This window comes from Saccharothrix espanaensis DSM 44229 (assembly GCF_000328705.1).
In the GTDB taxonomy this organism is placed as follows: Bacteria; Actinomycetota; Actinomycetes; order Mycobacteriales; family Pseudonocardiaceae; genus Actinosynnema; species Actinosynnema espanaense.
On record NC_019673.1, the window covers coordinates 3,947,214 to 4,062,556 of the forward strand.

The following is a 115,343-nucleotide window of genomic DNA, read 5'->3' on the forward strand; positions in this document are numbered from 1 at the left end:
TTCGACGGGCCGAAGTGGTCGGTGCGGGTGTCGCTGGCCAACCTGGACGACCTCGACTACCTCAAGATCGGCCACCACCTGCACACCGTGTTCGCCGAGTACCACGACGAGTGGACGTCGGCGTGACCTGACGGGCCACCGGTCGACTGATCGGACGACTCCGGCGTTTCGACGGCCGCCCAACGCATCCCGGTGCGTCGGGCGGCTTTGTCGCGCGTTGTGGCCCTACTGCCGGTGGCGGAGCGCGGGCTCGGCCGTGCGCACCGGATACATGCCGTTCGGAGCCTTCGCAGTCACGATTTCGTCGAGGTTCTGTGCAGGTTCGGCGGTCCGGCCCCAAACCCGCCCGTGAAGTACCGGCGAGTTGTTAATTGAGTTCGTTGCCCGTCAACGTGAGGAGATGTCGTGGGTAGAGCACGACGCTTGGGGGCTGTGTTCGCCTCACTCGTGGTCGTCGCGGCCTCGGCGGTGGTCGCCGTCACGGCCGCCACGGCCGCGCCGCAGGTGCACCGCGTGCTCGACCCGGGATCGGTCCGGGAGTCCGTCGAGTACCTGACCGACACCTACGGCGTGTCGAAACAGGAAGCCCTGCGCCGCCTGCAACTCCAGGACGACGCCACGCGCCTGGACGAGGCGCTGAGCCGTGATGCCGGTGCCACCTACGGCGGCATGTGGCTCGACCACGCCGCCGGCGGCGTGCTGGTCGTCGCGATGACCCGGCCGGCCGACGCCGACAAGTACCTGAAGGCGGTGCCGGACCGGGAGAACGTCCGCACCAAGGCGGTGCGGTACTCCCTGGCCGACCTGAACGCCGCGCGCGACCGGATCGCCACCAAGGTCGGGGCGGGCTCGGACGCGGTCTACCTGCCCGCGGTCAGCGAGTCCGACAACCAGGTCGTGGTGTGGGAACGCGGCTGGGTCGCCGCCGAGAAGCAGGGCCGGGTCGGTGCCGCCGCCGTCGAGGCCGACAGCGCCCGGTCCGCCGTCGCGGCCGAGCCCGCGGGCCTGGTCGCCACCCGCACCCTGGTCAAGCCGGAGCCGATGGCCACGCCCAACGTGGACTGGGGCTTCTGCCACCCGCTGTACTGCACGAACCACGGGCCGATGCGCGGCGGCCTGCGGCTGGACATGCAGCGCGACGCCCAGCCGGGCCAGACCCCGACGTGGGGCGGCTGCACGGCCGGGTTCAACCTGCGCTCGACCGGCGGCGGCTTCCCCGGCGTGCCGTGGGTGCTGACGGCGGGCCACTGCATGGCCACCAAGACCAACAACACGCCGACCCAGCACAACGGGACGAGCGTGCTCAGGCAGCACGGCATCGAGAAGAACTCCTACCCGTACGACTACGCGGCGCTCCAGTACGTCGACACCGCGACCGCGACCACGTGGCTGGGCAGCCACACCGGCCGCAACCGGGTGCTCAAGTACTGCCGCAACGGCGGCGCGGACAGCAACGCCGACACGCCGTGCGGCGAGCAGGCCACCACGGCCGACGAGTTCATCACCGGCACGCACGCGTTGGCCGAGATCAAGGCCGGCTGGGTCGTGTGCGCCACCGGGTCCGGCTCCAACGTGGTGAACTACCCGGCCTCGCACGACAGCGGCGCGGGCACCGGCTACCTGGTCGGCACGCGCTGCGGCCGGGTGCTGTCCACCGACGTCGGCATCAACACCGACCTGTGCGCCCGCCCCGGTGACAGCGGCGGACCGCTGTTCAGCCAGGTCGACCACACCGCCCTGGGCATCCTCGAAGGCAGTCAGCAGTCCCGCGGCGGCGCGTGCTGGGCGGGCGAGCTGAACAACTACGTGCCCATCGAGACCATCATCACCGACCTGAACCAGCGCATCGCCGGACAGGGCACGGTGTTCTCGGTGATCACCACGCCCAACGGCTGACCCGGGCGACCACCCCGGACCGTCGACCCGGACGGCGGACCAGCGCTTCGGCGATGGCCCGCTGGACCGGGTCGACGGCGGTCCTGCCGTCCTCCACGTCCCACAGGGTGTTCTGCAGGACGCGGCCCAACGTCCACGCGGTGGCCTGGGCGCGGTCCAGCTCCAGGGTTTCGGTCAGGTGGTCGAAGCGGCGCAGGACGGCGCGCTGCGGTTCGACCAGGTGCTCCCACCGGTTGTCCAGCGCGGGCTGGAGGTCGAACCCGGGGTGGCCGGCCAACGGCTCGGGGTCGATCGCCAGCCACGGTTCCCGTTGCGCGGCAAGGACGTTGTCGTAGTGCAGGTCCCAGTGCAACAACCGGTCGCCGGGCTCGTCGAGCACCTCGGCGACGGCCGCCGCGCACGAGCGCACCAGCTCGCGGTCGGCCGGGTCGGCGAGGACGGGCAGCGCGGCCGGGACGTCGGCCAGCATCGCGGCGGCCACGTCGACTAGCCGGCGCATCCCGGCGGGCGCGGGCACCGACGTCAGCCGGCGGAGCAGCCCGGCCAGGACGGCCACCGCCTCGTCGTCGTCCTCGACGGTCGACAGCGGACGGGTGGCGTCGAGGCGTTCGAGCAGCGCGGACCCGCTGCGCGGGTCGTGGTCGAGCAGGCGGACGATCCCGTCGCCGCGCCAGGTCTCCAGGCCGGCGGCGGTGCCCGCCGACTCCGCGGTGACGGGCTGGAGCCGCAGCACGGCGGCCGTGCCGTCGGCCCGGGTGACCGGCAGGACCAGCGACGCCATGCCGTGCCGGGTGGAACCGTCCGGGCGCAGGTCCCAGCGGTCGAGCAGGTCGTCGGCCAGGCGCGGCAGCGCGGCCAGCCAAGCCCGGCCGGCGGGGTTGTCGTGCGAGGTGCGCAGCACGTCGGGGATGTCGAGGTGCACGGGGTGGTTCTCCTTCGTGGGCGGTCGGATCGACTGCGGGTGACGAAGGAGGCGAAGGCGGTGCCCGTCGGCCGGGCAGGCGTCATTGCACGATCCCACCGTACCCGCTCGGGACTCCGGTCTGCCGGCGCTGAGAACCGGCGCTGAGGACCGGCGCCGGCCCGCGAGCGAGACGCCTCGGTCGCTCGGGCCCGCGACGCGCCCGCCGGTCGCTACGGTGGCCGGATGAGCGGTGCGCCGGGTCGGGTGATCTTCCTCAACGGGACGTCGAGCGCGGGCAAGACCAGCCTGGCGCGGGCCATCCAGGACGAGAGCGGCACCCCGTTCGTCTACTGGGGCGTCGACACGCTGTTCGGCCTGGTGCCACCGAACTGGGGCGGCGGGCGGGACGGTCCGCTCAGCCACGACGGCTTCCGGTACGACCGGACCGGCCGGGACGCGGACGGGCAGCCGACCGTGGTCATCCGCTACGGCGAGGTCGGCCGCCGGATGCTGCGGTCCGCGCGGGCCGCGGCCGTCGCGTTCGCGCACGGCGGCGACGACCTGGTGATCGACGAACTGCTGCTGACCCCGGACCTGATGCCGGAGTGGCTCGCCGCGCTGTCGGGCCTCGACGTGCTCCTGGTGGGCGTCACCTGCCCGCTGGAGGTCGCCGAACGCCGCGAACGCGTCCGCGCCCACCCGATCGGCCTGGCCCGCGGCCACTTCCACGCGGTGCACGACCACGGCACCGCCTATGACCTGACCGTCGACACCACCACGGCAACACCCGCCGAGCTGGCCAGGGCGGTCCTGGCCCGGTGATCGCGCGCGGGCCCCGGCCGCGCTGGAACGTTCCGGCGGGGACAGGGCCATCGTGCGGCGTGGCGCGTGACGGGGCCACCGGGTTCGCCGCCGGGCCGTCCCTCCGCTCGATCCGCGAAAGGACGGCCCGGCCGGCTCACCCCAGCCCGGCTTGCACGGGAGTCCCGGATTCCGCGAGTCCGGCCAGCGCCTGCGGCAGCGGCCCGCGGTGCAGCACCCCGAGGCGTTGGGTGGCGCGGGTGAGGGCCACGTACAGCTCGGCCGCGCCGCGCGGGCCCTCGGCGAGGATCCGCTCCGGCTCCACCACCAGGACGGCGTCGTACTCCAGGCCCTTGGTCTCCGACGCGGGCACCGTGCCCGGCACCCCCGGCGGACCGATCACCACGCTGGTGCCCTCGCGGCCGGCCTCGTCCCGCACGAACTCCTCGATCGCGGCGGCCGTCCCGTCCTCGGTGACCAGCCGCGACCACGGCTGGACGCCGCACGCGCGGACCGACTCCGGCGGCTGGACCCCCGGCGCGAACTCGGCGAGCAGCGCGGCGGCCACGGCCATGATCTCCGCGGGCGTGCGGTAGTTGACCGTCAGCGACCGGTACACCCAGCGGTCGGGCACGTACCGGTCCAGCACCGCGCCCCACGACGTCGCGCCCGCCGGCGACCGGCGTTGCGCGAGGTCGCCGACCACCGTGAACGACCGGCCCGGACAGCGCCGCATGAGCACCCGCCAGTCCATCTCGGACAGTTCCTGGGCCTCGTCGACCACGACGTGCCGGTAGGTCCAGTCGCGGTCCGCGGTGGCGCGCTCGACCAGGTCCCGGGTGTCGCTCTCGACGAACCGGTCGGCCAGGTCCTCGGCGAAGAGCAGGTCCGTGGCGTACAGGTGGTCCTCGTCGTCCATCGAGTCCTGCCGGCCGACCAAGCCGTCCAGCACGCCGGCGGCGAACTCGGCCTGCGCCTTGCGCTCCCGCTCGGCCGCCCGGTCGTCGGCCTTGTCCCGCCCGAGCAGGTCGACCAGCTCGTCCAGCAGCGGCGCGTCCGAGACCGTCCACGCCTCGCCGTCGGCCCGCCCCAGCGCCGGGTCCGCGCCGGCCGCGCGCAGCCGCGCGGGGGAGGAGTAGAGCTGCGCCAGCAGCTCCTGCGGCGTCAGCACCGGCCAGAGCTCGTCCAGCGCGGCGGTGAACACCTCGTCGTCCGCCAGCTCCTTGAGCAGGTCGCCGCGCACGCGCTCCCAGGTGTCGCGGTCCGACCGCTTCAACCACCCCCGGCCGATCCGGCCGATCGCCCGCTCGGTGAGCACGTAGGTGACGATCTCGGTGAACACCGCGCGCGCCTCGTTGTGCGGCTGCCCGCTCTTGCGCGCCTCGTCGCGTGCCCACTCCGCGGTCTCGGCGTCGATCCGCACCGTGACGCCGCCCAGCGTGATCGGCAACGGGTCGTCGGGCAGGGTCTGCCGGTCGGCGATCGCCGCCGCCAGCACGTCGAGGATCTTCAGCGAGCCCTTGAGCCGGACGGCCTCCGGACCGTCCTCGGCGGTCACCCGCAGACCGGGTACGAAGCCGCCGGTGGTCGTGAACACCACGTCCGACTCGCCCAGCGACGGCAGGACGCGGCCGATGTGGTTGAGGAACGCCGGGTTGGGCCCGACCACGAGCACGCCGTGCCGCTCCATCCGCTCGCGCTGGGTGTAGAGCAGGTACGCGACGCGGTGCAGGGCCACCACGGTCTTCCCGGTGCCGGGACCGCCCTCGATCACCACCACGCCGGGGTGGTCGAGCCGGATGATCCGGTCCTGCTCGGCCTGGATGGTCGCGACGATGTCGCGCATGCCCTCGCCGCGCGGCGCGTTGACCGCCGCGAGCAGCGCCGCGTCACCGCGCTCGCCGGCGTCCGGGCGGCCGAGCACCTCGTCGGTGAAGTCGGCCACCTGGCGGCCGCGGGTGTGGAACTGGCGGCGGCGGCGCATGTTCTCCGGGTGCGCGGCGGTGGCGGTGTAGAACGGGCGGGACGCCGGGGCGCGCCAGTCCAGCAGCACCGGCTCGTACTCGTCCCGCTCGTCGAACAGGCCGATCCGGCCGATGTAGGAGTGGTCACCGGACAGGGTGTCCAAGCGGCCGAAGCACAGCCCGTTGTCGGCGACCTCCAGCCGCCGCACCTGCTTGGCCGACGCGCGCACCTGGTCGTCCCGCTCCATCGGGGTCCCGCCGGTGCCCGCCAGCGCGGCGGTGAACTCGGCCTTCACCCGCGCGCGCTCGGCGTCCAGCCGCTCGTACAACCCGGCCACGTAGTCCCGCTCGGACCGCAGTTCCTCGTCGTACCCCTGAGTTGACACATGCCCCTCGCAGCGTTTAATCTGGAATTACGTTCGGCGGGTACTCCAGTGGCTGGTGGAGGACACGCCGACTTTTTATTTTCCACCTCGTGTCAAGTTCCCCCGCGCTGGGCGAAGGAGCAGGCCCCGGCCGTGAGGCCGGTCCGAGGTGCTCCTACAACGGGTCGAGGGTCGCGCGCGTCCGGTGCGTCGACGGTGGTGCTCGCACTGCACATCTCCTGTTTTTCGACGGGTTCGGCTTCGGCGTGCGATTCTGCGGCACGACCCGGGTCTTGCCGCAAGCCCCCCGGTGCGCTATATGTTGATAGTGGAAAGGTGCGGGTAGCCCCCTTTTCCCTCTCGCCGGGCATCGGCTGGTGCGCTCGCGGCCGTCCTCGGCGCCCATCGCGCTCTCATGGTCGCCGTCCGACGCCCGGTGCGCTCGGCGGCGGCGTCATTCACGATCGTCCGCTTTACGAACGTTGTGCCGGTGAACTCCGGTTCACAGAAGACGTCGGTACGGCCCTGCGGATCATCACCCGCTCGGCGGGGTCACCATTCCTGCGGCCGACTCCCACCGGCGCGGGCGTTCGGCGGCGTCACGGGTGCTTGGGGGGCTCCTCCAACACCATTGTGGTCCGAGCGGGTGAGGTCTGTGGACGACCTGGGACCGGCGCGGGTGATAGCGCAGACTGGCGCGCATGGTCGACCAGCCGGGCGTGCGCAACGAGCTGCACGGACAGCCGCACGGACCGACGGTGCAGGCCGGTTCGATCGGGAACCTGTGGCTGACCTCGGGTGAGCGCGCGGGCGAGCGTCCCGCCGACCTGTTCGCCGCTGCCGCCTCCCGCGCCCGCGAGTTCGTGCTCGCCGCGCACGACCTGCCCGGCGCGGTCGCCCTCGACCAGCTCACCGAGGACGTGCGGGACCTGGCGCGGGCCCAGCCACGGGTCTCGCCGGACCAGGTGCTGGCGCACGTCGTGCAGGCGCAGCGGGCGGCGTTCGCGCTGCTCGACACCTGCCGCAACCCCGGCGTCCGGCGACGGCTGTACTTCCTGGCGGGGATCGTCGGCGCGATGCTCGCCCGCGCGGCGCACGAGTGCGGCGACCCCCGGGGCGCCGGGCTGCACGCCCGGGTCGCGTTCCAGTGCGCCGAGCACGCCGACCACGACGGCCTGCGGGCCCGCGTCCGCGCCCTCCAGGCGGCGGTCGCGTACTGGTGCGGCCGGCCGCACGAGGCGTTGCGCCACGCCCGTTCCGGCGCGGTGTTCGCCGAGCGGGCCGGCAGCACGATGGCCGCGCGGCTCCCGGTCAGCGAGGCGCGGGCGTGGGCGGTGCTCGGCGACGTGCGGCGCACCTTGGACGCCCTGCGCCGCGCCGAGCGGGCCTGGGAGCGGGTGCGGCCCGACGAGCTGGACGAGTTCGGCGGCGTGTGCGCGTTCACCTGGTCGCGGCACCTGCACTTCGCCGCCAACGCGCTGACCTGGCTGACCGGCGAGGCGGTCGCGGTCGAGCGGTACGCCACCGCCGCCGTCGCCGCGTACGGGGACCGCTCGACCGCCGAGTGGGCGTTCGGGTCGCACGCCGGCGCGCACACCGACCTGGCCATCGCCCGCCTGCGCCGCCATGACCTGCCCGGTGCGGCCGAAGCGCTCGCGCCCGTGCTCGACCTCCCGCCCCCGTTGCGGATCAGCACGATCGTCCTCGCCGTGCGGCGCGTGCGCCAACACCTGCCGGCCGCGCGCAGCGACCTGCACGAACGGGTCGCCACCTTCGCCCGCACCCCGCTCGACGCGCTCTCGTCCTGACCTCGGTGGGGTCGACGTCACTTCCGGCAACACGTTCGGACGCCCGTGCCCCTGGCGTTCCCGTGCGGCATGGCTCTCGGCGTGGCGGCACGCCGGCAGCGCGCCGAACAACCCTCTCACGTCGCCCAACTGGCCGTGCCAGACTGCTGGACACTGGCGCGATAACAGCCACAATGCGCCGACGGCTTTGGGTCCTGGCCCGCAACCGGCCCGTTCGCCGCGCTCGTGGCGGGGCGGCAGAAGGTCTACGGCGTCAGTACGCGCTGATCTCGTGCGCAGTCCAGATCGCCGCGGCCTGCTCGTGCGAGTTGACGCCCTGGAAGAACGCGTCGGACAGCTCGTCGAAGTCCGGGTTGTCGAGGCCGACGAGATCGAGGAACCTGGGGCGGTGGATGGCGAACGAGGTCGTCTCGGTCAGCGGCACGTACGGGACAGCCACCCTCATCGTGACGGGGGAGGGGCCGTAGAGGACGGCCTCGACGACAAGCGCGTCCACCTTGCCGTCGTCGGAGTGCAGGAAGGTGTCGATGACGATCACCGCGCGGACCGCGTCGTTCTCGTTGCTGTACAACGCGTCCTGCGCGGCCCGAGCCGCTTCGCCCAAGTCGTCCAACAGGTAGCGGCTCAACGTCCGCTCCCCGTCCGCCGTCTGGTGGGCCAGGATCGGGATCAGCGTCTCCCCCTCGGACACGGACCAGACACCGTGGGCGGCGATGTGCCCCGCCATCATCGCGGTTTCGATCATGCCGGCGAGTATTCCACCCCGACCACACCGCTCGGGCCACGTTCGACAATTCCGAAGGCCCGCAAGCCCTCTGTATCGAACGGGCGCGTCCACGACATCGGTTCGGCGGCGTCGCCCCGATATGGCGTCGGGTCGGCGCTAGTCCCACTCCTCGTCGTCGTCGGGCAGGTCACCGGTGCGCCACAACCGGATCAGGCAACACTCGACGCCGTCGCCCTCACGTCCCTGGAACCCGACGTCGAGGACGTAGTACCCAGGCCCCTCGGGCAGTTCTCCGTCGATTGCGGCGCCGGTGGGGGAGCCGAGCACGAACGTACCGCTCGGAAACTCCACGGTGAACACCCGCGCCGGCGACCCACCGACCGTCACGGGCTCGCCGGACCACACCTCGATATCCACCGTGACCGGCACCAGATCCTGGACGCACTGGACGAACAGCTCGTAGTCGCTGGCCGCCACGACATCGGCGTACGACCGGCGCAACGCGTCCTCGGTGCCCACCCCGGCGTCGTTGTCGATGTCCCGCAACGTGATCAGGCGGTACGCGGGCCTGCTGACCAGCCGGTGGTGCCCGATCCTGGTCACTGAGCCGGATTCGGTCACAGCACAAGCTTAAACGCCCACGACCGCCACGCCGTCACCGGTTGCCCGGGTAGTTCAAGGGCCCGGCGACCGATGCGGCCTTGTCCGCCGCCGCTCGCAGCCACGGCTCGGCGGAAGCGTCCTGGGTGAGGTTGATGTAGAGCGACGCGGTGTGGATCAGGTACCGGTGGCTGCGGCTGGTGAAGCCGCTCTGCACCGCGGCGTCGGTGTCGCCGCCGGTGCCGCAGATCCGGGAGCCGGGATCGGTGGTCGGGCACAGGATGCCCCACGACCCTGAGCGGTACGCGTCGTAGGCGGTCGTCGCCGTCTGCTTGTCCGCCATGGGAACCACCCACACCATGACGACGATCTGGTCCGACGCGTCGACGTAGGTCGCGGCCAGTGCGTCACGGCAACCGGACTCGACCAGGATGCTCCGCACCTCGTCGCTCAGGTGGTCGGTGACGCAGGCGCGGGTGCTGGCGTTGGTCAAGTTGTACTTGACTTCCTTGGCATCCACGAACGACTCCGGCAGCAGACCCGCCGACGTCAGCGGGGTGCGGTCGGTGGACTCGCGGTCCAAGTCGGTCGGGTCGAACGCCGGCGTAGTGGTGGTGGTCTCGGTGGTGGTCGAGTAGTCCTGTGTCGTCCGGTAGTCCTGGGACGTGGCGGACGAACCACTCCCACCGCCGCCCCTGATGGCGTTGGCGACTCCATCGATGATCTGCCCACGAAACAGGAACAACCCCGCAACAACCACAAGCACCACCGCCCCCACCACCTTCCCCGCAACCCCCTTGCCAACCGGTGGAATCGCCGGAACCGCAACACCTCGGCTCGCTCCCTCCACCTCCAACTTCCTCGTCGCCTTCCGCAGCGGCAGGGAAATCGGACCGGTCGGCGATCCCAGCAACGCCCGTGCCCCGACGATCGACGGTCGCCGCGCCGGATCCCGGTCCAACAGTGCCGCGATCAGCGGTGCGAGCGGCCCGGCGCGGGTCGGCGACGGCGTCGGCTCCAGCAGTACGGCGGTGAGCGTGGCCGTCGGCGTATCCCGCCGAAACGGTGACAACCCCTCGACAGCTTGGAACAGCGTCACCCCGAGCGAGTACAGATCACTTGCCGGCAACCCGTCCTGGCCGTTGAGCCGCTCCGGGGCCATGTACTCCACCGAGCCGATCAACGTCCCCGTGCCGGTGATGGACGTGTCGGCGGAATGCACCGCGATGCCGAAGTCCGTCAACAGCGCGTCCCCACGGTCGTTGAGCAACACGTTCGCGGGCTTGACATCCCGATGCACGATCCCGGCGGCGTGAGCAGCTTCGAGGGCGTTGAGCAGGTCACCGGCCACCTTGGTCGCCGAGTCGCCTCCTAACGCACCCTTTTCCAGCCGTCGCTCCAACGACTCACCCGTGACCAGGCGCATCACGATCCACGGCACGCCGTCCTCGGTCACGACGTCGTGCACAGCCACGATGTTCGGGTGGTCGCGCAGCGCGGCGGCGTTGCGCGCCTCACGCCGTGCACGAGCCAACCGCTCATCCCTCTCGACGGCCGACATCCCAGGAGACAGCCACACCTCCTTGACCGCGACGTCGAGCTGAAGCACCTCATCCCGAGCCCGCCACACCCGCCCCATGCCACCGAAGTCCAGTGCCTCGACAAGCCGATGGCGTCCGCCGACCAACTGCCCCACGTCCGCCATGTCCCCCACCGAGATGCCCGCCCCAACCCACCCCGACGAACGCTACGGACCACCCCACCCCTGCGCACCCCTTATGACCGCTACCGGCCATCACTTTCGACGGCGGCGGCGCACGAAGACCGGCGCACGCCGGCGAGTTCCACTGACCGTCCGGCTGGTTTTCAGGTAGATGGATCGCCGGGTGCGCAGTCGTCAGTCGTCCGAGCGAATCTGACACTGCAATATTGACAGTGTCCGATCCAAGGTGCAGCATTGCTCCTGTGAGTGACGAGCTGTGGACCATCGAACAGCTCCCGGAGCGGGTCGCCGCGCTGCTGGCCGAGAACTACGACGGGCAGCGCAACGGCCGGGTGCGGGAGCTGCCGAACGGGCGCGCCATCCGGTGGTACACCACCATCGGCCTGGTCGACCGGCCTGCTGCCCATCGGGGGAGAACCGCCCTCTACGGGCGCAGACACCTGCTCCAGATCGTCGCGGTGAAGAAGCTCCAGGCCTCCGGACACTCGTTGGCCGAGATCCAACTGGTGATGATGGGCGCGACGGACGCGAAGCTCGCGGAGCTGGCCGGCGCGCCGATCCGGACGGAGGGCTTCTGGCGGGAACGGGCGGTCGCCCCGGCCCCGCCGGAGCCCGCCGGCACCGGCCGTGACACTGTCAGGGTCGTGCCGACCGTCCGGTTGAACGACAGTGTCACGGTCGTGCTCGACGCCGCCGAGCGGGTCCCCGACGCCGAGGAGCTGGCCGAGATCGAAGCCGCCGCGGCACCCCTGCTCGACCTGCTCGCCCGCCTGGGCCTGGCCCCGACCACTGGAGAGGACGACCAATGACCACCCCCATCGAGGTGCTCGCCGCCGGGCCCGACGCCGGGCCCGACGCCGGCGACGACGGCCTCGGCTGCCTGCGCACCGACCGCGGCAACCTGCCGCTGGAAGCAGTCGACGTCCGCGCCTCGATCACCGGGCTGGCCTCGCTGACGACGATCACCCAGACCTTCCACAACCCGCACGCCGAGCCGCTGGAGGCGACCTACATCTTCCCGCTGCCGTCCCGCTCCGCGGTGACGGCGCTGCGGATGGAGGCCGACGACCGCGTGGTCGACGGCGTGCTCAAGGAGCGCGGCGAGGCGCGGGCCGAGTACGACCAGGCCATCGCCGGCGGCAAGCGGGCGGCCATCGCCGAGGAGGAGCGGCCGGGCGTGTTCACCACCCGGGTCGGCAACGTCCTGCCCGGCGAGCGGGTCACCGTCCGGCTGACGCTGGCCGGCGCGCTGGCCTACGAGGACGACGCGGCCACCTACCGGCTGCCGCTGGTCGTCGCACCCCGCTACATCCCCGGCGCACCGCTGGCGGGCGGGCAGGTCGGGGACGGCGTGGCCGCCGACACCGACGCGGTGCCGGACGCGTCCCGGATCAGCCCGCCGGTGCTGCTACCGGGGTTCCCCAACCCGGTGCGGCTCTCGGTCGTGGTCGAGGTCGACACCGCGGGCCTGCCGGCGGCGACCCCGTCGGCGAGCCTGCACGCGACCGTGACCGAGCGGACCTCACGCGGGTTCCGGGTGACGGTCGAACCCGGCGCGCGGGTGGACCGCGACTTCCTGCTGCGGCTGGCGTTCGCCGACACCGGAGTGGTGCGCACCGCGCTCGCCGTCCGGCCGGACGAGGGCGGCGCAACCGGGACGTTCGCGCTGACCGTGCTGCCGCCCCGCGCCGAGACCGCCGCGCGCGGCCGGGACGTCGTGCTGGTGCTCGACCGCTCGGGATCCATGCACGGCTGGAAGATGGTGGCCGCGCGGCGGGCGGCCGGCCGGATCGTGGACAGCCTGACGACCGGTGACCGGTTCGCCGTCCTGGCGTTCGACAACGTGGTGGACACGCCGACCGCGCTGCCGGCGGGCCTGGTCGAGGCGACCGACCGGCACCGCTACCGCGCCGTGGAGTTCCTGTCCGGGCTCGACGCCCGGGGCGGCACCGAGATGCTCGCGCCGCTGCGCCGCGCCGGCGAGCTGCTCGGCCACGACGGCGACCGGGAGCGCGTCCTGGTCCTGGTCACCGACGGCCAGGTCGGTGACGAGGACCGGCTGCTGCGCGAACTCGCGACCCCGTTGGCCGGGGTTCGGGTGCACACGGTCGGCATCGACCGGGCGGTCAACGAGGCGTTCCTCCAGCGGCTGGCCGGCACCGCCGGCCGGTTCGAGCTGGTCGAGTCGGAGGACCGGCTCGACGACGCCCTGCGCGGCATCCACCGGCGCATCGGCTCGCCGGTGCTGACCGGCCTGGCGGTGCTCGCCGAGGGGCTCGACGTCGAATCACTCGCGCCGGCCCCGCTGCCGGACCTGTTCCACGGCGCGCCGGTGGTGGTCACCGGGCGGTACCGGGGACGGCTGGACGGGGTCGACCTGTCCGGTGACGGCGGGTGGCGGCAGCGGGTCGAGGCCGTGTCGAGCGACAACCCCGGCCTGCCGGCGCTGTGGGCGCGGGCGCGCGTGCGCGACCTGGAAGACCGGTACGTCGTGGGCGTAGGCGACCTGGCGGAGCTGGAACGCCGGATCGTGGCGACGTCCCTGGAGTTCGGGGTGCTGTCGCGGTTCACCGCGTTCGTGGCGGTCGACTCGCGGGTGGTGAACGAGTCCGGGGAGGTCCACCGGGTGACCCAGCCGGTGGAATCGCCCTCGGGCTGGGAGGCCGCCCCGTTCGCCGGCGGTGGCGGCTTCGGTGCCGCGCCCGCCGCCGCACCGGGACGGCCGGCCGCCGCGCCTCGCCGGGCGCGGGCGTCCTACGACGCCTTGGCCATGCCCGAGATGGCCGTTCCCGCGCCGAAGCTCGCCGCCACCGGGCCATCACGGCCGGCGATGCCCGCACCCCGCCCCGTGCCGCCGCCCGCCCCGTCGCCCGCACCGCCTTCCGGACCCCCGGCCGCACCGCCCTCCGGGACGCCGGTCGCACCGCCTTCTGCACCGTCCCCGTTGCCGCACCCCGTGCCGCAGCCGGCACCGCACCCCGTGCCGGCGGCACCAGCGGTCACGGTGGCCCAGTTCGTGGTGCGGGAGCTTGAGGTGCTGCGCGCGACCGAGTTGGGGGCTGCACAGGCCGCTCTGGGCCGCTTGGCCAGTGAGATCACCCGCCTGGCGCCGGGATGGACCGCCGCTGGGGAGTCCGCGCAGCAGGTGAGCGCGCTGACCGATCTCGCGGCGGTGTTGGCGTCGGTGCCGGCTGGGGGATCGGCTGAGGGGTCGACTGGGGGATCGGCTGGGGACGAGGCCGAGTTCGCGCGGCGGTTGGCGGAGGCGATCAACACCTTGGAGGGGCTTGCCACGCCCCGGAAGCGGGTGCCGTTCTGGAAACGTCGCTGATCCTGAGTGACGTACGACACTTCGTCACAGAGGGCCTCCGACCAGGGGGCGGGCTTACCGGAATGGGTGAATGCTTAGGCTGTTGTCGCATGTCATGCCGCGTTAGCTACTCGAAGTGGCGAAATTCCTCCCTGATCATTACTCCGTTGTGCCACTATTAGCCTGTTCGTGCGGACGAGGGGCCGCTGAACGTGACTCGGCGCAGTGTGCTGAGTCGGTTGTGAAGGCTAGGCAGATCCTCAGGGGGAGGAAGATCGCTATGTCTACGACTACTGAGCGGGAATTCCTGGGCGAAGAGGCTCCCGAGGGTGGGGTGGCGCCGCTGAACGCGTCGCCGAACGCCCGGACGGACAGCCAGGAGAGCAAGCTCGACCAGGACAAACACGAGCACACGCACGAGAACGGCGAATTGAGCCCGCTGTGCTCGGGCAACGGCTGCGTGCAAACGCCGCCGAAGCCCTGACCAGCAGCACCTGATCGCCACGCCCGTCGGCCGGACCCTCGGCCGGCGGGCTTTGTTCGGTTGCGTTCTGTGATGTCATAGGTAGGTGCCTGTGACCGTTATTCGCGATGAGGCCGTAGTCGTCCGTGAGGTGCGCGAGTTGCACCGCAGTGGGGTCGACGCGTCGTGCGCCGGTCAACACCGCGAGGCGGTGCGTGATCTGCGGCGGGGGTTGAGCCTCGCCGACGCGATCAATCCGGCCGATCCGGGAATCCGGGCCGACTGGCTGGTGGCGCGAATCCGGTTGTCGTCCACGCTGGCCGCGCTCACCGCCGAGACCGCCGGCCCCGCCGCCGGGCTCGCCGGGCTGGACGAGGTGCGCCGGCTGATCGACCAGGTGACCGACCCGCTGCTCAGCGCCGAACTGTGCGGGAGCGTCGAGCACAACCGGGGCCTGCTGCTGCTCAACGCCGGACGCACCGAAGAGGGCATCGCCGTCCTGGACGGCGCGCTCGACCACGAGGAACGCCGGCTGGCCGCCGGGACGCCCGAGCCCCGGCTGGTCGAGCCGATCGTGAAGACGCTGTGGAGCCGGGGCACCGCGCACACCAAGCTCGGCTCGGTCGCGCAGGCCCGCCAGGACCTGACCCGCGCCGAATCGCTGGCCACCGAGCACGGCCTGACCTCGCGGGCGGCCGACGCGAGCCACGCCCTGGGCCGGCTGGACCTGCGCGTCGGCGACGTGCCGGCGGCGTTGCGGCGCTACGAGAGCAGCGAGCGCGCCTACCGGGCGCAGGACCTCGACGTCCCCGTGCTGCTCGGCCTGCACCGGGCGCAGGCGTTGATGGCCGCCGGTCTCGCCGACGAGGCGGGCAACCAGCTCGACACCGTGCTCCCGGCCTTGCGCGCCGAGGAGAGCATCACCCGCGACCTGGCCGACGTCGAGCTGTACCGGGCCGTCGCGGCGTACATGACCGGCGAGTTCGACCTGGCGCGGGCCATGGCGGCGTCGGCGTGGCAGCGGATGCGCCGGTGGGGGTGCGAGACGTGCGTCGCGAACGCCACCCTGGTCGCGCTGCGCGTCGACACGGCGGTGGCGCTGGCCGCCGACGAAACGTTCGAAGGCGAAGCGCTTGTAGGTGAAGCGCTCGGAGACGGGACTTGCGAGGGCGAGTCCCGGTCGGAGGGCGGGGACGCCGGCGGGGCGGGTGAGGCGCCCTGGGTTGTGTCGCGGCGGGTGTTGGCTCGGCGGGCGTTGGACTTCGCGGACGGGCTGGCGTTGCCGCGGTTGGCCGAGCAGGCGGCGTTGGCGCGGATGTTGGCCGTGCGGCTGGAGATCCGGCGCGGGGCGCTCGACGCGGCCGAGCGGATCCTGGCCGGTGTGCCCAGGACGGGGCGGTTGACGCCGATCGAGCACCGGATGTTGCGCCGGTTGTGCCGGGCCGAGTTGGCGGTGGCGCGGGGGCGGACCGCCGCGGCGCTGGCCGAGATCCGGGCCGGGCTGACCGACCTCGACCACGTGCGCGACCGGATGGGCGGCCTGGAGCTGCTGTCCGGCACCGCGCTGCACGGCCGGGACCTGTCCGACCTCGCCGTGCACCTGGTGCTCTCCGGCGGCAATCCCCGGCGGCTGTTCGCGTGGCTGGAGCGCACCCGCGCGCAGACCTACCGCTACGAGCCGCTGACCCGGTTCGACAACCCGGAGCTGGCCGAGCGGATCGCCGAGATCCGCACCCTCACCCAGTCGATCCACCAGGCCAAGCACGAGGGTCACCCGACCACCGCGCTGCGCGCCCGCCGCGCCGAGCGGATGCGGGAGGCCAACCGGCTGGGCTGGCACACCGGCCGGTGGGGGCGGTCGCGTCCGGTCGCCGCGTTGGCCGAGGTGATGGCGCAGCTGGGCGACCGCGCCCTGGTCAGCTTCGCCTGCTCGGAGGCGGGCCTGGTGGCGGTCGTCGTGGTCGGCTCCGAGGTGCGGCTGGCCCGGCTGGGGTCGGCCGACCGCGCCGGGGAGGCCGCCCGGATGCTCAACGCCGACCTCAACGCGCTGGCCCCGGACCACCTGCCCCGGCAGCTGTCCGACGTGCTGGCGGCGTCGGCCCGCAAGCAGGCCGAGCTGATCAACGAGCAGGTGGTCCGGCCGCTGGTGGAGCTGGTCGGCGACCGCGACCTGGTGATCGTCCCGACCGGCGCGCTCTACGCGGTCCCGTGGGGCGTGCTGCCCTCACTGCACGGCCGGCCGACGGTGGTCGCGCCGTCGGCCACCGCGTGGCTGGCGGCCGATCGCGCCGTACGCCGGCCGGACGGCCGCACCGTGCTGGCCCGCGGTCCCGACCTGCCGGCCGCCGTGGGCGAGATCGACAAGCTCGGCGCGAACTACGCCACCGCCACCCTGCTGTCCGACGACCGCGCGACGGTCGCCGCCGTGCTGGACGCCTTGGACGGCGCGGAGATCGCCCACCTGGCCGCGCACGGTGTGCACGAGCCGGAGAACGCTCTGTTCTCCCGGCTGGAACTGGTCGACGGCCCGCTGTACGCGCACGAGGTGGCGGGCTTGGCCAACCCGCCGCGCCAGGTCGTCCTGGCCTCCTGCGAACTGGCGCTCAGCCGCATCCGTCCCGGCGACGAGCCGCTGGGCTTCGCCAGCGCCCTGCTGGCCAGCGGGTCGCACATGGTGGTGGCGCCGCTGAGCCGGGTCGGGGACCAGGCGTGCGCCGCGGCGATGGACGACTACCACCGCCACCTGGCCGCCGGTGCCGAGCCGGCGGTGGCGTTGGCCGACGCGATCGCCGTCGACCCGTTGCGCCGCCCGTTCGTCTGCCTGGGCAGCGGTCGCCGCTGACGGGAACCCCGCAGGCGACTGTCCAGGATGGACTGTCGTGGGTGGCCGGTCAGCGGGGTGGTTCGGCGAGTTGGCGGCGGACGTTGTCGGCGTCGGCCGTGCGCTGTTGGGACTGGTAGAGGGCGAGGGCTTCCTGCCACGCGGCGCGGGCCGCGGTGGCGTCGCCCCGGGCGGCGTGGGTTTGGGCCAGGCGGTTGAGGGTGCTGGCGATTTCGTAGGTGTCGCCCTGTTCCCGGTACAGGGTGACGGCTTCGCTGTAGTGGGCGATGGCGTCGTCGTAGCGGGCGGTGTGGTGGTGGACGTAGCCGAGGCTGTCCAGGGTGTTGGCCTGGCCGTCGCGGTTGTCGTGCTTGCGGTGCAGGGCCAGGGCGGCTTCGCAGTGTTCGCGCGCCTGCTCGAAATCGCCCATCCTGGCCTGGTACCAGCCGACCTGGTTGAGCGTGATCGCCTGGCCGATCGGGTCGTCCATCCGCTCGTGCAGCGCCAGCGCGTGGAACGCGTGCTCCAGCGCCTGCTGGTTGCCGCCGCGCATCTCCCACGCCCACGCCAGCGCCCAGTGCGTCACGGCCTGCTGGACGGGGTCCTGGTCGGTCAGTTCGAGCGCGGCGTGCAGGTGGCGCAGCGCCTCGTCGTGCCGTTCGGTCACCGAGTACTCGCGGCCCAGGTGGCGGTGTGCCTGGATCCGCGCCGTCGGGTCGGCGAGGTGTTCGGTGGCGGTGAGGGTGGACTGCCACACGGTGATCTGGTCCGCCGAACGGCCCGTGCGCTTGTGGAACGTCGACAGCGCCCACGCCAGGTGCCACACCGCCAGGTGCCGGCCCTCGGCGGCGGCCGTCTGCTGCGCCGCCAGCAGGCACGCGTGCTCCGCCTCGAACCACGCCAGGGCGGCGTTGTCGTCGGCCAACGACACGGGCACGCAATCGGGCGCGGCGTCTTCCAAGCGCACCGGGTTGCGGTGCGGGTCCAGCACCACGTCGCCCGCGTGCGCGGTGTGCAGGTAGAAGTCGACCGCACGGCGCAGCGCGGCGGAGCGCTCGTCGGCGGACAGGTGCTCGTTCGCGCGTTCGGCTGCGTAGGCGCGGACCAGGTCGTGCATCCGGTACCGGCCCGCGCTGTCCAGGTCGACCAGCGACGCCTGGTGCAGCCCGCGCAGCGCCGCGGCGGCCCGCCCCGTGGGCAGCCCGGTCAAGCTCGCCGCCGCGCGCAGGTCGGTGGTCGGTCCCGGCGCGATGCCCAGCAGCGCGAACACCGCGGCCTGCTCTGCGGTCAGCGCCCGGTAGGACCAGCGCAGCACGTCGGGCAGGCTGGCCGCCGGGTCGCCGTCGTCCAGCGCGGTCAGGCCCAGGTCGCGCAGCTCGGCCGCGGCGGCGGCGAGGCTCGCGCCGGGGGTCGACCGCGCCCGGCCGGCGATGATGCCCAGCGCCAGCGGGAACCCGCCGCAGCGGGCGATCAGCTCGGCGACCGCCTCGGGTTCGGCGTCGACCCGGTCCGCGCCCAGGCGTCGCACCAACAGCGCCCGCGCCTCGGCCGCGGTCAGCACGTCCAGCGGCACCGGGCGCGCGCCGTGCCGGGTGACCAGGCCGGGCAGCCTGCTGCGGCTGGTCACCAGCACCGTGCACGACCGGGTGCCGGGCAGCAGCGGGACGACCTGGCCGGTGTCGGCGGCGTTGTCCACCACCAGCAGCATCCGGCGGTCGGCGACGGTCGTGCGGAACAGCGCGGTCTGCGCGTGCGGCTCGACCGGGATGCGGTCGCGGTCCACGCCCAGCGCCTCCAGGAAGCCGCGCACGGCCGTCGCCGGGTCGACCTGGTCGGCGCGCGGGCCGAACCCGCGCAGGTCGACGAACAGCTGCCCGTCCGGGAAGCGGTGCGCGTTGTGGTGCGCCCAGTGCAGGGCCAGCCACGTCTTGCCGATGCCGCCGACGCCGGCGATGGAGGAGATCACCGCCGTGCCGTCCAGCTCGTCCAGCCGGGCCAGCTCGTCGCGGCGGCCGACGAACGGTTCCGGCGCGGCGGGCAGCTGCCGGGGCACGCCGGCGCCCGGCGCGGGCTCGGGGTCCAGCCCCGGGTCGGCGGCCAGGACGCGGCGGTGCAGTTCGCGCAGGGGCTCGCCGGGGTCCGCGCCGAGCTGGTCGCGCAGCCCGAGCCGGACCCGCTGGAAGTGCTCCAGCGCGTCGGCGGACCGCCCGGCCCGGTACAGCGCGAGCAGGTACTGGCCGGCCAGCCGCTCGTCGAGCGGGTGCGCGGCGACCAGCCCGGCGAGGTCCGCCACCAGCCCCTCGCCCCGGCCTTGGCGCAGCCGGTCGTCCACCAGGTCCAGTTCGGCGCCCAGCAGCTCTTGGCGCAGCAGTTCCCGCTCGGTGCGCGCCCAGTCGCTGTCCAGCCCGGTCAGCGGTTCGCCGTGGCGCAGCGCCAGGGCCCCGGCGACGTCACCGGCCCGGACCAGCGCCCGGAACCGGTGCAGGTCCACGTCCTCGCGGGGCACGTCGAGCAGGTACCCGCCGGAGCGCCACACGATGGGGGCCTCGGGCAGCGCGGCCCGCAGGCGGGAGATGTAGCTGGACAGGGTGGCGCGGGCGCGCGGCGGCGGTTCGCTGCCCCAGACCCGTTCGACGATCCGCCCGACCGGCACCACCCGCCCGACGTCCACGGCGAGCGCCGCCAGCACGCACCGCTGCATCGACGGCCCCAGGTCGACCGGCCCACCGGTCGAGCGGGCCGCCACCTCACCGAGCAGACAGAACTCCACCACACCTCCGCAGCGACTCCGGACCATTGTCCTCGCCGCCGCGGCCGCCCCCCGCCGCCCCGGCGGTGCGCCCGGTCCGGTCAGGGCGCGTACTGGGTCAGCACGACCACCTCGGACTCGTCGTGCGGAAGGTACTTCACCCGTACGACAGCGCCGGGCTGGAGCTGCCCGATGGCGCCGGCGGGCAGCGCCTTCTGCTGGGTCACGTCGAACATCGCCCGGTCCGGCCGGGTGACCCGCAGCGTCAGGGTCACCATCGACCGGTCGTGCCGCACCTCGCCGGTGGGCACCATGGCCAGCACCACGGCCTGCGCGTCGACACCGGCGCGGGAGATGTGCAGTTGCTGCGGCGTGACCAGGCCCTGGGCCAGCTGGACCTGGTCCAGCGCGGCCTGGAGCTCGCCCGGCGAGGCGTCGGTGGCCAGCGCGGCGCGGCCGTCGGGCAGGTAGCGGACCGGCAGCGTCGCGCCGACCCGCACCACCGCCAGGTCGGTCAGGTCGACCAGCTGGCGGGCGGTGCCGGCCAGCACGTGGCCGTCCGGGGTGTCGATCTCCAGCCGGATGTCCAGTTGCGGCTGGTCGTTGACGGTCAGCCCGGTGCGGGTCACGCCGACCACCCGGCCGATGCCGATCGGCGCGCCGTGGAACGTCCTGTGCACGCCGCCGGTCAGCGACATGCCGCTGGTCATCCGGGCGACGGAGAACAGCGTCGGCACCGCGGAGATCAGCAGCATCGGGCCCGCCATCCAGCCGTTGAGCCAGGGGAGCTCGTCGGCGGAGGTCAGCCCGTTGGCGACGTAGGCGGCGGTGAGGACGAGGCTGATCAGGAGCACGACCCAGGCGATGACCTTCATGGCGGGAATCCTTTCGCGACTCAAGCGGTCGGGGGGTGAAGCGGTCAGGAAGGGTTGCCGAAGAAGTCGGCGGAGCCGAACGGGACAGCGGTGAGCCGGCCGTCGGGGTGCAGCACGGCCACGACCGGTCCGACGCCGATCGCGGTGACGCCCTGCGGGCTGGTGACCACTGCGGTGAACGACGACCTGTCGACCGGGATGGTGGCGGTGACCTTGCCGGTGGCCAACGACACCGCGCTGAGCTGCCGGGCCGGGTCGTTGACGCCGCGGTTGTGCACGACGAGCGCCTGCTCCGACCCGGCCCCGGCCAGGGCGGTGCCGCTGATCACCAGGCCCGCCTGCTGGAACACCGCGTCGCCGACCGCGGTCCGGTCGCCGTCCGGGGCGCGTTTGACCAGGGTGTGGCCGGGGCCGCCGTCGCCCCGGGCGACCAGCTCGACCTGCCCGCCGGCGTACTCGGCCTGCGGCCTGGTGCTGGTCCGGACCTCGCGCGCGGCGCTCTCGGAAAGCTGCCCCGCCCACGCGGCGGTGGTCGCCGGGTCGGCCGGTGTCGCGGTGGCGGTGTCCAGCGCGATCGTGGAGACCCGGCCGTCGCCGCCCATGGTGACCACGCGGCGGTTGTCCGCGTCGAACCGGTAGGCCCACGGCGCGGCGATGTAGGAGGAGCCGAGGCCCTCGATCCCGGCGCCCTCGGCGACCTTCGCCCCGTCGGCCAGGTCGAGGACCACCAGCCCGGAGTCCATGGCCACGTAGGCGTAGCGGGCACCGGCCGCCAGCACGTCGGCGTTCCCGACGATCCCGTCGGACAGCTGGGTGTCCCAGCGCAGTTCGCCGGTGCCGGTGTCGCGGGCGGCCAGCCGCACCTGGAACATGTCCTGGAACATCAGCTGGAACATGCCGCGCGGGCCGTGCCGGGTGTAGGGCACCAGCAGCGCCTCGCGGCCGTCGACCACGGCGAAGCCCGCGCCGCCCTCGGCCTCGACGTCCGGTTCGGACGCCACCAGGTAGGAGCCGCCGAAGAACAGGCAGGCGAACAGGGCCAGCGGGATCAGCGGGATCAGCGGTCCGCGCCACGACCGGCGCGGCGGCATGCCGTACGGCATGGCCGGGTAGTACTGCGGCGGCGTCCCGTACACCGGGTCGGGCTGCGGAATCTTCATGGTGCCGAGCGTGCGCCGCCGGACCGTCCTACCGATCACAGGATCGGTGCCGGCACGGCCTCCGACCAGCGCGGACGTCGGACCGGCTAGGCTCGCGGGGTGACTACGGGCGCGCGGGCGACGGTCGGGGCGGCGTCGCCGAGAGGGCTGCTGATCGACCGGGCGTGGTCGCGGCTGGGCGACGCGGTCGCGCCGCTGGGCAACGGGTCGGGCCGCCCGCTGGCCCGCACGGTCAAGCTCGTGCTGGACCCGCTGGTGCTGCGCCCGGTGCTGCACCCGGAGTTCGCGGCGGGCGCGGTGGCCGCCGAGCACGCCGACGCGCTGGTCGACCGGATCGTCGCGGCGGGCCCGGTGCTGGCCGCGACCGCCGCCTGGTTCCTGGTGCTCAAGAAGGCGCGCCGGCGCGCGGGGATCACCGACGGCAACCCGCAGGACCTCTACTTCCAGCGCTGTTACGAACTCGCGACCGTGCACGGCGACCCCCGGCTGAGCCCGAACGCCGCCGAGCGGGCGGGCGCGGTGCTCGCCGAGGTGCACGACCAGGACGGGCCGACGGTCGCGGGCCTGCGCGGTTTCGTGACCGACCCGGCCAACGCGCCGGAGCTGACCCGCCTGCTCGACGCCGCGTGGTCCGCCGCCCCCGATCCGGTCGAGCCCGGCACGACCAGCCCCGGCGACTTCCTCGCCACCTGCGCCACCGACCCCGACCCGGCGCTGTTCGACGCGCTGGTCGCGCAGCGGGCGGGCACGCGCGGCGCGGCGGACCTGGCGGAGCCGGGCGCGGCGCGGGCGCACGGGCTGTCCGACCGGGACCGTCCCGACCGGCCGGTGCTGGGTGGGACCGCGGCCAAGCAGAGCCTGCCCAAGCCGTTCGACCGGTCCATCGTGGAACGGCTGTTCGTGCCGCTGACCACCGCGCACCGCGACGCGCTGGCCGACGTGCCGGCGCTGGTGCGCCAGGAGATCGCCCGGTCGGCCGGGCCGTGGCAGCTCGCCGACGAGGCCGGCCGGGTGGTGCTGGTGCTCGGCCGCGAGGCGGTCGCCGGGCTGGCCGGGGACGTGACCGGCGACGCGGCGGCCCGGTTGCGCGGCCGGTGGGAACGGGAGGCGTACGTGCGGCGGGCGCAGCGGATGCCGTCGGCGGTGCCGGAGAGCGTGCGGGCCGACGTGCGCGGCGTGCGCGAGGCGTACCTGCGCCGGCTGTGGGTCCGCACGCACGGCCGTGAGCTGCGTCGGGAGACAGTGCCGGCGGACGGGCTGTGGGACGTGCTCGACGGCGTGCTCCGGTCGGTGATCCTGGACCAGCGCGACCGGTTGCGCTCGGCGCTGGAACGGCGGGCCGCCGGATGAGGATCACCAGGACCGACGGGATCGAGGTCGGCGAGTGGCCGCACCCGGAACGTGCCGCGCTGCTCGAAGGACGGGGTGCCGTGCTGGCGTGGGACGTCCTGGGCGACGCCGCTCCGGCCGCCCGCGTGCACGACCCGGCCCGCGCGGCGGACTGGTTGTGGGAGGCCTACGGCGAGCAGGCGGCGGCCGGCATCCTCGGTGACGCCGCCGAGATCACCGCCCGGGACTGGCCCGAGGGCCGGACCCTGGCCCGGTTGACCTGGCTGGAAGCGTGGTGGCCGGCCTCCGCCGAGGCGGGCGTGCCGGCGCTGGACCCGGTGGTGCTGCTCGCCGAACGCGCACTGGCGACAAACGCCGTGGAACACCTGCTCGACGACGAGGACGCGACCGCGCGCGCCCTGGCGGCGGTGCCCGCCGACCCGGTCGTGGCCGGCCTGTCCGAACGGCTGGCCGCGCTCGCCGAGGACTACGGGATCGTGCTGCCCGCCCCGGTCGCCACCCGCGCCGAGTTCGCACTGGCCGCCGGCGGCGCTGCGGGCGTGGACGGGGTGACCGTCCACAGTGGAGCCGACCCGGTCGACTGGGCGCTGGTCCCGGCCGGCGCGGTGGACGCGGCGGCGGACGCGCGGTGGGCCGTGGTCCGGCGCGGCGGCGGCACCTTCCTCGACGTCGTGGTGCCCGGCGGACCCCGGCCGGACGTGCCGCTCGCGGCCCGGTTCGGCCCGGTCGACCTTCCGCTGGAGGGCACCGACGACCTCGGTCGGCGCACCGGCCGCGCCGCCGTGCCGCCGACCGTCCTGCTGCTGCCGCCGGCCGCGCGCCGGCTCACCGTCTACGCCCCGGGCTTCGCCGACCCCTCCGACCCCTCCGCCCGGCCCGCCGACCCCGACGCCCCGGCCCGGCGGGCGGCGATCATCGCCCACGCGCGCACCCGGCCGGACGCGCCGGACGCGACCCTCACCGAACGCCTGGCGGGCCGCCGGTGAGCAAGTGGTCGAGGCTGAACAACGAGGGCGTGCACCGGTTCCAGGCCGGTGACGTCGCGGGCGCGATCGCCGCGCTGGAGGCCGCTTCCCAGGTGGCCCGCAAGGACCAGCGGACGACGACCCTGGTCAACCTGGCCGGCGTGCTCGACGCCACCGGCGACCAGGCGCGGGCGGCGCAGTTGCTCACCGACGCGCTGGCCGTCGCCGCGCCGGCGGCGCTCGCCGTCGTGCACGCCTCGCGCGCGGACGTGCTGTTCAAGCTGGGCCGGCTGGAGGAGGCGCGGCAGGACGTCGAGCGGGGTTTCGCCACCGCCCAGCCGCACGAGACGGTCGTGCTGCACCACGTCCGCGCCTGCCTGCTGCTGTCCGAGGGCCGGTTCGCCGAGGCCGAGGCGGAGGCGTTGCGCTCGGCCGAACTCGCCGCCGCGCACGCGCCGCACCTGGCCGCGCACACCCACGCGAACCTGGCCGCCATCGCCGAGGCGGCGGGCGACCCGGTTAAGGCCGCCGAGTACGGCCGGCTGGTGGAGCGCCCCGAGGGCGTGCGGCCGCTGAGCCCGCGCTGGCACCGCAGCGGCACCCTGAACAGCCAGGGCGCGATGCTCGCGATGTCCGGCGACGCGGCGGGCGCGCTGGCCGCGTTCGAGGCCGCCTACCGGGAGACCGTCGGGTCCGACGAGGTCGAGGCGCTGGTCTGCCGGGCCGCGGTGGCGGGCAACCTCGCCGGCCTGACCGACCCGCTGCGCTGGAGCACCGAGGCGATCACCCTGGGCCGCACCGTCCTGGACCGCGTCGGCGACGCCTACGGCACGGCGGGCGTGCTGGTGGCCGCGCTCGTGGCGCGTGCCCAGCTCCTGCGGCACGTGTCCCGGTCCGACGAAGCCCTCACCGACCTGGCCGAGGCCGAGGCGCTGGCCGGCGCGCAGCCGCCGATCCTCGTGGTGCGCGCCGCCGCGCTGGCCGCCGGCGGCCGGTTCGGCGAGGCCGCCGACGTGGCCGCGGCGGCGCTCGACCTGGCCTACGCGTCCGCGCCGCAGTTGGCGGCGTTCGTCCACGCGACCCTCGCCGACATCGCCGACGGCACCGGCGACCGGGCGGGCAGCGCCGAGCACCTCGGGCTGAGCCGGGACCTGGCGCAGGCGACCGGTGACGTCGCCGCGCAGGCCACCGCCGTGCTCAGCCTGGCCCGGCTGGCCTACCTGGCGTCGGACAACGACCGCGCCATCACGCTCTACGACGAGGCCGAGGGCCTGCTGCGGGCGGCGGGCGACCAGCACCGGCTGCTGGTGTGCCTGCACGGGCGGGCCGCGGTCGAGATCATGCGCGGCCGGGCCCGCGAGGCGTTGGGAATGCTCGATCGCGTCGCGGAAGGCGGCTGGGCGACGCCCGGCGAGCTGATCGCCGTCCACCAGGTGCGCGGTGCGGCGCTGGAGGCCCTGGGGGAGTACGCGGCGGCCGACGAGCAGTACGGCGCGGCGGTCGAGCTGGCGCGGCGGGCGGGCTTGTGGCACGTGGCGCTGGGCGGCGCGTGGTGGCGGGCGGACGCACTGGTCCGCTGGGCGTCCACAGTGGACGGTGACGCGCGGCGCGCGTTGAGCGAACGGGCGCTGGACTGGGCGCTGCCCGGCGCGCTGGCCGCCGAGGCGGTGCGGCAGCGGTTCCCGCACGGCCCGGTCCGGGAGCGGTGGGTCGCGCTGGCGGCCGCGCCGTCGCTGAGGGCGGCGTTCACGGCGATCGCCGCCGTGGGCGACGTCGAGCTGGCCGCGGCCTACATCGACCACATCGCGGGCACGGTCTCGCTCAGCCCGGCCGAGGACGCCCCGGAAACCCCGGCCGCGCGCGGCGAACTCGTGCGGTTCCCGTTGCCGCCGAAGGCCGAGGAGGAGCACCTGCCGTACGCGGCGTCGTTCCTGGCGGGCACGGGGGAGGACCCGGCGTTCCCGGCGGCGGGGTTCGCCCTGCCGCCCAGGGTGCGGCTCGACCCGGCCGTGCCGTCCACCCTGGACCGGTGGATCGACGTCGCCGAACGCCGTTACGGGTTCCCCGTGCGATCGGGTCAGGCGGTGATCTCGTGGTAGCGGTGCAGGTCAAGTTCGTGGACGCGGGCGAGCTGTACGTGTCGTGGCGGTGGGAGCACGAGCCCGACCGGCCGCGCGTCCTGGTGCTGCCCCGGGCGCTGGTGCAGGAGCCGCTGGCCGACCTGGCGCGCGCGACCCCGTCGCCGCTGGCGGGGGAGAGCGCGGGCGACGCGCTGGTGCGTGCGCTCACCCACGGCCCGCTGGTGGACCGTGACCGGGAGGTGGAACTGGCCACCCGGCTGGCCGGCGCGCTGCTGCCGCAGCAGCTCGCGGCCGAGCTGAACGCGGTGCTCACCGAGGGTGGACGGCCGCACCTGCGGATCAGTCCGTCACCGTCGACGGCGCTGGTGCCGTGGGAGGCGCTGCGGATCGACGACGGCGAGCGGACCGTGCACCACGCGGACGTGTCCGTGCTGCCGCCCGCGACCGTGCGCAACGCGGTGGGGCGCGAGGTGTCGCCCCACGACGGGCCGGTGGTCGGCGTGCTCGACCCGAGGGTGCCGGGCTTCGGCGACGCCTCCGGCCTGGGCTCGGTGCTCGGCCCGCCGGGACCGGAGCTGACCGCGCTGGCGGCAGGTCATGCGCCCGGCGGCGTGCGGCGCGACGACATCGACCGGGACGTGCTGGAACACGCGCTGCGCGACGCCGGGCGGCTGCTCTACGTCGGGCACGTCACGACCGGCGGCCACGGTCTCGACGCGCGGCTGCACCTGTCGTGCGGCGCGGACACCACGGGCCGGGCCGCGCTGGTGGGCGCGCACCGCCCGTTGACCGCCGCGGACATCGCGTTGGGGCACCGACCGGGCGCGCCCGAGCCGTGGCGCATCCCGAACCGGGTCGCGCTGGTGGCCTGCGAGAGCGGCGGCGACGCCCGGTTCGCCGAGCCGACCGGCCTGGTCGCGGCCCTGGTGCACGGCGGGGCGGAGTACGTGGTGTCGACCCGCTGGACGCTGCCGACCGACGCCGGCCTGGCCGCGCTGGTGCCCGACTTCCCACCCGTCCCGGTACTGGAGCGGGCGGTGCTCGCGGTGGACGCGGCCCAGTCCGCACCGGACCCGGTCGCCGCACTCGGCGCGTGGCAGCGCGACCAGGCCACCCGCTGGGAGCGGACCGGCGACCCGGCCTGCGCCCCCGTGGTGTGGGCGGCCTTCGCGACCGCCTGGGCTCCGCAGCGGTAGCCGGCGGGCCGGCGGCTGGGGCCGGGTCAGCGGCGCAGGGCGGGGATCTCGCGCAGGCCGGGGTCCCGGTGGCGCAGCAGCCACGGCTGCGGCTCGTTCTCGGGCCGGTCCCGGTCGGGCTGGATCACGGCCACGCCCAGCACGGGCAGTCTCGGCAGCCCGACCGCCACCACACCCGTGGTGCCGCCGGCGATCCACATCGTGCCGGTGTCGGCGATGTTGGCGATCACGTCCAGTTCCGGGAGGGGGAACTGCACCAGCGCCGTGCCGCCGGGCAACTGGGCCAGCCCGGTCACGCTCCGGTGGGGCTCCCACGGGAACAGCGTGACCGGGACCGGCGTCCAGGTCTGCGCGGCGTGCAGACCCACCTCGGCTTCCCGGTAGAGGCGGCCTATCGGGACGAAGCACGTGGCGGCCAGCGCGGAGAGCACCAGCACGAGCCCGCCGACGACCAGGCCCGGCACCGACAGCGGCCACAGGCTCAGCGCCGCGACCACCGCGCCCAACCCGGCCCCGACCGCGGGCCACAGCCAGGCCTTCCCGTTGTAGCGGAACCCCCGCGCCGCGCGGGCCACCGTGGGGTCGTCCAGCGGCCGGGCCGAGACCTGCGGCAGCCGTTCGCGGGGCCGCGCCGGGCGCGCGTCCACCCGCACCCGTTCCATCCGGCACATCCCGGCCATCCGGACCACGGCCCGCCCCTGCGCGTCGGGCCCGCACAGGAACACCTCCTGCCGGTCCAGCACCAGCTCCGCCGGCTGCTGCAAGAACCCGCGCAGCACCACGGTCTCGCCGTCGAACACGATCAGCCGGTCCTCGGGGACGTCCTCCTCCTCGGCCGCCGTCGTCGCCGCCACCCGCCGCCACGGCCCGTCGAGCAGGCCCCGCCGCAGCGGCGCGGTCTCCGCCGGGCGCATCACCGGCCCGAGCGAGCAGAACAGCGCCACCAGGCCGAGCAGCACGATCGCCGCCACGGTTCCCGGGGTCGCCGGGACGAACAGGACCAGCGCCGCGACCGCCCCCGCCGACACCGCCGCGACCACCCCCAGGACGGTGGTGACCATCCGCAGTTCGGCGAGCGCCAGGCCGGTGGACCAGTCCTCGCGGGCCGGTACGTCGGTGCGCGGTTCCAGGTAGGCAGGTCGCATCGCGTCACCTCTCGCCGACCCGAGCGACTCGGGCTTTCGGGCTTCCCGGCAATGATCGGTGATTCGGCAGGTCGGTACAACCGTTTTCGGGATTCCGCGGAGCGATCACCGCAGCCACTCCGCGCGGTCCGCTCCCCACCGGCTCGGCGGGCTCCACGCGGTCGGCACGCCGTCGTAGCCGATCGGGGACCGGGCGTGCCGCAGCGCGCCGGACGGCGAGTCCAGTTCGGTGACGAACGGCGCGGGATCGTACTGCGCCGGAACGGAAAGGGAATCGTCCACATCGGACTGTCGCAGGTCGTGCAGCAGCCAGGACGCCGTGCCGGCCAGCGAGAGCCGCACGTGCCGCCCGCCGGTCTCGGCGCGCTCGGCCAGTCCGCGCAGCACGGCGGCGGCCAGCAGGTACCCGGTGCCGTGGTCGAGCGCCTGCGCGGGCAGCGCGCCCGGCCGGTCGTCGTCGCCCTCGACGACCGCGATCCCGCTGCCCGCCTGCACCAGGCTGTCGAACCCGCGCCGGCCTGCCCGCGGCCCGGTCCAGCCCCACGCGCACAACTGCGCCACCACCAGCCCCGGCCGGCGCTCCAGCAGCGCGTCCGGCGCGAGCCCGAACCGGTCCAGCGCGCCCGGTCGGTAGCCGGTCACCACGACGTCGGCCGTGCTCAGCAGCCCCTCGAACACGTCCCGGTCGACGGCCAGGTCCAGCACCGCCGACCGCTTGCCCAGCCCCGTGTCACTCAGGGTGTCCCCGTCCTCGGGCAGGCCCGGGGGATCGAGCCGCAGCACGTCCGCGCCCAGCAGCGCCAGCGTCCGGGTCGCGACCGGCCCGGCGAACACCCTGGTCAGGTCCAGCACCCGGACGCCGGACGCGGGCGTGGCGGCGGGCGGCAGGCCGCGTTCACCGCCGCCGACCGACCTGGTCTCGACCAGCGGGTGCCGTTCGGCCGAGACGCCCCGGACGGCGACGGCCAGGCCGCCCGCCGCGGACACGTCCTCCTCGATCGCGGCGGCCGGTCGGGTCGCGAACACCTCGGCGACCCGCGTCACGAGGGCGTCGTCGTCACCCGGGTCGGGCACGCCGGCCGCGCCCAGCAGCCTGGCCCGGTGGTGCGGGTAGTTGGCGTGCGTGCGCACCCAGCCGTCCGCCGTGCGCCAGAACCGCGACAGCGGCGCGAACCACACCGGGGCCCGGCCCGCGATCCGCAGGTGCCGTTCGCTGACGAACGCGGTGGCCACCGCGCCCTCGTGCACCCGGACCGGGGGCGGCGGCGTCCCGTTGCGGTGGGCGAGCAGGTCGGCGGCGGCCAGCGAGCACGCGCCGACCGTCGCGCGGGCCAGTTCCCGCACCGGCAGCCGCGCCGCCAGCGGGCTCCGGACCGGGTCGAACTCCACAGTGGCGGGCGGCCCGCCGCCGAGCGCCGCCCACGCCTGTGCGGTTCCCGCGTCACCCCGTCGTGTCATGAGTGCCATCCTGCGTCAACCAGCACACCCGGAACACGAGACAAGACCCGCGTCATATCCTGCAAGCAGGTGTGGACAAGGGGGGCACAGCAGTGCGATATGCGGCCATCGGCGACAGCTTCACCGAAGGCGTGGGGGACGAGCGCCCGGACGGTTCGTGCCGGGGGTGGGCGGACCGGGTGGCCGAGGGGCTGGCGGCCGGGCTCGGCCGGCCGGTCCAGTACGCCAACCTCGCGGTCCGGGGCCGGCTGCTGGAGCCGATCGTGACCGGGCAGCTGGACCTCGCGCTGGCGATGGACCCGCTGCCCACCCTGATCACGCTCAACGGCGGCGGCAACGACATGATGCGGCCCGGCGTCGACGCGGACCGGCTGGTCCGGCTCACCGAGCACGCCGTGCACCGGTGCGCCGACGCGGGGGTGCGGCTGGTCCTGCTCAGCGGCGCGGACCCGTCGCAGCGGCTGCCGCTGGGCCGCACCGTCCACCGCCGGGGCGTCGCGCTGACCCGCGCGGTCAAGGCCCTGTCCCGGCGGTACGACCTGCTGATGGTGGACGCGTTCAACGACGCCGAGGTGCGCCGGGCGGCGTACTGGTCACCGGACCGGCTGCACCTCAACGCGGCCGGCCACGCCCGGGTCGCCGCGCTGGTGCTCACCGCGCTGGGCCACCCGACCACGCCGCAGCCGGTGGAACACCCGGTCGTGGCCCGCGAGCTGGCCACCGAGGCGCGCTACTACCGCGAGCACGTGGCACCGTGGCTGGCCCGCCGGCTGCGCGGCCGGTCCTCCGGCGACGACCACCCGGCCAAGCACACCGGCTGGACGTCGGTCGAGGCGCTGCCGACGGTCTGACCGGGTCAGCGACCCAGTCCGAGCGCGGTCGCCAGGGCCCGGAGGTCGTCGCGCAGCCGGGCCTCGTCGGCCACGTCGACGCAGCTCGTGGTGAACCGGAACGACAGCCGATCGTCCTCCGGGACGTTCACCTGCACCTCGCTGTTGCCGTCCAGCCGGCCGATGTACCCGCTCATCCCGGTGCCGCTGCGCAGCAGGTCCTCGAACTCCTCCTGGACCTGCGCGGGCACGGCGGCCCGGACGTCCAGCGCGATGGAGACGACCTCGGGGGAGCGGCCCAGGAACACGTCGTTCTCCCGTTCGCAGCCGGTCGTGGTGATCTCGAACGGCACCGCGCCCACGTCCGGGTAGCCGGTGCTGCGCGCGGTCAGCGACCGGATCGGGGCGGAGACGACGTCGCCCGGCTGGGGCGGCTGGATCGTGGACCGGTCCAGCAGCTCGATGCCGAACAGCACGGTGCACAGCGCCCACACCGACAGGCCGAGCGCGAGGAACCCGCCGCCGATCGACAGCTTCGGCGCCAGGTCCAGCGCCCGGTCGCGCCCGTCGAGGCCGTAGACCGCGTCGAGGTCCGGGCGGGCGGCCCGCAGGGCTTCGGTGAACTCCTCGTAGGGGTGCTGGTGGCGCCACCGCAGCCGGTAGCGCTCGCCCGGCGTGTCGATCTCCACCACCTTGCGGTCGAACGCGTCGGACCGGCGCAGTGCGAGCAGCCCGCCGATCAGCAGCGACTGCGGCAGCCAGAACGCCAGCCAGAACGGCTTGGCCGAGACGTGGCCGAACCGGGTGGTGGTGATCGTGTCGTAGCGGATCCGGGACTTGCCGAGCACCAGCTCGTCGGCCCCGAACACCGCCGTGCGCGGCCACCAGGTCCCCAGCAGGCCGGCCACGGCCACCACCAGCACGTCGGCGAACACCATCACCCAGAACGTCGGCCGCTCCGGGGTGACGGTGATCGCCCACCCGTGCCACACCGCCGCCGCCAGCGCGAGGCCGGCCACCGTCCACGCCCGCGCACCGGCGGAGTTCAACCAGACCCGCTTGTCCCCGTCCACACCACCGCAGACGTGATCGCCGGCCGGTCGGTTCCGCGTTCTCAGGTGAACGCGTTGACCACCTCCTCGGCCCGGTCGCGGTCGACGTGCAGGCGCCACAACGCTTCCGCCAGGTCGTCGGGGTCCAGCGCGCGGGCGACGGCCGGGCCGAACCGGGCGGGGTCGGCCAGCGCCGCCCGGTGGATGTCGCCGCGCTCGATGAGCCCGCCGATGGTCAGGGTGCCCGCGTAGACGCCCTGGTCCGAGAGTGCCGCGTGCAGGGTCAGGGCGTAGTTGCGCAGCGCGGCCGCGGTCAGCGCCATCGCGCCCAGTGGCGGCATCGGCAGCACCGCGCTCAGCCCGCCCGCGAACAGCAGCGAGCCGGAGCCGCGGGCGAGCATCGCCGGCAGCAGGCGCTCGACCACGTCGACCGCCGGGTACAGCCAGTCCATCGCGGTCCGGACGTCGGCCGCGCCGATGTCGGTGATGGGTGTGAGGGGCTGGTCGAGATCGGCCGCGCCGGGCCCGTAGTAGACGACGTCGACGCCGCCGAAGCGCTCGATGACGGTGTCCAGGGTGGTCAGCAGGCCGGCGCGGTCACGGGTGTCGGCGGCGAACGCCTCGGCGCGCACGCCGGCCGCGGCGAGTTCGGCGACGTAGCCGGCGTGCCGGGTGGTGGTGCGGGAGATCAGGGCGACGGCGTGCCCCTCGCGGCCGAACCGGTGGGCGACGGACATGCCCAGGCCGGGGCCGACGCCGATGACGACAGCGGTCTTGCTGGTGGACATGGGGTCCTCTCGTCGGGCTTGAAGTCGAGGCATCCCTCGACTTGGAGTGCCGACGTTAGCACGAACCTGAGGGTGTCCTCGATTTCGTATGATGGCCGGATGGCAGCCGAACCGAGACCGCTGCGCGCGGACGCCGCGCGCAACCGGGCCAGACTGCTGGCCGCTGCCACCGAGGTGTTCGCCGAACAGGGCCTGGCCGCGCCGCTGGAGCACATCGCGCGCCGCGCGGGCGTCAGCATCGGCACGCTCTACGCGCACTTCCCGACCCGCCAGGCGTTCCAGGACGCGATCTTCCCGGAGCGGCTGGCCGTGCTGGACCGGATCGCCGAGACGGCGCTGGCCGACCCGGACCCGTGGAACGGGTTCGTCGGCTTCCTCACGGGCGTGTTCGCGTTGCAGGCCGAGGACCACGGCCTCAACGACGCGCTGGCCCGGCGGTTCCCGAGTTCCGGCGAGGTCGCGGAGGTGTGCGCCCGGGGTGCCGGGCACGCGGAGCGGATCGTGGCCCGCGCGCAGGCCGGTGGGCAGTTGCGGGCCGATTTCGAGTTGGCCGACCTGACCGCGCTGACCTGGGGGATGTCCCAGGTGATCCGGGAGTCGATGGACAGCGCGCCGCACGCCTGGCGGCGTTGCCTGGCGTTCATCCTGGACGGTCTGCGGGCCGAGGCGGCGCACCCGATCCCGGATCCCGCGCAACTGTGACAGGTACCTGCCAACCCGGCAGTTCGTCCGACCGGCCGGCTTCACCAGCGCCCGCCGGCAGGTGCTCGGCGTGGTCGACCACGAGCCCGCCACGGCCGCCGCGGTGGCCCGGACCATGGGGCCGACCAGGCAGGCGGTCCAGCAGACGGCGAACCGTCTGGATGGTCCTCACCCCGCGCGGCCGGACCGCCCTGCGCCAGGTCAAGTCGCGCTGCGCCGGGGGAGCGTCGGACTGCACTTCTGCGCCATGTCCTTCGACCCCCGGTGGAACTGGATCCGACATTTTCCGGACCCGGCGGGAGCGCGCCGGCGGAACTGTCCGGAATGCGGCGGAACTCGCCGGCGAGTGATCCGCGTCACGAGCCCTGACGTGCGATTTCCAGGTTAACCGGAACCGAACTCGACGTGACCGCGTCAGCATTCATACAGTGACCCTGACGGCACCGGGTTACCGCCGGGCGTCGTGGGCAACGTGATTCGGGGGACGGGCATGGCCGGGTACGAGATCGTCGCGGGGACGTTGGACGGTCACAGCAAGCAGTTGGCGGATCTGAGCGCGCGGATCGAGGGCGCGGTGCAGGCGGCGCAGACCGTCTCGATGCCCACCGACGCGTACGGGATCCTCTGCCAGCCGTTCCGGATGATGCTCGACCCGGTGGAGTCGTGGGGGCTCCAGGCGTTGCAGGGCGCGGTCGAGGCCATGGAGACCGCCGGTAACGAGGTGCGCGGCACGGTCAACCAGTACCGCGAGATGGAGGACTCCATCCGCGACAGCTTCCAGGCGGGTGGCTGATGGCCGGGGAGAACCCCCTGGTCGCAGCCCCGCCTGCGGAGCCCGGCGGGGTCTTCAACGCCGGTACGGGTGACAACGGTTGGGCGACCGGTTTTTCGCTGGCGGAGTCGGCGATGGACACGTTCAACGGGGTGCGGGACGGGAACTGGGTCGAGGCGGGCCTGGGGATGATCGGCCTGGCGGCGGATGCGGCGTCGATGGCGATCGACCCGTTCGGGACGTTGATGTCGTCGGCCGCGTCGTTCCTGATGGAGCACGTGCAGCCGTTGAAGGACATGTTGGACTGGCTGGCGGGCAATCCGCCGGTGATCGAGTCGTACTCCACGACGTGGGGCAACGTCGGTACGGAGTTGGGCAAGGTCGCGGAGGACTACAAGGCGGCTGTCGCGAAGGGCACCGCGGGGTGGGAGGGCGCGGCGGCCGCGGCGTACCTGACCAACGCCCAGGTGCATGGTGATGCGTTGTCGGGGGCGGCGTCGGCGGCGGGGACCGTGGGGACGGTCGTCGGGATGATGGGCATGGTGGTGGGGTTCGTGCGCGAGTTGGTGCGCGACCTGATCGCCGACCTGGTGGGCAAGTTGATCGCGTGGGTGTTGGAGGCGGCGTTCACCCTGGGGTTCGGGACGCCGGTGGTCGTGGCGCAGGCGGTGACCGCGATCTCGCGGTGGGCGGCGAAGATCGCCAAGGTCGTCAAGGACCTGTTGAACACGATCAAGCGGGTTTCGCCGATGCTGCGGCGTCTGGTGGAGGTGTTCGAGAAGATCGCGAAGGTGGTCGGGAAGCTCGCGGGCAAGGCGACCGGGCTGGACGTGCTGGACCCGAAGAACATCAAGCGGGGCGGCTTCCTCCAGACCGGCAGGACCGACGTCGACACCCCGTCGGGCAGCACCCGGGGCTCCGGCGACACTGACACCGACACCCCCGGCGATTCCGGCGACAGCACCCCCGGCACCAACGGCACCCCTGGCACCAACGGCGACTCCGGGGACTCGCGACCGGCGAGGCCCGGTGACGGCACCACGACCACGTCCGGCTCCACCCCGACCGACACGAGCCCGCGACCGGGCTCCGGCGACCCCGGTTCCCCGAGCGCCCCCGGCGCCAGGCCGGGGCGCGGCGACAGCACCGGCACACCCGACACCGACCAGCCGCGCGGTAACCCGAACGCCGCGCCACCCGGAACGACCACGCCCAGCGGCCGCCAACCACTCGGCGAGACGCGGGGTGGTCCGGGCGGGAACTCCGCTCCCGGCGGGCACGCACCTGTCGGTGAGACGCGGGGTGGTCCCGGTGGGAACTCCCCTCCGGGTGGGCACGCACCTGTCGGTGAGACGCGCGGTGGTCCTGGGGGCAACGCTGCTCCCGGTGGGCACGCGCCCGTTGGTGAGACCCGTGGTGGTCCGGGCGGGAACTCCGCGCCTGGTGGGAATCCGGGACCGGTGCGGACCGATTACACGCAGACTTCGACGGCGGCGGCACCGGCCGCTCCGGCACGCCCCGACCAGCCGCACGCCTCGACGCCGCGTGACCCGAACTCCGTTGCGCCGCAAGGAAACCCGCCTGGCGGCACCGCTCCCGGCGGCACCTCGCCAGGTGGGTCGCCCGGCGGCGGCCCGGGTGGCGCTCCCGGTGGTGGCGCGCGGCCCGGCGGTGGCGGTGGCTGGACCGGGACGCCCGGCAGCCGTGGCGACCTCGGATCGGGCGTGCCCACCGGCCGAAGCCCGGACGCTCCCCGGCCGTCGTCCGGCCCGTCGTCGACGAACCCCTCGCACGCCGGCCCGTCGCACACGAGCCCGTCCAACACCAACCCCGCCCACGCGGGCCCGTCCCACTCCGGTCCGCCGAACGCGGGCCCCCCGCACGCCGCTCCGCCGAACACGGGTCCTTCCCACGCCGGGCCCCCGAACGCCGGGCCGCCCAACGGGAGGCCTCCGGGCACGCACAACCCGTCCGGCAACACCCCGCTGGTCAGCCGAGGCCCCGCACCCAACCAGCACGCGCCGAACCAGCACGCGCCCAACCAGCCCGGTCCGTCCCGCGTGCCCGAGCACACCGGCCGAGGCCCGGACCACTCGCGCCCGGACGGTGGACGCCCCGCCGATGCCCGACCCGCCGATGCCCGACCCGATGGTGGTCGGCCGGAGGGGGTGCGGCCTGAGCAAGGGCGGCACGGTGACGGGCACGACGGGCGGCCTCAGGGCGATCCGGACCACCGGCCGGACGGTGACGGGCCGCAGAACGCGCCGCACGACCGGCCCGGTCCGGACGAGGTGAACCACCGGCACGCCGAGTCCACGCCCGCCGGCACGTCGTTCCACCGGGGCGACGACGACATGGGCGACCTTCCGCAGCGCGTCCGGCCGGACCCGGACGGGCGGTACACCGTCGACGTGCACGTCACGCCGGACGGTCGCGCCCGGATCGGGGACCACACCTACTCGCCGGAGGAGTTCGCGGACATCCTGCGCCGCAACGGCGACTACGACGGCCGCCCGATCCGGCTGATCGGCTGCGACGCGGGCTCCAACGACTTCGCCCGCCGGCTGTCCCGGGAGCTCGACACCCCGGTGCTGGCCCCGACCAAGCCCGCGTGGACCGACTCGCAGGGCCGGGTGTTCTCGTCGGACTACGACGTCGACGCCAACGGCAACCGCACGCCCCGCATCCCGCCCAACGGGCAGTGGGACACCCACCACCCCGACGGCAGCACGGCCAGGGCGGGCGACGACGCGTTCACCCCGGACACGCCCGACGCCGACAAGCACGACCTCGACCCGGACGACGCGCAGGCGCGGGGTGACGGCGACAACGGTCTCGACGCCGACGACGACCCGGCGTTCGACCCGCCGCCGCCCACCCGGGTCATCCACCCCGACGACCCGGCGTTCCACGAGCGGTTCGTGGACTGGGACCGGCCCACGCACCGGCCCGGCGCGACGCCGCAGGACCCGCCGGTGCCGATCGCCGTGCACGACCCGCCGATCCAGGTGCCGCACCAGGAACGGCCGATGATCCCGGACGGCAACGCCGACCCGGACTTCCACCGGCCGACCACGCCCGACCCGGTGCCGCCGTCGCTGCGCGGCCACACCCCGCTCAGCGAGTACACCGCCTACCCGGTGGTGCACGCGAACGGCACCCGGACGACGTTCTTCACCGACGAGCACGGCAACGTCAAGTGGGTTGAGGCCGAGCCGGGCTCGAAGCAGAACACCGCGCTCGACGCGGAGGGCAACCCGCTGGGCAAGGAGGCGCAGAAGTGGGCGGGGTTCAACCCCGACCTCGGTCACCCGCTGCTGCCCGACGCCCAGTACCGGGTGCCGAACTACCACAACGACGAGCTGTTCCTGACCTTCCACACCGACCGGCACGGCCAGACCGACTCGATGACCGGCGACGTGGAGGCCGGCGGGCAGACCCCGGACTACCGCGACGACCAGAAGGAGCGGGGCGCGCAGCGGCGGGCCCAGATGGAGGGCGAGGCGGCGTTCCCGCCGGAGACCCCGGACCGCCCGCGCACCGACCAGGAGACCCAGGACGCGCGGGTCAAGTGGGCGGGCGGGCACCTGGTGTCCAACGAACTCGGCGGGCTCGGCGAGTACCTGAACATGCACCCGCAGATGGCGGCGTCGAACTCCGGCAACTACAAGGACGGCTGGACCAACGCGGCGTCGTGGCGGGCGCAGGAGGTGCAGCTCAAGACCTTCTCGGAGGATCCCGGCCAGGACATCCGCAACTACCAGGTGCGGATGCAGCGCGACGCGGACGGCGTGCCGGGCGAGGTGACCATGCGCTGGCAGGAGGTCACCTACAAGACCGGTCCGGACGGGCAGCCGACACTGGACGAGCAGCGCCGGCCGATCGTGGATTCCGTGGTCACCAAGGAACGGGTGTTCCCGAACAAGCCGGAGGTGAACTATGGACCCCTCGAACGGTTCAAGGGCCGCTGAGCTGGTCGCCGAGGCCGCCAACGCGCTCGCGTCGGCCGCCCCGGCGGGCTGGTCGGAACTGGCGCTGTCGGTCACCGCGACGGTGCTGGCCTACGACTACGCGGTCTCGGTGCAGGACGACCGGGGTGCCGACCCGGGCACGGTGGTGCTGTCGCCGGTGGTGATCGACGCGTTCCAGGAGTTGCGGGGCGTGCTGTACGAAGAGGACCGCGGCACGTGGTTCTCCGCGCGGCTGGTGCTGCGGCGCGGTGCGGAGCCCGAGGTGTCGTTCAACTACGACCAGGACCCGAAGTGGTGGCCCGCGCTGCACCCGGCGACGTTCGTCCGGGACCTGGAGGTCTTCCCGCGCACCGAACAGCACATCCCGCCGTGGCTGCGGGCGTTCCTGGACGAGGGCGAGGCGGCGGTGCTCGCCCAGGAAGGACGGCAAGCCCAGCAAGCGCAGGAAGGCCGGCAAGCGCAGGAAGGCCGGCAAGCGCGGGAAGCCCCGCGAGCGCAGCGGTAGGCTGCGGACGGACCAGCACCGCGCCCGCCGACCGGGCGCGTCCTAGGAGGACTCCACACCATGCCGAACTGGCCGCAGCTCAGCCCCGTCGAGCAGCAGCAGGCGCTGGCCGAGATCACGCGGGCCGTGATCCCCACGCTGCCCGAGGGCTGGCAGCGCCTGGTGCTGCGGGCCGACATGATCGGCCGGCACACCCAGGCGGAGGCGGGTGTCCAGATGGCCGACAAGTCGGTGCGCGGCTGGGAGATCCCGCCGGAGGTGTGGCGGTCGTTCCAGGAGCTGCGCAAGGGCATGTACGCCGAGGGCCTGGGGTCGTGGGTCGGCTTCGAGTACGTCGTGGACCCGCCGTTCCGCTACCAGATCCGCTACAACCGCGACGAGCGGCCGGCGTTCCAGACCCCGCCGACGCCGGACGACTTCGCCACCGAGAACCGCTGGTTCCCGCGCACCGAGGAGAACATGACCTCCTGGTTCCGCGAGGGCCTCGGCGACCAGGCGTCCTGACCCGGCACCGTCCACAGTGGACGTCCACTGTGGACGGTGTGACCGGCGGTGAAGCGGGGGTCAGGGTTTGCTGAACGACGCGGCGAGGATCTGGCGGGTGGAGGCGTCGGGCAGGTAGGCGCGCAGCAGGGCCAGGCCGATGCGCGGCAGGTCGGCCTCGTCGCGGTAGGCCAGGTGGACGGGCTCGTAGCGCGGTGAGAACTTCGCCTTGAACGCGTGCAGCGAGCGGAAGCCGTACAGCGGTTCCATCGCGCCGCCCAGCTTGTCCAGCACCCGGTCGACGCCCTCCAGGTCGGCGGAGCCGCCGCGGGCCAGCGGCGCGCCGGACAGCGAGACGAACCGCGCGCCGCGCTCGCGCAGTTCCAGGCACGCCGACGCGATCATGAACTCCATCACCGGCCGGAACCCGTCGGTGCGCCGGCGCATGACGTCGAGCGTCCACCCGCGCACCTGGCCGCCCGGCCCGAACACCGGCAGCCACGACGTCACCCCGTGCACGCTGCCGGTGCCGTCGATCGCCAGGCCGACCCACACCCGCGGGTCGAGCGCCTCGTCCACGCCGCCGAGCGTGAAGCCCATCTCGGGCAGGCCCTTGTCGCCCACCCACTGCTCGGAGATCGCCCGCACCTGCGCCAGGATGGCGAACGGCTCGTCGGCCAGCCGCACCAGCCGGAACTCCAGGCCGTCGCGCTTGGCGTGGTTGAGCGCGGTGCGGATGTCCTGCCACTTCTTGCCCTTGAACGACAGCTCCGGCAGGTCCACGACGGTGTCCTCGGCGATCTGCACGGTCTGCCAGCCGTCGGCCCGCGCGGCCCGCGCGACCTCGTCGGTGACCGAGAACAGGCACGGCACCAGCCCGCCGTGCTCGCTCATCGCGGCGAACTCGCGGACCGCCTCGGCGGCCGTCCCGGCGGGCACCACCGGGTCGGCCAGCGCGATCGCGACGCCCGCGTGGCGCTGGTAGCCGACGTACCCGCGCCCGTCGAGGGTGAAGTAGAACCGGTTCTCCGGCCACACCGTCATCCACGACATGGTCGAGCCGCCCACGTCGGTGAGCAGGCCGCGGGCCCGGCTGAGGTTGAGCTCGTCGGCGGCGACCCCGCCGATCAGCCGGCGGCGCAGCGGAACCCGGAACGAGCCCCGGTTGAACAGCAGCAGCGCCAGCTCGCCGAGCCACAGCAGCCCGCTGCTCAGCGCGACCGGCGCGCCCTCGGGCAGTTCGCCGAGCAGGATGAACAGCAGCGCGAACGCCGCGCCCAGCACGTTGAGCGCGCCGAGCACGACGGCCACCCACCACGCCCACCGCTTGCCGTACCGCAGCTGGTTGGCCACGAAGCCGACCAGCACGAGGTCGATCAGCACGTCCAGCAGCGGCAGGGCGTCACCGGAGGTCTCGCCGAACGGCCCGTGCCCCGGGAACAGCAGCACCACCAGCTCCACGAACACCAACGCGAGCATCCCGCCGAACGCCAGGATCCGGGTCTCCCGCCGGGTGCGCGGCGCGTACCCCGGCTCGACGCCCCACAGCCGCTGCCCGACGACCATGCCGACGAACACGGCCAGCCCGTGCGAGACGTCGGTCAGCGTCCCCTCGAACAGGAACGCGACGGTCGCGTAGAACCACAGCGCCGCCCGGACCCGCAGCCGCCACGGCGAGCGCAGCGTCGCCGACGTGACCGCGACGACCGCCAACGCGCCGGTGGTGAACCCGACGTCACGGGCCTGCGCCACGTGCTGCGCCCACGTCCACGACGTCGTGGACAGCGCCCACACCAGCAGCGACGCGCCGGTGATCCCGGCGAACTGGCCGATCACCGCGACCAGCGCCGCCCGCTTGGTGCCCAGCCGCAGCTCGCACGCGCCGACCAGCACCGCGAACAGCAGCACGCCGCCGACGAACTGGACCGGGTTGAGGGTGAAGAACCACCCGACGACGAACGTCCAGACCTTGCCCTCGCGCAGCGCCGGCACCCCGTAGGCGACCTCGTGGAACCACGACTCGCGCCACAGCGGCCGCCACACCGTGCGGCTGACCAGGCCGACCAGGACCAGCGCGCAGACCACCGCGCCGGTGAACGGGACCCGGCGCACCAGCTGGGGCACGCCGCCGACCGCGCGGGACGCCCAGGTCTCGAACCCGGTCACCGCCCCGGCCGCTCCAGCGCGGTCGGCAGGGCCTGGGTCGGTACGGCCACCTCGTTCATCCACCCCTGCACCTCGGTCTCGTCCCCGGCCGGCGGCGGAGCACCCCGCACGTCCGGACAGCGCCGGCGCGCCGTCAAGTCCACCGGGGTCGCCGCGGTGAAAGCCCGGCGTCCCCGTGGAAGGTCAACCGTATTGTCTCGGCGCGGTCCTCGCTGGTCGCCGGCTCTCGCCCGGGTGCCGCCGAACGACCAGCCGCCACCAGGCGCGCTGCGGCGAGCGCGCCGACGATCACGGGTGCGCTCGGCACGGGACCATCTGTTGGCGACCCTGCGCCCACGTAGTCGGCTTCCGGTCGAGCGCTCACGGGTCGTGCCGGCCCGCGAACAGGTCGACCAGCGGGTCCCACCGGTTGCGCCTGCCCGTCGGGAACCGGCGTTGCGCCCGCAGCATCTTGCGTGATTCCCGAGGGTATCTGCGGCGCGCCCAGAACGACGTGGGCCGGGCCAGTCGCAGCGCCACCACCAGGGCCACGACCGGCACGAACAGGCCCACGACACCGGTCAGCGTCCGTCCTTTGAGGATCGCCACGACCGAGCAGAGGACGTTCACCGCGACCACCGCCAACGCCACCCAGTGGTTGTCCTCGGGGTCTTGGTCGAACGGCGAGAGGCCCGTCAGCATCAGCAGCCCGACGACGAGCGCGACGAGCACCGCGTCCACCGACCGGCGGCCCTCGGGACCCCAGTACACGTCGTCCAGCCGCAGCCACAGCGCGAACTCGTCCAGGGTGAGCGCCGCGCCCACGCCGAACAGCGCGCCGGTGAGGTCCGCCCAGCCTTCCTGCGGCCGGTAGACCAGCCCGGTCGCGCCGACGCCGAGCAGCAGGAAGATGCCGAACACCTGGTGGTGCAGGTGCACCCCGCCCACCGACAGGTCCCGGAACGGCCCGCGCCCGGCCCGGATCAGCCCGGTCACCAGCCTGGTCACCAGGAACGTCACCACGAACGCCGCCACCAGCCAGGCGACCACGGAGCGGTCGGCCACCGCGCCCGCCTCCTCTCCGGGTCCGGGCGTGCCGGGAGACCGACCGGAACCGACACTGTGGCGCAGGTCTCGGTGGGCCGCCAGTCGATCGTCCGCAGTGGACGCGGGTGGACCGGGTCGGGGCGGGCCGGCGGTCGCTGCACGATAATTGCGGTATGTCGGTTGTGCTGAGTGTGGGGGAGACCCGCCGGAGCGGGTCGCGTGCGGTCCGTGGTTGACGCGCTGCGCAGGATGCCGTTCACCGCGGCCGTGGTCGCGGTGATGCTCGTGGTCGGGGTGGCGACCGGGGCGCTGTGGACCGAGGCGTCGGCCCAGCCGTGGTACGGGCAGGTCGCCTTCGGGGTGCCGGCACTGGAGGCCGGCCGCTGGTGGACGCCGGTGACCGGCGCTTTCCTGGCGTTCGTACCGCTGGCCTACCTGCCGATGGCCGGCTCGTTCGCGTTGTTCGTGGGGGCGGCCGAGTGGTTGCGCGGGACGAAGTTCGCGGTGGTCGCGGCCGTGGTGTCGCACCTCGGCGCGGTGCTGCTGAGCGTGCTGCTGCTGGTGGTGCTGCGCGCGACCGGCTGGGAGTGGGCGGTCCGCGTCGCGGGCACCGTGGACGTCGGGTTCTCGGCGGGCGCGCTGGCCGTGGGCGCGGTCGTGTCGGCGACCCTCGCACAGCCGTGGCGCAGCCGGATCCGGCTCGGGCTGGGGCTCTACGTGGTGGCGTCGTTCGTGTTCCTCGGCTCGCTGGCCGACGTGGAGCACCTGGTGGCCGGGGTCGCCGGGTTGGCGGTGGGCGCGCGGGCGGACCGGGTGCCGCGCGTCGAGGCGGTGCGGCTGGCGGTGGTCTCGGTCGTGGTCGTGACGGCGGCCGGGTTCGGGCTGGGCGCGTTCCTGCCGACGCAGAGCCCATTGGGGGACAACACCCAGGCGTCGACGGTGCTGGCCGGGATCGCGGTCTCGCTGGTGGTCGGGCCGCTGCTGGCGTTCGGCGTGCCGCGGAAGGTGCTGCGATGAGCGACTCGCGGTGGCCGCGCGGCGTCTACGGCACGGGCGAGGAGCCCGACTACCGGTTCAGCTTCGCCAACGAGCGGACGTTCCTGGCGTGGATCCGCACCGCGCTGGCGCTGCTCGCGTCCGGGGTGGCCGTCGACGCGGTCGACCTGGGGCTGCCGGGCGTGCTGGAGACCGTGCTGGCGCTGCTGCTGATCGGTCTGGGGCTGCTGTGCGCGGTCCTGTCGTGGGTGCGGTGGGCCAGTTGCGAACGCGCGATGCGCAACCAGCAGCCGCTGCCGTCGTTCGCGGTGGGGCTGGTGCTGGTGGCCGGGGTCGTGGTGGCGGCGGTCGTCGTGCTGGTGCTGAAGGTCTAGCGCGTGGACCGCGGCGCGCAGAACGAACGGACCGCGTTGGCGTGGCAGCGCACGGCGCTGGCGATGATCGCCGGGTCGGCGGTGCTGGCCCGGCTCACCGTCGACCGGGTCGGGCTGTTCGCGGTGGTGGGCATGGGGGTGACGGCCGTGCTGGGGCTGGTGGTGCTGGTCGCGGCCCGGTGGCGCTACCAGGAGGGGCGGCGCGGCCGGCGGACCGGCGCGGTGCTGCCGGCGGCGGTCGCGGCGGGCACGGCGGTGATGGTCCTGGTCGAGGTGACGGCCCTGCTGCTACCGCGCTGACCAGCGCTCTTGCTCTCCGGTGCAAGCGCCTTGCGCGGGTGTCCGGGCGGCCGGCAGCGTCTGCGGGGCACGAAGGACCTCGGGGAGGAGTCTCGTGATGAGCAAGATCCTGGCCGCGTTCGCGGTGTCCGTGTCGATCGGGGTGAGCGCGCTGGTGAGCGCGTCACCCGCGCACGCCGCGCAGGCGTGCACCAGCCTGGCCGGCCCGGCGGGCGGCTCGCTGCCGCTGTGCAAGACCTGGAACTGGGACGGCAACGACTACGACGGCCGCTGGTGGACCAACGGCCCGTCGTCGCTGCCCTCTCACACCTACCTCCAGCGCCGGGAGGACGGGGCTGTCCACAACTCGGCGTACTCCGGCACGTACAACGACAAGTCGAAGGTCCACTTCAGGCTGTGCGACTCGCTCGCGGGGCGCTGCAACGGCTGGTGGTGACGCCCGGAGGGCAGGGCCGCTGACGACCGCCGGGCCGCGAGCCCGGCTCGGCGGGGTCAGGACGGTTCGGGCCGGCCGGGTCCGGGCCAGGCGTCGCGGGCGCGCAGGTGCAGCACGAGCGCGGCGATGTTCCACGCGTCGTCCTCGCCGCGGTGGTGCCGGCCCTCCAGCGGCAGGCCGGCGATCTCCAGCGCCTGGGACATCCCGGGCCGCTTGCGCAGCCCGTGGGCCGCGGTGAACGCGACCTTGGCGTTGGTGTGGACCCGGCCGAACGGGTAGCGCGTGCCGGTGGCCTGACACTGACGGGTGAACTGGTTGCGGTCGTAGTCGCCCCAACTCGCCCACGGGCGGGTGCCGGCGTCGTGCTCGGTGGCCAGCAGTCGGCACGCCTCGGCGAACGACAGCCCGGTGTCCACCTCGGCCTGGGTCAGGCCGGTCAGCTCGGTGCAGAACGCGCTGACCGTGCTGCGTCGCGGCCGGACCAGCACGCGGTGCTTGCCGACCCGCGTGCCGCTCGCCAGGTCGACCACGGTCAGCCCGATCTCCACGATCTCGCTGGGCTGACCGGGCGGCGGCTGCCCGTCCCAGCAGGTGGCCTCCACGTCGACCACGTTGAGCAAGGCGTTCTCCACGGCGGGGACGGTAGCCGACCGGGTCATCCGGCACCCCCGGTTTTCCGGGGTACCGTGCAGGCGTGAACCGCTTCGCCGCACTCCGCACCCGTCGCGCCTGAGCGCGGCACCCCGCCGCGCCCGCAGGCAGCCGAACACTCCCACGGGTACGGAGAACTTGTTTTGTTCACACCACATGCGGAACTCGACGCGCTCCTGGCCGACTTCGTCCGGTCGGCCCGCGACATCCTCGGCGGCAGCTACGTCGGCGCCTACCTGCAGGGCTCGTTCGCCCTGGGCGCGGGCGACCGGCACAGCGACTGCGACTTCGTGATCGCGACGACCACCCAGCCCGCCGGCGCGGCGGAGGCCGGCCTGCGCGCGCTGCACGACGAGATCCCCACCAGGGCCGGTTCCTGGGCGGGGGAGCTGGAAGGCTCCTACGCCGACGTCACGTCCCTGCGCACGGTCGCCGGCCTCGGCGTGCCGTGGCTGTACTGCGACCACGGCCACCGCGTGCTGATCCGCGACACCCACTGCAACACCCCGCACACCCGCTGGATCCTGCGCAACCGGGGCATCACGCTGGACGGCCCGCCGGTCGCGAGCCTGGTGGACGAGGTGCCGCCGGAGGCGTTGCGGGCCGAGATGCGCGCGGCACTGCCGACCGTGCTGACCGACGTCGCCAGGTGGGCCCCGGCCGACGTGGCGTGGACGCAGCGGTACATCGTGACCACCTGCTGCCGGATCCTCTACACCCTCCACACGGCACAGGTCGCGTCCAAACGGGCCGCGCTGGAGTGGGCGCTCGACGCGCTCCACCCGGACTGGCGGCCGCTGCTGACCCAGGTGGCGGGGGACCGGGAACTCGGCTGGGACCCGGCGCAGCGGCCCCGGCCGGGGAGCATGGCACTGACCCGGCGGTTTGCCGCATACGCGCGAGCATGGGCGGTATGACGGGCACGGGCCGCACGGACTGTAGTGCGGCCCACACCCCGTGGTGCCTGTCAGTCCTAGTCCGCCCGCACCGATGTGCTTACGGTGGTCGCAGCGCGGTCCGGTGTGCCCCCACCACCCCACCGCCGGTGCTGCGAACGGCCGTCCTCGCGGCGGCGACCGAGAGGAACCTGATCCATGTGCGCCGCCTGCGGTGTCCCGACCCACCAGGCCGACCCGGTCCCGGCCGCCGGCGAGGCGACCACGCCGCCCCGGCGGTTCGCCGCGCTGCGCAACAAGGACTGCCGGCCGTACCTGTTCGGCACCGGCCTGGCGATGATGGCCGACAACATCGAGCACGTCATCACCTACTGGGTGCTGTGGGAGAAGTTCCAGTCGCCGGCGCTGACCGGGTTCCAGGTGATCAGCCACTGGGCGCCGTTCCTGCTGCTGTCGGTGTGGTTCGGGTCGCTGGCCGACCGCTTCGACTGCCGCCGGGTGATCCAGGCCGCGCAGGTGCTGTTCATGGTGGTCTCGCTGGCCTGGGGCGTGCTGTTCCTCACCGACTCGTTGCAGATGTGGCAGGCGTGCGTCCTGCTGGTGCTGCACGGCATAGCGGGCGCGCTGTGGGGGCCGGCCGAGCAGTTGATGCTGCACGACTTCGTCGGCCACGACGAGCTGCCCAGCGCCGTCCGGCTCAACTCGACGTTCCGCAGCCTCGGGATCCTGTTCGGACCGGTGGTCGGCTCGGCGCTGCTGCTGGGCCTGGGCCCGACCGCCGGCATCTTCGCCAACGTGCTGATCTACCTGCCGCTGACGATCTTCCTGTTCCGCACGAAGTTCACCGGCCACACCCGGGACCACCACCCCCGGACCAGGGTCGGCCTGCGCGACTCGCTGCGGGTGTTCCGCGAGGTCCGGTCCAACCGGACGCTGATCAGCATGATCGTCCTGGCGGGCCTCGGGTCGTTCTTCATCGGCGCGTCGATGCAGACCTCCATGCCGATCTTCGCCCAGGAGCTGGGCGTCGGCGCGGCGGGCACCGCGTACGGGGTGCTGCTGTTCGCCAACGGCGCGGGCGGGGTCATCGGCGGGCTGCTGATGGAGGTGACCCGCCGGATCAAGCCGACCGTGCCGACGGCGATCATCGCCACCGCCGTCTACGGGCTGACCGGGCTCGGGTTCGCGCTGACCGGCAGCTACCCGCTGGCGGTGGGCCTGCTGGTGGTCGGCGGCGTGGCCAACCTGGCGTCGATGTCGATCACCCAGACCGTCGTGCAGCTGCTCAGCCCGCCCGCCGACCGGGGGCGCGTGCTGGGGCTCTACGGCCTGTCCTCCGGAGGCCTGCGCACCGGCAGCGGGTTCACCGTGGGCCTGCTGGGCGTGTACGTCGGCGTGCCGATGGCCTTCGCCTACAGCTCCGCCGCGCTGTGCCTGGGCACCCTGGCGGCCGGTGTGCACGCCCTGAGGGGGCGGCGGGCCGCGTCGGCGGCATGATGTAGGGCGTGGAGTCGACCCGTGTGGACCGCTGGCTGTGGGCGGTCCGGCTGACCAAGACCCGCCCGGACGCCGCGGCGGCCTGCCGGGGCGGGCACGTCCGGATCAACGACCGGCCCGCCAAGCCCGCGACGGTGGTGGTGCCGGGCGACCAGGTGCGCGCCCGCGTCGGCGACACCACGAAGGTGGTCGAGGTGGTCCGGGTGATCCAGAAGCGGGTCGGCGCGGCGGACGCGGCGACGTGCTTCATCGACCGCACGCCCGCCCCGCCGCCGGACGCCGCCGCGCCGGTGGCCCGCCGCGAACGCGGCGCGGGCCGCCCGACCAAGCGCGAACGCCGGGTCCTCGACCGCTTCCGGACCGGCGACCACTGACCGCCCCGCCGGCCGGCCGCGCGCTGACCGGGCCCGGTGGGCACCGAGCCGGGCTGACCGGGTCGGTGGGGCAGAAACCCGCAGATCGGCCCTACCGGACGACCCCGCGACAGGGGGACCGTGGAGCGGTCGACAACCGGACGCCTGACCCCGCGGGGTCAGCCGACCAGCGGATCCGGTGTCCAGCTCCGCCGATCCGCCGGGTCGGGCACGGGGACCGCGGTGGCCGCCAACGCGGACAATCCCGCGATGCCGCCGAACGCGGCCACGGCGTCCCCGTGCCCGACCGCCACCCGCACCCCGTAGCGCCCGCCCGGGTCGAGCACGGTGACCCCGTCGCCGGTGACCGCCGCGGGCCGGCCCGCCACCAGGGCGTCCGCCGGCAGGTCCCGGCCGGGCAGCGCGTCGGACCGCAGGCCGACGACCACCGTCGCGCCGCCCCGGGCGAGTTCGACGGCGGCCAGCTCACCGGCAGCCGGTGAGCCGGTCGACCGCACCGGGACCCGCACGGCGACCAGCCGCACCGGCACGTCCGGGTCGAGGGTGAACGGCACGGTGACCGGCCGGCCGTCCGCGACAACGCTCTGCGCCACCCGGTGCGCGCGGTCGCGCAGGTCCGGGAAGGCGGCGTCGAGGCGGACCACCGCCCATGCCCGGTCGGCCCACTCCCACACCACGTCCGTCCCGGACCAGACGGCCGCGCGGCCGGCCACGTCCGGCGCGGGGTCGCCGGCCGGCCGCCAGTCCGGACCGGTCTGGCCGGGGTGGCCGCCCGCCGGGTAGAGGGTCACCGCGCCGCCCGGCGTGTCCGGGTGGTCGGCGAGCCCGAGCGCGATCTCCTGGCGGTCGGCCGCCGTCCGGTAGGCCACCGGCGTGAACCCGCCCGCCGACCCGGCGGACACCGCCTGCCGCAACGGGTCCAACGTCGTCGCGGGTTCCGGTGCCCGGTCCCGCAGCGCCCAGGACGACACCGTGACGACCACGCACACCACCACCGCGGCGGCCACCGCCGACAACGCGTTCCTGGTGCGGCGACGGCGTTTCCCCTCCCGGATCGCTTGTGCGACGTCGACCGTCGTGTCCGTGCCGGGTCGGACGGAACGCAACGGGGCCACGCCACCGACAGGTCGGCGACGAACCGCAGCACCAGCGCCGCCCGCACGCGCGGCGACAGGCGGCGCAGCGCGGACCACACCACCTCGCGGGTCTCCACGTCCGGCAGGTGCGTGCTCGGGCGCGGCAGCTCCTCCGCGCGGCCGACCAGGCGCACCAGGCTCCAGCGGCGGCGGTGCTCGTTGAGGAACACCCGGACCGGGACGGTCCGCGCGTAGGCGTCCGGATCCGTTGCGGCACGGGCCTTGCGCCAGTGCGCGTAGAGCCGGGTGATGGCGATCTGCACGACGTCGTCGGCGCGGTGCGCGTCGCCGCACATCAGGCGCGGTGCGCGTCGCCGCACATCAGGTGCGCGAGCCGGCGCAGGCGGGGGAGCCGCGCGTGGACGAACCCGGTGAACTCCTCGTCGTCCGACGACCTCACCGCGAACCCCACGCCCACAGCCTCGACCCCGGCGGCTCCCGCTGTCACGCGAACCGCTTCCCGAAGTGCCCGCGCGTCGTGGCCGGCGCCCAGAGCAGGCCCAGCACGACCGCCGACAGCGCCCACCCGGTCACCAGGTCGGCGCGCACCTCCACCTCCGGGTAGGAGGCGAACACGAAGTACCGCCCCACGGCTTGGAAAGCTGGCAGGACCGTGATCGCCACCCGTCCCGAGTTCCGTCCGGAGTGGACGGTCACCGCGAGCCACAGGTAGAGCACGGCGCTGATCGGGTGGTAGACCGTGCCGGGGTTGAAGGTCGCCGCGTCCGGGGTGGCGAGCAGCCGCCAGACGTCCTGCACCACGATCGTGACGTGGTTGAACGCGTGCACCCCGATGCCCACGGCGGCGACCAGGACGGCGGGTGGGGCGGGGTTCGGTGCGGACCTGACGACCTCCGGGCCGTGTCGACTCCTTGTCACCCCGAAGACACCGCGAACCGGACCACAGGACGTGTGAGCCCGCTCACGTTTCCTGGGTGTGGGGTCCCGTGTCCTGCGGTCCGCGCGTCGGAGTGGCATGGGTCGTGTGTGGTGGCGTTCGCCTTGGTTGCCGTTCGGGGCCGCGGTGGTGCCGGTCGTGCTCACGCTGTGGGCGGGCTCGGTGCCCGGCGGGTACTGGGGGATGGGGTTGACCGCGCTCGCGTGCTGGGCCGTGGTCGGCCTCGCGTGGCTGGTGCTCCTGGTGCTCGCGATCCGCGCGCTGCCGGTGCCGCGCCGGCCGAACCTGGCCCGGCTGTGGGCGTTCCTCGCCGTGCCGCTGCTGTTGATCGCCACCGCCCTGACCGCGCGCAGCGGCGTGACCGAGCACGCGGCGTTCGCCTTGCACCGGTCGTCGCTGGAGGCGTTGGCGACCGAGACCCGGGCCTCGGTCGAAGGGCGTGCCTCGGACCGCGCGTTCCTGCTGCTCACCGTGTCCCACTCCGTGCGGGACACGGGGACTGGGTGCGTCCTGATGACCGTGCGGGACGCGGGTTTCCTCAACTCCACGGGCTACGCGCACTGCCCGGACCGCGCGCCGGCGAACGTCAGGGCCGGCGGCGACGGCTACACGTTCGAGCACCTCGACGGCCCCTGGTACGTCTTCGTGTTCCAGTGGTGAATCCACCCGGATGGCGGCGGTGGGTTGGGCTAACCGTCCGTGCCGCGGCGACGACCTAGTGGGCCGAGGTCCGCGGTCCGCCCAGCTGGGACCGGTGCAGCGGGGCGAGGTGGTGCTGGTCGGGTCCTGGCGCCGGGCCGAAGCCGTCGTTACGGCAGCCGGCGGCGGCCGGCGAAACCCAGGTCGGCGCGGTGGTACCAGTCCAGGCCGGTGTCGCCCTCCAGCCAGCACAGCAGCACCGGCACACCGTCCAGTTCGGACGGGAAGTCCACCAGCAGCGGCGCGAAGCCCTTCAGCTCCGCGCCGGTCGCCTGCACGGTGCTCATCAGGTCGTCCAGCCGGGCCTGGGCGGCCTTGAACTCCGGCAGGCCGCCGAGGCCGGTGCTCTCACCCGTGGCCAGCGCGGCCGAGAGCTCGGCGGCGTCGGCCCGCAACGCCACGATCTCGGCCAGCACCGGCCGCAGCCGGTCCAGCTCGTGCCGCGCCTCGGGCAGCGTGAAGAGTCCCAACGTCCTACCTCGCGGAGTGGTCCGGATCGACAGGACACCAGGCTACGGGGTCGGTGTCCACGGGATCGGTGTCCCCGGTGGGCGGGCCGGTCAGCGGATCCAGCCCAGGCGCAGGAAGACCGACTCGCCCGGAGCGTCGTCCAGCCCGTCGTTGTCCACCACACCGACCAGCCGGCGCAGCGGGCCGTAGCCGACGACCGCGATGCCCTCGACCTTGTCGTGCGCGGTCGCACCGTCCGCCTTCACCGCGGGCAGCACGTCCCGGGCGAGGGTCTTGGTCACCACCGGCTTCGGCTCACCCGCCGCGGCAGGCGTCAGCGTGCCGATGTCGACCCGGTAGACCTTCTTGGTGGCCGCGCTGTCGCCGCGCTGGTTGTCCCGCTCCAGCACCAGCAGCGTGCGGTCGTCCAGCGCGGTCACCTCCGACAGGCCGATCCAGCCGCCGGCCGGGGCGGCGTCGAGCGGGTAGGCCGCGAACGCCCACGCGCCGGTCGCGGGCGTGAACCGGGCCAGCGTCGCCTGGCGCGGCTGGTCGGCCTTCCACTCCCGCTGCACGGCCAGCCACACCTGCTCGGACGCGCCGCGCCCGGTGACCGTGACACCCTCGAACCCGTTGCTCGTCGCGGTCGCCGCGACGGACGCGGGCAGCGGCACCTCGCGCACCACCGCGCCCGACCGGTCGACCTCGACCAGCAGGTTCGGCAGCTTCTTGCCGTCGCCCTCCGACGCCACCCAGTAGCCGCCGCCGCGCCGGGCCGCGATGCCCTCGCCGTCGTAGCCGACCGGCGTGCCGTCCTTGGTCAGCGTGAGTTCGGCGCGCACCCTCGCGGGGGCGGCGAGCGTGTCGACGGTCAGGATCCGGGTCGGCCGGTACGCCGAGTCGGTGACCGCGACGACGTTCCGGTGGTCACCGGGGATGCCGGACAGGCCCGACAGCGCGCCGAAACCGATGCTGTCGGACACGATCGACGGCGTGCCCTGGTTGCGCTGCAACGACAACGCCAGCGGCGTGCGGGTCAGCCGGTAGGACGTCAGCGAGGAGCGGATCCCGTCCTTGGCCGAATCCTCCTCGGCGGACACCACGAGCGTGCCGGTCGCCGGGATCGGCAGCAGGCCCTCGGGGGCGACGCCGGTCGGCAGCGCCTGGAGGAACCTCGGCCGGCGCGGGTCGTCGACGTCGTAGACGGCGACCAGGTTGGCCCGCTCCAGACCGACGAACGCGTACTTGTGCCGCCCGAACCGGGCGACCGCCAGGCCCTCGGGCTCGACGCCCTTGTTGTCCGACCGGCCGTCCGGGTACTGGCCCTGCTTGATCGCGACCTGGTCCAGCTCGTTGCCGGAGGAGAACACCACCCGGCCGGACGCGGCGTCGAACACCGTCCACGTCCGCGAGCCGCCCCGGTAGTCGCCCTCGTCGGCGGTGCCCAGCGTGCGGTCGTCCAGCCACGCCACCGCGTCCGGCTCGCGCGGCGCGGTGATGGTCTGCGCCGGGTCGATGCGGCCGTCGTCGGCGGTGTCCACGCCGCGCACGGTCGCGGAGCCCGCCGGGAAGTGGTTGACCAGCTTGCCCGAGCGCAGGTCCACGACCGCGACGTGGTTGTTCTCCTGCAAGGTGACCGCCACCTGGCCGCGGCCGTTGATGCTCACGTACTCGGGCTCCGGGTCGCTCGGCGCGACCTCGGCGATCCCGGTCAGCTCCACCCGGCGCTGCGCCCACGACGCGGGCGCGCCCTTGAGGTCCACGATGGTCAGGAACCCGGCCGGGGCCTGCGGGATCGCGCCGCCGTCGACGTCTTCATCGCGCTCGTTCTCGATCGCGACGGCGGCGTACCTGCCGTCCTCGGAGATGTCGATCGAATCCGGCTGGCCACCGAGGTCGTGCGTGGCGACGACCTCGCGGCCGTCCAGCTCGACCACCAGCAGCACACCGGACGGCGTGGCGCGCGACGGCGAGGTGTTGACCGCGACCAGGGCCAGCTTCCCGACGATGTCCACCGAGGTGGGCTCGCCGGGCACGGCCAGCGTGCCGTCCGGGGTGAGCCGGCCGTCGCGGACCTTCGTGAACCCGATTCTGCGGCCGGGCGAGTCGGTGTGGACGACCGTTCTGCCGTCGGCGGTCGCGGCAGCGATCTCGGCCGCCGTGTGCTCGGCGGCCGAGCTGTTGCGGAACACCGGCATGGTGTCGACCCGCTGGAACCGCTCGGTCCCGGTCGCGCCGGCGGGCGGCGCGCACACCGACATGCTCACCCCGCAGGCCAACAGACCAGCGAGAACACGAACCGTACGGGTCACGGTGCCTCCAACCTCGACGACGGGCGCGCGCTTTGTAACCCACGAGGGCGTCTACGAGGTGAACGTGCCATGGCCGCCGGACGACCGGTGCCGCCGGTCAGCCCAGGCTGCCGTACGCGGCCAGCACCAGGTTCATCCCCCGGTCGTCGCCGAGCGGGCCGCGTTCCAGCATCCGGTTCATCGCGTAGGCGACGGTCAGCCGGTTGCCCGGGTCGACCACGACCAGCGAACCGCCCCAGCCGCCCCACGAGCAGGTGTCGCCGCTGAGCGCGTAGCCCAGGCCGTACCGCATCGGCACGCCCAGCTGGTGGTCCATGCCCGCGTACTGCTCCTCCAGCACCCTGGCGCACGTCTCCGGCGAGAGCAGGCGCACGCCGTTCATCGTGCCGCCGCAGGCCAGGACCGATTGGACGGCCGCCACCGAACGCGCGTTGCCGTGCCCGTTGGCGGACGGCACCTCGGCCCGCCGCCACGCCTCGGTGTTCGCCACGGCGGGGTCGATCTCCGGGTTCGGCGGGGCGTCGAACAGGGCCGTCGGCGTCGGCCGGGGCCCGCGCTCGGCGGGGATGATCGGCGCGACCCGGTCGTGCGCGGCGAGCCCGATGTGGAAGTCGGCGCCCAGCGGGCCGGCGACGTCCTCGGCGAAGAACGCGCCCAGGCTGCGGCCGGTGACCCGGTGCACGAGTTCGCCGAGCAGGTAGCCCTGGGTCAGCGAGTGGTAGCAGCCGACCTCGCCGGCGGGCCAGCGGGTGGGCTGGTCGGCCAGCAGCGCGGCGGCCTTCGGGTGGTCGTAGAGGTCCTCGACGGTGATCGGGCGGTCCCACGTCGGCAGGCCCGCGGTGTGCGCGAGGACGTGCCGGACCAGGACGGCGTCCTTGCCGTGCGCGGCGAACTCGGGCCAGTGCGCCGCCACCGGGCCGTCCAGGTCGAGCGCGCCCCGGTCGGCCAGCACCAGCACGCACAGCGCGGCCATGGTCTTCGTGGTGGACCAGACGTTGACGATCGTGTCGCGTTCCCACGGGGTGGTGCGGGCCTCGTCGACGTGGCCGCCCCACAGGTCGAGGACGGGCCGGCCGTCCCGGAAGACCGCGAGGGACGCGCCGACGTCGGCGGTGTCGAGGGTCGCCGCGAACGCGTCGCGGACGGGGGCGAACTGCGGATCGCACGTGCCGTGGACTTCGGCCATGCGCGGCAACATAGACCGGGGAAGGTCCCAGGGGCGAAGCCATTTCCGTAGGCTCGCCCGGTGGACCTCCCGCTGCACGAGTCGTCGGCCGCCCTGCTGGACGGACCGGTGCGCGAGCTTCCGGACCGGATTGCCGACGAGGTCGCGGGCACCTTGGCCGCACGGCTGGAAATCAGCCCGGGGGAGGTGGACCGGACGGCGCTGCTCGCCGCGGCGGTCGCGGAGGCCGAGCGGCTGTCGGACATCGTGGTGCGACCGGAACACCTGGTGCTGGCGTGGGTGCGGATGATGGGCGGGCCGGTCGCGCGGGCGCGCGAAACGCTCCAGGAAGTCATGGCGGAACGGGCGCACCGCGACTACGAGAACCTTTCGCACGTCCCACGTCCGACTCCACCCCGTCTGGTGCTGGTGGCCGGGATCCCGGGCACCGGGAAGAGCACGCTCGCCGAAGCGCTGGCGTGGCCGTTGCGCGCCCCGGTGTTCTCGATGGACTGGCACCTGGGCGCGCTCGTGCCGTTCGGGGTGCTGCGCGAGGACAACGCGGTTCCGCTGGCCGAGGTCAACCTGACCGCCGCCGCCGCACGTCAGCTGCGGTTGGGGCTGGACGTGATCGTGGACGCGACCGGGCACCGCGCGCAGACCCGGTCGCGCTGGCGGGCGTTGGCCACGAAGCTCGGCGGCGTGTTCGTCGGCGTGGAGTGCGTGTGCTCGGACGAGCGCGTGCAGCGCACGCGGGTCGAGGGGCGGGCGCGCGGGATCCCCGGTTGGCACCCGACCGTGTCGTGGGAGCACGTCCAGCGGATGAGGTCCCTGTGGGAGCCGTGGGACGAGCCGCACCTGGTGGTCGACTCGGCCGTCGACCCACCGGCCGAAGCTGTGGAGAAGGTGTTGGCACGCCTGGGTTTCAGAGCCGGGTGAGGGTCTGCACCAAGGCGGTGTGGGTGTCCGGGTCGGCTGCCGCGACGAGGCCGTGCGGGCCGGTGTGCAGTGGGCCGCCCGCGATGCCCGTGACCACGCAGCCCGCCGCCTCGCACAGCGCGATCGCGCTGGTGAAGTGCACGCTGTCGCGCAGGTCGCCGGCCGTCACGTAGGCCGCCCGCCGGCCGCTCGCCACCCAGGCCAGGGCCAGCGTCGTGGAGAACACGCGGGGCTGGAACGCGGTGGTGAACGCGTTGTCGGCGAGCATCCCGAGCACCGCCTGGTCCGGTACGTCCAGGTTCACGTCGACCAGCCGGCTCGACGGGTCGGGGCGCAGCGGCTCGTCGCCCGCCACCCGCACCCGCGCCACCTCGCCGTCGGTCCAGAACACCTCGCCGCTGAACGGGTCCGCGACCGCCGCCGCGACCACCCCGGGCCCGACCCGCAGTGCCACGTTCACCGCCGCCAACGGCGTGCGCGCGGCGTAGTTCACGGTGCCGCACAACGGGTCCACCAGCCACACCCGGCCGGACCCGGGCACCGTGCCGCCGGTCTCCTCGCCGACGAAGGCGTCCGCCGGGCGCGCGTCGGCCAGCACCGCCGTGATCGCCCGCTCGGCGGCGAGGTCCGCCGACGTGGCGAAGTCGACGCCGGACTCGGCGAACCGCTCCAGCTCGCCGCCGAACCGGGACCGGACCTCGGACGCGCCGGCCACGGCCGCGCGGATCGCCACTTCGACGTCGGATTCCACGTCACCGACGCTACCGGGTCACCGCCGCCGGCTCTCCGCCGAGATGTGCCTGCCGGTGATCGTCAGCCCGCGGACCGGGGCTTGATGAGCGGCACGTCCCGCACCGACTCCCGGAACCCGACGCTGAAGTACAGGCCGCGCGCCTTGGGGTGGCCCGGCGCGCCCAGGCAGGCGACCGTCGCGTGCCCGGCCCCGGCCGCCCGTGCCAGGTGCATCCCGTGCAGCAGCAGCGCCCTGCCCAACCCCAGCCGCCGGTAGCCCGGGTGCGTCCCGACCGGCTCGAACTCGACGGTCTTGTTCGCCTCGTCCAGCCACATGATCGCGGAGGCCGCCATCGTCCCGTCCGGTGCCTCGACCAGGACGTGCAGGTCGGCGCGGTAGGCCGGCACCCGCCGGACGCCCTCGTAGGCGGCGGCCGTGTACGTCGAGGGCGCCCAGGCGTCGAGGTGGGCTTGGACGGCGGCCTCCGGCCCGGCCTCATCGGCGGTGCGGAACCGGAACCCCTCGGGCAGCACGGGCTGTTCCACGTCGGTGAGGTCGCGTTCGGTGAGCATGGTCCACGAACCGGTGTCGCCGAGCGCGTCGGGGTCGGTGCGGTAGCCGTGCGCCGCCCACCGCTCCAGGCCGAACTCGTCGGCGGCGCTCGGCAGCACCGTGCGCTCGACGTCCCCCGCCGTGCGGTCGAACCAGTCGATCACCTCGTCGACCAGCCCGGCGTGGTCGGGGTGGACCTGGTAGGCAAGGTAGGCACCGGTGACGTCCTTGACCGACCCGTCGTTGCGCCGCAACCGGTGCGGGAGGTACGTCCAGCCCCACGCGACCAGCTCGCCGTCGGCGAACCACAGCCGACGCGGCCAGCCCGCGCCGTGCTCGGCGTGCCCCTTGCCCCAGATCCAGGCCAGCTCGCCGTACGACGCGTCACTGTTCACCAGCTCCGGCCGCACGGCGGTGACCCGCTGCGCCAACCCTTGCATGAGCCGCACGTCCGCCGCGGTCACGAGCTCGACGTTCCCCATAGCGGTCACTGTGGCAGGACGCCACCGAACCGTCGAACCGTTTACGGCACGTGGTCGTGCTCGTCATTTGACGTCCGTCGACCGCGGAGTGTGCGGGATGACGCCGGCCTTCTTGACGACCGGGTGGGCCATGTGGCCGGGCCGGCGGGCGACGATCCGGGTGCCCGCCGTCCGCACCGACGCGTCCGGGCCCTCGGCGCGAGTTCCAGGGGTGATGCGGTGTCAGGAACGTGCGCCCAAGCCCCGGCGGGACGGTTTCGGGGGTGGGGGTGGGTCGTCCGTCGCCAGTGCGTCGTAGGCGGCCAGCCAGCCCGTGGCGCGGTAGTCGCCTCGGCGGGTGAACACGGCTACGCCCTTGTCCGGGTCGTCCGGGGTGTCCGTGTCGGGGTAGCGGACGTCGGTGTCGGCCTTCGTCGGGGTGGGCGGGCCGTAGTGCTTGCCGTGCCAGGGGACGGCCGTCGCGGCGACGGTGCCGGCCACCGACGCGTGGTCGCCGTGCGCGGTCAGCGCGGCGGTGGTGGCGCGTTCGCGCAGCAGGGCCGTGTAACCGGCCTGGTCGAGTTCGCAGCCCGCCGGCGGCCGGCCGGGTTTCCAGTCCGGCGAGCGCACGCCGCGGGCCACCGCCGAGTGCCACATCCGCGGCACCAGGTCGTGCGACCGGGCCCGGGTCGCCATCTGCTCGCACAGCCACAGCAGCCGGCCCGCGCCGCGCCGGGGCGCCAGCCGCCGCCAGCGGACCCGCTGGTCCAGGTCCGCCGCGACGATCGCGATCCACGGGTGCACGGTGCCCAGCACGCCCTGCGCCGCCAGCCACGACAGGTAGCGCGGGGCCTGCTCGAACACCGGGTACAGGGTGGACAGCGGGATGCCCGCGGCGACCCGCCGGCCCTGGCCGGTGAACAGGTGCGGCGAGCGGGCCGCCAGCAGCAGCGCGGCGCGGGCCAGGTCGCCCGGCGCGGTGGTGGTCTGCGAGCCCAGGCCCTTGACCGACGCGGTGTGGGTGATCTGCGAGGTGCGCCCGCCGGCCTTGATCGCGGTGGCCACCGCCGTCCGCACCTGGTCGGGCACCGCGATGGCGGCCAGGTCCCGGACCGCGACCGACAGCACCAGGGTCAGCGCGTCCTCGGCGGCGTCCGGGTCCGGCGGCGTCGGCAGCAGGCCCAGCGCGTACCGCAGTCGGTGGCCGGCGTGCGTGGACACCATCATCCGCGCGGTCAGCCGGCCCAGGTCGGTGATCGCCAGGCCACCGTCCGGCCGGGCCGCGAGGTGGCCCTCGGCCACCAGGAACGCCACCGCGTCCTGCACCGGCTGCGCCGCGTCGTCGCCCTGCGCGTGGGCCAGCGTCTCCACCCACCACGCCTCGGCGTCGGCGTGGCTGGTGATCCGGCCCTGCAGCACCTCGGCCAGCACGTGGTCGGGCAGGCTCTCGTGGATCCGGGAGTAGACCGAGTAGCCCGCCACCAGCCGGGCCTGCCAGCCGGCCCGCTGGTGCTCGTCGACCACCAGGTAGGACCAGCCCTCGGTCTCGCCCGCGCCGATCCGCCCGGCCCGGCCGAACATCTGCAGCACCATCGAGGTGTCCATCGGCTCGCCGCCGACCGTGGTGTCGCGCACGATCACCGCGCGGGCGGGCAGGTTGACGCCCGCCGCGACGGTCGAGGTGGCGACCAGCACGTCGGCCTGGCGTTCCCGGAAGGCGCGCTCGGCGGCGTGCTTGTGCTCGTAGTCGGCGTAGTGCAGCCGGACGCCGACGTCCGCGCACACCTTCGTGAGGCCGTCGACGTCGTCGGCCGCCACCGTGTGCACGGGCGCGCCGCGTTCGGCGGCGATCGCCATCGCGGTCGAGCGCACGTTCCGCTTGGAGCCGCAGAACACCAGCACGCTGCCCTGGTCGGCGGTGTGCCGGGTGGTCAGGTCGACCACGACCTGTTCGCGCAGCCGGGCGTTGGCCGCGAACCCCGACCCGGCCGGCACGGTCGGCAGCTGCCAGGTCACCCGCGACGGCCGCCAGGTCGTCGCCACCAGGTCGGCCTCCAGCCACTCGGCGACCTCGGCGGCGTTGGACACCGTCGCCGACAGGCCCACGATCCGCACCGGCGAGTCCGCGCCGCGCACCCGGGCCAGCAGCGCCTCCAGCAGCGCGCCCCGGCCGGGCGTGCCGAGCAGGTGGATCTCGTCCACCACCAGGCAGCCGACCTCGCCGAGCGCGGCTTGCAGCGACGCGGCCCGGCAGATCGCCTCGAACTTCTCGGTGGTGGCCACCCACAGGTCGGCGGCCCGGACCCGTTCGACGTCCACCGCGTACTCGCCGGAGAGCCGTTCGACCCGCAGGCCCCGCGCGCGCCAGGTCTCCAGCTCGCGGTCCAGCTCGTCGGTCAGCGAGCGCTGCGGGACCAGCCAGGCGGCCTTGCGGCCCTCCTGGAGGATGGTGCGCAGCACGGCCAGCATGCCGATCGCGGTCTTGCCCGCCCCGGTGGGCGCGGTGATCAGCAGGTGCGCGTCGTCGTCGAGGATGTGCGGCGCGGCCTGCGCCTGGGCGGGGTTGAACACCGGGAACGGCAGGAACGGCAGCCACTCGGCGGGCACGAACCGGTCCACCGGGGTCGGGTCGGGCGCGTCGCGCGGGGCGTCGTCGTGCAGGTCCCAGAGCAGGCCGTAGGCCAACCGCGCGGCGAGCGCCCGGTCGCCGTCGACCGGTTCGCAGCGGTCGGGGACGATGCCGCCGACCTCGGACAGCCACGCGGTGGCCCGGAGGTGGTCGCCGTCGCCGGCCACCGTCTCCTGCTCCAGCCAGTACCGGACCGACCGGTGCTCGACGCCCTCCTGGGTGAGCAGCGCGCGCAGCCCGTCGAACTCCGCGCGGTCGGGCATGATCACCCGTCCGCCGGTCACGCCGGGCGGTGGTTTGAGCGTCGGGTCGGTGGTCTTGGCCCACCAGACCGGGCCCACGTCGTCGACCAGGTGCGCGGGCAGCAGGGGAGGTTCCTCGCCCGGCGCGGTCGGGACCGCCTCGGAGCCGGCCAGGATGGACCGGATGCGGGCCGCCATGACCGTGGTCGACATCCGCCGGACCGGTCGCGCGGCGGGTTGCGGCGCGACCTCCTCGGCGGGCTCGGCTTCCGGGGGCTGTTCGACGGGAGCCGCGGCAGGCGGCCCCGTCGGCGGCGCTGAAGAGGGTGTTGAAGAGGGCGCTGGAAGGAGCGCTGTCGGGGGCTTCGGGGCCGGCCGCCGGCGCGGGGGCGGCGGCTCGACGGGCGTTTCCGGCGCGGGCCGCTCCCGGACCGGTGCGACGACCTCCTGGGCGAGCGCCGCCAACTGCGCGTCCTCGGCCGCCCGCCGGGCCACCGCCTCCGGGCGCAGCTCGCCGAGCACGGACCGTTGCGACAGCTGCAACTCGCGCAACGTGAACGACGCCGGGCAGGTCGCGCACACCACGGCCGCCTGCAACTGCTGCTTGCCCCGGTGCGGGTGCGCCCGGTACAGGCCGTACAACCGGCCGGCGCAGGTCGGGCAGGGCTTCTCGACCGGGATCGGGGACCACTGCCAGCCGGGTTCGTCGTACCGGGCGATGGCGGCGGCGGGCCGGACACCCCACCGCGCTTCGACCACGCCCGCGACCGACGTGTCGACCTGCGGTGACCCGCGAACCACTACACGCCTCCACTACGCCCCGGTGAGCACGCGATGCTAACCCGATCCGCCCGGTCGGCGCAGACGGGCGCGACCGCCGCCCGGCCTGACGGGCCGGCGCGGGTCAGGCCCGCTGGTAGCGCACCGCGGTGCCGGTCCGGGTCCGGGTGAGCATGCCGGCCCGGTGCAGCCGGCCCAGGTGGTAGGACACCGTCGACTGCGCGAGGTGGTGCCGGCGGGCCAGTTCCGCCGTCGTGCGCGGGGTCTCCAGGTCCAGCAGCAGGGCGTTGCGGGTGTGGCCGAGCACGCCCGCCAGGTCGTGGTCGGTCGCCGTGGCCGGGTAGACCAGGTGCACCGGGCGGATCCCCAGCGGGTCGACGCCGACGCCGACGTGGCCCGCCAGCGTCGAGGGCAGGAGCAGCAGGCCGGTGGTCGCCCGGACGTCCCGGTCGAACGGGCGGCTCACCTCCAGCGCGCCGCCCGCCCACCGGGTCCCGCCGTCCAGCCCGCCGAGCACCGCGCCCAGGCCCTCGCGGGCGGCGGTGCGGGCCCGCCGGTCGACGTCGGCCTCCAGCCGGCGGTGCACCGCCGGCCACCGGGGCGAGAGGAACTCCGCCCAGAACCGGGCCAGCTCGTCGGCGGCCCGGTGCGCGAAGTGCGCCTCGCCGCGCTCCAGGAAGTCCAGCACCGGGCGCGGTCGGGGTCCCGAAGGCAGTCGCCCGCGCACCCACCCGGCGACCTCGGCGGCCACCTGCTCCGGCGCGGCCGTCGCCACGGCGTGCAACTCCTGCTCCACGTCGGCGTCGTACCCCGCGGGCAGCGGGTTGAGGAAGTCCGGCACGTACCCGCCGTGCTCCAGGAAACCGGCCAGCAGCCGCAGGTCGTGGCGCACGACGGTGTCCCGCGCGGCCCGCGCCCAGCGCGCGTCGCGGTTGCCCTGCCACTGGTTGAGCACGGTGCCGATCTCCATCAGCGGGGACAGCCCGAACCGCGCCGACGCCAGTGCCGGCGCGGACAGCTCGATCCTGATCATCGACCCTCCAGAGGTTCGATTGTGCTCGAAAACGTGGAGCGGTGATCCGCCGAACGGGGACGATGGCGCGGTGCGCAAGCGAATCTGGTCCCTGACGGTCGCGCTCACCCTCGCGACACCCCTGCCCGCAACGGCCGCCGACTCGCCTTGGCAGACCCAACCCGTGGAGGCCCGTGGCGCCCTGACCGCCGTGTCCTCCGGCCCCGAAGGCACCTGGGCCTTCGGTGAAGCGCCGGACGGCCGCTCCTTCGCCCTGCGCGGTGCCGAAGACTGGCAACGCGTCCCCATCCCGGACGTCGGCCGCGTCCACCACGCCCAGAGCGGCTGGGCCGTGGGCCGGCGCGGCGCGCTGCGCTGGACCGACGGCTGGCAGCGCGTCCGCGTCGCCGAACGCGCGGGCACGTCCACGACCCTGCAAGCCGTGGAGATCGACCCGCTGGCCCCCGAACTCGCGTGGGCGGTCGGTGCGGAGACCGTACCGGGCACCCAGTGGCGGCGCGGTGTCGTGCAGCGCTGGGACGGCACCGCGTGGCGTGGCGTGCCGGTGCCGGACGGCCTGCTGGACACCTCCAGCGAGCTGACCGGCGTCGCGCCGCGCGGCGGCGACGAGGTCTTCGTGTACGGGATCGACCACGACCGGTCCGGTTCCCGCGTGGTCGTCCTGCGCTACGCGGGCGGCACCTGGACCAACGTGCCCGTGTCCCGCCGGGCGGGCTACGACGAGCAGGTCGTGGGCCACAACTCGGAGGCCGCCCGGCTGGTCGGCTGGACCGCCCCGGTCGGCGCGCCCGCGTCGGCCCGGCGCCCGCTGGTGCTCCGGGTGAACCCGGACAACCGCGAGGTGGTCCGGGAACGCGTGCCCGCGACGGCGGCCGAGCTCACCGGGGTGACCTCCGAGTACGGCACGCCGCTGGCCGTGGGGCACACCGCGGACGGGCGGCCGTACGCGGTGCGGCTGTCCGGCGACTCCGAGAACGGGACGTGGATCGCCGACCCGGTGCCCCCGGTGCGCGGTCGGCTGCTGGCGGTCGCCGGGATCGTCGTGCCCAACATCTGGGCGGTGGGCGTCACGGCGGCCAACCGCCCGCTGGTGCTGCGCGACGAGCCCTGACCGCACGGCAGCGACGATCGGCGTGGGCCGCGGCGCGCAGCCGTTGGGTCCCGCCGGCGTACTGCGGCCTTCTCCGGCGCGCCCGAGACTGGTATCGGGCGCGCCAGAGAAGGGACACACCATGTTCTCGTTCCGCACCGCGCTGATCTGCGCCGCGCTCCTGGCCTCGGGGGCGGTTCCGGCGCAGGCCGCCGAGCCGTACCCGACCACGATCCCGCTGCCCGACGGCTTCCGGCCGGAGGGGATCGCGATCAGCGGGCAGCACGCCTACTTCGGCTCGATGGGCACCGGCGCGATCCACCGCGTGGACCTGGCCACCGGACGTGGCGAGCCGTTCGTGCGGGGCACCGCCGGCACGGCCGCGCTCGGGCTCAAGGTCGACGAGCGGGGCCGGTTGTTCGTGGCGGGCGGCGGTGGCGGCACCGCCCGCGTCATCGACACCCGGGACGGCACCACCCTGGCCACCTACCGGCTGTCCACGCGGTCTTCGTTCGTCAACGACGTCGTGCTGACGCCGGAGGCCGCGTGGCTGACCGACTCCACGAACGCCGTGGTCCACAAGCTCGCGTTCGGCCGGGACGGCGCGCTGCCCGCCAGGGCCGAGACCGTCCGGCTGACCGGCGACATCGTCTACCGGTCGGGCACCAACGGCAACGGCATCGAGACCACCCCGGACGGCCGGGCGCTGATCATCGCCCAGCACAACACCGGCACGCTGTTCCGGGTCGACCCGGCGACCGGGGTGGCTCGCACGCTGGCCGTGGCCGGTGGCCCGCTGAGCAACACCGACGGGCTGCTGCGCTCGGGCAGCACGTTGTACGTCATGGAGAACCGCGACAACCGGGTCGCCGTGGTCGCCCTGGACGCGGCCGGCGCGAGCGGCACGCTGCTCCGGCGGGTCACCGACCCGAGGTTCGACGTGCCGACGACGGCGGCGGCGTTCCAAGACCGGCTCTACCTGCCCAACGGGCGGTTCACCACACCGCCGGGCCCCGGCACGGCCTACACGGCGGTGTCGATCCCGAAGCCCTGAGGCGGACGGCGTCGGGCGAGCAACCGGGCCGCGAGGACGACCACGCACGCCGTGGCCGTCACCACCAACAGCACCATGAACGTGGGGTACAGGTACGCGACCTGCCGCCACGACACGTCCCGCCCGCGATACAGGAACCCCGCCACCCGGTGGATCGTCGCCGCGAGCAGGACCGGCAGCAGCAACGGCAGCAGTCGAAGCCACGAACGGCGCGCGTGCCGGCGAGCGCGCGCCACCCCGCGTACCGCCAACGCGACCACGCCCGCCGCAAGGGTCACCAGCACGATGTCCACGACCCGGTACGAGCCGGGCGCGGGCGCGAACGGCCGACCCTCCAGCAACGCGATCAGGCGCTCGCCGAGGGCCTGGGCGTCGCCGTACTGCGTCCCGGTGTTGGCCATGACCGCGATCCCGTGGCCGGAGGCGGGCAGCAGCGCCTGGTACGCGGTGGAGGTGAACAGGTCGCCGCCGTGGTCGACCAGCGGCGCGCCCGCGTCGGTCGTGCCGACGAACCAGCCCAGGCCGTACGAGCCCGCCGAACGGGTGTGCGTCGCGGCGATGCTCTCCGGGCTCGCGATCGGGGTCCCGGTGTTCTGCGCGACCAGCCACGCGGCCAGGTCGTGCGCGGAGCTCAGCACGCCGCCGGAGCCGTTGCCGAACGCCGGCGGCTCGGGCACCGGCACGGCCGCGCCGAGCACGTGGACGTGCCCGCGCGCGGAGGCCGGCAGGTCCCGCTCGGTGTCGGCGGTGGCGCTGTCGGCCATGCCCAGCGGCTCGAACACGTGCCGGCGCAGGTAGTCGGCGAACGGCTCGCCGGCCACCACCTCCACCAGCCGGGCGGCCACCTGGAAGTTCGGGTTGTGGTAGGCCCACCGGGTGCCGGGTTCCGACGCCAGGGTCGCGTCCCGCATCGAGGCGACGGCGTCGCGGAGGGTGGCGACCTCCCGCCCGCTGAACGGGCGGAAGGTCGTGTCGGACAGGCCGGAGGTCTGGTCGAGCAGGTGCCGCACGGTGATCCGCCCGGCGCGCGGGTCGGCCGGGGCGAACTCCGGCAGGTGGTCGCGCACCGGGTCGTCCAGCCGCACCCGGCCGGCGTCCACGAGCTGCATCACGGCCAGCGCGGTGAACGACTTGCTCACCGACGCGACGGCCATGGTCGTGTGCTCGGTGACGGCCTCGCCGTCCGCCGTCCGGCCGTACCCGGCGGCGCGTACGACGGTCGTGCCGTGCGTGAGGGCGACCGCCGCGCCGGGAAGTCCCGTTTCGGCGCGGTAGTCCTCGACCACGCGGTCTATCGCGGCGGGGTCGGGTGTGGTGGCGGGCGCGGTCGTGGGGGACAGGAGCAGCAGCGCGGACAGGATCGAGGGGAGCACGGAGGGCAGTTTCGGATCCCGAGCCGGGCGTTCGCATCGGACCGTGGTCCGAGGTGTGGCCGCTGAGCCGCGGTTACCGTGTCGGGGATGAACGGGCGTGGGGGGTGGGCATGAAGGAGTGGCAGCGGGTCGCGGTGGACGTGGTCGCCGCAGCGGTGGTCGTGTGTCTCGTGGTGTTCCGCGCTCCGCAGCACGGCCTGCTCGCGTGGGCGTTCGCGGTCGCGTTGGGCGGGCCGTTGGTGGTGCGGCGGTGGCGTCCGGACGTGGTGCTGGTCGTGGTGGCGGTGGTCGGTGCCATGGCGGTCGTCGTCGGGTACGGGAACGAGGCCGTGGCGGTGGCGATCGCGTGGGCGCTCTACCCGGTCGCGGTCGCCCGGCCCGCACTCCGGCACGCGGTGGCCGCGTTCGCGGCGGTGGGCCTCGCGGGGACTGCTGTGTGGGCCGTGCCGGGGCTGCCGGTGGTCCCACCCGGTGACGACGGGGAGTCGTTCGCCACGACACCGTTGTCCGCCTTGACTTTCTGCGCCGTGGTGATCGCCGCGACGTGGGCCGTGGCCGCAGCGCTGCGCCTCCGTCGGCAGCAGGCCGCCGAACTGGCCGAACTGCGCACGGGCCGGGCGGTCGCCGAGGAACGGCTGCGCATCGCCCGCGACATCCACGACGTGGTCGGCCACAACCTGAGCCTGATCACCATGAAGGCCGCCGTCGCCACGCACCTCGCGGGCAGTCACCCGGAGGGGCAGGGCGAGGCGCTGCGCACCATCGAGCGGGTCGGCCGTGCCGCCCTGGCCGACGTCCGGGTGGTGCTCGGCCCGCTGCGCGACGCCGTCGCCCCGTCGCTGGACCGCCTGGTGGACGACGCCCGGACGGCCGGGGTCGAGGTGACCGCCGACCTCGCCGACCTGGCGGAGGTCCCGGCCGCCGTGCGGATCTCGGCCTACCGGATCGCGCAGGAGGCGTTGACCAACGTGCGCCGGCACAGCCGCCCGCCGACCTGCCGGCTGACCACCGCCGTCGCCGCCGACCAGGTCGTGGTGTCGGTCGTGGACGAGGGGACCGGCCCGGTCGGGCCGGCCGGGAACGGTCTGCTCGGGATGCGCGAGCGGGCCGCGCCGCACGGCGGCACCGTGGCCGCCGGCCCGCGCCCCGGCGGCGGGTTCGCGGTCCGCGCGACCCTCCCGTTCGGGGCGCGCCGTGCCGGCTGACCCGCTGCGCGTGCTGCTCGCCGACGACGAGCCGCTGTTCCGCGGCACGGTGCGCGTGCTGCTCGACGCCCAGCCCGACCTGGCCGTGGTGGGCGAGGCGGGCACCGGGCGGGAGGCGTGCGCGCTGGCCGCTCGGACGGCCGTGGACGTGGTGCTGATGGACGTCCGGATGCCCGAGGTGGACGGGGTGGCGGCGACCCGGCGGATCACCGCGGCACCCGCTGCGCCAAGGGTTCTCGTGCTGACCACGTTCGACGAGGACGAGGCCGTGCACGAGGCGCTGCGGGCCGGTGCGAGCGGGTTCCTGCTCAAGGACGCCCCGCCCACCCGCCTGCTGGACGCGGTGCGCGCGGTCGCGGCCGGCGAGGCGCTGCTCGCGCCCAGCGTGACCCGCCGGCTGATCGCCGACTTCCTGGCCCGCGCGCCGCGCCCGGACCGGCTCGCCGGCGTGACGCCCCGGGAGCGGGACGTGCTGGCGCTGATCACCCGGGGCCTGTCCAACCGCGAGATCGAGCAGCGGCTGCACGTGGGCCGGCACACCGTGAAGACCCACATCGGCCACCTCATGGCGAAGCTCGCCGCCCGTGACCGCGCGCAGCTCGTCATCGCGGGCTACGAAGCCGGCCTGGCGGACTGACCCCCCGCCCACCACCGGCCCAAGATCTGTCCAAAGGCAGACGACACCGCCGAACGCCCTCGCCACGCTGGTCCCATGCGAATCACGATCGGGAAGGCGGCGGCGCTGCTCGTCGTGGCGGTGCTGCTGGGCACGGCCGTGCAGGGCGTCGCCGCCGCCGTGCCGCGGGTCGAGTGGCACGACTGCGGTGACGGGCTCCAGTGCGGTTCGGTGCGCGTGCCGGTGGACTGGGGCGACCGGGCGTCGGCCCGGATCGACCTCGGACTGGCCAGGCTGCCCGCCCGCGACCAGTCCCGGAAGAAGGGCACCCTGCTGCACAACCCCGGCGGTCCGGCACCGGCGATCGAGTACCTGCCGCTGATGGAAGGCGCGCTCGACGAGCTGACCGAGTGGTTCGACGTCGTGGTCTTCGACCCGCGCGGGTTCGGCGCCAGCGGTGGCGTGAGCTGTCCCGAACCGGTGCCCTTCACGCTGGACTGGGGCGCGCCCGACCGGGCCGCCTACGACGGGTTCGCCACCGCCAACCGGGCCTTCGCCGACCGGTGCGCGGCGGCGATGGGACCGTTGCGGGGCAAGCTGAACTCGTGGCAGGTCGCGCACGACATGGAGGCCGTCCGGGTAGCGCTGGGCCAGCGGCGGCTGAACTACTACGGCAACTCCTACGGCACCGTGTTCGGCCAGGTCTACGCCGAGCTGTTCGGCCACAACGTGGGCCGGATGTACCTGGACAGCCTGCTGGACCACACCTCGCCCGACCGCTACCCGTGGACGGTCGCCAAGGCCGAGGTGTCCGAGCGCAACCTGCACCGGTTCGCGCGCTGGTGCGACCGGGAGCCCGCCTGCGCCCTGCACGGCCGTGACCCGCTGGCCACCTGGGACCGGGTGGTCGCCGCCGCCGAACGCGCGCCGATCCCCGCGCCGGGCGCGTCGGTCCCGGCCACCGCCGGGCTCATCCTGGGGCAGGCCAGGGTCGGCGACGAACGCGACTGGCCGGGCTTCGCGCTGGCCGTCGCCGAGGCCGACGCGGGTGACGCGTCGCGGTTCGTGCCGCGCCTGCCGCCGCCGCCCGGCGCGATCGGGCCGGACCTGGCGGGCGTGATGATGTGCGCCGACTTCCCCTACGAGACCGACTACCGGGCGGTGCGCCGGCTGTCGGACCGGCTGCGCGACACCATCGCGCCCCGGCTCGGCCGGACCGACGCGTGGTACCCGGCGGCGACGCACTGCGCCGGCCTGCCCCGGGTCGGGACCTACCCGCCGCGCCCGCTCCGGCCGCGTGGGCTGCCGCCGGTGCTGATCGCCAGTGGCAGCGCGGACCACGTCACCCCGCCCGGCCACGGCCGCAACGTCGCGCGGCAACTGCCCGGGGCGCGGTACCTGCCGGTCGAGGGCGGCCACGCGCTGTACTGGTCGGGGAACCCGTGCGTGCGCGGGCACGTCCACCGGTACCTGCTCGACGGCACGATGCCGGCGACCGACGCCACCTGCCCCGCCACGTGAGCACCTGCCCACGTGATCTGCTGTCGACATGACCTTCCCGGCACGCCTCACGAGGCTGGTCCCGGCGGTGTCGGCCGCCGTCGCGGTGACCGGCGTCGCGTGGCTGGAAGGGGCGCGGGCGACGCCGGCGGTGGTGGTCGCGCTCGGCGTCGCGGTCGCCGCGCCGCTGGCGTGGCACCGCGCGCCGGTCGTGGCGGCGGCGGTGTCGGCCACCGTCGCGCTGGTCGGCGGCTTGGCGGTGCCGGGCTGGTCGGGTGGCCTGGTCGCGGCCGCCGCGTGCTACCTGGCCGCCTACCGCCGCCCGCAGCGGGCCGGGACCGTGCTCGCGCTGTCCGTGGTGTGCTTCCAGATCCCGCTGCTGGTGGGGTTCGCCGGACGGGAGGACGTCCCGCCGCGGCTGATCGGCGTCGGCGCCACCCCGTTGAGCCAGGCGCTGCTGATGGGCATCGCCCCGGTCGCCGTGGGCTACGCGATGCGGCTGCGCCGGGACCGCGCGCGGCAGGCCGTGCTGCTGCGCGACGCCGAGGCGGTGCGGATCATGGCGGAGGAGCGGACGTTGATCGCCCGGGAGGTGCACGACGCCGTGGGCCACCACCTCACCGCGATCCGGATGCAGGCCGGCGCGGCCCGGCACGTGCTGGGCGACACGTCGCCGGTCGCGCGGCGGGTGCTGGCGACCATCGACGACTCGGCGTCGTCGGCGCTGGGGGAGGTGCGCGCGCTGCTGGCCCTGCTGCGCGAGGACGGCTCCGACGGCGCGCGGCTGGCCGAGGTGGAGGCGCTGGCCGGGCGGCTGTCGGCCCCGTCGTGCCCGGTCACCGTCGAGCGCCACGGCGGCGGCCCGCTGCCCGGCCTGGTCGACCACGGCGCGTACCGGCTGGTGCAGGAGGCGTTGACGAACGCCGTGCGGCACGCCCGCGCGAGCCGCGTGCACGTGACGATCAGGCAGGACGGGCGGACGGTGGAGGTCGCCGTGGCCGACGACGGCCCCGGCTCGCCACCGGCCGACCTCCCGGCCGACGGCCACGGCCTGCGCGGCATGCGCGAACGTGCCCGCCTGCTCGGCGGCCGGGTGGCCGTCGAGGCCCGCGAGCCGCACGGCTGGCTGGTCCGCGCCACACTCCCGGTGGAGGCCGGGTGACAGGGGAGGGGGCAGGCGTGATCGGGGTGCTCATCGCCGACGACCAGGCGGCGGTGCGGTCGGCGTTGCGGCTGGTGCTGGACGCCGAGCCGGACATCGAGGTGCTCGCCGAGGCCGAGGACGGCGCGCAGGCGGTCCGGCTGGCGCGGGAGCGGCGGCCGGCCGTGGCGGTGGTCGACCTGCGGATGCCCCGGCTGGACGGGGTCGCGGCGATCCGGGAGCTGGTCGGGCTGCCCGAGCCGCCGACCGTGGTCGCGCTGACGACCTTCGACCTGGACGAGTACCTGTTCGGCGCGCTGCGCGCGGGCGCGGCGGGTTTCCTGCTCAAGGACAGCGGCCCGGTGCTGCTGCTGGCCGCGGTCCGGGCCGCCGAGCGCGGCCGGGGCCTGCTCGACCCGCAGGTCACCCGCCGGGTGATCAGCCGGTTCGCCACGCCGGACCCCCGGCCCGCGACCGCCGGGCTGGACCGGCTCACCGCCCGCGAGCGCGAGGTGCTGCGGCACGTCGCCGAAGGGCGCAGCAACGCCGAGATCGCCCGCGAGCTGTGGATCGAGGAGGGCACGGTCAAGACGCACGTGGCCCGCGTGCTCGCCAAGCTCGGCCTGCGCACCCGCGTGCACGCGGTCATCTACGCCTACGAGCACGGCTTCACCCGGCGTGAACCGGGCCTGGACTACCATCGCCGCCGATGACGACCAGCACCCACTCCCGCCGCCTCCCGCTCGTCGCGGCCCTGGCGGCGATCGTCCTGGTCGTCGACCAGGTCACCAAGTTCTGGGCCGAGGCCACCCTGGTGGACCGCGCGCCCGTGCCGCTGCTCGGCGACTTCCTGCGGCTGCGGCTGCTCTACAACCCCGGCGCGGCGTTCTCCCTGGGCAGCGGCTCGACGTGGATCTTCACCATCGTCGCGGCGGTGGCCGTGGTGGTGCTGGTGCGCTACGCGATCCGCCCACAGCCGCTCGGCCGGGCGCTGGCGCTGGCGCTGCTGCTCGGCGGCGCGACCACGCACCTGCTGGACCGGCTGTTCCGCGAGCCGGGCTTCGCGCGCGGGCACGTGGTCGACTTCATCGACTACAACGGCTGGTTCGTGGGCAACGTCGCGGACATCGCGCTGACCGTGGGCGCGGTGCTGCTGATCCTGTTCGGGATCGCCGACCCGGAGGACGACCCCACCCCCGCCGCCGCCGCCGAGCGGTCCGAGCCCGACCCGGACGTCGTGGCGTCCGACCCGGAGCCCGAGCCGACCGGGGCCGACCGCGACGCGAAGAAGACCGACGGGCCCGCCTGAGCCCAGTGCAAGCCGCAACCCCGGCCAGGCCGAGCCCGGGTCAGGCGGGGAAGCCGGAGCGGGCCGAGTAGCCGTAGTCGGCGAGCAGCGCGTGTCCGTTGAGCGTGCGCGAGGTGGCCAGGAACAGCACCTGCCGGGCCACGTCCTCGGGTGACTGCACGGGGAACGCGGCGTCGTCCAAGGCGGCGTCGCCGAGGTCCGCGCGGGCCATCGGGGTGTCCACGACAGACGGGCACACGCAGTTGACCCGCACCCGGTCCAGTTCCACGGCCAGCGCGCGGGTCAACGCGACCACCGCGCCCTTCGACGCGCAGTAGGGGGCCATGCCGGGCGCGGCCACGAACGCCGAGTCGCTGGCCAGCAGGACGATCGCGCCACCCGTCGCCAGGTGCGGGTAGGTGTGCTTGGCCAGCAGGAGCTGCCCGGTCACGTTCACCGCCAGCACCTTCGCCATGTCCGCCGCCGAGGTCTTCACCAGCGGCGTGCCCACCGGCCCGGACACGCCCGCGCAACCCACGACGACGTCCAGCCCGCCCAGCAGCTCCACCGCCCGCGCGACCGCCGCCGCCAGGCCCGGCTCGTCGGTCACGTCCGCCCGCAGAGTGCGCACCTCGTCCGGTCCGGGTGCCAGGTCCAGCGCCACGACCTGCGCGCCCTCCGCCGCGAACGCCCGCGCGCAGGCCCGGCCGATCCCCGACGCCCCGCCCGTGACCAGCACGTTCTTCCCCGCAAGCCCGAGTTCCACGGCAGCCATCCTGGCCGGGGCCGGGCCGCGCCGGGTTGTCGGTCGACGCACCGTCCTTGTCCGCCGCCGCACGACCGCGCACCGCCCGGTTCCACCGGCCCGCCCGCCGGGGCAAGACTGCGGTCACGTCGAGAAAGGACCGCACGTGACCGAAACCGCATCGACCCTGTCGGACACCTCGACCTGGCTGCCCCTGGACGGCCTGGCACCGGGGTTCGACGAGAACAAGGCGCCCACGGTCGGCGACCTGCACGGCCGTGAGGTCGCGCTGGATGGCCCGGACGGTCCGCTGCTGACCGCGCGGTTCACCGGGACCCGGATCGAGTGGGACCACGGGGTGGACGACTGCGAGACGTTCCTGGTCGACGACGGCCTCTACTACACCCAGATCCACCCGAAGGCCCGGCCGCAGGAAGCGGTGTCGCTGTTCCTCGACCTGCGGGACGGCCGCGCCCTGGTCGTCACCACGACGATCGGCGAGACCGGCGTCCCCCGGGTCACCCAGGAGTTCGTGGCCGCGACCATCCGCGACGTCGAGGTGCGCGGCACCGAGCCCGCGCCGTCCCGCTCGCTGATCGGCCGCCGCGCGATGTGGATCTACAGCGCCGAGCACGCCTACGAGCACGTCTACCTCAGCCCGCACTGGTACACCTGGCAGTGCCTGTCCGGCCCGGAGAAGGGCTTGGCGGACACCGACGAGAACTCGGTCTACCAGCTGCGGCCGGGCATCTTCGTGTTCACCTGGCGGGAGAAGGTCATCCCGTGCGCGTCGGTCACCGTCGCCGACCACCGCGACGTGCACCGGCTGCGCTCGCACGGCGTGCTGTTCGGCCTGGACGAGACCGGCGAGCGCCCGACCCACTTCACGTTCGGCGCGCACGGCCGGTTGCTGAGCAACACCGTGCACCCGGAGGAGTACGACCCGGCGCTCTGAGCGCTCAGATCTCCAGCACGCCGGGAGGGCCGCCGTGCTCGCGCCCGCACGAGGTGAGCGCGAGCACGCCGTGGCCGGTGAACGGCGTGTCCGGGCCGAAGGACGCCGGGTCGACCGACGTGCGGCCGGCGATCCCGGCGGTGTGACACGGTTCCGGGAGCCCCAGCTCTTGCTCGAGCCGGGTCAGCCGGGCGCGCAGGGCGTCGGTGTCGGTGAGCGCGATGCCCTCGGCCCAGTCCTCCGGCAGGCCGGAGTCCTCGTGCGGCAGGTACCGCCCGGCCTCGGCCGGGTGGGGCCCGCCGAACCAGGCGTCGCGCTGGTGGAGGTCGTAGTACCGGACGGCCTCGCCGTCCTCGGCCAGGCACCACGCGTTCCAGTCGTCGCCGCAGCTCTGGCCGTACCAGTGGGCCGCGCCGTGCTCCGCGCTGAGCCGGGCGCACAGCTCGCGGACGGCCCGGTCCGAGGGCTCGACGTGGCGCAACGGCCTGCCGAACACCAGGGTCCAGCCCGAGAACGCGGGGCTGACGTAGGCCCGTGAGCACCCCCGGTGCTCGCCCGATCCGTGGGTGTCGCGGTTCCACGCCGACTGGCCCAGCCGCATCGTGACCGGCATCGGGTCGGACAGCCCGAACGCCGCCAGGACAGCGCTCTGGTCCGTGGTGCGCACCGCGTACCAACTGCCGCACACGTGCGTCCGCGCCGGTTCCTCGGTCAGCCGCTTCACCGCGATCAGCCGGCGCACCACCGCCTGGTCGGCGGTGTCCAGCGCGTCCCAGCCGCCGACCGCGACGAGGGTTTCCACCAGGAACCGCCGGTGCCGCCCCGGCGCGGTGCGGCGGGCCCGGCGCAGCGCGGGGACCAGGCCGGGGCCGATGTGCTCGAACGTCGACCGGACCAGCTTCCTGGTGTCGGCGGCGGTGTCTTCGGCGGTGTCTTCGGCGTCGGGGAAGAGCAGCGGCACCAGCCCTTCGGCGACCGGCACGGCGGCGTCGCCGGACATCGCCAGCTTCCACAGCGCACACCGCCGAACCGCCGGGCTGGGATGCCGGGCCACGGCGGCGTAGCGGGTCAGCGGCACGTCGGCGAGGAGGTGGAACGCCCGCTCGGCGCGCCACGTCGCCGCCGGTCCGCCTTGCGCGATCACCCGCACCAGCGGGTCGAACGCCGCCTCCCCGGCCGCCGCCAGCGCGTCGACGGCGGCCTGCCGGCTGTCGTCGTCGGGTGCGGTGAGCCGGACCAGCAACGCGTCGATCTCCACCCCGCCGAGCCTACTGATCGTCCAGCACCCCGGGCCGGAACGGTTCGACGCCCACCACGTGCCGGACCTTCGTCGGCTCCACGAGCATCATCACCCGGCGCTCGCCGGGCACCCGCCACTCGTAGCGCTCGGTGCCGACGTACTTGCGCGCCAACCGGTCCATGGCCTCCTCGGCCTCCTCGCCGACCACGAACTCGACCACCCGACCGCGGATCTCCACCCGGTCGTAGGGGTTCTGGGCGTCCACACAGGACAGTGAGACGCGCGGGTCGCGGCGCAGGTTCTCCTCCTTCACCCGCCCCAGCGCGGTGTTGAACATGACGAGGTCGCCTTCGAGGTCGACCCACATCGGGGTCACCTGGGGCGAGCCGTCGGGGTTCACCGTGGCGAGGTGCCAGAAGTTCGGTGCCGCCAGCCTGGCCCGGACCAGGTCGTTCAACGTGGCCACGTCGCTCCGTCCGCCGATGGTCGTGATCGACGCCCGATTGTGGCGGCGGCCGGTGCCGGTGTCATCCCGGCGGCCATCGCCCGCCACCCAGCGAGCGCTCCCGTGTGGGGTCGGACCTGGGGTTTCGCGGTGCTATGGCGATCTGTGATCTCCCCGGCCACAACGGGCGCGGACTACGTTCGGGTGAACCGCCGGGGCGGGCCGTCGACAGCCCTCCTCCGCCGCGCTCCCTGCCGCGCGGCCTTCGGCGGTCCCCTGCACCGCGAGGAGATCCAGCATGTCCAGACTGCGTATGCCGCTCGTAGCGCTGGCGGTGATGACCACTGTCGGGGGTTTCACCGCGGCGGTGCCACCGGCGTTCGGCGACACCTCGACCGCTGAGCAACCGGTGCTCGCCGCGATGCGGCGCGACCTCGGTGTCGCCGACCCGGTGGCCCGGCTCGCGGCCGAACGCGCCGCGGCCCACGCGGACCGGGGGCTGCGCGCGGCCCTCGGTCCGCGACTGGGCGGCAGCTGGTTCGACGCCGACCGCGGCACGCTCGTCGTCGCGGTCACCGACGCCCGCGCCGCCGCGGTGGTGCGGACCAGGGGCGCGCAGCCCCGGATCGTCACCCGCACCGAGGCCGCGCTGGACACCGCCAAGGTGCTGCTCGACCGCGCCGCGACGAGCGCCCCGGCGTCCGTGCCGGGGTGGCAGACCGACCCGGCGGCCAACGCCGTCGTGGTCAAGCACGCGCCCGGTACGGCGGACCGGGCGCGTGCGTGGGTCGCCGGCACCGGTGCCGACCCGGCGGCGGTGATCTACGCCGAGAGCCTGGAGCGCCCGCGCCCGCTGATCGACGTCGTCGGCGGCAACCGGTACTGGACCAGCCAGTACGGTTGCTCGGTCGGGTTCTCCGTGCAGGGCGGGTTCATCACCGCCGGGCACTGCGGCGAGGTCGGCGAGACCACGACCCAGCCGGGCGGCCGGTTCGAGGGCTCCAGCTTCCCGACCGACGACATGGCGTTCGTGCGCACCGGCGCGGGGGAGACCCCGGTCGGCGCGGTCAACGACTACAACGGCGGCCGGGTCGCGGTGAAGGGGTCGCAGGAGGCGCCGGTCGGCGCGTCGATCTGCCGGTCCGGTGGCACGACCGGCTGGCACTGCGGCACGATCCGGTCCCGCAACGCGACCGTCGACTACGGCCCGGAGATCGGCAAGGTCTACCAGGCGATCGAGACCACGGCGTGCGCCGAGCCCGGCGACTCCGGCGGTTCGGCGATCTCCGACGGCCAGGCCCAGGGCGTGACCTCCGGCGGGTCCGGCGACTGCAAGGGCGGCGCGGCCACCACGTACTTCCAGCCCGTGCCGGAGATCCTGACCCGGTACAGCGTCACCCTGCTGACCTCCGACGGCGGTCCGGGCACCCCGCCCGGCTGCGGCACGTCCGCGACCGGCAACCTCACCTCCGGCGGCAGCGCGGTCCAGCCGACGGCGGGCTCCTACACCGCCGCGGCGGGCGTGCACAAGGGCTGCCTGAAGGGCCCGGCGGGCACGGACTTCGACCTGTACCTGCAACAGCAGAGCGGGACGACGTGGCGCACGGTCGCGTCCGGCACGGGCGCCGACTCGACCGAGACCGTCACCCACACCGGCACGGCCGGCAAGTACCGCTGGCTGGTGCGCTCCTACAGCGGCTCCGGCCGGTTCACCCTGGAGACGACCAAGCCCTAGCTCCCACCACGAAGCCGGGTCAGGGGTCCGCGACGGCGCGGACCCCTTTCCCGCGCGCGCCGGACGGCGGTACGGTCGCCAGACCACCGAGCCGCCTGCGCGGGGAGTGCGGAGGTCCCGTGGAGCTGGAAGTACGCCACCTGCGCGCGTTGGCCGCGATCGACGACACCGGCAGCCTGACCCGGGCGGCCCGGCTGCTGGGGATGACCCAGCCCGCGCTGTCCGGCCTGCTCAAGCGGATCGAGCACAGCGTCGGCGGCGCGCTGTTCTTCCGCGCCGAGTACGGCTGCCTGCCCACGCCGCTGGGCGCGGAGGTGCTGGGCGAGGCGCGGGTGGTGCTCAACAGCATGTCCGCGATCGCCGAGCGGGTGGGCGAGTGGTCCCGGCGCGGCGGCCCGTCGGACCCGCTGCGGGTCGGCGGCTACTGCGGCTACCTGCACGTCGTGGTGAGCCGGTGGCTGCGCGACCAGCCGTGGTGCGCGGACGTGAGCGTGCAGGAGGACACCGACGAGCGGATCAGCGTGGAGAAGGTGGCGATCGGCGACCTGGACCTGGCGCTGGTCTACCGGCCGCCGCTGCCGGGCCTCACCACGCCGCCGGGCGTGGCCAGCGTCGTGGTGCACCCGGCGGAGCCGGTGTTCGTGATGATGGCGCACGACCACCCGATCGCCCGGTCCGGCCCGGTGCCGCTGGCCGACATCTTCGACCACGCCTGGGTGGACGAGCCGCCGGGCGCGACCCGCTGGTGGACCTACCTCAGCCAGGTGTGCCACGAGCACGACCTGACGCTGCGCCAGCCGCACAACCCGCAGTGCCTGGCGACCCTGCTCGAACTGGTGCGGGCCAAGCTCGCGGTCGGTCCGGCGCTGGCGACCAGCCGCAACCGCCCGGACGGCATCGTGGTGCGGGCCATCGAGGGCACCCCGATGTGGCAGGAGCTGCGGCTGTTCTACCGGCCGGACACGGTGGTGGCCCAGCACATCGAGGAGATCCACCACCAGGTGATGGTCGCGTACTCGGCCCGTCAGGGGTGCAGCCCGGCGTTCGACGCGTGGTGGTGCGAACGGGGCCGCGAACTGCTGACGGCGGTCTGAGCGGTCAGCTCCGGACCAGTCGCAGGACCTCGGCCACCAGCAGGTCGGGCTGGTCGAACAGCACCAGGTGCGCCGACCGGGCGGCCTCCACCAGCCGGCCGTTGGCCAGCGCGGCGGCGGTGCGGCGGTGGGCGTCGTTCATGCCCTGGCGCACCGCCCGGTCCAGCCGGGTCGGCCGGGTGCCGGTGACCACGGTGACCGGCAGGTCGCCCAGCCGCGGCGGGTTCTCGCGCAGCGCGCGCAGCTCGGCCACGAAGGGTTCCAGCTCGGCGACCGTCGCGCGGGCGGCGGCCGGGCCGAAGTCCTCGGCGTGGTGGTCGGCGAGCACGTCGGCGGGCTGGGCCCGGCCGAGCCGGCCGCCGAGCAGCTTGTACAGCCCGGACCTGGCCAGCGCCGGGGTGAGCCGCGCGGTCAGCGCGAACCGCTTGGCGGCGGCCGGGGTGAAGTACAGGTCGGCGTTCTCGTCGGACTGGTCGACCAGCACCAGGCCGTGCACCCGGTCCGGCCGGCGCGCGGCGGCGACCCGCACGATCGCCCCGCCCCAGCTGTGGCCGACCAGGACGAACGGGCCGGGGCCGAGGGCGTCGAGCAGCGCGCCGAGGTCGTCGGCGAGGTGTTCCAGGGTGCGCGGCCGCGGGTCGGGGTCGCTGCGCCCGGTGCCGGCGCGGTCGTAGACGACGGCTTGGACGTGCCGCGCGACGACCGGCTGCACGAGTCCCCACGTGGACCGGGAGAACCCCAGGCCGGACTCGAACACGACGACCGGGCCGCCGGTGCCTCGGGACATGTGGTGCAGCTTGCGGCCACCGAGGTCGAGGTACGCGCTCGTGCCGAACGAATGAGTGCTCTCCACGTGCGCCTCCAGCGGCTCCGGTTCTAAGGTAGGGACCCTAACTTGGAGGATCCCCAGGATGTCAACGCCCCCGAAACGGGCCAAGACCGGCGGCCGGGTCGCCCGGGTGACGGCGGAGTCGGTGCTGGCGGCCGGCCGCCAGGTCGGGTTGGCGGCGCTGTCGGTCCAGGCGGTGGCCGAGGTGCTGGGCGTCAGCGCCACCGCCGTCTACCGGCACGTGCCGAGCCGGGCCGCGCTGGAACGGCTGGTCGGCGAGTCGGTCGTGGCCGAGTTGGACCTGGTCACCGGCCCGGACGAGTCGGCGGCCGGCCACCTGCTCCGCTTCGCCGCCCGGCTGCGCGAGTTCGCGCTGGCCAACCCCGGTGTCGGCGGCTACCTCCAGCGGGTGTTCCCGCGCGGACCCAGCGGCAGTCGGCTGTTGGCGCACGAGGTCGCGGTGCTGGGCGGGTGGGGCTACCGGCCCGACGCGGCCATCGCGCTCAGCGGAGCCGTGGGCACGGTCGCGCTCGGCCTCACGGCGACCGAGGAGTGCCGCTTCGCGTCCGGACCGGAGGAGCGCGCCGAGTCGGCGGCGGCGATGGCGGACCACCCCGACCTCCTCGCGGGACGGGCGATGCTGCCCGCGGTGCCCCCGGAGACGTACTTCGCACTGCTGATGGCCGCCGTGGTGGACGGCCTGCTGCGCCGGCTGCCGCCGGGCCGCCCGGTCACCGACCTGCTGGTCTGAACCACTGGGCCGCCCCGGTGGCCGCCCGCCGGGCGCGGGGGCGGAGAATTCGCCGCCGGTCGTGCCGGTGCGCTGCCGTTCGAGTGAACCGGGGTGCGCGGCGACGACCACCGGCGGTATCCACGCGGACACGGGTAGTTCGGTGCGGGAGCGGTGATGGAGGTTCGGATCGCCCTGTTGGGCGAGGTGGTGGCCCACGTGGGCGGGCAGCGGGTGGACCTCGGGCCCGCCAAGCAGCGGTGCGTGCTGGCCGCGCTGGCGGTCGACCTCGACCGGGCCGTGTCGGTGACCCGGCTCGCCGAACGGGTCTGGGGCGCGCGGCCGCCCCTGCGCGCCCGCGACACGCTGTCCAGCTACGTGTCCCGGCTGCGCCGGCTCGGCGTCGTGCTCGACCGCCGGTCCGGCGGGTACGCGCTGGTCGTCGAGGACGACGCGGTCGACCTGCACCGGTTCCGCGCGCTGTGCGCGCAGGCCCGCCGCGCGGGCGACGACCGCGCCGCCGCGCTGCTCACCGAGGCGCTCGGGCTGTGGCGGGGCGACCCGCTGGGCGGCCTCGACGGCGACTGGGCGGCGGGCGAGCGCGACCGGCTGCGCCAGGAACGGCTCGGCGTCGAGTCGGAGCTGACCGACGTGCGGCTGCGGCTCGGGCAGGGCGCGGGCCTGGTGGCCGAGCTGTCCGCCCGGGTGGTCGAGCACCCCCTGGACGAGCGGGTCGCCGCCCAGTACCTGCTCGCCCTCTACCGGGCCGGCCGGGCCGCCGACGCGCTGGAGCACTACCGGGGCCTGCACGCGCGCCTGGTGGACGAGCTCGGCACCGACCCCGGACCGGCGCTGCGTGAGCTGCACGGCCGGATCCTCAACGGCGACCCGGCGCTGACCGGCCCGGTCCGCGCCACGCTCGCGGTCACCCCGCGCCAACTGCCCGCCGCGCCCGCCCCGTTCGTCGGCCGCCACCACGAGCTGGACCGGCTGGACGCGGCGCTGGCCCAGTCCGGCGGCACGGTGGTGATCTCGGCGATCGCCGGCGCGGGCGGGATCGGCAAGACGTGGCTGGCGCTGCACTGGGCGCACCGCAACCTGGACCGGTTCCCGGACGGCCAGCTGTTCGTGGACCTGCGCGGGTTCAGCCCCGACGGCACGCCGATCACCTCCGCCGCGGCGGTCCGCGGGTTCCTCGACGCGCTCGGCGCGGACCCCGCCAAGATCCCGGTCGACCCGCACGCCCAGGCCGCGCTGTTCCGCAGCCTGGTGGCCGACAAGCGGGTGCTGGTCGTGCTGGACAACGCCGCCGACACCGGCCAGGTCGCCGACCTGCTGCCGGGCACCTCCTGCACCGTCCTGGTGACCAGCCGCAACCGGCTGACGGGCCTGATCACCGGCCACTCGGCGCAGCACCTGCCGCTGGACACGCTGGCCGACCCGGAGGCCCGCGCGCTGCTGACCGACCGGCTCGGCGCGGACCGGATCGCCGCCGAACCCGCCGCGGTGACCGAGCTGATCGCGCTGTGCGGCGGCTTCCCGCTGGCGCTGTGCATCATCGCGGGCCACGCCGCCGATGGCCGCCCGCTCGCCGCGCTGGTCGCCGACCTGCGCGAGTTCGGCCTGGTCGCGCTGGACGACGGCGACCCGGCAGCCAGCCTGCCGGCGGTCTTCTCGTGGTCCTACCGGGCGCTGACCGAGCCGCAGGCGCGGCTGTTCGCGCTGCTGGGCGTCGCGCCGGGCCCGGACATCGGCCTGGCGGGCGCGGCGGCGCTGGCCGGCCTGCCGCCGGTCCGGGTGCGGGCCCTGCTGCGCGAGCTGGAGCAGGCGTCGCTGGTGGCGCAGGACGCCGCCGGCCGCTACGGGATGCACGACCTGATCCGCCGGTTCGCCGTCGACCAGGCCGAACAGCTCGACACCGGGGCCGCGCTGCGCAGGCTCACCGCCTTCCACCTGCACACCGGCCACGCCGGCAACCTGCTGCTGCACCCGTACGTGACGCCGATCGACCTCGACCCGCTGCCCGACGACGTCCGGCCGGTGGCGCTGACCGACGACACGGCGGCGCTGGCGTGGTTCGACGCCGAGCACGCCTGCCTGCTGGCCGCCGTCGACGCCGCTCTGGAGCGGGGCGACGACCTCGTGGTGTGGCAGCTCGCGTGGACGTTGAACAACTACCACTTCCGGCGGGGCGACCGGCACAACCAACTCGCCGTGTGGGGCCACGCGCTGGCGGCGGCGCAACGGCTCGACGACCCGGCCGCGCAGATCCTGGCCCACCGCAACGTCGGCCGCGCCAACGCCGACGTGGACCGGCCCGAAGAGGCCATGGACCACCTCTACCAGGCGCTGGAACTGGCCGGTCGGACCGGCGCGCGGGCCGACGAGGCGCACACCCACCACGCGCTGACCTGGTCGTGGATCCAGCGCGGCGACGACCAGCGCGCCCTGGAGCACGGTGAGGCCTCGCTGGCGATCCACCGCACGCTCGGCAACCCGGCGTGGGAGGCCGACGCGCTCAACGCGGTGGGCTGGTGCGCGGCCCGCCTCGGCCGGCACGACTACGCCCGCGAGCAGTGCCGGGCGGCGCTGGACCTGCACCGCCGCCACCAGGACCGCGACGGCGAGGCGGACACACTGGACAGCCTGGGGTTCATCGACCACCAGACCGGCAACCACGAGGACGCCGTCGAGCACTACACGGCCGCCGTCGCGCTCTACGGCGAACTCGGCAACACCTACCAGGCGGTCAACACCCTCGACCGGCTGGCCGAGTCGCTGAGCGCGCTGGGCCGCCCCGACGCCGCGCGCGACGCGTGGCAGGAGGCCGAAACCCTGTACCGGGCGCAGCAACGCGGCGAAGAGGCCGACGAGGTGCTCCGCAAGCTCGCCGCGCTGGGCTGATCCCCGGTCAGGGCGCGGAGCCGGGCGTGGCCGCGCCGTGCGAGAAGGCCGCGGACTCCGGGCCGTGCCGGGGCGCGGTCTGCGCGCGCAGCCGGGGCAGCGCGCCGGTCAACGCCTCCAGCAGCAGGTCGGCCAGGTCGTGGGTGAACCCGTTGCGCACCACGATCCGCAGCACCTCCAGGTCCTGCCGGTCGGCCGGGAACCGGTACGCTGGCACCAGCCAGCCCCGTTCCCGCAGGGCCGCCGAGACGTCGTAGACCGAGTAGCCGCGCTCGCCCTCGGCCAGCGTGAACGCGAACACCGGCAGCTGGGTGCCGTCGGTGAGCAGCCGGAACGCGCCGAGCCCGGCGATCCGCGCGGCCAGGTCCGCGGCGACCTCCCGGGAGTACCGCTGCACCCGCCGCAGCCCGTCCCGGCCCAGCCGCAGGAACGTGTAGTACTGCGCGACGACCTGCGCGCCCGGCCGGGAGAAGTTCAGCGCGAACGTCGGCATCTCGCCGCCCAGGTAGTCGACCTTGAACACCAGGTCGTCGGGCAGGGCGTGGGCGTCACGCCACACCACCCAGCCGACGCCGGGGTAGACCAGCCCGTACTTGTGACCCGACGTGTTGATCGATGCCACCCGCGGCAGGGTGAAGTCCCACCCCAGGTCCGGGTCGCAGAACGGGGCGACCATCGCGCCGGACGCGCCGTCGACGTGCACCGGGACGTCCAACCCGGTGACGGCCTGGAAGGTGTCGAGCTTGGCGCAGATCTCCGCGACCGGCTCGTAGCTGCCGTCGAAGGTCGAGCCGAGCACCGCCACCACGCCGATGGTGTTCTCGTCGCAGCGCGCGGCGGCCTCGTCGGCGGTGAGGTGGAACCGGTCACCGGACATCGGGACCAGCCGCGCCTCGACGTCCCAGTAGTTCGCGAACTTCTCCCAGCACACCTGGACGTTCGCGCCCATCACGATGTTGGGCCGGTCGGTCGGCAGGCCCGCGGCCCGGCGGCGGTGCTGCCAGCGGCGCTTGAGCGCCAGGCCCGCCAGCATGCACGCCTCGCTGGAGCCGGTGGTCGAGCAGCCGGTGGCGTGGTCCGGGTCGACCGCGTGCCACAGGTCGGCGAGCATCCGCACGCACCGCTGCTCCAGGTCGGCGGTGCGCGGGTACTCGTCCTTGTCGATCATGTTCTTGTCGAAGCACTCCACCATCAGCGCCCGCGCCCGGGGCTCCATCCAGGTGGTGACGAAGGTGGCCAGGTTGAGCCGCGCGTTGCCGTCCAGCATCAGCTCGTCGTGCACCACCTGGTAGGCGGTGTCGGCGTCCAGCTCGGCGTCGGGCAGCCGGTTGCGCGGGATCCGGGCGGGCTCGCCGGTGAACACGGGGTTGACCGACACGTGGTCGCGGCCGGAGTCCGGCGGGTGGTCGAGCGGCACGGGTCCTCGCCTTTCACCGTTGGGACGCGGCGGCGTGCGCGCCGAGCGCGCTCAGGGACAGCGGGTGGCGCGGCGGGTGGTCGACGACCGTGCGCCGGGACGTGCCCAGCCCGCCGTCGACGTGCAGCAGCTCGCCGGGCAGCAGCGGCTGCCAGCCCGGGTTGTCGTCCATCCGCTCGGTGGCGACCACGACGGCCGGGTGCTCGGCCGGCGCGCCGGACCGGACCCGGATCCGGCCGGCGGCGCTCGCGTGCTCCAGGTGCCGGCCGTGGGGATCGCGGTGCAGCACGTACAGGTCGTGCGTGTCCGGGTAGCGCAGCGCCCACAGCTCGGTCGGCGTCGTCAGCACCAGGTTGATCGCGTAGACCGGCAGGGTGTCGGCGACCCACCGCGCGGCGGCGGCGATGCCCTCGCCGACGTCGCCCAGCGCCTCGGCGTGCTTGGTGATCAGCGCGAACAACCGCTCGGAGTCGGTGCCGCCGGCGACCAGGTCGCGGTGGTCACCGAGTTCGGCGTCGAGGCGGGGGAGGTCGCCGACGACACCGTTGTGCGCGAACAGCCGGCCGTGCTGCTCGAACGGGTGGGTGTTGCGCGGGTCGAGGCCGCCGGTCGAGGCGTAGCGGACGTGCGCGAGGAAGGTGGTGGACTCGCGTTCGCGGGCGTCGCCGGCGAACCGCTCGTCTGCGTAGGCGGCGATCGGCTGCTTGTCGACCCGCGGGGTCCCGTCGGCGTCGAACCAGCCGAGCCCGGTGCCGTCCGGCTCGCGCCGGCTCTGCCGGGCCAGGCTGTCCGGCGCTTCGAGCAGCCAGAACGTCGCGCGCACGCGCAGCGGAGCGGCGGAGAGCCCGAACAACCGGCACATCACGCACCTGCCTGGGACGGTCGGATCACCCCACCAGCCAAGCACCGACCACGCCGCACCGCAGCCCGTGCCCGACCCCCGTTCGGGTGGCCGGCCCGGCGGTGCGCGCGTCCGGCTCCGGTCAGCGCCAGCGGGCGGCGTGGTCGCCGGCGCAGCCGACCACCGTGCCCCGGCTGTTGAGGTCGGTCGGGCGGCTGCGCGCGGTGCCGGGCGGGGCGGGCAGTTCGACGGCCCGGTCGTCGTGGCTCCAGCGGATCGCGCGGACGTGCAGCCCGGTGCTGTCCTCGGCCACGCCGACGACCTGGCCGGCGTTGTTGATCCGCACCGCCTCGCTGTGCACGTACCCGGGCGGCACACCCAGGTCGGTGACCACGCCCGTGCGGTCCCAGCGCACCGCGCGCTTGGGGCCGGCGTCCTGGTGCGAGTAGCCGGCGGCCACGTCGAAGTCGTTCACGGTCACGGCGCGGCTGTCCGTGTGGCCGGGCAGCTCGCCCAGCGCGGCCGGCGTGCCCTCGGCGTCCCAGCGGACCGCGTGCGACCAGCGCGACGCGGTGACCGAACCGCCGACCGGCGTGCCGCGCCGGCCGACCGCCGACACGCCGGCGGCCCGGTCGCCGGGCAGCGCCCGCAGCAGGGTGACCGTGCCGTCCGGGTCCCAGCGCACCGGCTCGCCGTTGCCGTCCGCGCCGATCGCGCTGCCGTGCACCACGCCCCGGTCGGTGATCCCGCCCGCCAGCGACTGGGTCCGGCCGGGCGGGAGCGGCAGCAGGGTCGCGGTGCCGTCCGGGGCCCACCGGACGGCACGCGTGCCGGCTCCGCCGACGTGACCGACGGCGGAGCCGGAGTTGTTGATGTCCCAAGCGATGCCGTAGGTGAAACCGTCCGGAGTGGACAGTGCGGTGCCGGTTCCCCGGGCGTCCCAGCGGACCGCGGCGCGGGGCGAGCTGAACACCGCCGACAGGCCCACGGCCACGCCCGCGTCGTTGACCGCGTTGGCGACCGACCGGTCGTGCCCCGGCAACGGGTCCAGCGCCGCGATCACGCCGTCCGCGTCCCACCGGACGGCGATCTCCTGGTAGGCCCCGCCCGCGCCGGACGACCCGACGACCACGTCCTGCTCGTTGACGGCGACCGCGCTGCTCCAGGCGTCGCCGGGCAACGTGCCCAGGTCGGTGAAGGCCGGGACGCGGACCCCCGTCGCGCCCGTCGCGCCCGTCGAGCCGGGCGCGACGGCCAGTGCGACACCGACCACCGCGAGCCCGCCCACGGTCCGGCGCAGACCTCCGTTGCCCACCACGAGCGCCTCCTCCCCGCACGGCCGTTCCCGTACCGGCCCGAGACCCACGCTAACAGCGCGAACGCGCCGTTCCAGCGGGCTTCACCAGCCCTTCACCGCCGGTCGACGGGTGTTCGGCCGCGGTTCGCGCAACCGCCGCCCGCCTGGTCCGCGCTGTTCGCGCAGTCCGCACGGACGCGGTTCCGCGATGGGGTTGGTTGACCCGGATGGTTGACGCGCCTCGCCCCGGCGCAATCCCACCCGTTCACCTGACGTGGGCCGGGATGCCCTGGCGACGACTCGGCGCGTGACCGGGTTCGTGCCCCCACGTGCGACCGCGTGCCACTCACAGCAGTGGGTGGCACCGCTCCGGATGACAGGTGCGTCACCGGCCGCACAGGCGAGCGGACGAGTCGGGACCGGGACCGCCGGGCACCGGCGGGCCACTGCGGGTAGGCCGGCGGTGGGCGGGGGACCTCGCCCGGAATCCGTTTCGCAGCAAGGGAAAGGATCTTCCGATGTTCCGCAACGCTGTCCGCATGGCCCTCGTCCTACCCGTGGCGGCCCTGGCCGCGGTGCTCGCGCCGGCCGCCCACGCGCAGTCCGATCCCGGCCCGGTCGCCGAGATCTCCCAGGAGCGCGGGTACGAGAACTGTCCGAACAAGCACGTCTGCGCCTACTCCCAGCCCAAGGGCCAGGGGAACCAGTGGGTGAAACACCAGAGCGCGTCGGGCAAGTACGACCTGCCGTGGGCCGGGCGGTCGGTGTACAACCGGACCGACAAGTTCATCACCTTCTACCGCCAGAAGGGCTGCAAGGGCAGCTGGTTCAAGCTGGCACCCGGCCAGCACAGCGACTACGCGGGCGGAGCGCCGATGGGCTCCCAGGTGTGGTGCATCTCCATCCCCTGACCCCGAGCGCCGCAACGCCGTCGCCGACACCGCTCCCGGTGCCGGCGACGGCGTCACGCGAGCGCCGGTGGCCGCGTCGCGATCAGCCGGTGACGTAGCGCCAGTAGTCGGTCAGCAGTTCCGGGACGTTCTCGGCACTGCGGGTGAGCCACTTCTCCGGCTCGCCGCCGGCCAGGCCGTGCTCGACGACCTCGACCAGCCGTTCCCGCAGCACCGCGGGTTCTTCGGCGTAGTTCTCCAGGTAGGTCACCACCGAGCCGGGCACGTCGGAGAGCTTGCCCAGCGCGTCGACCAGCTCGGTGGCGACCGGGGCGAACAGCTGGAAGTCGGTGTGCACGGCGAGCGCGGCCTCGGCCGGGCCCGCGTGGACGCCCACCCACGTCTCGTTCAGGCTGAACGCCTGCACCGCCGGCGGCTGGTCGGCGGCGCGCAGCTGCTCGGGGTCCAGCCCCACGTCGGCGGCGGCCATGTCGGCCAGCAGCCGGCGTTGCGCGGTGAACAGGACCGCCAAGTGGGCGAAGACCGCGGCCGGGACCTCGTGCCGGTGGCGGAGGATGAGGTTGCCGTACTTGGACATCTCGGCGTCCTGGGTCAGGAACTCGCCCGCCACGAAGCGGCGCAGCTGCTCCGGGCGGACCTCGCCGGCCCGTGCGGCGGCGAGGAACCCGTTGGTGTCGACCTGGTCGCGGATCGGCAGTCGGGACTGGTGCTGTTCGATGAGCTCGGTGGCGTTCGCCACGGTGTTTCGCCTCCTGTGGTCCGGTGGGATCTGGGTTGTGGGGTGTCAGGGCCGCGCTGTGCGGACCGCGCCCGCCCGCATCACGAAGTCGACCTCGCCCATGACCGCGATGTCGGCCAGCGGGTCGCCGGGCACGGCGACCAGGTCCGCGACGGCTCCCGGCCGCACCCGGCCGAGGTCCGGTCGGCGCAGCAGGTCGGCGGCGGCACCGGTGGCCGCGGCGAGCGCGCGCCCGGGGCTGATGCCGACCCGGGTCATGGCGGTGAACTCGCGCCACGTCTCGCGGTAGGGCACCGGGCAGGCGTCGGTGCCGAAGACGAGCGTGACCTCGCTGTCCGCCAGGTGGCTCGCGGCGGCCCGCATCGGCTCGGCCAGGGCGCGGAACTTGGCCCGGCGGTAGTCGGGCTGCCCGGCCCAGAACTCGTCGTCGTCGAGCCGGTCGACGTAGCGGAACACGGCGTGCAGGGTGGGCACCAGGAACACCCCTTGTCGGGCGAGCAGGGCGAAGGTCTCGGGAGTCGCCAGGTTGGCGTGCTCGACCGAGCGCACACCCGCCCGCACGGACCGGCGGACCGCCTCGTCGTTTAGCGCGTGCACGGCGCACGGCAGACCCAGGTCGGTCGCCGCGGCGACCAGCGCGTCGATCTCCGACTGGCTGTAGGTCACGGCGGTGGGGTTGTCGACGGGGGAGAGGAAGCCGCCGCCGGCGGCGAACTTGATCCAGTCCGCGCCGGCCCTGGCCTGGGCGCGCACCCGGTCGACCACCTGCTGCACACCGTCGGCCAGCGTCCCGACGCGCAGGCCGTACCGGCTGGTGAGGACGGGCTCCCGGTCGCCGTGGCCGCCGCTCGCGGACAGGATGTTGGGCGCGACGACCAGCCGCGGTCCCTCCACGAGCCCGGCGGCCACGGCGTCGCGCAGGTCCACGCCGGCGGGGTAGTCGCTGGTGCCGAGGTCGCGGACGGTGGTGAACCCGGCCGCGAGCAGGTCGCGCAGGTTGGGCAGCGCCCGCAGCAGTTGCGTGCCGACCGGGGCGGTGTTCAGGTCGTCGTCCAGCACGTGCACGTGGCAGTCGATCAGGCCCGGCAGCAGGGTGTGCCCCGCCAGGTCGACGGCGACCGCGTCGGCCGGCGGTGCCACGTCGGCACCCACCGCCTCCACCCGGCCGTCCCGGACCAGCACCCGGGCCTCCCGGCCCGCGCGCATCCGCTCGCCGTCCCACAGCCGGGCGGCGGTGACGACCCGGTCGCGGCGGTCGTCCGCGCGGTCGCCGACCTCGACCGCCGGTCGCGGGCGGTCGGGCGCGGTCACCGGCCGGTACCGGTGGTCGCCCCACACGTCGCCGGGACCCGGGTTGTCGGGCAGGGTCTGGCCACCGAGGCAGCGCAGCACCCCCCAGGCCGCGTTGAGACCGGAGGACAGCGCGTGGTCGAGCCAGCCGGCCGACCACGAGGTGTCGTCGCCGGCGAGGAACAGCGGGTTCGGCGCCTCGCCCGGTATCGCGGGCTCGCCCGCGAAGTCCTTCATGAAGTGCGCGAACAGGTCCCACTGGTAGCGGTGCTCGCCGGGCCGGGAGAACCGGCACAGGCCCCGGAAGTTGCGCTCCAGCTCCCAGGAGATCGTGCAGGTGCTCCCGTCGGCCACCTGCCGGCCCAGCTCCTCGGCCAGGTCGGGGTGCACCCGGCCGAGCTCACGGGTGAGCACCGCGACCCGTTCGTCCAACGTGGACGGTGCGATCTTCATGGCGTCCTTGGCCCAGGTGAAGCTCAGCACCAGCACGGCGCGCCGGCCGCCGGGCCCGGCCGGTTCGCCGTAGTCCATCGTGTACGCCGCCCGCGGCAGCCGGTCGGTGAGGGTGACGCCGTCCATGCTGGTCCCGGCCCAGAACGGGGTGTCGGTCACCAGCGCGGTCTTGGCGGACTGCCAGTAGCTGAGCCGGCGGATGGCTCGGCGCATCCGGACGCCGAACGGCGCGGCACCGCCGGGACGCAGCGGGCGGACCCCGACCGAGGTCTCCAGCACGTGCAGCTGCGGGGTGAACACGACCGCCGGGAAGCGCTCCGCCCGGCCGTCCTCGCTGTGCACGACGACACCATCTTCGACCGTCTCGCCGACCTCCAGCAGCGTGACCCCCGGCCTGGGCGCACCGTTGTTGACCTCGGCGAGGCTGGTCGGGGTGCCGTCCGGCCCGGTGGTGCGGTGCGCCCAGAACGCCTCGGCCACCGCGCTGAGCCCCTCGCGCAGGTAGTCCGTGCCGCCGCCCTCGGTGGCCAGCAGCAGGCGGAAGACCTCCAGCACGCCCAGGTCGTGGAAGCTGTCCCAGGCGGCGGTGCCGACGCCCGCCGTGCCCAGCAGTCGGGCCTCGTCCCAGGTCAACGACGCGCCGTCGGGGTCGCGCAGGAAGCGGTAGTACGTCCAGGGCTCGAAGCGCGCCACCAACCCGCCCCAGAGCCGGCGGGTCCGGTCGAGGTCACGCGCGGCCACCGCCTCCTGGAGGGCGAAGAGGCCCACCCGGGTCAACGCGGCCCGCCACCGGGTGTGCGCTCGCCGGAACAGGTCGTCGTCGGTGTAGAGGTCGGTGATCTCGCGGACCGCACGGGTGACGCCGTCGACGTCGAGGACCGTCCACGGCGTGGTGCCGGCGGCGTAGTCGTCCCGGAACGGCAGCCAGTGCAGCCCGAACCGGTCGGTGTACTGGCGCAGCAGCTTGGCGGAGTCGGGCACCCGCATGCAGCCCAGTTCCACCACGGCGCTGTCGTCGGGTGCCAGCCGCAGCGAGAACATCCGGCCGCCGAGCCGTCGCCCGCCCGGCCCGGCCGCCGAGGTCTCCGCCTCGTAGACGATCGGCCGGCAGCCGATCCGCAGCAGTTCGTAGGCCGCGGTCAGTCCGCTGCCGCCCGCTCCGATCACCGCGACCGGCGTGCCCAGCGCCCGTGCGGGCAGCCGGCCGATGCGCCGCTCACCGCTCACGTGGGCCACGTAGTCGAACGGGAAGTCCACCTGGAGGTCGGTGGGCGGCGGTTCGGTCACGACTACCTCCTGGGCACGGGCGGGAGGTGAGCGGAATCGCATTCCTGCGGGACGTGAATTCCCGGCAAAAGGCCGCCGGTGTTTCCGGCGGAATGGGGCGGTGTGGGGGAAGGAATGGCAGAGGTTGTGCTGCGGGTGACCTTACCACCGCTCCGGACGCCGGTCATGAGGCGAAAGTGCGCTATTGCGAAATGAGTCCGTTTGACCGCCGGGGTCGACCGTTCGGGCTCTGCTCATCACGCACCGTGAATGCCAGGTGATGGCTCATAAATGAATTTCGAAGGCGAGTTCACGGTCGGCGAGTTCATTGGCGCGCGAAGTCGCCGGAATGACCTCGCCCGACCGCGCCCGGGTGTGGTGGGCGAGCGGGTGGTGTGGTGGGCGTCCCGGTGAGGCGGGCGGGTGATGAGGTCAGCGGAGTTCGGCGGTGGTGAGCAGGTGGAATTGGGCGGTCAGCCAGGTTTCCTGGTCGGGGGTGGTGGCCAGGGCGTCGAGCGTGGCCGCCGCGGTGGTCAGGCCGACGCGGCGCAGGCCCGCGACCGCGTCGAACAGCCGGGTGCGGATGCTGTCCGGCAGGTGGTCCAGGCCCCGGTGCGCGGCCTCGGCGGTGGCGGACAGGGCGTCGTCGACGGCCGCCGTGATCGGGTCCGGCCGGTCCCAGCCGGGGCCGTCGAGGGTCGCCGCGCCGCCCGCCGCCAGGTCCGGCACGACGACGCCCTGGGCCGTCAGCACCGCGATCGGGTCGATCACCAGCCCGCCGCGCACCCGGCGCAGCGCGCCGCTGAGGTGGGTCGGCTCGTCGGCGAGGGCGGTGGCCAGCACGTCCAGCGCCGCCGGGCTGACGCCCCGGTGCACGGCCGACACCGTCGCCGGGTGGCCGTGCGGGTCGGCGATCTCGACGTCCAGCCGCTGCGCGCCCGGGTCGTAGCCGATCCGGCGCACCTCGCCGATCCGCACCACCCGCACGGTCTCGGCCTCGATCCGCGGCCGGACCAGCCTCGGTGGCAGGTCGCGCAGCGCCTCGGCGACCGCGGCCAGGTCCTGCTCCAGCACGGTCGCGGGCAGCCGCGCCCAGGACCGGCCGACCGGGGTGATCGACGTTTGGGACACCCGGTTCGACGTCAACCGCACCACCCGGCTCGCGCTCCGAGCCGCCGACTCCGAGACCACCGTCGACGCCGCCAGCGCGCCCAGCGTGGAGCCGGCCAGCCGGCGGCCCGCCAGGTCGTGACCGGTCGGGTGCTCGTCCTCGCCGACCGGCCAGCGGTGCCGCAGCACCAGCACCGACGCCTCGTCGGCGAAGAACACCTCGGCGGTGCGCTCGTCCTCGCCGCCGCGCACCCGGCAGCCCAGCGCGGTCAGCCGGACCCGGCGCAGCGGCGTCTCGGCCGCCTCGTCGGTGCCCAGCACCTGCGAGCGCCGCCCGGTCGCGCGGTGCCGGGCGTAGAGCTCGGTGATCAGCTCGGCCGCCCGCTGCGGGTGGTGACGCGCGCTGCGCTGCCGGTAGGCGTCGATCTGCTCGGCGAGGTCGTCCACGGCCGCCGCGGGCCAGTGCAGGCCCGCCGCGACGAGGTCGGCCCGCACCCGGCGCAGCGCCGCGTCCAGCACGGGCGTGGTGTGCACCGCGCCGTCGCGCAACAGCCGGCCGGCCAGGTCGAGCGCGGGCGCGAGGTCCGCCGCCGGTCCGGGCGCGCCGCCCACGTCGAACTGGGGCCGGGGCCCGGTCAGGCCGCGCTCGTCGGCCTCGCGGAACGCCCACACCGCGAGCACCAGCACCTCGTCGCGCTTCGCCGCGACCGCGTCGGTGTGCACGTAGCCCAGGTCGTCGGGCACCAGGAACTTGACCGTGCAGGAGGGCAGTTCGGCCGTCGCCACCGGGTCCTCGGCGGACGGTCGGGTCAGCTTCACCGGGTACCCGGCGCGTTGCGCGCGGCGCGCGGCGGCCAGCACCCGGTCGCCGACCAGCGCGGTCAGCGCCTCGTCGGTGACCGCGCCCGGCGACCACGCGGTGAACGCGGCGGACTCGCCGGTGCGCTGGTAGGCCAGCACGACCGCGATGCGGTGCCGGCACACGCCGGGCGCGCCGCACGTGCAGCGGGCCGCGTCCAGCGCCACGTCCGGCGGCAGCGTCGACTCCACGCCGTCGGGGAACCGGCCGGTCACCGTGCCGTCGCCGGCCACCTCGACCTCGGGCCCGGTGCCCGCGTCGAGCTCTTTGGTCGCCCGTTTCACCAGGCCCCGGTTGGCCAGCGCGCCCAGCGCGTCCGGGGTGAGGGCGAGCAGGTCCGCGCGCATCAGCCGAGCCTCTCCGCGACGAACTCCGCCAACTGCCCCGGGGTCATCGCGCCGACCTGCGCACCGACGTTCGCCAGCCGCTGCGCCAGGTCCCGGTCGTAGACGGGGTTCGCGTCCTCGTCCAGCGCCGCCAGGCCGAGCACGTGCGTGCCCTGCTCCACCAGGCCGCGCACCACCCGGACCAGCCAACTCTCGTCGCCGCCCTCGTAGAAGTCGGTGACCACCGCGACGATCGCCCGGCGCGGGTTCTCCACCAGCCCCGCCGCGTACGCCATCGCCCGCGCGATGTTGGTGCCGCCGCCGAGCTGCACCTTCATCAGCAGCTCGACCGGGTCGGTGACGTCCGAGGTCAGGTCGACCACGTTGGTGTCGAACGCGATCAGGTGGGTCTTGAGGCCCGGCAGGCCCCACAGGCACGCCGCCGTCACCGCCGAGTGGATCACCGAGCCCGCCATCGAGCCGGACTGGTCCACCACGAGCACCAGCTGCCACTGGTCGAGGTGGCGCCGGGTGCGGGAGTGGAACAGCGGGGTCTCGATCGCCACCCGCCTGGTGTCGGGCTGGTAGTGCGCGAGGTTCGCGCGCAGCGTGCCGCGGAAGTCGAAGTTGCGGGCCTGCTTGAAGTTGCCGCGCCGGCGGACCTTCGTGCCGGTGAACGACCGCCGGACCTCCCCGGCCAGCTTGCGCATCAGCTCGGCCACCACCGCCGCGACGATCCGCCGCGCGAGCACCAGCACGTCCGGGTTCATCAGGTGCTTGGTGCGCAGGACCGCCCGCAGCAGCGCGGCGTTCGGCTCGATCCGCTCCAGCACCGCCGGGTCGGTCACCACCTCGGTGATGCCGTACCGCTCCATGGCGTCGCGCTCCAGCCGCTCCACGGTCTCCTTCGGGAACAGCCGGTGGATGCCGTCGAGCCAGTCGACCGTGGTCAGCACCGAGTCCTCGGTGCCGCCGGGCCGGACGTCGCGCTGGGGCAGGTCCGGATCGCGCGCGTAGAGCCAGTCCAGCGCGGAGTCCCGGGCCCGCGCCCCGTCCCGCAGCGGACCGGTGTGCCGGCCGGCCGGTTCGCCCAGGATCAACCGCCAGCGCTCCAGATCGCTCACGCCAACCCCTCCCGCACCAGCACCCGCCGCACCGCCGCCTCCAGCAGCCCCGCCTCCGCGAGCACCGCCGGGTCGACCGGCGTGCGCAGCAGGGCCCGCGCCGACCCCTCGACCCCGCGCCGCGCCATCAGCATCCGGGCGATCGCCTCCCGCTCGGCCGGCGGGAAGAACGCGAACGCCTGCCGCAACGCGGGCAGCGCCACCAGGAACTCCTCCTCGGCCAGCGCCCCGACGACCTCGTCCAGCACCGCCACCACGCCCTCGGCGGTCAGCACCTCGTCGCGCGCCAGCGCGAACAGCCCCGCCAGCCAGTCGCCCATCGTCGCGGGCGCGGCCATCCCGCGCACCGCGTCGACCGCGTCGACCGGGAACCCCAGCGACCAGCCGAAGCCGAACGCCGCGCCCCGCAGGTCCGGTGGCACCCGGTGGTCCGCGCTGATCCGGCGGGTGACCGCCACCGCGCTCTCGGCGGTGACCCCGACGACGGCGGACGCGTGCCGCACCGCGTCGCGCAGCGCGACCAGCGCGGTCAGCCGCCCGCGCTCGGCCGGAGCCGGACCGCCCTGCACGCCCTCGGCCAGCCACAGCGCCCTGGTCACCGCCGCGTCGACCACCTCGCCCAGCGCCGGAGCGCCCGCCGCGCCCAGCAGCCGGTCGTGCCGCCACAGGCTCAGCACGTCGGCCAGCACCCGGCCCAGCGACTCCAGGTCGCCCGCCCGGCCGACCTCGTCGGCGAGGATCCCCAGCACCCGGTCGGAGACCGCCGCCACCCCGCACAGCACCGCGTCGAACAGCAGCGCGGACAACGTCGGCAGCTCGGCCCCCGGCACCAGCTCGGCCAGCTTCGCCCCGGCAGCCTCCTGCGTCGTCGCACCGTGCGCGGCGGCCTCGATCAGGGCCGGGTCGCGGTGGACGTGGAACGTGATCCGCCAGCACTCGACCGGATCCGGGTCGCCGCCGCCGCGCGGCCCGGACTCCCGGCTGAAACCGGGCACGTCGAGCACCCGCAGCCGGTGCAGCACGCGGCTGCGGTGCAGGTCGTCGGGGCGCGCGAGGTCGAGCCGGTGCACCCCGTCCCGGTCCAGCCCCGCCGCTGCCAGCTCGGCCTGGACAGCGGACACCAGCGGCGGGGCGGGCGTGTCGGCGTGCAGCCGGCCGACCCGGTCACCGCTGAGCGCCGCGACCATCTCCACGACGGCCGGGTGCGCGCCCGGCAGCAGCGGCCCGCGCCGGGTCCACGGCGGCGGCTGGTCGAGGTACTCGGAGACCAGCGCGCCGGTCAGCCCGTCGAGCACGTCGACCCGCGCGGGGTGGTCGTGGCCGCGCAGCCGGGCCAGGCCGTCGGCGAGGGCGCGGGCGGCGATCAGGTCGCTGGTGGACACCGCGACCTTGCGCGCGCGCAGCCGGCGGACCACCGATTCGAGCAACCGGGCCGCCGCGCCTTCGACACCGTCGGTCCACAGCCAGTGGTAGTACTCCGGCGACGGCATCCCGGACTGGTAGCCGGTGAACGAGTCCAGCCGCCGGTGCGAGTAGGGCACCAGGTAACTCGCCCCGGCGCGGTCCGCGATCTTCGGCACCACCGGCCACCCGTCGCCGTCGACACCGTCCTCCGGAAAGCCGACACCGTCTGTCGGAAGGCCGATATCTGCCGCCGGAAGGCCGACACCGTCTGTCGGGGAGTCGACATCGCCGTCCGGGAGGTCGACGCCGCCCTTGGTGAGCGGCGGTGTCGAGGCTGTCAGGGCGCGCAGGGCCGGGGTGTGGAAGCCGCCGGTCACCACCAGGACCGGGTGGTCGCCGGCCTCGGCCACGGCGGCGCGGACCCAGCGGGCCATGTACGCCTCGCGGGCCCGGTCGTCCTCGGCCGCCGCGCTGTCGCCGCGGACCAGGTCGAAGTAGGCGTCCAGGCGCTCGGCCAGGCCGTCCGCCGGGGCCGCCTCGACCAGGTGGTCCCACAGGGTGTCGACGTTGTTCACCGCGAACTCCCGGCACAGCCGGTCGACGGCCTCGGCGTAGCGCACCTCCGCGTCGGCGTAGCGGTTGTCGCGGTCGGCGAACGCCGGGTGCCACGCCGGCAGGTCGATGAATCGCACCCGCGCCCCCGCCGCCCGGCCCTCGGTGAGCGCCACCCACTCCGGCGAGTAGTCGCAGAACGGCGTCCACGAGGCGTGCGACCGCTCGCCGTCGCGGTGGTAGGTGTACAGCGCGATCGGCAGTTCGTGGCCCAGCAGCAGCTCGTCCAGCCGCTCGTTGACGTCGGACGGGCCCTCGATCAGGACGTGCGCCGGCCGCAGCTCCGCGATGGTGTCGCGGACCAGGCGGGCGCACGCCGGGCTGTGGTGCCGGACGCCGAGGAAGGTCGCCGCCATCAGCCCGGCAACCGGTGACGGGCGCGGTGCAGCTCCTGCCACTGCGTGCCCTTGCGGCGCGGCACCTGCTGCTCCAGGTACCGGCGCAGCCGGGCCAGGTCCTCGGGGCTGTCCTTGGCGGCGGTGCCGGCGAGGCACTCGACCACGTCGGCCGCGCTGCCCGGCTCGCCCCGCAGGTACCAGCCGCGCAACCCGACCGCGTGCGCCACCGACACGGCCTCGGCCGTGCTCATCACGGTGGACAGCCGGTCGGCCGGCGACGGCCCGCTGCCGCGCAGGTCGCGGAACGTGCGGACGAGCACCTCCAGCACGTCGCGGCGCGGCGGCGCGCCCACCCCGGAGCGCTCCAGCAGCCGCCCCGCCTCCCGCTCCACCAGCTCCAGCTCGGTGCCGAAGTCCGCGATCGGGAACACGGTCTCGAAGTTGAACCGGCGCTTGAGCGCGGCGCTCATCTCGTTCACGCCCCGGTCGCGGGTGTTCGCGGTGGCGATGACGTTGAAGCCGTCGCGGGCGAACACCATGCCGTCCGCGCCCGGCAGCTCCGGGACCGCCACCACCCGTTCGGACAGCAGCGACAGCATGCAGTCCTGCACCTCCAGCGGGCAGCGGGTGATCTCCTCGAACCGGACCACCTTGCCCTCGGCCATGCCGCGCAGCATCGGCGCGGGCACCAGTGACCGGGGTGTCGGGCCCTCGGCGACCAGCAGGGCGTAGTTCCACGAGTACTTGACCTGGTCCTCGGTGGTCGCCGCGCCGCCCTGGATGGTCAGCGTCGACTCGCCGCACACGGCCGCCGCGATCAGCTCGGACAGCAGCGACTTGGCCGTGCCGGGCTCGCCGACCAGCATCAGCCCCCGGCTGGTCGCCAGGGTCACCAGCGACCGGTCGATCAGCGACGGGTCGCCGACGAACTTGCGGCTGATGCCGGCGGCCTCGTCGCCGACGATGAACCGGCGCGCGGCCTCCAGGCTCAGCGCCCAGCCCGGCGGGCGGTGCGCGCGGTCGGTGTCGCGCAGCCGGGCCAGCTCGTCGGCGAACCGCACCTCGGCGGGCGGTCGTTGCAGGTGTGCGTTGTCGGCCATGGGGTTCTCCGGGCTCAGCTGGTCAGCGAGGTCAGTTCGGCGAGCAGTTCGGACGCGGTCACCGGGTCGAGCTCGCCGAACCTGCGGCTGCCGCGCGGGCTCCAGTCGCCGCCGTCGCCGTCGTCGACCCAGATCCCGGACAGCTTCTGCTCCGGGAACATGTCGACCACGCCGACCGCGATGCCCGGGTCGAGGTTGGCCACCACGGTCCCGCCGCCGGGCAGCGGCCGCAGCATCCAGCACTCCACGCCGCCGTCCATCGGCGTCCCGCGCCGCCACCCGTGCTTGGTGAGCCCGAGCAGCCGGCCGACCGGGATCGGCACGTTCTCGAACCGCTCCAGCCGGGACGAGGTGCGCTCCTGGTCGGTGAACCGGTGCACCGGCCGGCCGAGCTGCGGGAACGGCTGGAGGATCTCGTAGTCGGCGAACACCTCCGACCACGCGGCCAGCTCCGCGCCCAGGCGCAGCGGGTGCGCGATGGCCACCTCGGCGTCGTCGGGCAGGGTGAACGCGTCGTCCTCGACGGTGGCCGGGGTGCGGTCCTCGGCCAGCCGGAAGCTCTGCCCGGTCGAGGTGGTCCACACCAGCCGGCGCACGACGTGCCACAGCAGCGGGTGCCCGGCGAACAGCTCCCGGAACTCCGCCGCCGACCAGCGCCGGTCCATCACCATCGCGGTCTCCAGCCGGCCGATCTGGTCGCTCGCGACCGACCGCACGTCCTTCTTGAGCGCCGCGAACCGCTTGTGCTCGGCCGGGGCCAGCTCCGGGTCGTCCTTCGCGCCGGGCTTCGGCAGGTCCTTGCGGCGCTTGCCGTCCGCGTCCGCCACGTACGGCTTGAGCTGCTCGTCGAACCCCACCAGGAACCGGCGCGGCCCGTAGTCGACGGTCAGCGTCGCGGCGTCGTCCAGCCCGAAGTCCGGCACCAGCCGGTCGGCCAGCTGCTCGGCGCCGAGCCCGCGCCCGGCGGCGACCGCGGCGATCTTCTCCTGCGCGCGCTGCTTGAGGCCCTTGAACTTCGACTTCAGCGCGATGCCGTTGAGCTGGATCAGCGCCGCGTCGGTGCCGATCGCGGCCAGCACGTCCAGCCCGGCCACGGCGCGGGCGTGCCCCGCCTCGCCGGGCCACGCCTTGATCAGCGGGGCCAGCCCCCGGGCGGCGTCGTCGTCGCCGAGCAGGGCCAGCGCGGTCAGCGCCCAGCCGTCCTTGGCGGGCATCCCGACCGAGCGCCAGCGCTCGAACGCCGCCCACGCGAAATCGGCCAGCGACTGGCGGTCGCACAGCTCGCGCACCACGTCGAGCCCCGCGTACGGGGCGTCCGGCTGGGACAGCGCCAGCATCATCACCACGTGCGCGGACGCCGTGCGCGGCAGCGCCCGCTGCCGGCCGGCCACCAGGACCTGCGGCAGCAGGTTCGCGTCGGCCCACTTGCCGGGCACCGGGAGCTTCGCCGGCAGCACGTGCAGCGGGTCGAGCGAGACCAGCGCGTCGATCGCGGCCGCCGCCTCCGGGCCGTACGCGGCGGCCGCCGCGAGCGCCTGCTCCGGGATCACCCGCAGCCCCGCCTCGGCCGCCCGGCGGGCCGGACCGGTCGCGCCCACGGCGGTCGGGGCCAGGTAGCGGGCGGCGTCGTCGGCGTGCCGGCGCAACCACGCCGACGCCACCGGGCGCACGGTTTTGAGGCGCAGCCAGTCCGCCATCAGGTGGGCGACCCGCTGCTCGGCGAACGGCATCAACAACTCCGCGTGGCCGGGGGTCGGGTTGCCCTTCACCGCGTGCAGGACGGCCGGCAGGGCGTCGAGGCCGTAGCGGGAGACCAGGATCCGGCCGCAGTTCTCGAACTCCCAGACGTAGTCGGCCCGCCACTCGGGCAGCAGCGGGCGCACCAGGTCTTCCGGGCCGTGCACGACCAGCGCCAGTTCCTGGTGCCAGCTCAGCTTGTTCTGGCGCAGCGCGTCGGCGAGCTTGTGCCACGCCCCGCCGTTGTGGGTGAACCTGGTCTCCTTGGTGGCCAGCCACTCCTCGTGCTCGCCCGGCAGCCACTCCACCGCGCCGTCGGCCGGCACCTCCAGCCCCGGCACCACGACCGGCTGCGCGGCGGTGCGGGCCAGCGTCCACGGCGGGGTCACCAGCAGCTCCGGCAGGCCCTCCGGGCCGATCTCGGCGACCTCCCGGTACTCGGACTCGACCTCGGCGACGGCGGCGCGCAGCTCCTCGGGCAGCTCCGCCACCAGCCCGGGGTGGGCGATGACGTGGCCGTACAGCAGGTGCTTGAGCGCCGGTCGGCCGGCACGCGCGGCGAGCCCGCGCAGGGCCCGGCGCGGGAACCGCTTGGCGGTCCCGATCAACGCGGACTCGACGTCGGGCCGGTCGACGCGGTCGACGAGCAGGTCGAACGCCGCGTCGGAGGGCAGCACGGCCAGCGTCTCCAGCAGCAGCTTGCGGTAGTCGCGATCGTAGGACTCGGTCTGGTCGAGCAGCTCGGCCAGGGTCGGGGCGACCGCGGGGCCGAGGGCGTCCACCAGCGTGCGCAGCACGGCCGGCTTGCGCAGTTCCTTCGCCAGCTGGTCGTGCTCGGTGATGACGGCCAGGTGCTCCTCGGTGCTCGCCGAGCAGACCAGCATCCGGTAGGACGCCCAGTCCCGATTGCCCGTGACCTCGGCCAGCACCTCGTCCACCCAGTCGACCCGGGACGGCACCAGGAACGAGGCGATCATCCTGGTCACCGTGGTGGTGCGCAGGGCGGCGACGGCCGCGCCGACCGCCGCCTCCTCGTCGCCCGCCGCGATCAGCCGGCGCAGCCGGTCGACCACGGGCGTGTCGTCGTGGTCGAGCACGTGCCGGCGGGAGGTGAACAGCAGCGAGCGGAAGTCGTCACCCAGCCTGGTGCGCCACTCGGCGCGCACCAGGCCGAGCGAGACGGCCACCTCGGCGGCGAACGGCAGGCCGTGCGAGAGCACCAGGTCGTCGGCGACCAGCCGGCCCTCGTCGGCGGGGCTCCCGCCGTGCACGTGCGCCTGGGCCGCGACGGCGATCGCCGCGCCCAGCGGGCTGACCCGGCCGTCGAGGTACTCGGTCAGCAGTTCGGCCAGCGCCGGCTCGGTCTTGCGGTCCGCCAGCATCGCGCGGACCATCTCCGGCTTGGCGGCCAGGGAGGCGCGCAGGTGCCCGGCGGCCTTGGGCGCGGGCTTCACCGTCGACGGCAGGCGGCCGCCGCGCCGGGGGAACACGCTCGCGCGCCAGCGATCGGGGAAGACCAGTGCGTCCTCGTCGATCTCGACGGCCGGTGACGGCTCGATCACCTCCGGTGCAGCGGAGTCGGCTGTCGCGACACCGGAACTCCGGCCCTCCGACACGACCGAGGACACGACCGAGGACACGACGACCGAGGACGCATCGGCGGCGGACGCATCGGCGGCGGGCACGACGGCGGCGGACGTCGCCGGGTCGGGCGAGCCGGCCGAAGGCGCTGCGGATCCGGGCACGACGGCCGCAACGGGCGTGGCGTCGGTTGCCCCTGCCGGAACCGCGGGTGAACCGGCGGCAACGGCGGCTGTTGTGGACGGTGCCGCGGCGGGTTCGGCGTAGCCCTTGCGCTCCTTCTCCGCGACCAGCTTGGTGACGTGCGCGGTCGCGGCGGCCTCCGACGCCAGGTCCTTGACCTTGGTCTGACCCGCCGTGCCGATCCGTCCGAACCGGACGGTGACGGTCGCACCGGCCTGTCCGATCTCCCAGAACTTCGCGGACCCGTCACCGACGAGTTCCCACCTGCGCACGTCCTCAGCTCCCCTCGTGATCCGATCACGGCGGACATTACGGCAGGGGTACGACAGAGCCGGGTGCGAGCCGGGGAGGACAATCGCCGGCGTGCGATTCGGCGTGCTCGGCCCGGTGCAGGTCCGGTCGGCGGACGGGGCGGTGGTCCCGGTCGGCGGGCCACGGCCCCGTGCCGTCCTGGTGCTGCTCCTGCTGACGCCGGGCCGGGTGGTCAGCCTGGACCGGCTGGTCGAGGGCCAGTACGGCGACGATCCGCCCGCCCAGGCCGGGAACGCGGTGCAGGCGCAGGTGTCGCGGCTGCGCCGGGCGCTGCCGGGCGGGCTGGTCGAGTTCTCCGGCAACGGCTACCGGATCGCGGTCGACCCGGACGACGTCGACGCGCACGTCTTCGAGCGCCTTGCCCGCGACGGCCGGGCGTTGCTGGCCGCCGGACGGCTCACCGACGCGGCCGAGGTCCTGCGCGAGGCGCTCGGCCTGTGGCGCGGGGCGGCGTTGGTGGACCTGCCGCACGGCGACGCCCAAGCCGCGCGGTTCGAGGAACTTCGCCTCGTGGCGACGGAGGACCTGGTGGACGCCGAACTGGCGTCACCGGACGGAACCCAGGTCGCCAGGCTGCGCGCGTTGGTCGCCGCGCACCCGTTGCGCGAGAGGTTCCGTGAGCAGTTGGTGCGCGCTCTGCACGAGGAGGGGCGCACGGCGGAAGCCCTTGCGGAGTTCGAGGACGCACGGCGACTGTTGGCCGACGAACTGGGCGCGGACCCCGCACCGGGCCTGGCCGCCGCCCACCTCGCCGTGTTGCGCGCGGAGGAACCCCGCACCCGTCGTGGCCTGCCCGCGCGACTGACCAGCTTCGTCGGGCGGGATGCCGAACTGGACCGGCTCGCGGGCACCGAAGCCCGGCTGGTCACCGTGTTCGGCCCCGGCGGCACCGGCAAGACCCGGCTGGCGGTCGAGTTCGCCACCCGCGCGGGCGGCGCGGCGTGCTTCGCGGACCTGTCGAACGTGGACTCGCCCGACGCCGTGCCCTTGGCCGTGCTGGCGGCGTCCGGCCTGCGCGAGCCGGGATCGCGACCCGGCCGGACGGACCCGGTGGACCGCCTGGTCGCCGCGTTCGACCAGGACCTGTTGCTGGTGCTGGACAACTGCGAGCACGTGGTGGGCGCGGTCGCCGCGCTGGCCCACACCCTGCTCGCCCGCTGCGCGCGGCTGCGCGTGCTGGCGACCAGCCGTGAGCCGCTGGGACTGACCGGCGAGACGCTGCTCTCGTTGGAACCGCTGGCCGCGTCGACCGCCGACGACCCGGCGGTGCGGCTGTTCGCGGACAGGGCGGCGGCCGTGCGGCCGGGGTTCGTGGTGGACGCCGACAACGCCGACGCGGTGGTGGCGATCTGTGCCGCGGTGGACGGCCTCCCGCTGGCGATCGAGCTGGCCGCCGCGCGGCTGCGCCAGTTCGGCGTCGCCGAGATCGCCGGGCGGTTGGCCGGCCACGGCCGGTTCCGGCTGCTGTCCCGGGGTGATCGCACGGCCGCCGAACGGCATCGCACGCTGCACGCCGTCGTCGCTTGGAGCTGGGACCTGCTCGGTGACCGCGAGCGCGTGCTGGCGCGCCGGTTCTCGGTGTTCGCGGGCGCGTCACTGGCTGCCGTCGAGGAGGTGTGCGGGGTCGAGGACGCGGACGAGGTGCTGGCCGACCTCGTGGACCGGTCGCTGGTGACCGTGGTGGACGGTCGCTACCGGATGTCCGAGACGATCCGGCTGTTCTGCGCGCAACACCTCGATGAGACCGAGGAACGGGACGTAAGGCGCGCCCACGCGGCCTACTACCTCGCGTTGGCCCAACGCGCCGATCCCCACTTGCGTGGCGCGGAGCAGTTGACGTGGCTGGCGCGCCTGTCGGCCGAGCACGACAACTTGATGACGGCGCTGCGGCACGCGGACCGTGAGACGGGCATGCGGTTGGTCGCGGCGCTGGCGGCGTACTGGTGGCTGGGCGGGCGGCGGGCGCAGGCGGGCGAGGTCGCCGCGGCGCTGCTGGTCGGCGAGATACCCGACGGCCTGGCCGAGGAGTACGTGAGCTGCGTGGTCCACGCCTGGCCGCGTCCGGCGGCCGACCACTGGGAGCGGGCCCGCCGGATCGTGGAGTCGGGTGGCCTGGGCCGGCTGCGGTACCCGTTCGGCGTGGCGTTGTGGGGCATGGTCGCCGGGCCGCCCGAGAACCCGCACGCCGATCCCGGTGGGCTGCTCGGGGACGACCCGTGGAACCTCGCGCTGGGCTTGTTCAGCGAGGCGTTGATCGCGGTGCTGGACCGTGGTGCGGCCGAGGGCGAGCGCGGGATGCTCAAGGCGTTGGCGGCGTTCCGGGCGCTCGGCGAGCGGTGGGGCGCCGCGCAGTCGTTGGACTGGTTGGCGCAGGACGCGAGCTGGCGCGGCGAGTGGTCGTTGGCCCACGACCGGTGGGCCGAGGCGTTGGCCATGTACGAGCTGCTGGGCACCACCGAGGAGTGCGCCGAGCTGCTCTGCCACCGGGGCCGCTGCCTGCTGCGGCAGGGCGACCCGGACGGCGCGCGCGCCGAGTTCGGCCGGGCGGCGGCGCTGTTCGGCCGGCCCGCCGCCGAGTCGCTGCTCGGGCTGGGCGAGGTGGCCCGGCTGACCGGTGACCGGGACGCCGCCGCCGGCCTGCTGGCCGCTGCCCTGGCCGCCGACGAGGGCGGGGCGTGGCGGACCGCCCGGACCTGGACCGCCCTGGCCCGGCTCGCCGACGACCCGGACGAGAAGGCAGAACTGCATTCACGGGCGCTGCGCGCCGCACGGTCGCCGATGCTGGGGGCCGAGTTCGCCGCCGCCGTCGAAGGCCGGGCCGAGGTCGAACCGGCCGGACGCGCGGCGCTGCTGCTCGGCGTCGCGGTCGCGTTGCGCGGCACGGCCCGCGTGGGGGATCCGGACGTGGCACGGGTCGCGGACGCCGCACGCGCGGAGATCGGCGCGGAGGCGTTCGCCGCTGCCTACGCGCGCGGTGCGGCGATGAGCCGCAACCAGGCGTTGACGACGGTCGGTGCGTGACTGTCAGCGCAGTGTCGACGGACTGTCAACGGCCCCGCCGAAGCTCCGAGGCATGAAGAACACCACGGTCCTCATCTCCGGCGCGGGCATCGGTGGCCCCGCCCTGGCCCACTGGCTGCACCGGCTCGGCTGCACGGTCACGGTCGTGGAGAAGGCGTCCGCGCCGCGCCCCGGCGGGCAGGCCGTCGACTTCAAGGGCCCCACCCACGAGCGGGTGCTGACGCTGATGGGCCTGCTCGACGACATCAAGGCCCGGCAGACCGGGGGCATCGACCAGACCATCGTGGACGGTGCCGGCCGCCGGCTCGCGGTGCTGCCCGGCGAGTTCACCGGCGGCGCGATCGAGATCCGGCGCGGTGACCTGGCGGCCCTGCTGCACGAGCGGACCACCGACGCCTGCGAGTACGTGTTCGGCGACGCGGTCACCTCGCTCACCGAGACCCCCGACGGCGTGCACGTCACCTTCGAACAGGCCGCGCCTCGGACGTTCGACCTGGTCGTGGGCGCGGACGGGATCCATTCGGCGGTGCGGCGGCTGGCGTTCGGCCCGGAACGCGACCACGTGCGGCACCTGGGCCACTACTACGCGTTGGTGGACCTGGGTGATCTCGGTGACGAGGCGCTGATGTACAACGAGCCCGGCCGGATGGTCGCGGTCGGCGGTTCGAAGGCGCCGGCGTTCTTCGTGTTCGCCGCCGACGAGCTGACCTACGACAGGTACGACGTGGCCGCGCAGCGGGAGATCCTGCGCGAGCACTACCGGGGTGGCGGGTGGCGGCTGCCCGAGCTGATGGCCTCTATCGGTGACGCCACGTCCGTGTACGTCGACGCGATCTGCCGGGTGGAGACCACGACCTACGCCAAGGGCCGGGTGGCGTTGCTCGGCGACGCCGGGTACGGCAACACGCTCGGTGGGTTCGGCAGCGGCCTGGCGATCGTCGGCGCGTACGTGCTCGCGGGCGAACTCGCGGCGGCGGACGGCGACCACCGGGTGGCGTTCGCCCGGTACGAGGAGCGGCTGCGCGGCCTGACCAAGGTCACCCGCAAGGCCAACGCCGGGCCGTTCCTGGCGCCCGGCACCGCGTTCCGGATCCGGATGCGCAACGGGATGTTCAACTCGCGGCTGATGATGCGGGTGATGCTGAGGATGAGCGACCGGATGGCCACCGACCCCGGCCTCCCGCCCTACCCGCTGCCGGTCCGGGCCTGAACCGCCCGGCGGTTACGCTTCGGCCGGCGGGTCGAGCCGGGATTCGAGGAGGACGTGGTGGCGCTGGTCGAGGTGGAACTGCCCGACCCCCGGCGGATGCGGGGGCGGTGGGCGGCGTTCGCCGCGGTGTGCGCGGCGCGCGGGTGGGGCGACAACTGCCACGCCGACGGGCCGGTCTGGCACTACGACGACGGCGGCGGCAACTGGGCGGACCTGCACCTGATCGGGGACCGGGCGGTGCTGCTCGGCCACGACCACGAGTACTCCGAGACCTACTACGCGACCTCCGCCCAGTACTTCGAGGAGCCCGAGACCGACCTGCTGGCGGGCGCGCCGCAGTGGTGGGCGGGCCCGGTCCGCACGACCCTGGCCACCGGCGCGTGGGTCGGTTTCGTGTACGGCTTCGAGGACGGCGGCTGGCTGCGTGCCCCGTACGACCTGGACGACGGGTTCGACTCGGTCAACCTGCCCGCCGCCGACGACCTGCGCTGCCGCGAGCTGATCGTGGAGTTCACCCGGGACGCGCCGGACGGCGTGGCCGACCCGGCGGCGGTGGCCGCGCTGGTCGCGGCCGACGCGGACGTCACCGAGGAGCAGGTGGCGGCCGTGGTGGGGCGCAGCTGGGACGTGGCAGCGGGCACGGCCGCCGCGCGCCGGTTCCGCGCCTAGGCACTGCCTGCACGCGCGTTCGGCGTGGCTGGCGGCCAGGCCGCGGAACCTGAGCCGGTTGGAACAAGGCTCGACCACGTTGCGACGCTTGTAGGTTCGGTGTCGGAGGCCGGTGGTCGCCTCGTGCGAGTACGTCTCGTCCGCGATCACCGCCTCGGGCCGGACACGCGGGTGGTCCCGACCCGACGAGGATTCCGTCGAGCGGTGACGACCCGCTCGTGGGCCGCCGGGCGGTGCCGTCCACAGTGGACCTGTCGGTGAGCCTGGCAGGGAGAGTCAAGGTTCCGCGTTCCTCCCCACCTACCGTCCTTCGTACCCGGTGGAGGGGAGGAGGACGATGCTGGACACGCTGCACACGCTGGAAGTGGTGCGCCGCCGCGGGTTCGTGTCCCGGTGGGTGCTCGGCGCGGTGTTGGTCGCCGTGGTGGGCTGGCTGGCGTACACGGTCGCGGTGAGCCCCAATCTCGAATGGACGGTGATCGGGCAGTACTTCCTCTCGACGCCGGTGATGGAGGGCGTCGGCGTCACGTTGGTGCTGACCTTCGCCACGCTCGGCATCGGGCTGGTGCTGGGCGCGGCGCTGGCGCTGATGATGCAGTCGCGCAACCCGGTGCTCTCGGCCGCCGCGTCGGGGTACGTGTGGTTCTTCCGCGGTGTGCCGCTGGTCGTCCAGATCGTGTTCTGGTTCAACCTGTCGCTGCTGTTCCCCACGGTCGGGTTCGCGCCGACCAACCAGGTGATCACGCCGTTCCTGGCCGCGCTGCTGGGCCTGGGCCTGCACGAGGCGGCCTACCTGGCGGAGATCATCCGCGGCGGGTTCCTCGCGGTGCCGCGCGGCCAGGTGGACGCGGCGCTGACCATCGGCATGACCCGGGCGGCGGCGACCAGGACGATCGTGCTGCCGCAGTCGATCCGGGTGATCCTGCCCGCGCTGGGCAACCAGTTCATCCTGATCCTCAAGGGCACGTCGCTGGTCTCGGTGATCGGCGGCGGCGACCTGATGACCCGCGCGCAGCAGATCTACGGGCAGAACTACCAGGTGATCGCGCTGCTGCTGGTGGCGACCGGCTGGTACCTCGTGCTGGTCACGGTCGCGAGCGTCGGCCAGCGCTTCCTCGAGCGTTGGGCGGTGTCGTAGATGGCGGGCGGGCTGCGCATCCGGGGTATCCGGAAGTCGTTCGGGGACGTGGTGGTGCTGCGCGGCGTGGACCTCGACGTCGCTCCCGGCGAGGTGGTCTGCGTGCTCGGGCCCTCGGGCAGCGGCAAGAGCACGCTGCTGCGCTGCGTGAACCACCTGGAGCCGGTGGACGCCGGGTTCGTGCAGGTGGACGACGAGCTGGTGGGCTACGAGCACCGGGACGGCCGGCTCTACGAGAGCGCCGAGCGCGACATCGCGCGCACCCGGCGCCGGATGGGCATGGTGTTCCAGCAGTTCCACCTGTTCAGCCACCTCACGGCGGTGCGGAACGTGACGCTGGGCCCGGTCAAGGTGCTGGGCCGCGACCCGCGCGAGGCCGAGCGGGAGGCGCGTGAGCTGCTGGCCAGGGTCGGCCTGGCCGCGCACGCCGACAAGCTGCCCGCGCAGCTCTCCGGCGGCCAGCAGCAACGGGTGGCGATCGCCCGCGCGATGGCCATGAAGCCCTCGGTGATGCTGTTCGACGAGCCGACCAGCGCGCTGGACCCGGAACTGGTCGGCGAGGTGCTGACGGTGATGCGCGACTTGGCGTCGCAGGGCATGACCATGGTCGTCGTCACGCACGAGATCGGGTTCGCGCACGAGGTCGCGGACACCGTGGTGTTCATGGACGACGGCGTGGTGGTCGAGTCGGGGCCCGCCGCGCAGGTGCTGCTGTCCCCGCGATCGGAGCGGACGGCGGCATTCCTGGCGCACGTCCGACACCACCCCAGGAAGGAACACGACCATGCCTAGACTCCTGCTGGCCGCCGTCGCGGCGCTCGGACTGCTCGCCGCGTGCGGCGACCCCGGTGCGACGACGCGGCAACCGCAGTCCGACGCGCCGCTACCGGCCGAGGACCGGGCGTTGCACGACATGCTTCCGCAACGCCTCAAGGACTCGGGCGTGCTGAAGGTCGGCACGACGCTGCCGAACCTGCCCTACCTGCTCACCGATTCGAACAACAACATCACCGGCGGCATCACGCCCGAGGTGGGTCGGGCCGTGGCGGCGAAGCTCGGGCTGCGCTACGAGATCGAGAACATCGCGTGGGAGGCGCTGCTGCCCGGTGTCACGGCCGGCCGGTTCGACATGGCCGACGACGGCCTGTCCGACACCGAGGAACGCCAGCGCGTCGGCCTGTTCGTGGACTACATGCGGTCGGCCAGCGTGCTGGTGACCGCGAAGTCCAACGAGGGCAAGTACAAGTCGGTGGAGGACTCCTGCGGCAAGCGGGTCGCGACCATCCGGGGCACCACCGACGTGCAGCACGCCGAGGAGATCTCGCAGGACTGCCAGAAGAAGGGCAAGGGCGCCGTCGAGGTGACCCAGTACCCGACCGCACAGGACGCCGACCTCGCGTTGCGCTCCGGGCAGGCCGATTTCCAGGTCGCGGTGACCGAGCAGGCCAAGTACGCGATCAAGGAGCAGAACGCGCCGATCGCGATCGTGTCCGCCGACTTCGCCCCGACCTACGTGGGAATGTACCTGCGCAAGGACGACAAGCAGCTCGGTGACGCGCTGCTGGCCGCGTTGAAGGCGCTCAAGGCGGACGGGTCGCTGGACCGGATCATCGGCAACTACGGGCTCGAGCCGTTGCCCGAGCCGGGCCTGAACCTGGCCACGTCGGGCCGCTGAATGGCGCGGTCGGGGCAACCGCTGCCGCTGCACGAGATCGAGGTCCCGGTGCCGTCCGGCCTGTCGCCGTTCGCCATCGGGACCTTCGACGAGATCGGGGCCTACACCCGGGCCCGGTTCCCGCACCGGCACGACTTCTACGAGATCCTGTACCTGACCGGCGGCGAGGGCCTGCACGTCGTGGACTTCGAGCCGTACCCGATCGTGCCCAACGCGCTGTACTTCCTCGCGCCCGGCCAGGTGCACTTCTGGAAGGACACCGAGCAGGTCGCCGGCCGGGTGCTGGTGTTCGCCGAGGAGTTCCTGCTGGACCTGCCGGGCGTGCCGCCGCCGTTCCTGGGCGGCAGCCCCGAGCTGCGGCTGACCGGCGACCACAGAGGACTGGTCGAGGGCATCCTGGCCGACATGGCGCACGAGTACCGCGTGCGCGGGTCCGGCTATGCCACGATGCTCCAGTCGTACCTGCACATCCTGCTGGTGCGCACGCAACGGCTGCGCCAGGTGCGCCCCGAGGCCCCGGTGTCGTCGCTGGCGTGGCAGTTCATCCGGCTGGTGGACAAGCACGTGCTCACCGAGCGCTCGGTCACCGCCTACGCCGAGCGGGTGGGCGTGACCGCGGGCCACCTGACCGACCTGGTGCGCGCCGCCACCGGCAAGACGCCCGGCGCGGTGATCCGGGCCGCGCTGGCGCTGGAGGCCAAGCGGCTGCTGGCCCGCACCGAGCTCAGCGCCGCCCAGGTGGCGCACCGGCTGGCGTTCGAGGACGCCTCGTACTTCGGTCGGTTCTTCAAGCGCGAGACCGGGACGAGCCCGGGGGACTTTCGCCGGGAAGTCCGAGAAAAGTACCAGTTCGCCCGAGAGCGTTGACTGTCCGCCCGGCGCCGCCGGTTCGTACCTTCGGAGAGCACCGACACCGAAGGAGTTCGTCACATGCCAGGCAGACCCGAGAAGCACCCGGTCCGGCGCGCCCCGGCGGGCGGCTTCCCCCGGCACTCGCGCGCGTCGTGAGCGACCCCGTGCTGCTGCGCCGGGTCAAGGCGTTCATCGACGCCCGGCTGGCCGACCCGGAGCTCACCCCGGAGCAGGTCGCGGTGGCCAACCACGTGTCGACCCGCCAGCTCTACCGGCTGTTCGAGACCGAGGGCACGACGGTGGCCCGGTGGATCCGCGACCGGCGGCTGGAGCGGTGCCGGCGCGACCTGATCGCCGACGGCGTCGGGGTCGGCGTCGGCGTGGTCGGCGCGCGCTGGGGGATGCCGGATTCCTCTTACTTCAGCCGGGTCTTCCGGCAGACCTACGGCTGCCCGCCCCGGGAGTACCGGCGCGCGGCGGGCGTCGGCTGAGTCCGCCCGGCGCGTGAGGATCTCCCGTGGCCGCGAGAAACGCGCGCTCTGTCGCCGAAATCCCGCCGTGCCGGACGATCGTAGGACCGGCACGAGCTCCGACGTGCCGGCGGAGTTGCTGCGCGCGGGTCGACGGACCCCTCGCGGGTGCGGGCAGTCACGGCCGGCTGCCCGACGGTCCGGTGCTGCTCTGCTCAGGGCCGCTCGCGTCACCCGGTCGAGTGGCGGCGGCGGAGGTGAAAGCACTGCTCCTGGGCCTGCCCGCTGCTTGAGTCCGTTCAGCGCGCATGCGCGGAATCGAAGGGTGGTACGACAAAAGGACAGCGCCGCCCGAAAGGTCCGCCGTGATCCGGAGTCTGCTCGCCGAGGACATGCACATGGTCCGGGGCGCACTCGTCGCCCTGCTCACCCTCGAACCCGATATCGAGGTGGTGGCCGAAGTCGCCTCCGGTGACGCCATCCTGCCCGCCGCGGGGGAGATCCACGAGCACCTGCCCGACTGCCGCACCCTCATCCTGACCAGCCTCAACCGGCCCGGCACGCTGCGCCGCGCGCTGGCTGCGAAGGTCGGCGGGTTCATCCTTGAGGACGCCCCGGCCGACCGGCTGGCCAACGCCGTGCGCGGGGTCGCGGCGGGCCGCCGGGTGGTCGACGCGGAACTCGCGCTGTCCGCCTGGGATCCCGCGGACTGCCCGCTGACCAGTCGGGAGATCGAGGTGCCGCGGCTGGCCGCGGCGGGCGCGAACCCGACCGAGATCGCGGCCCGGCTCTACCTGTCGGCGGGGACCGTGCGCGATTACCTCACCACGATCGTCACGAAGTTCCAGGCGCGCAATCGGGTGGACGCGATCCGCATCGCGAAGGAATCGGGCCGGCTCCAGCGGATTCCCGAAGTCGAATCGGCGGGGAAGCCGGTGTCCGGGGCCTCGCGGGGGCCGCCGGTCACCACCGGACTTCCCGGGTGTCCGCGATCACCGCGGTCAGCCGGGTGCGCCCGGCCGGCAGCGGCCGCACCACCAGGTCCACGCCCAGCTCGGCCCGCCGGGCGCGCAGGCGGGGCCCGGCGTCCAGCCCGTCGTGCCGGTCGGTGACCGAGACGACCGCGCCCGCGTCCCGCCGCTGCACGCTGACCTGGCACCGGTAGTCCACGTCCTCGGGCAGCCGCGCCGCCCGGTGGTGCACGATCGCCGCCAGCACGCCGCGCACCGGCAGCGGCAGCTCGCCCAGGTCCCGCTCGACCCCGGCCACCACCTCGGTGGATCAGCCGCCGGATCAGCTCGCTGTTCATGGTGATCGCGGACAGGCTCAGCCCGAGCAGGTCGTGCAGGTCGCGGGCGAACCGCAGCCGCTCCTCGGTGAGCACCAGCCCGACCAGCTCGTCCCGGGTCTGGCGCACCTCCGCCGCCAGCCGCGACAACGTGCCCAGCGCGAACACCACCAGCCCGTTGACGAAGGTGGCCACCACGTTGAACACCACGTCGAGGTGGTCGCGGGCGAGCACCTCCTGCGCCACGCCGACGCTGACCACCACCCCGGTGAACGTCGTCCACGCCGCCCACGGCCGCAGCACCGGCAGCGCCGACCCGGCCAGGAACCCGGGCAGGCTCACCCACGCCGCGCCGAGCACCGGCAGCGGCAGGTACACCAGCGCCGCCTGCACCAGCAGCGCGGTCCGGCTCAGCGGGGCCGGGCGCGCGGGTCGGCCCGGTTGAAGTACCCGAGCTGTACGGCCGGCAGCCCGGCCGCGCCGCCGATGCCGATGGCCAGCAGCACCGGGTCGCTGGTCAGGTAGAGCAGGTGCACAGCCGCCGCGGCGAAGAACCCGACCAGCACGGCTCCGGCCGTCCGCCTGTTCGGCGTGCCGAACCATGTTTTCCTCACATCCCGGGCAGATGTTCTTCAGACCGCGACACGTGGCTCCCGCACTGTCGGCGGGCCACCGGCTCTGGGAACGTGGACGGGTGGACTCGGCGCGCCGCCGTGCGCGCGGTCGGCGTCGAGGCCCCGGTCCCCACCGGGCACAACCGCACGAGGCGGCCCCGCGGCCGCCGCTGAGAGAGGCTCGTGAGCATGAGCGAAAGCACCACCACCCTGCTCGGCACGGCGTCGCGCGCGCGGCGCGCGGCGACCGTCGAGCGGGTGCTGCCCGGATCCCCGGAGGCCGCCTGGGCGGCGTTGACCGAACCGGTGCTGATCGCGTCCTGGTTCGGCCCGGTGCTCTCCGGCGAGCCCGCCCCGGGCGGTGCGTACGTGCTGGCCTGCCTGGGGGACGCGGGCGACAGCAGCACGTGCCGGGTCCGCGAGTGGCGGGAGCCGGGGGTGCTGGAGGTGGCCTGGCGCTACCAGGACGAGACCGCCGACTCGGTGCTGCGCTGGGAGCTCGCGGCGGCCGAGGGCGGCACCCGGCCGCGGGTGCGGCACAGCGACCTGCCCGCCGAGGTCGACCCGGCGGACTACGCGGCGGGCCGGCACATGTACACCGACTGGCTGGACGTGCTGCTGGCCGGCGGGCTGCCGCGGCGCGATTCGGGCCGCCGCCGGCAGCAGTTGCGCCCGCACTACGCCGCCGCCGCCGAATGACCGACCGGGAGGACGGACGATGAACAGCACCGAAACAGCGGTCCGCGCGGGCGACGCCGCCGTGCGGGTCCCGGAGATCCTGCACTCCACCCTGGTCCGCGCCGCGCCCTCGGTCGTGTTCGAGCTGCTCAGCAGCGGCGCGGCCTGGGACCGGTGGTTCACCGACGGCTCGACCTTCGACCCGGCCGTCGGCAGCCACGTGCACCTGGTCTGGAAGGGCTGGACCGACGACGGCTCGGACGTGACCGACGAGGGCGAGGTGGTGGCCTGCGAGCCGGGTGAGAAGTTCGCCTTCACCTGGGGATCGCCGCCGTCGCTGGTCACCTTCACCACCGCGCCGCACGTGCACGGCACGTGGTTGCAGGTGGTGGAGACGGGCCTGCCGCAGAGCGAGACCGGCCTGCGCCGGTTCGCCGAGTGCTCCACCGGCTGGGGCGAGGCGCTCACCCTGGTGCGCTGCTACGCCGAGTACGGCATCCGGCTGTCCACTTAGGACTCCCGGCGTCGACCGCACTGCCCCCGCCCGGCCGCCGGGCGGGGGCAGTGCGCTATGGCGGTGGCTGGAACACCGCCGGCGACCGTGCTGCCGCTCAACTCTCGGTCAACTCGCCCACCACCGGGTTTCCTTGGTGCGGCGGTCTTCCCGGTCTGCGGGCACGAAGCTCTCTCGTTGACCCTGACTATCGAACTGATAGCTACTTGAGGAGTAGCGGCAGGGTCCGAGCTCAGGAGGCTGCCATGTTCCGACGGGTAACCGCGCTCGCCGCGGCCGCTGCGCTGGTCGTCACGGTGCCGGCCGGGCCGGCGGCGACCGGCGCCAGGGGAGCGGGTGGTGGCCGAGGGGCTGGACACCCCGCACGGCCTGACCTGGGACCCCTACCGGGGCCGGGTGCTGGTCACCGAGGCCGGTCGGGGCGGGCCCGCGCCGTGCGCGCCGGGCGTCGGCGACTACCCGGCGTGCTTCGGCCGGACCGGCGCGATCACCGCCTACTCGCCGCGCACCGGCCGGTCGACCCGGATCGCCGACCGGCTCCCGTCGGTGATCAACGAGTTCTCCGTGCTGGGCCTGCACGACGTGGCCGTGGACCGCGACCGGGTCCTGGTCGTGTTCGGGCTCGGTGGCCGACTGTCCACCCGGGACGGTCTGGGCCCCGCCGCCCGCGGCCTGGCGCAGACCGGCGTGATCACGGACTCGGGCCGGTGCCCGGCGGGGTGCTGGTCGCCGAGGCCGGCGGCAACGACGTCCTGCACGTCGGCGACGACGGCGAGGTCCGGATGGTCGCCCCGCTGCCCGACCAGGTGGTCGACGGCGCGACCGTCGAGTCGGTGCCCAGCGCGATCACCCGCGGCCCGGACGGCGCGTTCTACGTCAGCGAGTACAGCGGCGAGCCGACCCGGATCGGCGCGGCGCGGGTCTGGCGGCTGGTCCCCGGCCGCGCGCCGATCGTGGTGGCGACCGGTTTCACCGGCATCATCGACCTGGCCTTCGACCACCGGGGCCGGATGCTGGTGCTGGAGATCGCCGAGAAGGGCTTCGACAGCCCGGACCGCACCGGCCGGCTGATCCGGGTCGGGCGCGACGGCACCCGGACCACCCTGGCCCGGGAGGGCCTGGAACACCCCGGCGGCGTGGCGGTGACGCCCGCGGGCGACATCTGCGTCACCAACCGCACCTCGGGCATGGGCGACAACTCCGGCCGGCTGCTGGAGATCACCACCAGGGACTGACCCCTCGCCGCCGCGGCTCCCCCAGCACGACACCGAGCGTGCTGGGGGAGCGGCGGCCAGGCGGCGGGGTCGGGCACGTCACGGCGGGTCGGCGGCCAGCACCCCGGTCATGAAGTCGACCAGCCAGGACTGCGCCGGGCTGCGGGCGTGCGCGTGCCGGGCGTAGATCGAGACCTGGGCCGGTTCGATGTCGAACGGCAGGTCCAGCAGCCGGACCCGGTGGGTGCCGGCGAACGCCCGCGCCACCAGCCGGGGGACCATCGCCACCAGGTCGTCGTCCTGCACCAGGTACGGCAGGGACGTGAACCGGGTCGTCTCCACGACCACCCGGTGGCGCAGGCCGTGCGCCTCCAGCGCCCGGCGCGGCCCCTCGTGCCCGGTCGGGCCGTAGACGGTGACGTGCCGCTCGGCGGCCAGTTCCGGCAGCGTCGCCCGCTCGCCCCGCAGGCGCGGGTGCGCCGCCGCGACCATCGCCACGTACCCCTCCGCGAACAGCGGGATCCGGGCCACCCGGGGCGTGCTGAACAGGGGGGAGGCGATGAACGCGTCCACCTCGCCCCGGCCCACCAGGTCCGGCGCGTTGACCACGTCCAGCGGCCGGACGGTGAGCACCACGCCCGGCGCCCGCGCCGGCAGCGCGGCCAGCAGGCGGGGGAGCAGGGCGACCTCGCCCAGGTCGGACAGCGCCAGGGTGAACGCGGCGTGCGCGGTGCCCGGGTCGAACGGCCACGCGCCGCTGACCGCCTCCTCGATGCCCGCCAGCGCCGCGTGCAGCGGTTCGTACAGGGAGCGGGCCGTCGCGGTCGGGACCAGCCCGCCCTTGGCCCGCCGGAACAGCTCGTCGCTGAACCGGCGGCGCAGCTTCTGGAGGCTGTAGCTGATCGTCGGCTGCGTGACGTGCAGCGCCTCGGCGGTCGCGGTGACGC

At 74.4% G+C, this 115,343-nt stretch carries 96 protein-coding genes and 3 pseudogenes (2 of these 99 cut by a window edge); 54 read left to right on the forward strand and 45 right to left on the reverse strand.

The window, feature by feature from the left end; all coding sequences use genetic code 11:
• A protein-coding gene (locus BN6_RS17580) for a bifunctional aspartate transaminase/aspartate 4-decarboxylase (protein WP_015101036.1) crosses the window boundary here: on the forward strand, positions 1 to 126 show its end. 1,509 nt of this gene lie to the left of the window's left edge; the window shows 126 of its 1,635 coding nt (coding positions 1,510–1,635); the start codon falls outside the window, past its left edge; its stop codon occupies positions 124 to 126.
• Positions 127 to 432: 306 nt separating this feature from the next.
• A complete protein-coding gene (locus tag BN6_RS17585) occupies positions 433 to 1,896 on the forward strand; it encodes a S1 family peptidase (protein ID WP_231905324.1) in 1,464 nt (487 codons plus the stop codon).
• Here BN6_RS17585 and BN6_RS17590 read toward each other — a convergent pair.
• Entirely contained in the window at positions 1,877 to 2,818 is a 942-nt protein-coding gene (locus BN6_RS17590) for an aminoglycoside phosphotransferase family protein (protein WP_015101038.1), read from the reverse strand. The two genes, BN6_RS17585 and BN6_RS17590, sit on opposite strands and share 20 nt — an antisense overlap.
• A 225-nt stretch (positions 2,819 to 3,043) precedes the next feature.
• On the opposite strand from BN6_RS17590, the gene BN6_RS17595 reads away from it, so the two are divergent.
• Complete coding sequence (locus BN6_RS17595) at positions 3,044 to 3,622, forward strand: chloramphenicol phosphotransferase CPT family protein (RefSeq protein ID WP_041313072.1); 579 nt, start codon at positions 3,044 to 3,046, stop codon at positions 3,620 to 3,622.
• 136 nt (positions 3,623 to 3,758) lie between these two features.
• Here the strand turns inward: BN6_RS17595 and helR are convergent, their stop codons facing one another.
• Positions 3,759 to 5,951 carry an RNA polymerase recycling motor ATPase HelR gene (gene helR, locus BN6_RS17600; RefSeq protein WP_015101040.1) on the reverse strand — a complete coding sequence of 731 codons (2,193 nt, stop codon included), beginning with the start codon at positions 5,949 to 5,951 and terminating at the stop codon, positions 3,759 to 3,761.
• 680 nt (positions 5,952 to 6,631) lie between these two features.
• Here helR and BN6_RS17605 point away from each other — a divergent pair.
• On the forward strand, positions 6,632 to 7,738 hold the full coding sequence (locus BN6_RS17605) for a hypothetical protein (RefSeq protein WP_015101041.1): 1,107 nt from the start codon (positions 6,632 to 6,634) through the stop codon (positions 7,736 to 7,738).
• Between the two features lie 253 nt (positions 7,739 to 7,991).
• On the opposite strand, the gene BN6_RS17610 is transcribed toward BN6_RS17605, so the two are convergent.
• The 3 genes from BN6_RS17610 to BN6_RS42070 form a co-directional block, all read right to left on the reverse strand.
• Complete coding sequence (locus BN6_RS17610; RefSeq protein ID WP_041313075.1) at positions 7,992 to 8,483, reverse strand: hypothetical protein; 492 nt, start codon at positions 8,481 to 8,483, stop codon at positions 7,992 to 7,994.
• 138 nt (positions 8,484 to 8,621) lie between these two features.
• Positions 8,622 to 9,086 (reverse strand): hypothetical protein, encoded by a 465-nt coding sequence (locus BN6_RS17615; protein WP_015101043.1) that lies wholly within the window; start codon positions 9,084 to 9,086, stop codon positions 8,622 to 8,624.
• A gap of 34 nt (positions 9,087 to 9,120) precedes the next feature.
• Positions 9,121 to 10,770 carry a serine/threonine-protein kinase gene (locus BN6_RS42070; protein WP_084672687.1) on the reverse strand — a complete coding sequence of 550 codons (1,650 nt, stop codon included), beginning with the start codon at positions 10,768 to 10,770 and terminating at the stop codon, positions 9,121 to 9,123.
• 260 nt (positions 10,771 to 11,030) lie between these two features.
• Here BN6_RS42070 and BN6_RS17625 point away from each other — a divergent pair, with 260 nt between their 5' ends.
• From BN6_RS17625 to BN6_RS17640, 4 genes are all read left to right on the forward strand, one after another.
• Positions 11,031 to 11,597, forward strand: coding sequence for a MerR family transcriptional regulator (locus BN6_RS17625; protein ID WP_041313080.1), 567 nt, complete (start codon positions 11,031 to 11,033; stop codon positions 11,595 to 11,597).
• Complete coding sequence (locus BN6_RS17630) at positions 11,594 to 14,119, forward strand: VIT domain-containing protein (RefSeq protein ID WP_015101046.1); 2,526 nt, start codon at positions 11,594 to 11,596, stop codon at positions 14,117 to 14,119. Before BN6_RS17625 ends, BN6_RS17630 begins: the two co-directional genes overlap by 4 nt.
• A gap of 259 nt (positions 14,120 to 14,378) precedes the next feature.
• Entirely contained in the window at positions 14,379 to 14,582 is a 204-nt protein-coding gene (locus BN6_RS17635) for a hypothetical protein (protein ID WP_015101047.1), read from the forward strand.
• A gap of 130 nt (positions 14,583 to 14,712) precedes the next feature.
• Entirely contained in the window at positions 14,713 to 17,403 is a 2,691-nt protein-coding gene (locus tag BN6_RS17640) for a CHAT domain-containing protein (protein WP_231905325.1), read from the forward strand.
• Between the two features lie 49 nt (positions 17,404 to 17,452).
• On the opposite strand, the gene BN6_RS17645 is transcribed toward BN6_RS17640, so the two are convergent.
• The 3 genes from BN6_RS17645 to BN6_RS17655 form a co-directional block, all read right to left on the reverse strand.
• Positions 17,453 to 20,152 carry an AfsR/SARP family transcriptional regulator gene (locus tag BN6_RS17645; RefSeq protein WP_331712638.1) on the reverse strand — a complete coding sequence of 900 codons (2,700 nt, stop codon included), beginning with the start codon at positions 20,150 to 20,152 and terminating at the stop codon, positions 17,453 to 17,455.
• An 80-nt stretch (positions 20,153 to 20,232) separates the two neighbouring features.
• A complete protein-coding gene (locus tag BN6_RS17650) occupies positions 20,233 to 21,006 on the reverse strand; it encodes a hypothetical protein (RefSeq protein ID WP_015101050.1) in 774 nt (257 codons plus the stop codon).
• Positions 21,007 to 21,050: 44 nt separating this feature from the next.
• Positions 21,051 to 22,166 (reverse strand): PA2928 family protein, encoded by a 1,116-nt coding sequence (locus tag BN6_RS17655; RefSeq protein WP_148302908.1) that lies wholly within the window; start codon positions 22,164 to 22,166, stop codon positions 21,051 to 21,053.
• Positions 22,167 to 22,265: 99 nt separating this feature from the next.
• On the opposite strand from BN6_RS17655, the gene BN6_RS17660 reads away from it, so the two are divergent.
• The 4 genes from BN6_RS17660 to BN6_RS17675 are packed head-to-tail and all read left to right on the forward strand — an operon-like array spanning position 22,266 to position 27,758.
• Positions 22,266 to 23,516, forward strand: coding sequence for a hypothetical protein (locus BN6_RS17660; protein ID WP_015101052.1), 1,251 nt, complete (start codon positions 22,266 to 22,268; stop codon positions 23,514 to 23,516).
• Positions 23,513 to 24,502 (forward strand): hypothetical protein, encoded by a 990-nt coding sequence (locus tag BN6_RS17665; protein WP_015101053.1) that lies wholly within the window; start codon positions 23,513 to 23,515, stop codon positions 24,500 to 24,502. The genes BN6_RS17660 and BN6_RS17665 overlap by 4 nt, the downstream gene beginning before the upstream one ends.
• Entirely contained in the window at positions 24,499 to 26,580 is a 2,082-nt protein-coding gene (locus tag BN6_RS17670; RefSeq protein ID WP_041313088.1) for a YfgM family protein, read from the forward strand. The genes BN6_RS17665 and BN6_RS17670 overlap by 4 nt, the downstream gene beginning before the upstream one ends.
• The gene (locus tag BN6_RS17675) at positions 26,574 to 27,758 is read left to right on the forward strand and encodes a CHAT domain-containing protein (RefSeq protein ID WP_015101055.1); all 1,185 of its coding nucleotides are present in this window, start codon (positions 26,574 to 26,576) and stop codon (positions 27,756 to 27,758) included. The genes BN6_RS17670 and BN6_RS17675 overlap by 7 nt, the downstream gene beginning before the upstream one ends.
• A gap of 26 nt (positions 27,759 to 27,784) precedes the next feature.
• Here BN6_RS17675 and BN6_RS17680 read toward each other — a convergent pair whose 3' ends face one another.
• On the reverse strand, positions 27,785 to 28,903 hold the full coding sequence (locus BN6_RS17680) for a hypothetical protein (RefSeq protein ID WP_015101056.1): 1,119 nt from the start codon (positions 28,901 to 28,903) through the stop codon (positions 27,785 to 27,787).
• A gap of 105 nt (positions 28,904 to 29,008) precedes the next feature.
• Complete coding sequence (locus tag BN6_RS17685; RefSeq protein WP_015101057.1) at positions 29,009 to 30,361, reverse strand: CoA transferase; 1,353 nt, start codon at positions 30,359 to 30,361, stop codon at positions 29,009 to 29,011.
• 92 nt (positions 30,362 to 30,453) lie between these two features.
• On the opposite strand from BN6_RS17685, the gene BN6_RS17690 reads away from it, so the two are divergent.
• Positions 30,454 to 31,212, forward strand: a complete 759-nt coding sequence (locus BN6_RS17690) for an SGNH/GDSL hydrolase family protein (RefSeq protein ID WP_015101058.1) — start codon at positions 30,454 to 30,456, stop codon at positions 31,210 to 31,212.
• A 5-nt stretch (positions 31,213 to 31,217) separates the two neighbouring features.
• Here the strand turns inward: BN6_RS17690 and BN6_RS17695 are convergent, their stop codons facing one another.
• Entirely contained in the window at positions 31,218 to 32,264 is a 1,047-nt protein-coding gene (locus BN6_RS17695; RefSeq protein ID WP_041313091.1) for a hypothetical protein, read from the reverse strand.
• A gap of 41 nt (positions 32,265 to 32,305) precedes the next feature.
• The gene (locus BN6_RS17700; protein ID WP_015101060.1) at positions 32,306 to 33,031 is read right to left on the reverse strand and encodes an SDR family NAD(P)-dependent oxidoreductase; all 726 of its coding nucleotides are present in this window, start codon (positions 33,029 to 33,031) and stop codon (positions 32,306 to 32,308) included.
• Positions 33,032 to 33,130: 99 nt separating this feature from the next.
• Between BN6_RS17700 and BN6_RS17705 the strand changes: the two genes are divergently transcribed.
• The 5 genes from BN6_RS17705 (at position 33,131) to BN6_RS17725 (ending at position 39,485) form a co-directional block, all read left to right on the forward strand.
• Positions 33,131 to 33,733 carry a TetR/AcrR family transcriptional regulator gene (locus BN6_RS17705; protein WP_041313095.1) on the forward strand — a complete coding sequence of 201 codons (603 nt, stop codon included), beginning with the start codon at positions 33,131 to 33,133 and terminating at the stop codon, positions 33,731 to 33,733.
• Between the two features lie 490 nt (positions 33,734 to 34,223).
• Positions 34,224 to 34,526, forward strand: coding sequence for a type VII secretion target (locus BN6_RS17710; RefSeq protein ID WP_015101062.1), 303 nt, complete (start codon positions 34,224 to 34,226; stop codon positions 34,524 to 34,526).
• Positions 34,527 to 34,639: 113 nt separating this feature from the next.
• Positions 34,640 to 38,476: a hypothetical protein gene (locus BN6_RS49640; RefSeq protein WP_158509402.1), complete on the forward strand. Its 3,837-nt coding sequence runs from the start codon at positions 34,640 to 34,642 to the stop codon at positions 38,474 to 38,476.
• A complete protein-coding gene (locus BN6_RS17720; RefSeq protein ID WP_015101064.1) occupies positions 38,445 to 38,981 on the forward strand; it encodes a hypothetical protein in 537 nt (178 codons plus the stop codon). Before BN6_RS49640 ends, BN6_RS17720 begins: the two co-directional genes overlap by 32 nt.
• 60 nt (positions 38,982 to 39,041) lie before the next feature.
• Complete coding sequence (locus BN6_RS17725) at positions 39,042 to 39,485, forward strand: hypothetical protein (protein WP_015101065.1); 444 nt, start codon at positions 39,042 to 39,044, stop codon at positions 39,483 to 39,485.
• A gap of 60 nt (positions 39,486 to 39,545) precedes the next feature.
• On the opposite strand, the gene BN6_RS17730 is transcribed toward BN6_RS17725, so the two are convergent.
• From BN6_RS17730 to BN6_RS17735, 3 genes are all read right to left on the reverse strand, one after another.
• Entirely contained in the window at positions 39,546 to 41,693 is a 2,148-nt protein-coding gene (locus tag BN6_RS17730) for a bifunctional lysylphosphatidylglycerol flippase/synthetase MprF (protein ID WP_015101066.1), read from the reverse strand.
• The gene (locus BN6_RS48840) at positions 41,627 to 41,773 is read right to left on the reverse strand and encodes a hypothetical protein (protein ID WP_231905327.1); all 147 of its coding nucleotides are present in this window, start codon (positions 41,771 to 41,773) and stop codon (positions 41,627 to 41,629) included. Before BN6_RS48840 ends, BN6_RS17730 begins: the two co-directional genes overlap by 67 nt.
• Before the next feature lie 217 nt (positions 41,774 to 41,990).
• Entirely contained in the window at positions 41,991 to 42,674 is a 684-nt protein-coding gene (locus tag BN6_RS17735; RefSeq protein ID WP_015101067.1) for a hypothetical protein, read from the reverse strand.
• Positions 42,675 to 42,875: 201 nt separating this feature from the next.
• Here BN6_RS17735 and BN6_RS17740 point away from each other — a divergent pair, with 201 nt between their 5' ends.
• The 4 genes from BN6_RS17740 to BN6_RS17755 all read left to right on the forward strand — a co-directional run bounded on the left by BN6_RS17740 (position 42,876) and on the right by BN6_RS17755 (position 44,762).
• Positions 42,876 to 43,673, forward strand: coding sequence for a hypothetical protein (locus BN6_RS17740; protein WP_015101068.1), 798 nt, complete (start codon positions 42,876 to 42,878; stop codon positions 43,671 to 43,673).
• The gene (locus BN6_RS17745; RefSeq protein ID WP_015101069.1) at positions 43,670 to 44,026 is read left to right on the forward strand and encodes a YidH family protein; all 357 of its coding nucleotides are present in this window, start codon (positions 43,670 to 43,672) and stop codon (positions 44,024 to 44,026) included. The genes BN6_RS17740 and BN6_RS17745 overlap by 4 nt, the downstream gene beginning before the upstream one ends.
• A 3-nt stretch (positions 44,027 to 44,029) precedes the next feature.
• Positions 44,030 to 44,326: a DUF202 domain-containing protein gene (locus BN6_RS17750; protein ID WP_015101070.1), complete on the forward strand. Its 297-nt coding sequence runs from the start codon at positions 44,030 to 44,032 to the stop codon at positions 44,324 to 44,326.
• A 97-nt stretch (positions 44,327 to 44,423) separates the two neighbouring features.
• Positions 44,424 to 44,762 carry a hypothetical protein gene (locus BN6_RS17755; RefSeq protein ID WP_015101071.1) on the forward strand — a complete coding sequence of 113 codons (339 nt, stop codon included), beginning with the start codon at positions 44,424 to 44,426 and terminating at the stop codon, positions 44,760 to 44,762.
• Between the two features lie 56 nt (positions 44,763 to 44,818).
• Here BN6_RS17755 and BN6_RS17760 read toward each other — a convergent pair whose 3' ends face one another.
• A complete protein-coding gene (locus BN6_RS17760) occupies positions 44,819 to 45,394 on the reverse strand; it encodes a 3'-5' exonuclease (RefSeq protein WP_231905328.1) in 576 nt (191 codons plus the stop codon).
• 162 nt (positions 45,395 to 45,556) lie between these two features.
• Here BN6_RS17760 and BN6_RS17765 point away from each other — a divergent pair, with 162 nt between their 5' ends.
• From BN6_RS17765 to BN6_RS17775, 3 genes are all read left to right on the forward strand, one after another.
• Positions 45,557 to 46,330, forward strand: a complete 774-nt coding sequence (locus tag BN6_RS17765) for an aminoglycoside adenylyltransferase domain-containing protein (RefSeq protein WP_015101073.1) — start codon at positions 45,557 to 45,559, stop codon at positions 46,328 to 46,330.
• A gap of 177 nt (positions 46,331 to 46,507) precedes the next feature.
• Positions 46,508 to 47,806 carry an MFS transporter gene (locus BN6_RS17770; RefSeq protein ID WP_015101074.1) on the forward strand — a complete coding sequence of 433 codons (1,299 nt, stop codon included), beginning with the start codon at positions 46,508 to 46,510 and terminating at the stop codon, positions 47,804 to 47,806.
• 8 nt (positions 47,807 to 47,814) lie between these two features.
• Positions 47,815 to 48,180, forward strand: coding sequence for an RNA-binding S4 domain-containing protein (locus BN6_RS17775; RefSeq protein WP_041313098.1), 366 nt, complete (start codon positions 47,815 to 47,817; stop codon positions 48,178 to 48,180).
• A 158-nt stretch (positions 48,181 to 48,338) separates the two neighbouring features.
• Here BN6_RS17775 and BN6_RS45755 read toward each other — a convergent pair whose 3' ends face one another.
• The 3 genes and pseudogenes from BN6_RS45755 to BN6_RS17790 form a co-directional block, all read right to left on the reverse strand.
• The gene (locus BN6_RS45755) at positions 48,339 to 49,286 is read right to left on the reverse strand and encodes a hypothetical protein (protein ID WP_231905329.1); all 948 of its coding nucleotides are present in this window, start codon (positions 49,284 to 49,286) and stop codon (positions 48,339 to 48,341) included.
• 230 nt (positions 49,287 to 49,516) lie between these two features.
• Positions 49,517 to 49,612: pseudogene (locus BN6_RS50240) on the reverse strand (SigE family RNA polymerase sigma factor); the annotation flags it as partial.
• 148 nt (positions 49,613 to 49,760) lie between these two features.
• A complete protein-coding gene (locus BN6_RS17790; RefSeq protein ID WP_148302912.1) occupies positions 49,761 to 50,195 on the reverse strand; it encodes a hypothetical protein in 435 nt (144 codons plus the stop codon).
• A 127-nt stretch (positions 50,196 to 50,322) separates the two neighbouring features.
• Between BN6_RS17790 and BN6_RS17795 the strand changes: the two genes are divergently transcribed.
• Positions 50,323 to 50,874, forward strand: coding sequence for a hypothetical protein (locus BN6_RS17795; RefSeq protein WP_041313106.1), 552 nt, complete (start codon positions 50,323 to 50,325; stop codon positions 50,872 to 50,874).
• Positions 50,875 to 51,023: 149 nt separating this feature from the next.
• On the opposite strand, the gene BN6_RS17800 is transcribed toward BN6_RS17795, so the two are convergent.
• The 3 genes from BN6_RS17800 to BN6_RS17810 all read right to left on the reverse strand — a co-directional run bounded on the left by BN6_RS17800 (position 51,024) and on the right by BN6_RS17810 (position 54,861).
• Positions 51,024 to 51,383 (reverse strand): DUF2203 domain-containing protein, encoded by a 360-nt coding sequence (locus tag BN6_RS17800; protein ID WP_015101081.1) that lies wholly within the window; start codon positions 51,381 to 51,383, stop codon positions 51,024 to 51,026.
• 90 nt (positions 51,384 to 51,473) lie between these two features.
• Positions 51,474 to 53,675, reverse strand: a complete 2,202-nt coding sequence (locus BN6_RS17805) for an esterase-like activity of phytase family protein (protein ID WP_041313108.1) — start codon at positions 53,673 to 53,675, stop codon at positions 51,474 to 51,476.
• Positions 53,676 to 53,772: 97 nt separating this feature from the next.
• The gene (locus BN6_RS17810; RefSeq protein ID WP_015101083.1) at positions 53,773 to 54,861 is read right to left on the reverse strand and encodes a serine hydrolase domain-containing protein; all 1,089 of its coding nucleotides are present in this window, start codon (positions 54,859 to 54,861) and stop codon (positions 53,773 to 53,775) included.
• 60 nt (positions 54,862 to 54,921) lie between these two features.
• Between BN6_RS17810 and BN6_RS43840 the strand changes: the two genes are divergently transcribed.
• Positions 54,922 to 55,779 (forward strand): AAA family ATPase, encoded by an 858-nt coding sequence (locus BN6_RS43840; protein ID WP_051075627.1) that lies wholly within the window; start codon positions 54,922 to 54,924, stop codon positions 55,777 to 55,779.
• Here the strand turns inward: BN6_RS43840 and BN6_RS17820 are convergent.
• From BN6_RS17820 to BN6_RS49645, 4 genes are all read right to left on the reverse strand, one after another.
• Positions 55,766 to 56,530 (reverse strand): inositol monophosphatase family protein, encoded by a 765-nt coding sequence (locus BN6_RS17820; protein WP_015101085.1) that lies wholly within the window; start codon positions 56,528 to 56,530, stop codon positions 55,766 to 55,768. The two genes, BN6_RS43840 and BN6_RS17820, sit on opposite strands and share 14 nt — an antisense overlap.
• A gap of 62 nt (positions 56,531 to 56,592) precedes the next feature.
• Positions 56,593 to 57,546: a GNAT family N-acetyltransferase gene (locus BN6_RS17825; RefSeq protein WP_015101086.1), complete on the reverse strand. Its 954-nt coding sequence runs from the start codon at positions 57,544 to 57,546 to the stop codon at positions 56,593 to 56,595.
• Positions 57,547 to 57,768: 222 nt separating this feature from the next.
• Complete coding sequence (locus tag BN6_RS17830; RefSeq protein WP_015101087.1) at positions 57,769 to 61,197, reverse strand: DEAD/DEAH box helicase; 3,429 nt, start codon at positions 61,195 to 61,197, stop codon at positions 57,769 to 57,771.
• Between the two features lie 103 nt (positions 61,198 to 61,300).
• Positions 61,301 to 62,209: an ArsR/SmtB family transcription factor gene (locus BN6_RS49645; RefSeq protein WP_015101088.1), complete on the reverse strand. Its 909-nt coding sequence runs from the start codon at positions 62,207 to 62,209 to the stop codon at positions 61,301 to 61,303.
• A 70-nt stretch (positions 62,210 to 62,279) separates the two neighbouring features.
• On the opposite strand from BN6_RS49645, the gene BN6_RS17840 reads away from it, so the two are divergent.
• Together BN6_RS17840 and BN6_RS17845 are read left to right on the forward strand one after the other, a co-directional pair.
• Complete coding sequence (locus BN6_RS17840; protein WP_041313111.1) at positions 62,280 to 63,320, forward strand: hypothetical protein; 1,041 nt, start codon at positions 62,280 to 62,282, stop codon at positions 63,318 to 63,320.
• A gap of 121 nt (positions 63,321 to 63,441) precedes the next feature.
• Positions 63,442 to 64,353, forward strand: a complete 912-nt coding sequence (locus BN6_RS17845; protein WP_015101090.1) for an SMP-30/gluconolactonase/LRE family protein — start codon at positions 63,442 to 63,444, stop codon at positions 64,351 to 64,353.
• Here BN6_RS17845 and BN6_RS17850 read toward each other — a convergent pair.
• On the reverse strand, positions 64,323 to 65,726 hold the full coding sequence (locus tag BN6_RS17850; protein WP_015101091.1) for a serine hydrolase domain-containing protein: 1,404 nt from the start codon (positions 65,724 to 65,726) through the stop codon (positions 64,323 to 64,325). The two genes, BN6_RS17845 and BN6_RS17850, sit on opposite strands and share 31 nt — an antisense overlap.
• 110 nt (positions 65,727 to 65,836) lie before the next feature.
• Between BN6_RS17850 and BN6_RS17855 the strand changes: the two genes are divergently transcribed.
• The 6 genes from BN6_RS17855 to BN6_RS17880 all read left to right on the forward strand — a co-directional run bounded on the left by BN6_RS17855 (position 65,837) and on the right by BN6_RS17880 (position 71,497).
• Positions 65,837 to 66,931 (forward strand): sensor histidine kinase, encoded by a 1,095-nt coding sequence (locus BN6_RS17855; RefSeq protein WP_015101092.1) that lies wholly within the window; start codon positions 65,837 to 65,839, stop codon positions 66,929 to 66,931.
• The gene (locus tag BN6_RS17860) at positions 66,921 to 67,568 is read left to right on the forward strand and encodes a response regulator (protein ID WP_015101093.1); all 648 of its coding nucleotides are present in this window, start codon (positions 66,921 to 66,923) and stop codon (positions 67,566 to 67,568) included. Before BN6_RS17855 ends, BN6_RS17860 begins: the two co-directional genes overlap by 11 nt.
• Before the next feature lie 75 nt (positions 67,569 to 67,643).
• Positions 67,644 to 69,068, forward strand: a complete 1,425-nt coding sequence (locus BN6_RS17865) for an alpha/beta hydrolase (RefSeq protein ID WP_015101094.1) — start codon at positions 67,644 to 67,646, stop codon at positions 69,066 to 69,068.
• Between the two features lie 28 nt (positions 69,069 to 69,096).
• A complete protein-coding gene (locus BN6_RS42080) occupies positions 69,097 to 70,209 on the forward strand; it encodes a sensor histidine kinase (RefSeq protein ID WP_015101095.1) in 1,113 nt (370 codons plus the stop codon).
• Complete coding sequence (locus BN6_RS17875; RefSeq protein ID WP_015101096.1) at positions 70,206 to 70,901, forward strand: response regulator; 696 nt, start codon at positions 70,206 to 70,208, stop codon at positions 70,899 to 70,901. Before BN6_RS42080 ends, BN6_RS17875 begins: the two co-directional genes overlap by 4 nt.
• Complete coding sequence (locus BN6_RS17880) at positions 70,898 to 71,497, forward strand: signal peptidase II (RefSeq protein WP_015101097.1); 600 nt, start codon at positions 70,898 to 70,900, stop codon at positions 71,495 to 71,497. The genes BN6_RS17875 and BN6_RS17880 overlap by 4 nt, the downstream gene beginning before the upstream one ends.
• Positions 71,498 to 71,537: 40 nt before the next feature.
• On the opposite strand, the gene BN6_RS17885 is transcribed toward BN6_RS17880, so the two are convergent.
• Positions 71,538 to 72,242: an SDR family NAD(P)-dependent oxidoreductase gene (locus tag BN6_RS17885; protein WP_041313117.1), complete on the reverse strand. Its 705-nt coding sequence runs from the start codon at positions 72,240 to 72,242 to the stop codon at positions 71,538 to 71,540.
• 145 nt (positions 72,243 to 72,387) lie between these two features.
• Between BN6_RS17885 and BN6_RS17890 the strand changes: the two genes are divergently transcribed.
• Positions 72,388 to 73,176 carry a molybdenum cofactor biosynthesis F family protein gene (locus BN6_RS17890; protein ID WP_015101099.1) on the forward strand — a complete coding sequence of 263 codons (789 nt, stop codon included), beginning with the start codon at positions 72,388 to 72,390 and terminating at the stop codon, positions 73,174 to 73,176.
• A gap of 4 nt (positions 73,177 to 73,180) precedes the next feature.
• On the opposite strand, the gene BN6_RS42085 is transcribed toward BN6_RS17890, so the two are convergent.
• A complete protein-coding gene (locus tag BN6_RS42085; protein ID WP_015101100.1) occupies positions 73,181 to 74,434 on the reverse strand; it encodes a hypothetical protein in 1,254 nt (417 codons plus the stop codon).
• A 10-nt stretch (positions 74,435 to 74,444) separates the two neighbouring features.
• Positions 74,445 to 74,882, reverse strand: coding sequence for a PPOX class F420-dependent oxidoreductase (locus BN6_RS17900; protein ID WP_041317214.1), 438 nt, complete (start codon positions 74,880 to 74,882; stop codon positions 74,445 to 74,447).
• A gap of 277 nt (positions 74,883 to 75,159) precedes the next feature.
• On the opposite strand from BN6_RS17900, the gene BN6_RS17905 reads away from it, so the two are divergent.
• Both BN6_RS17905 and BN6_RS17910 read left to right on the forward strand, forming a co-directional pair.
• A complete protein-coding gene (locus BN6_RS17905) occupies positions 75,160 to 76,596 on the forward strand; it encodes a S1 family peptidase (RefSeq protein WP_015101102.1) in 1,437 nt (478 codons plus the stop codon).
• A 119-nt stretch (positions 76,597 to 76,715) separates the two neighbouring features.
• Entirely contained in the window at positions 76,716 to 77,690 is a 975-nt protein-coding gene (locus tag BN6_RS17910) for a LysR family transcriptional regulator (protein WP_041313119.1), read from the forward strand.
• 4 nt (positions 77,691 to 77,694) lie between these two features.
• Here the strand turns inward: BN6_RS17910 and BN6_RS17915 are convergent, their stop codons facing one another.
• Complete coding sequence (locus tag BN6_RS17915) at positions 77,695 to 78,543, reverse strand: alpha/beta fold hydrolase (RefSeq protein WP_231905330.1); 849 nt, start codon at positions 78,541 to 78,543, stop codon at positions 77,695 to 77,697.
• 58 nt (positions 78,544 to 78,601) lie between these two features.
• On the opposite strand from BN6_RS17915, the gene BN6_RS43845 reads away from it, so the two are divergent.
• The gene (locus tag BN6_RS43845; protein ID WP_015101105.1) at positions 78,602 to 79,270 is read left to right on the forward strand and encodes a TetR/AcrR family transcriptional regulator; all 669 of its coding nucleotides are present in this window, start codon (positions 78,602 to 78,604) and stop codon (positions 79,268 to 79,270) included.
• 156 nt (positions 79,271 to 79,426) lie between these two features.
• Positions 79,427 to 82,153: an AfsR/SARP family transcriptional regulator gene (locus BN6_RS17925; protein WP_015101106.1), complete on the forward strand. Its 2,727-nt coding sequence runs from the start codon at positions 79,427 to 79,429 to the stop codon at positions 82,151 to 82,153.
• Between the two features lie 7 nt (positions 82,154 to 82,160).
• Here BN6_RS17925 and BN6_RS17930 read toward each other — a convergent pair whose 3' ends face one another.
• The 3 genes from BN6_RS17930 to BN6_RS42090 all read right to left on the reverse strand — a co-directional run bounded on the left by BN6_RS17930 (position 82,161) and on the right by BN6_RS42090 (position 85,729).
• Complete coding sequence (locus BN6_RS17930; RefSeq protein WP_015101107.1) at positions 82,161 to 83,570, reverse strand: glutamate decarboxylase; 1,410 nt, start codon at positions 83,568 to 83,570, stop codon at positions 82,161 to 82,163.
• 13 nt (positions 83,571 to 83,583) lie between these two features.
• Positions 83,584 to 84,432 carry a class II glutamine amidotransferase gene (locus BN6_RS17935; protein WP_015101108.1) on the reverse strand — a complete coding sequence of 283 codons (849 nt, stop codon included), beginning with the start codon at positions 84,430 to 84,432 and terminating at the stop codon, positions 83,584 to 83,586.
• Positions 84,433 to 84,553: 121 nt separating this feature from the next.
• Positions 84,554 to 85,729 carry a hypothetical protein gene (locus tag BN6_RS42090; protein WP_015101109.1) on the reverse strand — a complete coding sequence of 392 codons (1,176 nt, stop codon included), beginning with the start codon at positions 85,727 to 85,729 and terminating at the stop codon, positions 84,554 to 84,556.
• Between the two features lie 497 nt (positions 85,730 to 86,226).
• On the opposite strand from BN6_RS42090, the gene BN6_RS17945 reads away from it, so the two are divergent.
• Positions 86,227 to 86,619, forward strand: a complete 393-nt coding sequence (locus BN6_RS17945; protein ID WP_015101110.1) for a peptidase inhibitor family I36 protein — start codon at positions 86,227 to 86,229, stop codon at positions 86,617 to 86,619.
• 82 nt (positions 86,620 to 86,701) lie between these two features.
• On the opposite strand, the gene BN6_RS17950 is transcribed toward BN6_RS17945, so the two are convergent.
• The 7 genes from BN6_RS17950 to BN6_RS17980 form a co-directional block, all read right to left on the reverse strand.
• The gene (locus BN6_RS17950) at positions 86,702 to 87,358 is read right to left on the reverse strand and encodes a hypothetical protein (RefSeq protein ID WP_015101111.1); all 657 of its coding nucleotides are present in this window, start codon (positions 87,356 to 87,358) and stop codon (positions 86,702 to 86,704) included.
• Positions 87,359 to 87,403: 45 nt separating this feature from the next.
• Positions 87,404 to 90,388 (reverse strand): amidohydrolase family protein, encoded by a 2,985-nt coding sequence (locus tag BN6_RS43850; RefSeq protein WP_015101112.1) that lies wholly within the window; start codon positions 90,386 to 90,388, stop codon positions 87,404 to 87,406.
• Positions 90,389 to 90,799: 411 nt separating this feature from the next.
• Positions 90,800 to 92,683 (reverse strand): SWIM zinc finger family protein, encoded by a 1,884-nt coding sequence (locus BN6_RS17960; RefSeq protein ID WP_041313122.1) that lies wholly within the window; start codon positions 92,681 to 92,683, stop codon positions 90,800 to 90,802.
• On the reverse strand, positions 92,683 to 93,786 hold the full coding sequence (locus BN6_RS17965) for a VWA domain-containing protein (RefSeq protein WP_015101114.1): 1,104 nt from the start codon (positions 93,784 to 93,786) through the stop codon (positions 92,683 to 92,685). Before BN6_RS17965 ends, BN6_RS17960 begins: the two co-directional genes overlap by 1 nt.
• On the reverse strand, positions 93,783 to 96,158 hold the full coding sequence (locus tag BN6_RS17970; RefSeq protein WP_041313125.1) for a DUF5682 family protein: 2,376 nt from the start codon (positions 96,156 to 96,158) through the stop codon (positions 93,783 to 93,785). The genes BN6_RS17965 and BN6_RS17970 overlap by 4 nt, the downstream gene beginning before the upstream one ends.
• Complete coding sequence (locus BN6_RS17975) at positions 96,158 to 97,240, reverse strand: ATP-binding protein (RefSeq protein ID WP_015101116.1); 1,083 nt, start codon at positions 97,238 to 97,240, stop codon at positions 96,158 to 96,160. Before BN6_RS17975 ends, BN6_RS17970 begins: the two co-directional genes overlap by 1 nt.
• Positions 97,241 to 97,254: 14 nt before the next feature.
• Complete coding sequence (locus BN6_RS17980; protein WP_015101117.1) at positions 97,255 to 101,013, reverse strand: WGR and DUF4132 domain-containing protein; 3,759 nt, start codon at positions 101,011 to 101,013, stop codon at positions 97,255 to 97,257.
• Positions 101,014 to 101,104: 91 nt separating this feature from the next.
• On the opposite strand from BN6_RS17980, the gene BN6_RS17985 reads away from it, so the two are divergent.
• The 9 genes and pseudogenes from BN6_RS17985 to BN6_RS43860 all read left to right on the forward strand — a co-directional run.
• Positions 101,105 to 104,074: a BTAD domain-containing putative transcriptional regulator gene (locus tag BN6_RS17985; RefSeq protein ID WP_015101118.1), complete on the forward strand. Its 2,970-nt coding sequence runs from the start codon at positions 101,105 to 101,107 to the stop codon at positions 104,072 to 104,074.
• Between the two features lie 52 nt (positions 104,075 to 104,126).
• Positions 104,127 to 105,284 carry an FAD-dependent monooxygenase gene (locus BN6_RS17990; RefSeq protein WP_015101119.1) on the forward strand — a complete coding sequence of 386 codons (1,158 nt, stop codon included), beginning with the start codon at positions 104,127 to 104,129 and terminating at the stop codon, positions 105,282 to 105,284.
• Positions 105,285 to 105,341: 57 nt separating this feature from the next.
• Positions 105,342 to 105,953, forward strand: coding sequence for a hypothetical protein (locus BN6_RS17995; RefSeq protein WP_015101120.1), 612 nt, complete (start codon positions 105,342 to 105,344; stop codon positions 105,951 to 105,953).
• Positions 105,954 to 106,290: 337 nt separating this feature from the next.
• Positions 106,291 to 107,091 (forward strand): amino acid ABC transporter permease, encoded by an 801-nt coding sequence (locus BN6_RS18000; protein WP_015101121.1) that lies wholly within the window; start codon positions 106,291 to 106,293, stop codon positions 107,089 to 107,091.
• A complete protein-coding gene (locus BN6_RS18005) occupies positions 107,092 to 107,883 on the forward strand; it encodes an amino acid ABC transporter ATP-binding protein (protein WP_015101122.1) in 792 nt (263 codons plus the stop codon). It abuts the gene before it with no gap.
• Positions 107,876 to 108,766: a transporter substrate-binding domain-containing protein gene (locus BN6_RS18010; protein ID WP_015101123.1), complete on the forward strand. Its 891-nt coding sequence runs from the start codon at positions 107,876 to 107,878 to the stop codon at positions 108,764 to 108,766. The genes BN6_RS18005 and BN6_RS18010 overlap by 8 nt, the downstream gene beginning before the upstream one ends.
• Positions 108,767 to 109,633 (forward strand): helix-turn-helix domain-containing protein, encoded by an 867-nt coding sequence (locus tag BN6_RS18015; protein WP_015101124.1) that lies wholly within the window; start codon positions 108,767 to 108,769, stop codon positions 109,631 to 109,633.
• Between the two features lie 137 nt (positions 109,634 to 109,770).
• The gene (locus BN6_RS18020; protein WP_158509403.1) at positions 109,771 to 110,109 is read left to right on the forward strand and encodes a helix-turn-helix domain-containing protein; all 339 of its coding nucleotides are present in this window, start codon (positions 109,771 to 109,773) and stop codon (positions 110,107 to 110,109) included.
• 287 nt (positions 110,110 to 110,396) lie between these two features.
• A pseudogene (locus BN6_RS43860) lies at positions 110,397 to 110,987 on the forward strand (response regulator transcription factor); the annotation flags it as partial.
• Positions 110,988 to 111,051: 64 nt separating this feature from the next.
• Here BN6_RS43860 and BN6_RS48850 read toward each other — a convergent pair.
• On the reverse strand, positions 111,052 to 111,357 hold the full coding sequence (locus BN6_RS48850; protein ID WP_231905496.1) for a hypothetical protein: 306 nt from the start codon (positions 111,355 to 111,357) through the stop codon (positions 111,052 to 111,054).
• Between the two features lie 13 nt (positions 111,358 to 111,370).
• Positions 111,371 to 111,547, reverse strand: a pseudogene (locus BN6_RS50040) (histidine kinase); the annotation flags it as partial.
• Between BN6_RS50040 and BN6_RS47420 the strand changes: the two are divergent.
• Complete coding sequence (locus BN6_RS47420) at positions 111,465 to 111,821, forward strand: hypothetical protein (protein WP_173430476.1); 357 nt, start codon at positions 111,465 to 111,467, stop codon at positions 111,819 to 111,821. The pseudogene BN6_RS50040 and the gene BN6_RS47420 sit on opposite strands and share 83 nt — an antisense overlap.
• Here BN6_RS47420 and BN6_RS45760 read toward each other — a convergent pair.
• Positions 111,787 to 111,990 (reverse strand): hypothetical protein, encoded by a 204-nt coding sequence (locus BN6_RS45760; RefSeq protein WP_148302915.1) that lies wholly within the window; start codon positions 111,988 to 111,990, stop codon positions 111,787 to 111,789. The two genes, BN6_RS47420 and BN6_RS45760, sit on opposite strands and share 35 nt — an antisense overlap.
• A 189-nt stretch (positions 111,991 to 112,179) precedes the next feature.
• Between BN6_RS45760 and BN6_RS18035 the strand changes: the two genes are divergently transcribed.
• The 3 genes from BN6_RS18035 to BN6_RS46755 all read left to right on the forward strand — a co-directional run bounded on the left by BN6_RS18035 (position 112,180) and on the right by BN6_RS46755 (position 114,417).
• Positions 112,180 to 112,689, forward strand: coding sequence for an SRPBCC domain-containing protein (locus tag BN6_RS18035; protein ID WP_015101128.1), 510 nt, complete (start codon positions 112,180 to 112,182; stop codon positions 112,687 to 112,689).
• A gap of 19 nt (positions 112,690 to 112,708) precedes the next feature.
• Positions 112,709 to 113,182 (forward strand): SRPBCC family protein, encoded by a 474-nt coding sequence (locus BN6_RS18040; RefSeq protein ID WP_015101129.1) that lies wholly within the window; start codon positions 112,709 to 112,711, stop codon positions 113,180 to 113,182.
• Between the two features lie 707 nt (positions 113,183 to 113,889).
• Positions 113,890 to 114,417: a ScyD/ScyE family protein gene (locus BN6_RS46755; RefSeq protein WP_041313135.1), complete on the forward strand. Its 528-nt coding sequence runs from the start codon at positions 113,890 to 113,892 to the stop codon at positions 114,415 to 114,417.
• A gap of 78 nt (positions 114,418 to 114,495) precedes the next feature.
• Here the strand turns inward: BN6_RS46755 and BN6_RS18050 are convergent, their stop codons facing one another.
• Positions 114,496 to 115,343, reverse strand: the 3' portion of a protein-coding gene (locus BN6_RS18050; RefSeq protein WP_015101131.1) for a LysR family transcriptional regulator. It continues 58 nt past the right edge of the window; only the last 848 of its 906 coding nucleotides appear in the window; its start codon lies beyond the right edge, outside the window — the gene reads right to left on this strand; its stop codon occupies positions 114,496 to 114,498.

Excerpts from the sequence above, each read along its gene's own strand:
- BN6_RS17595 (WP_041313072.1), top strand. The coding sequence starts at position 3,044 with ATGAGCGGTGCGCCGGGTCGGGTGATCTTCCTCAACGGGACGTCGAGC.
- BN6_RS17605 (WP_015101041.1), top strand. The coding sequence starts at position 6,632 with ATGGTCGACCAGCCGGGCGTGCGCAACGAGCTGCACGGACAGCCGCAC.
- BN6_RS17610 (WP_041313075.1), bottom strand. The coding sequence starts at position 8,483 with ATGATCGAAACCGCGATGATGGCGGGGCACATCGCCGCCCACGGTGTC.
- BN6_RS42070 (WP_084672687.1), bottom strand. The coding sequence starts at position 10,770 with ATGGCGGACGTGGGGCAGTTGGTCGGCGGACGCCATCGGCTTGTCGAG.
- BN6_RS17630 (WP_015101046.1), top strand. The coding sequence starts at position 11,594 with ATGACCACCCCCATCGAGGTGCTCGCCGCCGGGCCCGACGCCGGGCCC.
- BN6_RS17635 (WP_015101047.1), top strand. The coding sequence starts at position 14,379 with ATGTCTACGACTACTGAGCGGGAATTCCTGGGCGAAGAGGCTCCCGAG.
- BN6_RS17650 (WP_015101050.1), bottom strand. The coding sequence starts at position 21,006 with ATGAAGGTCATCGCCTGGGTCGTGCTCCTGATCAGCCTCGTCCTCACC.
- BN6_RS17655 (WP_148302908.1), bottom strand. The coding sequence starts at position 22,166 with ATGAAGATTCCGCAGCCCGACCCGGTGTACGGGACGCCGCCGCAGTAC.
- BN6_RS17665 (WP_015101053.1), top strand. The coding sequence starts at position 23,513 with ATGAGGATCACCAGGACCGACGGGATCGAGGTCGGCGAGTGGCCGCAC.
- BN6_RS17680 (WP_015101056.1), bottom strand. The coding sequence starts at position 28,903 with ATGCGACCTGCCTACCTGGAACCGCGCACCGACGTACCGGCCCGCGAG.
- BN6_RS17685 (WP_015101057.1), bottom strand. The coding sequence starts at position 30,361 with ATGACACGACGGGGTGACGCGGGAACCGCACAGGCGTGGGCGGCGCTC.
- BN6_RS17700 (WP_015101060.1), bottom strand. The coding sequence starts at position 33,031 with ATGTCCACCAGCAAGACCGCTGTCGTCATCGGCGTCGGCCCCGGCCTG.
- BN6_RS17705 (WP_041313095.1), top strand. The coding sequence starts at position 33,131 with ATGGCAGCCGAACCGAGACCGCTGCGCGCGGACGCCGCGCGCAACCGG.
- BN6_RS17710 (WP_015101062.1), top strand. The coding sequence starts at position 34,224 with ATGGCCGGGTACGAGATCGTCGCGGGGACGTTGGACGGTCACAGCAAG.
- BN6_RS49640 (WP_158509402.1), top strand. The coding sequence starts at position 34,640 with ATGGACACGTTCAACGGGGTGCGGGACGGGAACTGGGTCGAGGCGGGC.
- BN6_RS17720 (WP_015101064.1), top strand. The coding sequence starts at position 38,445 with ATGGACCCCTCGAACGGTTCAAGGGCCGCTGAGCTGGTCGCCGAGGCC.
- BN6_RS17725 (WP_015101065.1), top strand. The coding sequence starts at position 39,042 with ATGCCGAACTGGCCGCAGCTCAGCCCCGTCGAGCAGCAGCAGGCGCTG.
- BN6_RS17745 (WP_015101069.1), top strand. The coding sequence starts at position 43,670 with ATGAGCGACTCGCGGTGGCCGCGCGGCGTCTACGGCACGGGCGAGGAG.
- BN6_RS17755 (WP_015101071.1), top strand. The coding sequence starts at position 44,424 with ATGAGCAAGATCCTGGCCGCGTTCGCGGTGTCCGTGTCGATCGGGGTG.
- BN6_RS17770 (WP_015101074.1), top strand. The coding sequence starts at position 46,508 with ATGTGCGCCGCCTGCGGTGTCCCGACCCACCAGGCCGACCCGGTCCCG.
- BN6_RS17810 (WP_015101083.1), bottom strand. The coding sequence starts at position 54,861 with ATGGCCGAAGTCCACGGCACGTGCGATCCGCAGTTCGCCCCCGTCCGC.
- BN6_RS17825 (WP_015101086.1), bottom strand. The coding sequence starts at position 57,546 with ATGGGGAACGTCGAGCTCGTGACCGCGGCGGACGTGCGGCTCATGCAA.
- BN6_RS49645 (WP_015101088.1), bottom strand. The coding sequence starts at position 62,209 with ATGATCAGGATCGAGCTGTCCGCGCCGGCACTGGCGTCGGCGCGGTTC.
- BN6_RS17845 (WP_015101090.1), top strand. The coding sequence starts at position 63,442 with ATGTTCTCGTTCCGCACCGCGCTGATCTGCGCCGCGCTCCTGGCCTCG.
- BN6_RS17855 (WP_015101092.1), top strand. The coding sequence starts at position 65,837 with ATGAAGGAGTGGCAGCGGGTCGCGGTGGACGTGGTCGCCGCAGCGGTG.
- BN6_RS17865 (WP_015101094.1), top strand. The coding sequence starts at position 67,644 with ATGCGAATCACGATCGGGAAGGCGGCGGCGCTGCTCGTCGTGGCGGTG.
- BN6_RS42080 (WP_015101095.1), top strand. The coding sequence starts at position 69,097 with ATGACCTTCCCGGCACGCCTCACGAGGCTGGTCCCGGCGGTGTCGGCC.
- BN6_RS17880 (WP_015101097.1), top strand. The coding sequence starts at position 70,898 with ATGACGACCAGCACCCACTCCCGCCGCCTCCCGCTCGTCGCGGCCCTG.
- BN6_RS17905 (WP_015101102.1), top strand. The coding sequence starts at position 75,160 with ATGTCCAGACTGCGTATGCCGCTCGTAGCGCTGGCGGTGATGACCACT.
- BN6_RS43845 (WP_015101105.1), top strand. The coding sequence starts at position 78,602 with ATGTCAACGCCCCCGAAACGGGCCAAGACCGGCGGCCGGGTCGCCCGG.
- BN6_RS17925 (WP_015101106.1), top strand. The coding sequence starts at position 79,427 with ATGGAGGTTCGGATCGCCCTGTTGGGCGAGGTGGTGGCCCACGTGGGC.
- BN6_RS17935 (WP_015101108.1), bottom strand. The coding sequence starts at position 84,432 with ATGTGCCGGTTGTTCGGGCTCTCCGCCGCTCCGCTGCGCGTGCGCGCG.
- BN6_RS17945 (WP_015101110.1), top strand. The coding sequence starts at position 86,227 with ATGTTCCGCAACGCTGTCCGCATGGCCCTCGTCCTACCCGTGGCGGCC.
- BN6_RS17960 (WP_041313122.1), bottom strand. The coding sequence starts at position 92,683 with ATGCGCGCGGACCTGCTCGCCCTCACCCCGGACGCGCTGGGCGCGCTG.
- BN6_RS17970 (WP_041313125.1), bottom strand. The coding sequence starts at position 96,158 with ATGGCGGCGACCTTCCTCGGCGTCCGGCACCACAGCCCGGCGTGCGCC.
- BN6_RS17975 (WP_015101116.1), bottom strand. The coding sequence starts at position 97,240 with ATGGCCGACAACGCACACCTGCAACGACCGCCCGCCGAGGTGCGGTTC.
- BN6_RS17990 (WP_015101119.1), top strand. The coding sequence starts at position 104,127 with ATGAAGAACACCACGGTCCTCATCTCCGGCGCGGGCATCGGTGGCCCC.
- BN6_RS18000 (WP_015101121.1), top strand. The coding sequence starts at position 106,291 with ATGCTGGACACGCTGCACACGCTGGAAGTGGTGCGCCGCCGCGGGTTC.
- BN6_RS18005 (WP_015101122.1), top strand. The coding sequence starts at position 107,092 with ATGGCGGGCGGGCTGCGCATCCGGGGTATCCGGAAGTCGTTCGGGGAC.
- BN6_RS18010 (WP_015101123.1), top strand. The coding sequence starts at position 107,876 with ATGCCTAGACTCCTGCTGGCCGCCGTCGCGGCGCTCGGACTGCTCGCC.
- BN6_RS18015 (WP_015101124.1), top strand. The coding sequence starts at position 108,767 with ATGGCGCGGTCGGGGCAACCGCTGCCGCTGCACGAGATCGAGGTCCCG.
- BN6_RS18035 (WP_015101128.1), top strand. The coding sequence starts at position 112,180 with ATGAGCGAAAGCACCACCACCCTGCTCGGCACGGCGTCGCGCGCGCGG.
- BN6_RS18040 (WP_015101129.1), top strand. The coding sequence starts at position 112,709 with ATGAACAGCACCGAAACAGCGGTCCGCGCGGGCGACGCCGCCGTGCGG.